This is a genomic window from Pseudomonas sp. Q12-87 (genome assembly GCF_001269755.1).
GTDB classification, from domain to species: domain Bacteria; phylum Pseudomonadota; class Gammaproteobacteria; order Pseudomonadales; family Pseudomonadaceae; genus Aquipseudomonas; species Aquipseudomonas fluorescens_S.
The window spans coordinates 115,343-229,730 of the sequence record NZ_LHVI01000013.1 but is presented as its reverse complement, the minus strand read 5'-3'; the positions used below and the strand labels follow the sequence as shown (position 1 = coordinate 229,730).

Sequence of the window (114,388 nt, the reverse complement as noted above, 5' to 3'; positions counted from 1 at the left end):
AGTGGTGACCCCTACCAAAGGTCACGTGGGTTGGGATGAGCCAGTACAAGATCCAGTCCAGGCCGTTCAACGAGGAACGCCTGCCTTACAGCGGCAGGAGCCTTGCGGCCAACCGGGAAAACCGAACCAGAGTGACTGGGATTCAAATCAGGGTTAATCGAACATTTGCCGCCGCCGGGACCTGTCGTCATCCGGAGCCTGAGAAATACCCGAGCCCGGCATGCTAGCACAGATGAACGGTCATGACCGTGCTCGAATTCAAGCCGGTGCAAATCCAGGTTTTTATGCCAGAGTGCTGAACTGAAGCGAGCGCAACGCCTCAGATATCAAGACATCGACCCAAAGGAGCATCTTCGCATGCGTCTGAATACATTGTTCGCAGTAGTCGCCCCCCTCGCCCTGCTGCTTCCGCTCACCGCCCACGCCGATTGGCCCAAGGGCGAACGCGAAAAATACATGGCCCAGTGCACGGAAGCGGCAACACCGCAGATCGGCGCTGCGGCCGCCAAATCTCATTGTGCCTGCGGGGCCGATGCGATCAAGTCCTACCCGGCGTCAGATATCCAGGCGCTGATGGACAACAAGGCCACCCCGGAACTGCAGCAAAAGGCCCTTGGACAGATTGCAAAATGCAAGGCAACCGACAAGCCGAAAAAGTGACGGGACAGGGTTTCGAGGCAGGCCTTGAGGCGCTAAAAAACACTGATTTCAGGCTTTTTTGAACGATTTATTCAGGTTTTACAGCTTTTTTTATCGTCTTTACTTTCGGCTAAAACCCTTTAAAACCGGGGGCTTCAGCGGGTTGGGACGGTAAAGAAAACACGACTGATTGGCAAACAGTGCGTCCGGGGGGCTCCCAAATCGAACATTTCGACTATGATACCCGGGTGTGCCCAGTTGGCCTGAGCAGCACAGTACACTGAAAATATATGTTTCTTGGAGATACACCATGTCTAATCGCCAAACCGGCACCGTTAAATGGTTCAACGATGAAAAAGGCTTCGGCTTCATCACTCCTCAAGGTGGCGGTGACGACCTGTTCGTACACTTCAAAGCTATCGAAAGCGACGGTTTCAAAAGCCTGAAAGAAGGCCAGACCGTTTCCTTCGTGGCTGAGAAAGGCCAAAAGGGTATGCAAGCTGCACAGGTTCGCCCAGAGTAATTTCTCGGCGCGCTAAAAAAACCCCGTCCATGTGACGGGGTTTTTTATGGGCGATTGAAAACGCTCGATCAGCCGCAGTTCACTCGGTTGACCACCAGGTTGGCGTCGGTATTGAGATTCAGCCGGTCGGAGCGGTACTCAAGCGTCACCATGTCATTGGGCTTGAGGATCCGGGCATTCTGCGCGCCGGCACGGGTGCGAGCCTGCTCCAGCAATTGCGGCGAGGCCTGTTTGCCGATGGCGAACTCAGCGGCCTTTGCTTCGCAGCGGCTGTTGGCGCTCTCGGTTGCCACAGCGTCCGGGGCCGACTCAGGGGAACTGCTGCAACCGCTCAAGCCTGCGGCGACCAGCACGATACTCAATGACGCGAGCTTCCAAGGCATGAAGCCTCCTTTTTCAAAAAATAAACAGAGAGCGTGCGACCACCCAAACGGCGCTTGGTTTCAACGCCTTGGCTACTGGCCCGCCCCTCATTCGGAAAATCGGAGTTTGCCTGAGCCCGGCCGTCCGTTCAGCCCGCAATCGTGACTGAATATGAACGACGCTTAATAAACGTCGATGTAATCAAAGGGCGGATGAGGCCAATTGTCCTTCAGCGCGTTATAGATCTGCATGACCCAGACCTCGTCGCTGGCAGCGACTCGCCCGACATAGCCCGAGCCCTTGGCCCACGTCTCGAGCCGAAACAGCAGGCCGTCGATGTCGGCACCGCCGACCACACCCGAAGACAGATAGGCGATGCCGCCCTTGGTCACCCGCAGCTGGGTATGCTCGTCATCGCTGGCTGAGGCGAGCAACTGGCGAACCGCCTCAAGGGTCAGGCCGCCAGGAGCGTTCAAGTCGATCTGCACTGCGATGGCTCCTTGAAAAACAAAAAAACAAGTGTCGCACAGCCCTTGCCTGATGCCTAAGTGGCAGTGCCAAATCCAAGGCAAAAATGCTTAACTCAACCTACAGCCTCCCACTCTCGCGAGCCCTACCATGAGCACCGTCAGCATCGAAGCCACCATCAATGCCAAATGGACGGAGGGCCACAGCTCCTACAGCCCGGCCAGCCCGGAAGAACTGGCGATCATCGGCATAGAACTGCTGGTCAAGGAATTGGGCACGGAGGTCGCCCGCAACTTCATCCAGCAGGCGTTCGAACGATATACCAGCGTCGTTGACGCGGTGGATTGAACTGCGCGCCCAGGAACTACCCTGCGGGCGCGCAGACAGGCAGGTCATTTGAGGCGCGCGAGACGCTCGGTCAGCAGATCGAAAAAGCCCTGGGCATCGCCGTTTTCCACCCAGAACGCGTTCTTCGGCGCTTTCAGGCCGTCGTACCAGTCGACGATGGTCTGCCCGAATGTCGGCCCCTCGCGACTGTCCACCACGACATTGACCGAACGCCCAGTAAACAGCTGCGGCTTGAGCAGGTAGGCGATCACCGTCGCGTCATGCACCGGTCCACCGGTCATGCCGTAGTGCTCCATGTCGCCCTTGACGTATTCATTGAGAATATCGCCCACCAGTTTGCTGGCATTGTTGTTCAGCGCGGCGATCTGCTTCAGGCGCGCTTCACTGGTGAGGATCTTGTGGGTCACGTCCAGCGGCAGGTATGTCAGCTTCACGCCGCTTTTGGCGACCACCTCGGCCGCCTGCGGATCGGCGTAGAGGTTGAATTCAGCCACTGGCGTGATGTTGCCGCCGTTGAAATGCGCGCCGCCCATGATTACCACTTCCTTGATGCCTTGGACGATGTCGGGCTCCTGGATCAACGCCAGGGCCAGGTTGGTCTGTGGGCCCAGCATGGCGATGGTGATGCTGTGGGGCTTGGCCGCCTTCAGCGTATCGATCAGGTAGTTGACCGCGTTGCCCTTGGCCAGCCCTTGCTTGGGCTCGTGCACGGTGACACCCGACAGGCCTTCCTTGCCATGGATGTTTTCCGCGTAGATGGGCGTGCGCAACAGCGGCTTCGGCGCACCGGCGTACACCGGCACCTCTTCACGCCCGGCCCACTCCCGGGCCAGGCGAGCGTTGCGGGAAGTCTTGTCCAGGCGCACGTTGCCGGCGACAGTGGTCAGCGCGCGGATGTTCAATTCCTCGGGCGATGCCAGGGCGAACAACAGCGCCACCACGTCGTCGGCACCGGGATCGGTGTCGATGATCAGGTCGATCTTTTCCGCCGCCTGGGCGCTCGTAGCAGTGATCAAGGACAAGAGCAGCAGACTCCGGAACAATTGGTGCATTTTCTGAGCATAGCGGTGCATGGCGCACTCCTTGTGCAGGTTGACAGAACTCGACGGTGCCGGGTTAGAACGTCACCCCGGCGATCAGCACGATGTTGCAATACGGGGAGCATTCTCCTGTGCGAATGATCGCCCGGGCTTCTCGGCTGAGAATCTTGAATTGCTCATGGCTGACCCGTTCACGCGTGCCCAGCGCGCCTTCGGCATGCAGCGCGTCGAGCGTCGCCAGGGCTGCCGGTTGTCTGTCGAGGATTTCCTCGGCCAGCACGTGGCTCTCTACCTGCATTTCGCTGAGCACCACCTTCAAGGTGCTGACGAAGTCCGGTATGCCATGGGTCAGTGCCAAGTCGATCAGCTCGACCTGGGGCGGCACCGGCAGGCCGGCATCACCGATGACCACCTTGTCGCCATGCCCGAGCGAGGCGATCAGTCGCGACAGTGCCACATTCAACAACGGCGTCTTTTTCATGATTTGAAAGCCTGTACTTCGAGCAAAGTTGGGATTGAAGGCTGCGCGCCGGCGCGGGTGACTGACAGCGCGGCGGCGGCCTGGCCGAAACGAATCGCCTCGACCTCGCTTTTGCCACTGGCCAGGGCAGCGGCGAACCCGCCGACAAAAGTGTCACCCGCCGCCGTGGTATCCACCGCCTTGACCCGCGGGGCCGGGAAGTGTTCGAAGCTGGCGCCATTGGCGAACATCAGTCCCTGGGCCCCCAGGGTCACGATTACCTTGCCGGCACCGGCCGCGATCAAATGCGCCGCGGCGGATTCGGCGGTTTCCAGGGAGTCCACCGCCAATGCGCTGAGCACGGCTGCTTCGCTTTCATTGGGGATCAGGTAGTCGACGCAGGCGTACCAATCGGCCGGTAACGCGTGGGACGCGGGGGCAGGATTGAGGATGACGATCTTGCCCAGTTCGCGGGCCCGCTTGAGGGCATAACCCACCGTCGCATCCGGCACCTCGAGTTGGCAGATGACGACATCGGCGCCTTGCAGCACCTCATCGAAACGGTCCAAGACATCGGGGATGAGCGCACCGTTGGCACCGGCAACGATGACGATTGCATTCTGGCTGTTGTCATCGACAACGATCAGCGCGACGCCGCTCGAGCCGTCCACCGCACTGACCGCCTGGCAATCGATGCCCTCGGCCAGCAGCGCCCCTCGCAGTTGCTGCCCATAGGCATCGCTGCCGACGCAGCCAACCATCGATACCTGCGCGCCCAGGCGCGCGGCGGCCACCGCCTGGTTGGCGCCCTTGCCACCGGGGATGGTGCAGAACGACTCACCAATCAGCGTCTCACCGCCACGGGGCAGGCGCGGCGCCCGAGCCACCAAGTCCATGTTCAGGCTGCCTATTACCACTACTTTTGCTGGCATACATCACTACTCATCAATTCGGTTTCAGCGGTATTGGGCGAATGTACCGGACAGCGGCGCAGTCGACTCTCGCAGGACAATACTGGGCGTGACAATCCGCTGTTCGGTGGCAACCCGTGGCGTCGCGATACGCTGCAGCAGCACTTGCGCCGCCATCTCGCCGAGCTGCAGGATCGACTGCCCCACCGTGGTCAACGCCGGGTAGACATAGCGGCTCATTTGAATGTCATCAAAACCGATGACGGACAGTTCGCTGGGCACCCGCACGTTGCGCTCGGCAGCGGCGCGCAACACGCCGATGCCGATCATGTCGTTGGCGGCAAAAATCGCGCTTGGCGGCTGGTTCTCCAGCAACTGCGCTGCTGCGCGGTAGCCACCGGTACTGGTGAAATCGCTTTCGAACATGCGACCGACGGGCAGCTCGATCCCGGCCTCTTCCAGGGCGCGGCAGTAACCGGCCCGGCGCATCTGCGCCACGCTGGTATCGGCCGGGCCACCGATGAACGCGATATCCCGGTGGCCAAGTTCGAGCAAGTGCCGGGTCGCCAGGTACGCGCCGTATTCATGGTCGATGCGCACCAGGTCCGCGTCCACGCCGTCGAGACCGCGGTCGACGATAACCATGGGCGTGCGCACGTTGGCCAGCCCTTCGGCCAGGCCGACATCGCCCCCAGCGGAAGCGACGATCAGGCCATCGATGCGTTTTTCCAGCAGCACCCGCAAATAGCTGCGCTGCTTGTCCGGGTTGTCGTCGGAATTGCACAGGATCACGCAGTAGCCGTTGCGCTCACAGTAATCCTCGATTCCCCGGGCCAGTTCGGCAAAGTACGGGTTGAGGCTGTTGGGCACCAGCAGGCCGATAGTTGCCGTGGTCTTGGCCTTGAGCGACCGGGCCACGGCGCTGGGCACGTAGTCCAGGCGCTCGATAGCCGCTTCGACCTTGAGCCGCACTTCTTCGCTCACTGGCCGCGTCTTGTTCACCACGTGGGACACGGTCGTGTAGGAAATCCCCGCGAGCGCTGCCACATCCTTGATCGTCGCCATGGCTCAGGCCCGCCGACTGGCGCGCTGGCTGCGATAGGTGTCGAGCACGACCGCCACCACAATCACCGCACCGGTGATGATGCGTTTGGTTGGCTCAGTGGCGCCGATTTGCGCCAGGCCCGCCGCCAGCACCGAGATGATCAGCACACCGAAGAACGTGCTGATGACCGAGCCACGCCCCCCCATCAGGCTGGTGCCTCCGATGACCACGGCCGCGATCACCTGCAACTCGAGCCCTGAGCCGGCGTTTGGATCCGCAGCTTCCAGGCGAGAGATCTGGAACAACGCCGCCACACCGGCCAGCAAGCCCATCAGGCTGAATACGAGGATTTTGTAGGGCTTGGGATTGATGCCCGCCAGGCGCACGGCTTCTTCATTGGTGCCGATGCCGATCAGGTAGCGGCCGAACACCGTACGGGTCAGCACTGCCTGGGCAATGAAGATCACCAGCAAGGCAATGATGAACGAAGGCGAGATACCGAAGGCGATGGGGTTGGACAGCCAGGCGAACGAGTCCCCGATGTAGGCAGTGCGCGAGCCGGTCATCTGGTACGCCAGGCCCCGGGCCATTTCCAGCACGCCGAGGGAAACGATGAACGATGGAATCCGCCAGGCCACGGTAATCGAACCGGTGACCGTACCCGCCAGCGCCGCCACGGCCATGCCGAGCAAGGCCGACGGCCAGACGCTCCAGCCCCAGCCGAGGACAGCCACGCTGACCGTCGAGGCCGCCAGGGCCAGCACCGAGCCCACCGACAGGTCGATGCCGCCAATGATCAGGATGAAGGTCATGCCGACCGCCAGCACCATGAGGTCCGGAATTTGGTTGGCCAGGGTGCTGAAGGTGTCATAAGACAGAAAATGGCTGCTCAGGGTCGAGAACAGCGCAACCATGGCGAGCAAGGCACCGGCCAGGCCGAGGTAAGTGCCCAAACCATAAAAGTTGCCATTGGATTTGCCGACGGCAGATGCGGTTTTCATGAAAGATCCCTAGGCGCTGCTTCGTTGAGCAACGCATCACGTTTCTGGTAGCCGGCGAATGCGGCGGCAAGCAAGTCATCCTGGGTCCAGCTGTCACGCTCGAAGGTATCGATCAGGCGCCCGGCCGACAGCACGCCGATGCGGTCACAGATCAGCATCAGTTCGCGCAGGTCACTGGACACCACGACCAGCGCCTTGCCCTGGCGCGTCAACTCACCGAGCAGTGCATAGATGTCGAACTTGGCGCCGACGTCGATGCCACGGGTCGGCTCGTCGAACAACAGCACCGAGCAATCACGTTCGAGCCAGCGACCGATCACGACTTTCTGCTGGTTGCCGCCCGACAACTCGGACACCAACTGCGTCGGGCTGGAACTGCGGATGCGCATGGCGTCGATCTGGCGCTGCGCCAGGGCGCTTTCGTCGCGACCATTGACCAGGCCGGCGCTGGAAATCTCCGGCATGTTGCCCAGGGCAATGTTGGCCGCGATGGATTGCGTCAGCAGTAGGCCTTCGCCCTTTCGGTCTTCGGTGATCAAGGCGATACCGTGGGCCACCGCATCGGCCGGCGACCGAATGTTCGCGACCTTGGCCGGCGAGCCCAGCGCCACAGTGCCGCTGTCGGCGGCATCGGCGCCGAAAATCAGGCGCAACAGTTCGGTACGCCCTGCCCCGATCAGGCCGGAGATGCCGAAGATCTCACCGCTGCGGACTTCGAAGGACACGTCGCGAACCTTGTCGGCACGGTTCAGGCCCTTGACGGTCAGGGCCGGCGCGCCAATCTGGCGCGGGCCGAGGTCGATGTGCTCGCCCAGCTCCCGGCCGACCATCAGGGTCACCAGTTGTTCGCTGTTGTAGTTGGCCATCGGCTCGACGCAGACGAGGTTGCCGTCACGCAATACCGCGATGCGCTGCGCCACCCGTGCCAGTTCTTCGAGACGATGGGAAATGTAGATGATCGCCACGCCCCGGGCCTGCAGGCGGGTGATCTGTTCAAAGAGCATCTCGACTTCACGGGCCGTCAGCATGGCGGTCGGCTCGTCGAGAATCAGTACATGGCAATCGCCGATCAGGTTGCGGGCGATCTCGACCATTTGTTGATGGCCGATACCCAACTCACCGACCAACGTGTCGGGGTCGATCGCATCGAGTCCCACCTGGGCCATGGCCTCGATCGCGGCCTGGCGCAATTGCTTGCGGTTGATCCAGCCACCACAGCCGGGCAGGTTGTCGAGAAACAGGTTTTCAGCCACGGACAGGGTCGGCAGCAGGTTGAGTTCCTGCATCACCATGCGCACGCCCAATTCTTCAGCCTGGGTACGGCTGCCGGGGCGATAATCCTGCCCTTGAAACTGCATCTGCCCGGTGGTCGGCGTCACCAACCCGCCGATGATCTTGGACAAGGTGCTTTTGCCGGCGCCATTTTCGCCAGTCAGCGCCAGCACTTCGCCGCGCATCAGCGTCAGGTCGATGCCGGTCAGTACCGGCTGGGCATAGGTCTTGCCGATGCCGCTGACGCAAAGGACAGCGTTCGGGTCGCGAACGGACATAACAAACTCTCCAATGCGCTCGCCCGGATGGGCGAGCACCGTTGTGTCGCCAGGATAACTACTTGGTCACCAGCTCGACCGGAGTTTCGATAACGCCGTTGGTGCCGCTGTCGACTTTTTCGCCCTTGAGAATCTTCAAGGCCGTCTCGATGCCGAACACCGCCTGCTTGGCGGCGAACTGGTCGGCTGTCGCCAGGACGCGACCGTCCTTGAGCATCGGCTTGATGGCATTGATGTTGTCGTAGCCGACCACTTGCACCTTGCCCGCCTTGCCCGCAGCGCGCACGGCCGAGACCGCACCAACCGCCATGCTGTCGTTACCGGCCAGCAGCGCCTTGATGTTCGGGTATTCGCTGAGCATCGACGCGGCAACCTGGTTGCCTTTGTTGATTTCCCAATCGCCCGATTGCAGGGAAACGACCTTGACCTGCGCCGCTTCCATTGCATCCTTGAAGCCAGCAGTCCGCGCCTGGGCATTGGTGGTGGTGGACACGCCTTCGATGATGCCGACTTCGTCACCGGCCTTGAGCTGCTTGGCCAGGTACTCACCCACCAGGCGCGCGCCCTTGCGGTTGTCCGGGCCTACGAAAGGCACATTGATGTTCTTGCTCTTGACCACGGCTGGGTCGAGCTGGTTATCGATGTTGATCACGGTGATGCCGGCATCGACGGCCTTCTTGATCACCGGGACCATGGCCTTGGAATCTGCCGGGGCGATGATCAGGGCATCGACCTTGGACACGATCATCTGCTCGACAATGCGGATCTGGTTGGCGGTGTCGGTTTCATCCTTGATCCCGTTGGAGATCAGATCGAAATCGGCGGAGTGTTCCTTCTGATAGGCCTTGGCGCCATCTTCCATGGTCAGGAAGAATTCATTGGCCAATGATTTCATGACCAAGGCGACCTTGGGTTTTTCAGCGGTCTGGGCAAATGCCGAGGAGAAAGGCAACGTAGCGGATGCGGCCGCGAGCATGGCGACAGCGAGAAGGCGTCCAGCGAATGGCAACTTCATGGGTTCACTCCGATCTTATGATTATTGTGGGCAAATCAATGCACGGAACGCCGCGCAAACGTTTGCGTGGAATGAACTATGGTAAGGGATCGTTGATTTGTCAACGTTGCGGTTTGGCCCGCAGCGCTAACGATGTAAGCCCGTCGTGTTGACCGTCGAGTCTGAACATAGGTACGCGTCTGGGCAGCGGCCGATTTCATGAACAGGTAGTTTGCCCGTTTACGCGGCTCAATAAAAAAATTACTTTTCCTACATCAAAACGAAAAAAGCGCTGTCAGACGATTTTCTTGAATTTTAAGCAGTTGCGTAAATGCCTACGGTTAAATACTGTATGCACGTACAGCTTAATAAGGATAATCCTGTGGCCACCCCTCCCGCTGCAACTACCCCTTTAGATTCCTATACGCGACTTGGCCTTCGGGTCTCGAAAATCATCAACGCCCCCACTGCCCAAAAAGCCAAGGCAGCCCTGATATTCCGCCTTCCCGACGAACCGGTGGATGAGTGGGAGCGCCTGTTGGAGGAAATCGACGAGAACGACAACGTGACCCTCGCCTATCGCGACGATGGCGGCGTGCAGGTTTTCTGGGTAGTGCCGAAGGAAGATTGAGCCTGATGAGTATTCGCTGTTTTGCTTTATTGCTTGTGTTCATCGCCACGGGCGCACAGGCCGGTGCGCCGCGCACCTTCAACGAAGCCAAGAAAGTCGCCTGGAAACTCTACGCCCCGCAATCCACCGAGTTCTACTGCGGCTGCAAATACACCGGCAATCGCGTGAACCTGGCGGCTTGCGGTTATGTGCCCCGCAAGAATGCCAGCCGCGCCGCACGCATTGAGTGGGAACATATCGTCCCGGCGTGGGAGATCGGCCATCAGCGTCAATGCTGGCAGGCAGGCGGTCGCAAGAATTGCACGCGCTACGACCCGGTCTATCAACGGGCCGAGGCCGACCTCCATAACCTGGTGCCGAGCATCGGGGAAGTGAATGGCGACCGCAGCAATTTCAGCTTCGGTTGGCTGCCCGTGCAGAAAGGCCAGTATGGCTCATGCCTGACCCAGGTGGATTTCAAGGCGAAGAAGGTCATGCCTCGTCCGTCGATCCGGGGCATGATCGCCAGGACGTATTTCTACATGAGTAAACAATACGGCTTGCGCCTTTCGAAGCAGGACCGGCGCCTGTACGAAGCCTGGGACAAGACCTACCCGGTCGAAAGCTGGGAACGCCAGCGCAACCAGAGCGTGGCGTGCGTGATGGGGCGCGGCAATGAGTTCGTGGGCCCGGTGGACATGAAGGCCTGTGGTTGACCCGACATTTGTGAACAGCACAAATCGACTGTGGGTTTTGTACTGCCCGATCACTGGGCCGTCGGGAAATCCACCACGAATGTCTCGATGTTGCGTTTTTTCGCCCGAACCAACGCGGCAACGACCTGCTCTTGCTTGGCTTCGGCTTCGGCCTTGGAACTGAACGGGCCAACCAGGACCCGGTCCTTGCCGTTTTCCCTGACGACACTCGACATGAAGCTGTGCTCGATGAGCCACCCGGTCAGGTCGCTGACGGCCTGCGGCGTTTCACCCCGCACCTCGACAGCCCATTGCGGTGCGGCGGCCACCGGTACGGACGTCGCGGCGGGCTTGGGCTTCGGTGCCTGGACATCACGTCCTTCACCACATCCTGCCAGCATCATTACCGCGATAACCCAAGCCAATTTGCGCACAACAGTTTCCCCCGGAAGACATGAGGGGCAGATTTTAGCACCCGTGCCCGCCAAGAACGCCGCAAACAGTGCTCAAAACACGAGAATCCTGTTCGACGTCTCTGTATAGTCGCACCCTGGGAATTAATGCTGCGTCTGTACGTCAGAAAGAGGCACCCACATTCTGACACTTAGCACTAATCTATAAGCAGTACCGACATCTGCACTGTCTGAATCAGGTGCCCTATAAAGCAATCAAGGAGAACACCATGCTGATACTCACCCGCAAAGTCGGTGAAAGCATAAACATTGGTGACGACATCACGATCACCATTCTGGGCGTTAGCGGCCAGCAAGTCCGGATCGGCATCAACGCCCCGAAAAACGTTGCGGTGCATCGCGAAGAGATTTATCAGCGTATTCAGGCAGGCCTTACCGCCCCTGACAAACCGCAAACTCCCTGAGCCTCGCAGCAGTCCGTAGCCAGCCCGTTTGCATTGACGCAATGGCTGGCTAAAGATTCAGGTCGACCGAGCCTTACCCTGCTCCATCCCGCCTTTGATTCTTCGTCCAGCCCCGTGAACCGATACTAATGGCATGGCTACCAGCATGGCTGTCAGACGTTTCGTTTTAATGGCAACGAAGCAGGCATGTGGCCGGTCAGCCCAGGCTTACACCTCGGGCCATTCCGGTGGCCGCGATCACCATCAAGACCAGCAGCAAGGCTTCGATGTGGCTGATCCGCGCAAACCGCCCGGCTTTCGATGGATCGATCGCCGCCCCCTTGCCCAAGGCCACGCGCCACTTGATCAAAGTGATCATCGGCGCGATCTCAAGCAACAGGATCAACACCAGAAAGGTCATCTTCAGGTGGAACAGCGGTTGGTGCAGGTAATAGTCCGAGCCTTTTTCATAGCCGCCAAAAGCCCGCATCCCGCCGGTGACCAATAACACCAGCGCCGACACGCCCCAGACATTGTCCGCAATCAACACATTCCGAACAGCGTCCACGCCTCCTGCCAGGCGTCGTAGCGCTGTGCCGCGCGTCAGCACCGCCCAGAAACCTAGGGCGAACGCAAGAAGATGAATGGCCGCCAGAAACCAATGAGCCAACATGGAAGAGCCCTGCCAGAGAACGTCGAATCGACCTGACAGTACTAGCTCATAAAAGGATGATTGCCAGACTGGGCACAAAAAAATGTGGGAGCGAGCTTGCTCCCACATTTTTTCTGCCAGACACGACGCAAATCAGTGTGGGAGCGAGCCTGCTCGCGATGGCGTCAAGTCAGCAACATAAATATTGACTGACAAACCGCTTTCGCGAGCAAGCCCGCTCCCACATAGACCAGGTGGACTCAGTCCGCCAGGCGCCAGGTCGTGCCGCCCTTGCCGTCTTCCAGCACCACGCCCATGGCGGTGAGCTGGTCGCGGATGCGGTCGGATTCGGCCCAGTCCTTGTTGGTCCGCGCGGTCAGGCGCGCCTGGATCAATGCGTCCACCTCGGCGGCGTCCACACGACCTTCGGCACCGGCCTGGAGAAAGTCGTCAGCCTCAAGCTGCAACACACCCAATACGCTGGCCAATTCCTTCAAACGCGCCGCCAGGCCCGCCGCTGCATTGAGATCGCTCTCACGCAGGCGGTTGATCTCGCGCACCATCTCGAACAGCACCGCACACGCTTCCGGCGTGCCGAAGTCGTCGTTCATCACTTCGGTAAAGCGTGCGACGAACCCTTCGCCACCGGCCGGCGGCACAGCCGGCAGGCCTTTCAACGCATGGTAGAAACGCTCCAGGGCGCCCTTGGCGTCCTTGAGGTTGTCCTCCGAGTAGTTGATAGCGCTGCGGTAGTGGCTCGACACCAACAGGTAACGCACGACTTCCGGGTGGTACTTGTCCAGCACGTCGCGAATGGTGAAGAAGTTGTTCAACGACTTGGACATCTTCTCGCCATTGATGCGGATCATGCCGCAATGCATCCAGGCGTTGGCGTAGGTCTTACCGGTGGCGGCTTCGCTCTGGGCGATTTCGTTTTCGTGGTGCGGGAATTCCAGGTCGCTGCCGCCGCCATGAATGTCGAAGGTCTCGCCCAGGCAGCAGGTGGACATTACCGAGCATTCGATGTGCCAGCCCGGACGCCCGGCGCCCCACGGCGAATCCCAGCTCGGCTCGCCCGGCTTGGCGCCCTTCCACAGCACGAAGTCCAGCGGATCTTCCTTGGACTCGTCGACTTCGATGCGCGCACCGATGCGCAGGTCTTCGATCTTCTTGCGCGACAACTTGCCGTAGCCCATGAACTTGGCGACGCGGTAATACACGTCGCCATTGCCCGGTGCGTAGGCGTAGCCCTTGTCGATCAGGGTCTGGATCATGCTCAGCATGCCAGGGATGTGGTCCGTGGCACGCGGCTCCAGATCCGGCTTGAGGATATTGAGGCGCGCCTCGTCCTCGTGCATGGCCTGGATCATGCGCTCGGTCAGCGCATCGTAGGGTTCACCATTTTCGCGGGCACGATTGATGATCTTGTCTTCGATGTCGGTGATGTTGCGCACGTAGGTCAGGTCGTAACCACTGAAACGCAGCCAGCGGGTCACCAGGTCGAAGGCGACCATGCTGCGACCGTGCCCGATGTGGCAGTAGTCGTACACGGTCATCCCGCAGACGTACATGCGGACCTTGTTGCCATCCAGCGGCTTGAAGACTTCTTTGCTCTTGGTGAGCGTGTTGTAGATCGTAAGCACAGGGTTTCCCTTAAGACTTGATCACTGACCCCAGGAATCGCGCAAGGTCACGGTACGGTTGAACACCGGAGCACCGGGTTTCGAGTCCTTGATATCCGCACAGAAGTAGCCTTCGCGCTCGAACTGGAAACGGTCTTCCGGCTGTGCGTTGCCCAGCGAAGGCTCGGCACGACAACCCGTGAGAACTTGCAGGGAGTCAGGGTTGATGTTGTCCAGGAAGCTGGCGCTGTCTTCGGCCTTCTCCGGGTTCGGCGAACGGAACAGGCGATCGTACAGGCGTACTTCGCACTCGACGCTGGCGGCGGCCGGCACCCAGTGGATCACGCCCTTGACCTTGCGACCTTCCGGGTTCTTGCCCAGGGTGTCGGGATCGTAGGAGCAACGCAGCTCGACGATGTTGCCGTCGGCGTCCTTGATGGCTTCGTCGGCGCGGATCACGTAGCTGCCACGCAGGCGCACTTCACCGGCTGGCTCAAGGCGCTTGTAGCCTTTTGGCGGCTCTTCCATGAAGTCGTCGCGGTCGATGTAGATCTCCCGGGCGAACGGCAGGACGCGCACGCCCATGTCTTCTTTCGGATGGCGCGGCAGCTCGAGGTTCTCGACCTGGCCTTCCGGGTAGTTGGTGATCACGACTTTCAGCGGACGCAGCACGCACATGGCGCGCGGGGCGCTGTGGTCGAGGTCGTCACGGATGCTGAATTCCAGCATGCCGAAGTCCACTACGCCGTCGGAACGGTTGGTGCCGACCATCTCGCAGAAGTTGCGGATCGATTTTGGCGTGTAGCCGCGACGACGGAAGCCCGACAGCGTCGACATGCGCGGGTCGTCCCAGCCGTTGACGTGCTTCTCGTCCACCAGTTGCTTGAGCTTGCGCTTGCTGGTGATGGTGTAGTTCAGGTTCAGGCGGCTGAATTCGTACTGGCGCGGGTGGGCCGGCACGGGCAGGTGTTCGAGGAACCATTCATACAGCGGACGATGGCTTTCGAACTCCAGGGTGCAGATCGAGTGGGTGATGCCTTCGATGGCGTCCGACTGACCGTGGGTGAAGTCATAGTTGGGGTAGATGCACCACTTGTCACCGGTCTGGTGGTGATGGGCGTGACGGATGCGGTACATGATCGGGTCGCGCAGGTTCATGTTCGGCGAGGCCATGTCGATCTTGGCCCGCAGCACCCGTGCGCCGTCCGGGAATTCACCGGCGCGCATGCGAGCGAACAGGTCCAGGTTCTCTTCGACGCTGCGACCACGGAACGGGCTGTCCTTGCCAGGCTCAGTCAAGCTGCCACGGTATTCGCGCGCCTGCTCGGGCGTCAGGTCGCACACGTAGGCCTTGCCGGCCTTGATCAACTCAACGGCCCAGTCATGCAGTTGGTCGAAATACTGCGAGGCGTAGCGCACTTCACCGGACCATTGGAAACCCAGCCACTTGACGTCGCTTTCGATCGCGTCGATGTATTCCTGGTCTTCCTTGGCCGGGTTGGTGTCGTCGAAACGCAGGTGCGTGACGCCGCCGAACTCCTGGGCCAGGCCGAAGTTCACGCAGATCGACTTGGCGTGACCGATGTGCAGGTAGCCGTTGGGCTCCGGCGGGAAGCGAGTGACGATCTGTGTGTGCTTACCCGAATCCAGGTCCGCCTGGATGATCGGGCGCAGGAAGTTGACCGGCACAGCCGGGCCGGTCTTGGAATTCGCGGTAGGGTCGACAGTGGGCTTGCTCATAGGATCCTTGAACGTACAAGTGCGCGGCCGGGTGCGGCCTGATAAATCAAAGCCCGTATCATAGCCGATGCTGTCAAGCACCTGACAGGCCAGGCCGGTAAACGATTGAATTTAATCGACGGTCAGATGAAAAACAGCCTCGAAATTCGCGCATGGCGCGCTAAACTGCCCAGCCTGGCCGATTACAGCCAGACCGGTTGCGGGCGTCAAAGCCCCGAAACCCACGAATTCCTTGAAAGAGTACCGATCATGACTCAAGTCAAACTGACCACCAACCACGGCGACATCGTCCTGGAACTGAACGCCGAGAAGGCACCGCTGACCGTTGCCAACTTCCTCGAATACGTCAAGGCCGGCCATTACGAAAACACCGTTTTCCACCGTGTCATCGGTAACTTCATGATCCAGGGCGGCGGTTTCGAGCCAGGCATGAAAGAAAAGAAAGACAAGCGCCCGAGCATCCAGAACGAAGCGGACAACGGCTTGCCGAACGAAAAATACAGCGTCGCCATGGCCCGTACCATGGAGCCGCATTCGGCCTCCGCGCAATTCTTCATCAACGTGGCCGACAACAGCTTCCTGAACCACAGCAGCAAGACCACCCAGGGCTGGGGCTACGCAGTGTTCGGCAAAGTGGTCGAAGGCACTGACGTCGTCGACAAGATCAAGGGTGTCTCCACCACTTCCAAGGCGGGCCACCAGGACGTCCCGGCAGAAGACGTGATCATCGAGAAAGCCGAGATCATTGAGTGATACTGCTGATTTCAGACTTGCATCTGGAAGAGGAGCGCCCGGACATTACCCGGGCGTTTCTGGATTTACTCGCCACACGCGCCCGCTCGGCGCAAGCGTTGTACATTCTGGGCGACTTTTTCGAAGCCTGGATCGGCGACGATGCCATGACCCCGTTCCAGCGCTCCATCTGCCAGGCCCTGCGCGAGTTGAGCGACAGCGGCACGGCCATTTTCCTGATGCACGGCAATCGCGACTTCATGCTGGGGCAGGCTTTCTGCAAGGCGGCCGGCTGCACCCTGCTCAAGGACCCGAGTGTCGTGCAGTTCAAGGGTGAACCGGTGCTGCTGATGCACGGCGACAGCCTCTGCACCCGGGACGAAGGCTACATGAAACTGCGGCGCTGGCTGCGCAACCCGGTCACGCTGTTCATCCTGCGCCACCTGCCCCTGGCCAGCCGCCAGAAGCTGGCGCGCAAGCTGCGCAGCGAAAGTCGCGCGCAGACGCGGATGAAAGCCAACGACATTGTCGACGTCACGCCAGAAGAGGTCCCGCGGATCATGCAGCAATACGGGGTGAAGACCCTGGTCCACGGCCACACCCACCGTCCCGCCATTCATAAGCTGCAACTGGGCGAGCACGCTGCCCGGCGCATTGTGCTGGGGGACTGGGACAAGCAAGGCTGGGCCTTGCAGGTGGATGAACAGGGGTTTGCGCTGGCGCCGTTCGGGTTTACCCCGCCGCCGCAGCTGCCAGCACCTGACACAATTTCCAGCCCAACCTGAATTCCCTGTGGGAGCGGGCTTGCTCGCGAAAGGGCCTTCACATTCAACATCATGGTTGACTGTCAGGCCGCCTTCGCGAGCAAGCCCGCTCCCACAGGAGATTGCATTTCACCTCGCGATCAGTGCCCCGCCGATGCCGGCCCCGCCTTCGCCGCAAACGGCGGCTTCGCCAGCCATACCAGCACGATCAGCCCCACGAACGCCCATCCCAGCAACGTGAAGTAATCCACGGTGGAGAGCATGTACGCCTGGCTGGTGAGGATCCGGTCGAGTTGGGCATAGGCCGGGGTACTGGCGCCGCCGAGCTGGTTGAGCGCCTCGCGGGTGGCCGGTTCGAAGGTGCTGATGCTTTCGCTCAGGTAGGCATGGTGCTGATCAGCCCGACGGATCCAGATCCAGGTGGTCAGGGACGCGGCGAAGCTACCGCCCAAGGTCCGCAGAAATGTTGCCAGCCCCGCGCCATCGGCAATCTGGTGCGGTGGCAGGTCCGACATCAGGATGCTCAGGGTCGGCATGAAGAACAGCGCCACGCCAATGCCCATGAACAACTGCACCAGGGCGACGTGCTGGAAATCCACTTCATTGGTGAACCCGGCGCGCATGAAGCAACTCAGGCCCATGGCGAGGAACGCCAGCCCGGCCAGCAGACGCAGGTCGAACTTATGCGCGTACTTGCCGACGAAGGGCGACATTACCACCGGCAGGATCCCGATGGGCGCCACCGCCAGCCCGGCCCAGGTGGCGGTGTAGCCCATCTGGGTCTGCAACCACTGCGGCAGGATCAGGTTGATGCCGAAGAAACCGGCGTAGCCCCCCACCAGCACAAGGGTGCCGATGCGAAAGTTGCGGTAGGCAAACAGCCGGAGATTGACCACCGGGTGGCGATCGGTCATTTCCCATATCACGAAAACCGCCAGGGCGACCAACGAGATCAGCGCACCGACAATGATGAAGTTCGATTCGAACCAGTCCAGGTCGTTGCCCTTGTCGAGAATCACCTGGAGCGCGCCGACCCCGATGATCAGCATGATCAACCCGACGTAGTCCATCGGCTGTCGGCTGGTGACCACCGGCCGCGCCTTGAGTTGCTGCTTCACCACCATCGCCGCGAAGACCCCGATGGGCACGTTGATGAAGAAGATCCACGGCCAGCTATAGCTGTCGGTGATCCAGCCGCCCAAAATCGGCCCGGCGATCGGGGCCACCACCGTGACCATCGCCAGTAACGCGAGGGCCATGCCGCGCTTGGCCGGCGGATACACGGCAATCAACAAGGTCTGGGTCATCGGGTACAACGGCCCGGCCACCAACCCCTGCAACACACGAAAGCCAATCAGTTCCGGCATCGAGGTGGAAATACCGCACAGGAACGACGCGAGCACGAACAACATGGTCGCCCACAAGAACAGCTTCACCTCGCCGAACCGACGGCTCAGCCATCCGGTCAGCGGAAGCGCAATGGCGTTGCTCACCGCAAACGAGGTGATGACCCAAGTGCCCTGCTCCGAGCTGACACCCAAGTTCCCGGAAATGGTCGGCAAGGCGACGTTGGCGATGGTGGTGTCGAGCACCTGCATAAACGTCGCCAGCGACAGCCCGATGGTGCTGAGCAACAGGCTGGGCGGCGTGAAGGACGCGTTATTGCTCATTGCGAAATCCTATGAAGCGAAGGTGGCGAAATCGTTTGGCTCACAACGCAAAACCTGTGGGAGCGGGGTTGCTCGCGAAGGCGATTCCACATTCAACATTTGTGTTGGCTGATACAGCGCATTCGCGAGCAAGCCCGCTCCCACAGGGGTTTTTCACCATCCTGCTAATGCAAAGACCAGCCTGCGATACTGACTAGCGCTGCACCGTCTTACTGGCAACCGCGCTGTTTTCATGGATCAGCCGCGTGATCATCGCGTCGGCGTCGGCCAGTTGCCGGTCGTAGACCTGGGTGCTGAACGAGGCTTTCTGCGGTGGCTGCTGGGCCAGTACCGGGCCGCTCTGGTCATGCAGGTTGACGCTGACCTGGGTCGACAGGCCGATGCGCAGCGGGTGCTTGGCCAATTCCTGTGGGTTGATATGAATCCGCACCGGCACCCGCTGGACGATCTTGATCCAGTTCCCCGTGGCGTTCTGTGCCGGCAGCAAGGCAAATGCGCTGCCGGTCCCGGCGCCGAGGCTGTCGATGGTGCCGCTGTATTTCACATCGCTGCCGTACAGGTCGGCCTCGATGTCCACCGGCTGGCCGATGCGCATGTCACGCAGTTGGGTTTCCTTGAAGTTGGCGTCGATCCACAACTGGTCCAGCGGGATCACCGCCATCAGCGCCGTACCCGGCTGCACCCGTTGGCCCAGTTGCACGGTGCGCTTGGCGACATAACCGGTGACCGGTGCGATCAGCGTGGCACGAGCGTTGGCCAGGTACGCCTGGCGCAATTGCGCGGCGGCGGACTGCACGTCGGGGTGGGACGACACGACGGTGTCATCCACCAGCGCGCTGGTGGTCTTGAGTTGTTGCCGGGCATTGGCCAGGGCGTTCTGCGCCGAGGTCAGGTCGTCGCGGGCATGGGACAGTTCCTCCTGGGAAATCGCCCCGCCGGCCGCCAGGTTCTTGCGTCGGCTGTAGTTTTCCTGGGCCTTTTGCACCTCGGCCTCTTGCGCGTTGACCTGCGCCCGCATGCCGTCGACGTTGCTGTACAAGCCGCGCACCTGGCGCACCGTGCGGGCCAGGTTGGCCTGGGCACTTTGCAGCCCGACTTCGGCATCGTTGGGATCGAACTGCACCAGCACCTGGCCTTCACGCACCAGGTCACCGTCGTCGGCACCGATGCTCACCACGGTGCCGGTGACTTGCGGCGTGATTTCCACCACGTTGCCGTTCACGTAGGCATCGTCGGTGCTTTCGCTCCAGCGCCCATAGAGTTCATGCCAGGCCCAGACACCCAGGCCGGCGAGAATGACCAGCAGCGCCAGGGTTCCCAGCATCACCTTGCGCTTGCGCGAATTCTTGCTGTCTTGGGCGTGTTCGGATTGAGTCGTTTCGGCAGTAGCCATGACAAGTACCTCGAATCAGTTATTCGGCGCAGTGGAGGCCGGTGTGGCCGCGGCCAAGGCCTGGGTATCGAAACCACCGCCCAGGGCCTGCATCAGTTGGATCGACAAATCGATCTGCTCGGCATTCAGGTTCGCCAGTTGGCGCTGGGCCTGGAGCAGTTGCTGCTCGATGCTCAGCACGTCCAGGTAATTACCGATGCCCGAGCCGTAGCGCTGGACCACGGTGTCGTAAGAGTTCTGGGCAATATCGGTGGCATGTTGCTGGGCGCCGATCTGGCGGGCGATGTCGCGCAACTGGTTGATGGTGTCGCTGACATCCCCAAGCGCCCTGACCAGGCTCTGGTTGTATTGCGCCACCGCCAGGTCATAGTCGGCATCCCGGGCATCCAGGTCCGCCCGCAGGCGTCCGCCGTCGAAGATCGGCAGCGACACCGTGGGCGCCACGTTGAAGAACCGGCTGGCCGAGCCGAACATCGCATCTCCAAGCAAGGACCGTGTTCCCGCCGCCGCACTCAGGTTGAGATTGGGGTAGAAATTGGTCTTGCCGGCCTCGATGTTCTTGCTGGCCGCCTCGACTCGCCAGCGTGCCGCGACCAGGTCCGGACGCCGACCCAGCAACTCGGCTGGCAGGTTCGACGGCAACGCCACTGCGCTGGCCTGCAACACGTTGGGCCGGGCAATTTCATTGCCGCGGTCCGGGCCCTTGCCCAGCAATACAGCCAGGGCGATTTTCGCGCTCTGCAGACGTTTTTCCGCGTCGATGCGCGTCGCATCGGCGCTGGCTTCCAGGCTTTCGGTCTGCTGGAACTGGTACTCGCTGTCGATCCCGGCATTCAGGCGACGCCTGCCCAGGTCGAGCATCTGCCGCGTGCGCTTGAGGTCCTCGGAAGCCAAGTCATAAATGATATGGGCCTGGCCCAGGTCGCTGTAGGCCCGGGCCACATCGGCGGCGAGAGTCAGTTGCGCGGCCTGGCGGTCGATCTCGGCGGCACGGGCCTGGCCCAACGCGGCCTCCCAGGCAGCACGCTGGCCGCCCCAGAGATCGAAGTTGTAGTTGAAATCCACACCCAGCGTGCGCAGGGTGCTGTATGCCCCGCCCTGCCCGCTCGGGTCCTGGTCACGGGACAGACGCGAACGGCTGACGCCACCACTGGCGTCCAGTGTCGGCATGCGCGCCGCATTGGCCGCATAGGCAGCGGCACTGGCCTGATGAACCCGGGCGCTGGCGACCTGCATGTCCGGACTGTCGCGCAATGCTTCACGGATCAGACCATCGAGTTGCGGATCGCCAAGGCTTTTCCACCAGTCGCTTTTCGGCCATGCCGCCGGCGACAGCGTGACGCCGTTCAACGACTGCCCGGCCTTGAGGCTCTGGGCCTGGAGGCTGACACCCTCGGTCTTCAGGCCACTGTAGCTGGCGCAGCCGGCCAGGCTCATGGCCAGCAACACCAGGCTCAATTGGGAACGCAAGGTTCTACGCTTCATTTCTCCCCCATTCGCGACACAGTGATGGGGTCACCCGCGGCGAGCAGAATTTTCTTAAGGATCTGTTCGAGGATTTTCAGCTCCTCGGGGCTGATGGCGCCGGCCAACTGGTTCATGGCTTGGGCGCCGATGTACGGCAGGCGATCAGCGAGGGCCTGGCCGGCCTCGGTCAGCACCAGGCGCACTTGACGGCGGTCCTGGGCGGAACGCTCGCGGGCGAGGAAACCTTTCTGTTCCAGGCGATCGAGCATCCGCGTCATCGAACCGCTGTCCAGGGACAGGTAGCGACACAGCTCGGCCGGCGTCTCGATACCGTACTGGGCCATTATGATCAGGACCTTGAACTGCGCGGCGGTGATGCCGACGGGTTCCATGTGGGTATCGATGATCCGATCCTTGAGCAGCGCAGTGCGTCCGAGCAGCATGCCGAGATGGCAATTGTGAAAGTTGTCTGGCGTGAAATGCTTCATCTGACCACCGTTTGCTGCCTAGGCAGTGAATGTATGTCGAGATATTACTGCTTAGGCAGCAAATGTCAAATAAATAGTTAGCTTGCTACTAACTGACAGACAAACGTAGAGAAATGTGGGAGCGGGCTTGCTCGCGAAGGCGTTAGATCAGTCAACTCATCTGTTAAATGACACACCGCATTCGCGAGCAAGCCCGCTCCCACATTGATGTGGTGAAAGGGTTCAGAAATCGCGCTTGTAGAAGATATCCAGCGAACTGGCGACGCCGCTGGCGGCCTCCAGATAGACCTTCTTGCTGAGCTTGTAGCGCAGGGCAATGGTGTTGGCCGGCTCGAACACACCGACGCCATAACGCAAGCTGAGTTTCTCCGACAGATTACCGCTGGCGACCACGCTGGTGGCCTCGCCGCTGCCCTGGGTGTCGAGCTGGAAATCCTCGATCCCCAGATTATTGGCAAGGCTGGTGGTCACGCCCGAGCTCCCCATCAACCCCAGGCCCAACGCCGCCTGGGCGAGCATGTTGTTGTCTTCGCCCGTGGTACTCAGCGGCCGGCCCAGCACCAGGTAGGACAAGGCCTGCTCCTGGCTCATCGCCGGTTCCGAGAAAATCTGCGTGGTCGGCTGCTCGGCGCTGCCGCTCAGGCGGATGCCGGCGATTACATCGTCGGTCTGGCGGATCGCTTCGATGTCCAGGTACGGCTGATCGATGGGCCCGGCGAACAGCAGCCGTGCCCGACGCACCGTCAGCCGCTGCCCATAGGCCCGGTAACGACCGTCGTTGAGCCAGAGCTCGCCACGGGTGTCGAGGTTGTCGCCGATGTGCACCTGGCCCTGCACGTTGGCCGTCAGCCCGAACCCGGAAAAGGCCAGTTTCTCTTGGCCGACGATCACATCGATGTCCATCGCCATGGCGATCGGTGTCTTGCCCTCCTCGGTCTGGTGGCCGACGATCACCGTGTCATCCGACACCTTGACGGTAGACGGCGGCAACTCACGGACGGTGATCTCGCCCTTGGGCACCAAGACCTTGCCAGCAATCGAAAGCCGCTCGCCGTGCATCGTGATGTTGAGGTCGGGCGCCACGTCCAGTACCGCATACGGCTCGACCGTGACCGGCAGTTGCGAGCCCTTGAGCGCCAGGTCCAGGGACAGGGCTTCGCCCCAGCCAATATTCCCCTTCAGCGTGCCCTGCCCGCTCTTGCCGCTTTTCCAGTCGCCATCCAACCGTACCGTTTCCCCGGCAATCATTGCCCGCACCTGCAAGGCTTCGAGGCTGACCGGCAGTTCAGGGCCCGACACTTCACCGTCGCTGAGCGTCAGGTTGCCGTTGACCTGGGGCTCAAGCAAACCACCGGACAAGGTGCCACTGCCATTCAGATGGCCGGTCAGGGTTTCCACCATCGGCACGAACGGCCGAGCCACGGACAGGTCCAGGCCGGTCAGGCGGAACGAACCGCTCAACGGCTTGCTGGCCGGCAGTGGGTTGATCTGCGTTTGAAGCATCAATTCGCCAAGCCTGGCACCGACGAAATTCAGGCGGGTGTCGATGCGTTTCGAGGTCAGGCGGCTGTCGAGCGTCAAGGTCTGGTACGGGAAGTCCAGCCACTGCTCCTTGTCCCGGATCCGCAGGGTCCCGCCGCTGGCATCCACCAAAATCTGGCCATTTGGCCCGCTGGCCGGCAGGTCCAGTTGCAGGTCGGCATTGAGGCGGCCCTGCCAGGCGAAATCCTTGGGCATCCACTGGGCCAGGCTTTCGATGGGGAACTGCTTGAGGTGATAACGCAGCTTGGGCTCCGGCATCAGGCGCTGGTCTTCACCACACAGGCTGGCCGGGCCGGAACGCCAGCAATGGGCGCCGATGCTGAGTGTACCGTTGGCCAGGCGTTCCAGCTTCGCCGGGGCTTGCAGGCGCCAATCCTGACCGCCGGCCTGGACCTCGCCACTGGCCAGGCGCCCGCGCCAGTTGCCTTGGTCGAGCATGCCGTCGAGCACCAGGCTGGTGTCGAGTTGCGGCCCTTGCAGGTCCAGGCTGAGTTTTTGCTGGCGGATGTCGCCCTGCCCGCTTACCGTCAGCACGCCCAGCGAGGTTTCACCGGCGCGGATGCCGCTGGCCTTGAGATCGACTTTGCCCCGTTGCGCACTGTCGAGCGTCGCGTCCAGATTAAGGCTTTGCAGGTGATTGTCCTGGAATGCCAGCTGCGAGCCTTGCAGGCCGAGCTTGCCTTGGGGCACCTTCAGCGTACCGGCCACGTCGACGCGACCGATGACCTGCCCGCGCAATTGCGGCCAGAGCTGGGCCAGGCGCGCAAGCTTGATGTCGATCTGGCCGGTGAGCTTCTGTTGCAGGCTGCCAGTGCCGCTGATGCGGTTGTCGCCCAGGCGGATGTCCAGGGCGCTGAGGTTCCACTGCTCGCCGGTGCCGCTGGCCTTGGCCTGGAACAACGCCGGTTGGCCGCGCAGTTTGCCCTTGAGGTCCAGGTCTGCGTCGAGGCTGAGGGCACCGTTTTGCACCGACCCTTTGCTGCGCAACGGCCCGGCCAACGTACCGGGCAATTCACCAAGCCAGTACGCCGGGTTGATCGCCGACAATTGCAGCGCCGTGTCCCAGGCGATGCCGTTGGCAAACTGCAGGTCCACGTGTCCTTCGGCCTTGCCTTGCCCTGCGGTGAGCTTGAGTTCTGGCAAATGCACTTGCGTCAGGTCGCCGCTGAATGGGCTGCCCAGGCTGAAAGCGCCGGCAGGACCGTCCAGCGCCGCCTGGAAGTTGCCCAGGTATTTGCCATCGGTGTACGAAACTTCCCCGGCGAAACTGCGCAGCGTTACTTGGGGTTCGTCGATCAGCGGATAAAGGCGATGCCAGGGAAAATCCAGCCACGCCACTTTCGCATCGGCGCTCAGGCCTTCACGCCAGTCCAACTGGCCGGTGAGCTTCAGGCTCTGCTGGTCGCCGGCATCAAGATCCAGGCCGGCGATCTGTGCGCCATTGGCGTCGACTGTTCCTTGCAGATGCAGCGCCACCGGCCCTCTCTCGGCCGGTAGCGTTGCCTTGCCGAGCAATTGGTAGCCGTTTTTCAGATCGCCTTCACCGCTCAATTCAAGCTGATTGAGCACCAGCGTGTCCGGCAGGTCGGCGCTGGCCTTGAAGCCGTCGGCGGTGATGCGCACCTTGGCCGGCAGGTTGTCGGCGAGCGGTTGCAGTTCACCGACCAAGTGGCCTTGCAGGTAGCCGCTGCTGTCGGCGTTGAGGTAGAGGGTCTTGAGCAGATCGCCATCGACTTTCAGATCCAGGATCCACGGCGTGGCGCCCGGTGCCGGCAAGGTGAGCTGACCTTCAGCATGCAAAGGCCAATCGCCGCCCGGCTTCAACAACCCGGACAGCTTCAGACTCAGCTCGTCACGCTGCAATTGCACCGAGTCGATCTGCAAGCCCTCGGTGGTCCAGTGGGCGGCCAGTTGCAAGCCTTTGAGCTGTTCGCTGCCGTTGAACAACAAGCTGCCAATCTGCACGTCGCCCAATTCGATGGCGATCGGCAAATCCAGGTCGGGCAAGGTGACGGGGCCGCTGCTTGGCTCATCGGCAGACTCAGGCAATTGCAGACTGACCGTGTCGGCCTTGAGCTGATCGATGCACAACGTCATGCGCGCCAGGCACAGCGGCGACCAGGCGAAGATCAGCCGATCCAGCTCCAATCGACTGGCGTCCTGCTCCCACAACAGGTGATCGGCGCTCCATTGCCCGCCCAATCGTCCCTGGAAATTCTCCACCCTCAGGCCAGGCACAAGGCCCAGGGCCCAACGGCTGCCAAAGCTCGTCCCCAGCACGGTGCTTAACGCCAGTACCGCCACCACCAGCAAACCAGCCAGCGCCAGTAGTGTTCTTTTCAAACCACGCTTCACAGCTCGGGCCCCATGGAAAAGTGCAATCGAATGCCGCCCTCGTCGTCCAGCGCATGGGCCAGGTCGAGGCGGATCGGGCCCACTGGCGACACCCAGCGCACGCCAACGCCTACGCCGGTCTTGAGACTCGGCAGTTCAAGGCTGTTGAAAGAGTTGCCTTGGTCGATGAACGTCGCCACCCGCCATTTTTCCGCGATTGAATATTGATACTCGAGGCTGCCGGCGATCATGTAGCGCCCGCCGATACGGTCGCCCTCGGAATTCTCCGGCGACAGGCTCTGGTAGTCATAACCGCGCACGCTCTGGTCGCCCCCGGCAAAAAAGCGCAGGGACGGCGGGATCGATCTATAGCCATTGGTAGCGCTGCCGCCGACCTGGGCCCGGGCCAGCAGGCGATGTTTGTCGAACACCGTGGTCAGGCCCTTGACCATGGCGGTGCCATATACAAGGTTGTTGTCCGACCCGAGCCCCTCCTTGGCCACCTTGGTGTCGAACTGCAGGCGATAGCCGTTGTGCGGATCGATGCGGTTATCGCTGCGCAAGTAGGAATAGCTGAGGCCCGGCATCAGCAATGTGCTCAGGCCCGAGTCGTCACCGAGGCGGTATTCCTCACGCTGCCACTTGAGCGAGACCACCCGCTGCCAGCCGCTGGACAACTTGCTGTGCCATTCCGGGCCCACGGTCAGCAGCTTGCTGAGAGTGTCGGTGTCGGCCAGTTCTTCATATTGATAACCGCCGGCGTAGCGCATCTTATCGGTCAGCGGCGGGTCGAGCGGCACGTCGTACCACAGGCCGACGTTCTGCCGGGGCGCCGACACCTCCGTCTCCCAGCCGTAACTGTGGCCCTGGGCATTGACCCAGTGGCGCGTCCAGTTGGCCTTGGCGCGCGGGCCGACATCGGTGGAAAACCCCAGGCCCAGGCCCATGGTGCGCGGCTTGCGAGTGTCGAGCTTGACCGCCACCGGGATCACGTTGTCTGTCGCTGCACTGGGCGCCGCGTCCACCCGGACACCTTCGAAATAACCGCTCGATTGCAGGGCCTGGTTGAGCTCGGCAATCAGTTCGGAGTCATACGCGGTACCTGCCTTGAACGGCACCATGCGTTGCAGCAGGTCTTCATCTATTGGGGTATCGCCTTCGAAGTGCACCGGGCCCAGGGTATAACGCGGGCCGCTGTCGTAGATCAACTCGATGTCGGCGATACCCGCCTGGGGATCCACCCTCAATTTCTGGCTGACGAACCGCCCGCTGAAAAACCCGTAGCGCGAGGCCTGGTTCTGGATCAGCCGCTTGGCGTCTTCATAGCGACCATGGTTGAGCACCGCGCCCGGCTTGAGGGCGGCGTTATCGGGTAAGCGAAAAGACTTGAGGGAAGCTGCAGGGCCGTCGACACGCAGGGTGACATTGCGCAGGTGCACAGGCTCGCCGGGGTCGATGGTCAGGATCAGCCGTGGGGTCTTGCCGCCCTTGACCTCGCTGTCGATCTGCGGCTGGTAATAGCCCAGCGCCTGGGCGGCCTTGCGCGCCTGCTCTTCGGCGCCGCGACTGAAGCGCTGCAAGGCCTCCTCGTCACGATCACCCACGCCACCGATGTAGCCCTCTACGTTGGCCTTGAGTGCGTCGTCGGAAGGTTTGACCCGTACATCCAATTCACTTTGTGCCAGCGCCACACAGCTGAGGGACAGCAAGAGCGCGCCACTGGTCATTCGTCCTGGGAAATTCATGGCGCGGATGCTATCACGAGCTTGGGAGCCTGATAGAGCCGGACAGATCCTAAAAGTTCGCCCGATTATGCCGTTGCGCTTTGCAGGACCTGCGGATTGGGATGAAAGAACACATGCTCGCGGATCGGTCCTACTGCCACTTCACCGATTTCCTCATAGCCCTGGCGTTTATAGAATTCCAGATAACGCGGGTTGCCGGTGTCCAGCACCACGCCCTGGGAATGTTCGTCCACCGCGCACCAATTGTGCACTGCCTCAAGTAATTGTTCGCCAAAATGCTGGCCCTGGAATTGAGGATGGACCCCCAGCAACGGCAACACGTGGACGGAATCCGACGGCAGGCACGCAACTACCGCTGCGTGATAATCCAGGTAGCGCCGGGTGCAGCGAAAACCGGTGCTCAACACCATGCGCAAGCGCCAGGCCCAGCTTTCGGTAATGCCTAGGCGTCGTTGTGGTGGGGCGATCAGGGCGATGCCGATCAGGCGATCGTTAACCAGCAGGCCGATGGCCGGCAGGTCCTGGAGAAAATGCTGCTTGACCAGTTCACGCACCGTAGCCCGTACCCGCTGTTCATAACCGGGCCGTTCGGACTCGAACAAGAAGCTGAACGTCGGCTCATGGCGATACGCCTGGTACAGCAATGAACGCGCTTCGCGGGAATAACCGCTGTCGAGCATATGGATGTCGGCAATCGCGGTGGCGGTTTCAGGCATGACGTTGGATCTCCTGGGGCGAGGCTCGGTGAGGCCTTGCTCTTATTGAGTACGAACCCGATTGGGTTGTGATCGTTCCTACATGCAAAGGACATTAGCAGCCCATTTGTCCTACTGCCACGCTGGCTCCCTTCCCACATGTCAGCTAGCATCGCAGTTTTGCCAGGACAGCCGACCATGAAGATCGTCTCCTTCAACATCAACGGGCTGCGCGCCCGTCCCCATCAGCTGGCGGCGCTGATCGAAAAGCACCAGCCGGACGTGATCGGCCTGCAGGAAACCAAGGTCCACGACGAACAATTCCCCCTGGCGGACGTACAGGCCCTGGGTTATCACGTGCATTACCATGGGCAAAAGGGCCACTACGGCGTTGCCCTGCTCTCCCGCCAGGCGCCGCTGAGCCTGCACAAAGGCTTCGAGGGCGATGATGACGACGCCCAACGGCGCTTCATCTGGGGCACCTTCGCCGATGCCAATGGCGTGCCGGTGACGATCATGAACGGTTATTTCCCACAAGGTGAAAGCCGCGATCACCCGACTAAATTCCCCGCCAAGGAGCGTTTCTACAACGACTTGCAGCAGTTGCTGGAAAGCCGATTCAGCAACGACCAGCCCGTGGTGGTGATGGGCGACGTGAACATTTCCCCGGAAGACTGCGACATCGGCATCGGCCCGGACAACATGAAGCGCTGGCTGAAAACCGGCAAGTGCAGCTTCCTGCCGGAAGAGCGCGAATGGATGGCCCGCCTGAAGAACTGGGGCCTGGTGGACAGCTTCCGCCACCTGAACCCGGACGTTACCGACCGCTTCAGCTGGTTCGACTACCGCAGCCGCGGTTTCGAGGACGAACCCAAGCGCGGCCTGCGCATCGACCTGATCCTCACCTCCCATGGCCTGCTGCCACGGGTCAAGGACGCCGGTGTGGACTATGAGCTGCGCGGCATGGAAAAACCTTCGGACCATGCGCCGATCTGGCTGCAACTGGGCTGATCCAAAGCTTCCCGTATCCCTTGTGGGAGCGGGCTTGCCCGCGAAGGCGTCGGCACATCCGGTATGGATGTCAATTGACACACCGCTTTCGCGAGCAAGCCCGCTCCCACAGGGGATTTTCGCTGGGTTTGGTTGATAGTTAGCCCCCCTGTCACCTTTCAGTAACCTCACTGACTTAATCTTCCGGCACTTCCTCGGGTTCAGAAGGTACCGGCATGCGGCTGTGCGTTGTCGTTTTTATCGGCCTCTGGCTGCCGTTCATGGCATGGGCCGGCAATTTGCCTATCCCCGAACACGGCCCTGCCCTGCGCCTTCAAGGCTCCAACACCATCGGCGCGGCACTGGGGCCAGCCCTGGCCAAGGGTTTGATGGAGGCTCAAGGATTGCTCAGGGTGAGCAGCGAAATCACCGGGCGCGACAATGAACAGCGCATTGTCGGCCAGACCGCCGATGGCCGGCGCGTGACAATCGACATCGCGGCCCACGGTTCCAGCACCGGCTTCGCCGCCCTCAAGCAGGCCAGCGCCGACCTGGCCGCCTCGTCCCGACCGATCAAGGACAGCGAACTGAAGGACCTGTCCTCCCTCGGCGATCTGAAAAGTCCCACCGCCGAGCAGGTCATCGCCATCGATGGCCTGGCGATTATTCTTCATCCACAAAATCCGCTGCGTCAGCTCGATACTGTCCAGTTGGCGCGGATATTCAGCGGCGAAGCCAGAACCTGGGAGTCGGTGGGCGGCGTCGGCGGGGCGATTCATCTTTATGCTCGGGATGAACAATCCGGCACCTACGACACCTTCAAGGAACTGGTGCTCAACCGACAGGCAAAACGGCTGGATCCTACAGCGCGGCGCTTCGAGTCCAGCGAACAGTTGTCCGACGCGGTCAGCCAGGACCCGCAAGGCATCGGTTTCATCGGCTTACCCTACGTGCGCCAGGCCAAGGCGCTGGCGATTATCGACGGCAATTCCCAGCCCATGTTGCCGTTGAATCATTTAATCGCCACCGAGGACTATCCCCTGTCCCGGCGCCTGTTCTTTTATTTGCCACCCCTGGAGGCGAATCCGTGGGCCGAGGCACTGGTCGAGTTCACACAGAGCGATAAGGGCCAAGCCATCGTCGCGGCCAACGGGTTTGTCGCCCAGACCGTCCAGGCCATGACCGTCACGCCCAATGCCTTGATGCCCGAGGGTTACCAGGCCTTGAGCCGCCGGGCCCAGCGACTGAGCGTGAATTTTCGCTTCGAAGAAGGCAGCGCCAGCCTCGACAACAAGGCCCATCAAGACCTGAGCCGCGTGCTCGACTATATAAAGCAGCACGGCAAAACCGACCGACGTGTGACGCTGGTGGGGTTTGGCGACGCCAAGGACGACCCGGCGCGGGCGGACCTGTTGTCCAAATTGCGGGCCATGGCGGTGCGGCGGGAACTGGTCAAGTACGGCGTGACCCTGCGCGAAGTCCGCGGCTTCGGCGCGCTGATGCCGGTGGCGGCTAATAATGAAGACGAAGGACGGGTCAGGAATCGGCGGGTGGAGGTTTGGGTCTACTAAAATCCCAAGGCCGGGTGTTTATCCAGCTGACTTCAATGTAGGACCGGGCTACCTCGCCTTGCGCCATTGCCTACAACTACGCCAGAATCCGCCGGCTTGTGCGCCTGGAGGCCCGGCTTTATCGTTTCCCGGTCGCTGACAAATCAGCGATCGGGTTTGGTAGCCCGGGTTGTCGGTGCATAGCGTCACCCTCCGCAAGTGCAGTCATGCACTTCGCTTTTTGGTGGCCATGCGCAGGGCCTCTTCGGAGGCGCCGGCTCCGATGCCCGGTCTACCAACCTTCGTATGGCCACCACCCAATTCGTTTGGTAGCGAGCAGGTGATGGCTCCTTTTCAAATGCATCGGAGCTTCAACTATGTTCAAAGTAACCCCCAACCCGCCAGACACCGATCCGACTTCGCCACGCAAAAAACCGCACCCCAAAAAACGCGACAAAGCCGCCGACCGCGCCCTCGACTACTACCTCAAGCCCAAAACCAACAAGACCGAGGCTGATCCCGACCAACTCTTCACTGTCATCAACGGTGTCGACACCGAATCCCTGCTCGCCAATCTCAGCGAAACCCTGGCCTCGGCCAATGCCATGGTCAACGACCTGGCCTTCGAGCTGGACGGTTCGAGACGTCATGTTGCCCTGGGCATCCAGCAATTGATCGAACTGAGCGGACTACTGGCCAACCGCGCGCTGGACAACGTCGAAGCGCGCTAGCCGCAGCAGCACATTCCCCTGTGGGAGCGAGCTTGCTCGCGAAGGCGGTGTGTCAGTCAACACTTGATCGACAGACAGATCGCTTTCGCGAGCAGGCTCGCTCCCACAGGTTTCGAGGCGTTCACTCTATGAATGTTCGACGTTACGACATAGCGCGTTACCGCCCCGCCAACTCCATGATCATCCGCGACAGCAGATAGATCCTGGGCACCACGCTCTCAACCTCGGCATATTCCTCCGGCGTGTGAATATTACCTCCGACAATGCCAAAGCCATCCAGTGTCGGCGTCCCAACCCCGGCCGACAGGCTGGCGTCCGCCGCGCCGCCGCTGCCTTCTTCGGTGAGTTTGCGCCCCAGTTCACCGTAGATGCCTTGGGCCATGGCCATCAGGCGATCCGATTCCGCCGTCTGCGGCATCGGCGGCAGGCCGCGCTTGAGGCTGGTGGTGACTTCGGTGTCGGCGATGAGCTTGTCCTGCGACACCCGGGCCAGGTCTTTTTCGATGCGGTCGAATTCTTCCGGCACCGCTGCCCGTACATCGGCCTTGGCGCTGGCTTTGTCGGGGATCACGTTGGTCCGGTCGCCGGCCTGGAGCACCGTGAAGTTGATGGTGGTTTTCTTTTCCGCGTCGCCGAGCTTGCCCAGTTGCAGGATCTGGTGTGCCGCTTCCATCGCCGCGTTGCGCCCCAGTTCCGGCGCGACACCGGCGTGGGACGCCTTGCCCTTGACCTCAACCAGCGCCGTGGCACTGCCTTTGCGCCAGACCACCAGGCCATCCGCCGGACGACCCGGTTCAAGGTTCAGGGTCACGTCATGGGCCTTGGCGGTTTTCTTGATCAGGTCGGTGGCGGCGTCCGAGCCGGTTTCTTCACTGGCATCGAGCAGGAAGGTGATCTGCGCGTAGTTCTTGAAGTCGAGGTTCTTGAGGATTTTCAAGGCATAGATGCCCGCGACGATGCCGCCCTTGTCGTCCATCACGCCCGGCCCGTAGGCCCGGCCGTCCTTGATGTGGAAGGGACGCTCGGCGGCCGAGCCCTCCTTGAACACCGTGTCCATGTGCGCCATCAGCAGGATTTTCGCCTTACCGGTGCCCTTGAGGGTCGCCAGGATGTGCTGGGTGCCGTCCGAGTTCGGCACCTTCTCGATGGTGGCGCCGAGTTTTTTCAATTCTTCGATGGCAATGTCGCCCACCTGGGTCAGCCCGGGCACATACCCGGAGCCGGAATCGATGTTCACCAGCCGCTCGAGCAGTTTCAGCGCCTCGCCCTTGGACTGTTCGGCATCGGCCAGGACTTGTTGATGGGGTTGCGCAAACGCGCTGGGAAGGAAGGCGCCAAGGGCCAGGCTCAGGCCAAAACTTGCGGCCAGACGGGAGCGAAAAGGGGTGATCGTCATGATGTCATCCTTGTTTCGTGTCGGAGAGTGCCCTGGCAACCCTACCCGACATTCCGCCAAGGCTCTAGACCGCAAGTCTCGTTGATCGCCTCAAAGAGGAACGGCCGATGCCCCCAACACGGGTCGGATCCGATGAGACGTGACCCGGTTGCGCCCGGTGGTCTTGGCTTCATAAAGCGCCTGGTCGGCGTCGTTGAGCCAGAGAGTGGCGTCGCTATAGTCCGGGTTGAAGGCCGCCAGGCCAATGCTCAAGCGGACCTTCAGCCCCGGGTTCTGCTCGTAGCCAAGCATCGCGAAACGCTCGCGCAAACCGTCCATGGCGTGCATCGCATTAGCCAGGGTCAGGTCCGGCAGAATCACACAGAACTCATCCCCGCCGTAGCGCCCCGCCAGATCGGCGGCTCGCAGATTCTGCCTGAGCATCTTGCCGAGCCGACGCAGCACGATGTCGCCCGCCACATGCCCGTAGGTGTCGTTGATGGCTTTGAAATGGTCGATGTCGATCAACGCAATCGCGCCGCGCCCTGCCCCGTCCGCAGGATGACGCAGGCAACGCTGGAATTCCTCGTTGAGGCGGTCTTTCCAGGCGCCATGGTTGAGCAGCCCGGTCAGGCTGTCGGTGCGGCTCAGGGCCAACAATTCGCGTTTTTGCCGGCCAAGGGTATAGGCCTGGCGAAAGCAGATCCAACCCAGCGCCATCGGATACAGGCACAGCAAGGGTAAACAGGCGTAGATCTGTGCCGGGCTGGTCATGGGAACGTAGGCCAGCGGGAATATCACCCCGCCCACGACGATGCCGGCGATTTGCGCCGCCGCCCCGGCAATGAGGAAACGCAGGCCACCGATAGCGACGTTGTTCATCGCCATCATCGCCAATGTGACGGCCGTGGGCAGCGGATTGAACTGCATCGCCGCGACCCAGAAACCGCCAAGCAGCGCATCGATCAACAGGTTGCGGTGTTCGGCGTGGTACGGCACGGCGCTCTGACGGGCCCAGCAATACGACAGATGCGGCCAGACCAAGCCATTGAACAGCATCAAGCCCCAGACCCACCGCGGCGGGTCAAGTGGATACATGGCGGCACTGACCAGCAACAACCCCAGCGTCAGGCCCAGGATGCGCGAGATATAGAGCCTCCTGGCCAACGACAGTCCCTTTTTTCCCGTTGTTTGCATACAGGCCTCTGCACGGCGGGTCTCCCGAATCATCGGGATAGGGTTGTCTGGAGTCTATCAGGGCACCATCAAATAGCCATCAACGAATGCAGGGTTATTTATTCTCTTCCAAAAGCGGGACTCTGGCCGGATTTTGGCTATATATGACAAGGGGGTTATTGGGCAACGATGTTCCCGGGTTTGAGCTTCACTTATCACTGCCTGGCCTGCGGGCCCAGGTTGGCCGAGCACATTGCGTCCTGACCCATGGAGGGTAAAACATGCTGGTGTTGTGGGTAGTCCTAGCCGTGTTTATCGCCTGGAGCTGGTTGACGTATCCAGGCATAGGCCATGTCCTCTACGACATGGGCATGGCCTTGGAGGCACGCCTCTATCGGCTGCACAAGATCACCGTGCCCATCAGCGAGATGACCGTATCGACCTGGCAGGGTGGGCCTTATGAGGCGCCCGGCAGCATCCTGATGCTGCACGGCTACAGCGCCGATAAAAACCTCTGGCTGCGCTTTGCCCGGCATTTTGTCGGTGACTATCGAGTGGTGGTGCCCGACCTGGCCGGCCATGGCGAAACCGGCTTCAAGGCCGGGGGTGGCTATGACATCCCGACCCAGGCCCGGCGCGTCATCGAACTGCTCGACGCCTGCGGCCTGGACAAGGTCCATGTCATCGGCAATTCCATGGGCGGTTACCTTGCCGCTTGGCTGGCGGCGACCGCGCCGGAGCGGGTATTGACCCTGGCGCTGATCGATCCGGCCGGCGTCACCGCCCCCCAGGCCAGCGACATGGAGCGCCACCTGGCCGCCGGGCATAACCCATTCCTGGTGGATTCGCGAGACGACTTTGCGCCGTTCTACGCAATGACCATGGCCTCGCCACCCTGGGTACCCAGCGTGGTGCTGGCGGCCATGGCCGAGCGCTACGAACAGCGCCGGGACGAACTGGCGGAAATCTTCGTGGACTTTCGCGCCAGCCCGCCAATGGAACCTCGCTTGGCCGATATCCGCGCCCCGTCGCTGCTGCTCTGGGGCCGCAAGGATCGGCTGATCGACGTCAGCAGCGTGCCGGTGTGGAGCAAGGGCATCACCGATTTGCGGGTGGAGATCTGGGACGGCGTCGGCCACATGCCGATGGTTGAACGGCCGGGGAAAACCGCAGCGTTGTATCGAGAATTTCTCAAGGGATTGGGGCAATGATCCCAATAAAAGCAATACCACGGGTCACCGTTTTCGAAGGTATAACCCATGAACATCCTCTACGACGAACACCTCGACGGCCCTCTGCCGAAGGTGGACAAACAGGCCTTGCTCAAGACCATGCAGGCCCAACTGCCAGACCTGGAAATCCTCCACCGCGACGAAGACCTCAAGCCCTATGAATGCGACGGTCTCTCGGCGTACCGTACCACGCCGATGCTGGTGGTATTGCCCAGGCGAGTCGAACAGGTCCAGGCACTGCTCAAGCTCTGCCATGGCCAACATGTACCGGTGGTCGCCAGAGGGGCCGGGACCGGTCTGTCCGGCGGCGCCCTGCCTCTGGAAAGCGGCGTTTTGCTGGTAATGGCGCGCTTCAACCAGATCCTGCACATCGACCCGGATGCCCGCACCGCACGGCTTCAGCCGGGTGTGCGCAACCTGGCGATTTCCCAGGCGGCAGCACCGTTCGGGCTGTATTACGCGCCGGATCCCTCGTCACAGATCGCTTGTTCCATCGGCGGCAACGTCGCGGAGAACGCCGGCGGCGTGCATTGCCTCAAGTACGGCCTGACGGTGCACAACCTGTTGAAGCTGGAAATCCTCACCATCGAAGGCGAACGCCTGACCCTCGGCAGCGAGGCCATGGACTCGCCGGGCCTGGACCTGCTGGCGCTGTTTACCGGCTCCGAAGGCCTGCTGGGGGTGATCACCGAAGTGACGGTCAAGCTGTTGCCCCGGCCCCAGGTCGCCAAGGTGCTGCTGGCCAGTTTCGATTCGGTGGACAAGGCCGGGCGAGCGGTGGCCGACATCATCGCCGCCGGGATCATCCCCGGCGGCCTGGAGATGATGGACAACCTGGCGATCCGCGCCGCCGAGGACTTCATTCACGCCGGCTATCCGGTGGACGCCGAAGCCATCCTGCTGTGCGAATTGGACGGGGTCGAGGCCGATGTCCACGACGACTGCGAACGGGTCCGCCAGGTGTTGGGACAGGCCGGTGCCACCGAAGTACGCCAGGCGCGGGACGAGGCCGAGCGGCTGCGGTTCTGGGCCGGACGCAAGAATGCGTTCCCGGCGGTGGGTCGCCTGGCGCCGGATTATTACTGCATGGATGGCACCATTCCACGCCGCGCCTTGCCCCAGGTGCTGCAACGCATCGCCAGCCTGGGTGCCGAACATGACCTGCGGGTCGCCAACGTGTTTCACGCCGGCGACGGCAACATGCACCCGCTGATCCTGTTCGATGCCAACCAGCCCGGCGAATTGGAGCGCGCCGAGGCCCTGGGCGGAAAAATCCTTGAGCTGTGCGTTGAGGTCGGCGGCAGCATCACCGGCGAGCACGGCGTCGGCCGGGAGAAAATCAATCAGATGTGCACGCAGTTCAACAGCGACGAATTGAAGCTGTTCCACGCGGTCAAGGCAGCGTTCGATCCCGAAGGGCTGCTCAATCCCGGCAAGAACATTCCCACCCTGCACCGCTGCGCCGAGTTTGGCGCCATGCATATACATGGGGGGCAGTTGCCGTTTCCCGAACTGGAGCGCTTTTGATGACCGGCGAAGCAAATTGCGACGCCAGCGCGTCGTTGCTGGACCAGGTCAACCGTGCCCGGGACAGCGCCACGCCGCTGCGCATCCAGGGCGGTAACAGCAAGGCCTTCCTGGGACGTGAAGTGGCCGGCGAAGTGCTCGACACCCGCGTCCATCGCGGCATCGTCCACTACGACCCCACCGAACTGGTCATCACCGCCCGCGCCGGCACTGCGCTACAAGAATTGCTCGCGACCCTGGACGCCGCAGGACAACGGTTGCCCTGCGAGCCGCCGTCGTTCGGCGACAACGCCACGGTGGGCGGCATGGTCGCCACCGGGCTGTCGGGGCCACGTCGCCCCTGGGCCGGTTCGGTGCGCGATTTCGTCCTTGGCACCCGCCTGATCAGCGGCCACGGCTCCTTGTTGCGGTTCGGCGGCGAAGTGATGAAAAACGTCGCCGGCTATGATCTGTCGCGCCTGCTGGCCGGCAGTTTCGGCTGCCTGGGGGTCATCACGGAAGTGTCGTTGAAGGTGCTGCCCAAACCTCGCCACAGCCTGAGTATTCGCCTGGAAATGAGCAGCGCCCAAGCCCTGGAAAAACTCGCCGAATGGGGCCGGCAGCCCTTGCCTCTGAGTGCGGCCAGCCACGACGGGAGCTGTTTGCACCTGCGCCTGGAAGGCGGCGAAGGTTCGGTCAGCGCTGCCCATGATCGCTTCGGCGGCGAAGTGATCGACAATCAGTACTGGACGGCACTCAACGAGCACCGGCTGGCTTTTTTTGATGAAGGCTTGCCGCTGTGGCGCCTGTCGCTGCCCAACCCTACCGGTCCACTCACCCTGCCCGGCGCACAGTTGATCGATTGGGGCGGCGCACAACGCTGGCTGAAAACCGATGCCGATACGGTGCAGGCCCTGGCCCATGAATTGGGCGGCCACGCCACCTGTTACCGTCATGGCGCCACCGATACCCCTTTCCAACCGCTGGCCCCGGCGTTGCTGCGCTATCACCGCCAGCTCAAGGCCCAGCTCGATCCCTTGGGGCTGTTCAATCCCGGCCGGATGTACCCGGAGTTCTGATATGCAAACCCGTTTCAGCGACGAAGCCAAACACCTGCCCCGCGCCGAGGAAGCCGAACGGATCCTGCGCAGCTGCGTGCATTGTGGTTTCTGCAACGCCACCTGCCCGACCTATCAATTGCTCGGCGATGAACTGGACGGCCCGCGGGGGCGCATCTACCTGATCAAACAAGTGCTCGAAGGCCAGCCTGCAACCGCCAGCACGCAACTGCACCTGGATCGCTGCCTGTCGTGTCGCAACTGCGAAACCACCTGCCCGTCCGGTGTGGATTACCACAACTTGCTGGATATCGGCCGTGCCGTGGTGGATGCAAGCGTGCCCCGTCCTGTCGGCCAACGGGCGCTGCGCCTGGGCCTGCGAACCCTGGCGAGCAGCCCCCAGCGTTTCAAGGCCCTGCTGCGCCTGGGGACGGTGTTTCGCCCGCTGCTGTCGACGAGCCTGGGCGCCAAACTGCCGAGACGCTCCGCGCCTGAGGGCGAGCGACCAGCGGTCCGGCATGGGCGCACGGTGTTGATGCTCGAAGGCTGCGTACAGCCGGGCCTCTCGCCCAACACCAACGCCTCGGCCGCACGGGTGCTGGACCGTCTGGGCATCAGCGTCATTCCCAGCCGCGAGGCGGGTTGCTGCGGCGCCCTGGATTATCACCTCGGCGCCCAGGCGACCGGGCTGGACCGCGCCCGACAGAACATCGACGCCTGGTGGCCGCACTTGGAAAACGGCGCCGAAGCCATCGTCCAGACCGCCAGCGGCTGTGGTGCGTTCATCAAGGACTACGGGCACCTGCTGGAACACGACCGCGCTTATGCCGCCAAGGCGAAACGGGTGAGCGAGCGGGCCCTGGATCTGGTGCAGGTACTCGGCAAGGAACCGCTGGAACAGATTTGCGCGGCGAGGAACCAACGCATCGCCGTCCATTGCCCCTGCACTTTGCAGCACGGACAAAAACTCGGTGGCAGCGTCGAAGCCTTGCTGACGCGCCTGGGCTTCAACCTCACCCACGTGCCCGACAGCCACTTGTGTTGCGGCTCGGCCGGCACCTATTCGCTGACCCAGCCGGCCCTGGCGCGGCAATTGCGCGACAATCGCCTCAATGCGCTGGAAAGCGGCCAGCCGGAGCTGATCGTCACCGCCAACGTCGGCTGCCAGAACCACCTCGACGGCGCCGGCCGCACGCCCGTGCGGCACTGGATCGAGCTGGTGGATCAGTCCCTGGCAGAATGAAGTCCTGAAGATTCTTCGTTTGTCGGGGCAAGCGAAGGCTGCGATCTTTCCTTCACTTTCCATCAGCCGAACCAGGAACGCCCGCCATGAGCTTCATCAGTCCCGACCTGATCCGCCAGCGCTTCTCCAGAGCGATGTCCGACATGTACCGCGACGAGGTGCCGCTGTATGGCGCACTGATGAAATTGGTCGAGCAAACCAACGCCCAGGTGCTGGCAGAAGATCCGCCCCTGGCCGACCACCTGCACAACACCGGCGAAATGCAGCGTCTGGACCTGGAACGCCATGGCGCGATCCGCGTCGGCACCGCCGCAGAGTTGGCGACCTTGGGCCGCCTGTTCGCGGTCATGGGCATGCAGCCGGTGGGTTATTACGACCTGACGCCGGCCGGGGTGCCGGTGCATTCCACCGCATTTCGCGCGGTGCATGAAACCGCATTGCAAGTCAGCCCGTTCCGCGTGTTCACCTCGCTGCTGCGCCTGGAATTGATCGAGAACGCCGAGCTACGGGCGTTTGCCGAATCGGTGCTGGATAAACGTCAGATATTCACCGCCAGCGCCCTCGACCTCATCGATCTGGCCGAACGCCAGGGTGGCCTGACGGCGCCGCAGGCTGATGACTTCGTCCTACAAGCATTGGAGACCTTTCGCTGGCACCACAGCGCCACCGTCACCGCAGAACAATACCGGCAACTGAGCGCCCAGCATCGCCTGATCGCCGACGTCGTGGCCTTCAAGGGCCCACACATCAATCACCTGACGCCGCGTACCCTGGACATCGATATCGTCCAGGCCCAGATGCCGGTGCACGGCATCACCCCCAAAGCCGTGATCGAAGGCCCTCCCCGCCGCCAATGCCCGATCCTGTTGCGCCAGACCAGTTTCAAGGCACTCGACGAGCCCGTCGCCTTCACCGACCAGCCACAGAGCCAGGGCAGCCACAGCGCCCGCTTTGGCGAAATCGAACAACGCGGCGCCGCCCTCACGCCAAAAGGCCGCGCGCTTTACGACCAATTGCTCAACGCGGCCCGCGATGCCCTCGGGGAATTCCCCAACGAAGCCAACGCCGAGCGCTATAACGCGCTGATGGCCGAACACTTCGCGCCTTTCCCCGACAATGCTGAAGATTTGCGCCAGCAAGCACTGGCGTACTTTCGCTATTTCGTAACGCCGAAGGGCCTCACCGCCAAGGGCACGCTCGGGCAGTCCGTCACACTCGAACATCTGTTGGAGCAGCAATACCTGCGTGCCGAACCCTTGGTCTACGAGGATTTCCTGCCCGTCAGCGCCGCAGGGATCTTCCAGTCGAACCTCGGCGATGCCGCCCAGAGCCATTACGCCGGGCAATCCAACCGCCAGGCCTTCGAAGAGGCGCTGGGGTGCACGACCATCGATGAGCTGGGCTTGTATGCCCAGACGCAACAGCGCTCCATCGATGAGTGCAGGGCGGCGTTGGGCCTGTAGGCACAAGCCTTCAGCCGAAACGGCAACAAATTGCACAGCACCGGCTTGCCGCTGGGTGCGTCGGGCAGGTCGTGCGGTGCAGGTCCCGCGGAGTTTGGTCAGTGTGCGAGGAGCTGCATTGAGCCGCGCAATTGCTTGGGTGTTTTTCGGTGTATCTGAAGGGCAACTCGTCAGCGGACTTTTTCAACCCATTGATTTAAAAGACATTGGCAAAACTGGCACAGCACTTGATAACCGTCAGGCCACCCCGGGCGATTTCCAGCCCCGGGGCCCTTTAGTTATCCAGGAAGGAGAGCATCCATTGGCTACCCCAGCGTATATGTCCATCGTAGGCACCAAACAAGGCGAGATCACTGCAGGCGCGTTTACCGCCGATTCGGTGGGCAACACTTACCAGGAAGGTCACACAGACCAGATCATGGTGCAGGGATTCCAACACCAGGTATCCATTCCGCGCGACCCACAGTCCGGACAGCCAACCGGCCAACGTGTACACAGCCCCTTGGTCGTCACGAAGGTGTTCGACAAGGCCTCGCCGCTGCTGCTGCAAGCGATGACCGAAGGCGAAGTACTGGTCATCGTTGAAATCAAGTGGTACCGCACTTCGGCCGCCGGCATCCAGGAGCACTACTACACCACCACGCTGGAGGACGCGATCATCGTCGAGATCAAGGACTACATGCATAACTGCCAAGACCCGGCGAATTCGCATTTCACTCATCTGCAAGATGTACATTTCTCGTTTCGCAAGATCAGGTGGGATCACGTCGCGTGCAGCACCATGGGTGCCGACGACTGGCGTGTACCTGCCGCCGGCTAATTCGAAAGCAACGTCATGCACCGGTCGGTTCTACTGACCGATGTTCATTAAATGATGGGTGATGTTTGACATCGAAAGGTGTTCGCCCAGTGGGACGGCCTCGGCATTCCATGCACTGGTAAAGAGCCTGACACTGGGCGAACGGGGACAATAATAGTGGAACTTCCTGGTTATGTCCGCGAGCCTGTTTAAATAATTGTTTACCTTGGTCACAGTTACACAAAACCTTTGCAAACCGAACCCGTGGCGAGGGCGCTTGCTCCCGCTCGGCCGCGCAGTGGCCGCATTGGAGCCTGCCTCCGAGCCCAGTCAAGGAAACTCCCACGCCACTGGCATCCATATCTTTAGATACTTTTTTGTACAAATATCTATACAAATAAATAGCGGACAAGAATTCTGGACAATGAAAGGCGCAAAGTAACGGCAAGTTACACTTTCATTAACAGTTTTTTATATATTGACCAGTACGCCTGGCCTCAACCACGCCGCCCGGTCTTTTGCGCATCGGTTTCCCCTGCCCCGGGGTGACCCTGCTCCTGTTTGCGCTTGGCCGGATCGTTGGGTCGCAAGGCATCGTTGTCGCGTTCCACTTCGCCGGGCAGCGCCGGGTCATCAGGGTTTTGCTGGGGTTGATCGGGGCTGTGCTTCATAGCGAACTCCTTGGTCGTTCAACCTGGGTCAGGCATCAGGGTCGGCGACTTCTTCAGCCACATTGGCATCGGGGGAGCGCTGGTGAAGCTGCTCGGCCCTCGTTTTCAAATCCTGCCATTGCGTCAGGTCGATGGCGCCGAGACCGAACAAGTCATCAGCCACCCGCATCAACTCTGTGAAATGAGCGTCGGGGGACTGCTGCCAATAGGCTTTGTCGTCGAACAGCCGCTGCCAATCAGCCAGCGACGGAGGTTTGAGGTCATCGCTCATCACGGGCTCCGTGCAAGACATTCATAACCTATGAGGGTCGACGTTCGCGGGGAGTTCCAGCAATTGTCAGTAGCCGGTCATTTCCAGATAGCCAGTGCCGTCGTGGCTGCCATGAAGTTGCACCGGACCTTCCCAATAGGGAATGCGCAGGTTCATCCAGGCATTGGCGTTCAGGGCATCGGTGGTGATATCGAGCTGCTTGCCGGGAATCCTGATCGCCCAGCGCATCGGCATCGAGCGGCCGGCGACCTTGCCAGTGTCCAGCGGCTCCAGGTCGATTTCCCCGGCCTGCAGGGTTTGCGCCTGGCCCCGGGTATCGATCCAGGTGCCCGTCAGGTAAGGCGCGCCGTTTTTGTGGCGCATGCGATACAGCATCACATGCTCACCGCTGCCCAGGTGCAGGGAGAACCAGTCCCACCCGGTCTGGTTGGCGGTCAGCGGCTGGCTGCTCCACTCGCGGTCCAGCCAGGCCGGGCCGCTGACCTGATAGCGCTGGCCGTCGATTTCCAGTTCGCCGCTGGCCTGGAAAAACGGCTGGCTGTAATAGTACGACGCCTGGCCTTGTTCGGATTTCTGGCTGAACCCCTTGTCACCCTGCAACACCAGCGGACGGGTCGAGGTGAGTCGCAAGGCATAGCTGAAGCGCGAGTCATGGGCTTGCAATCGCATGTCCGCCAGAGGGTCGGCCGCCGAAGCCACGCTGCTGAAGCGCCAGTCGTCGACCCAGGCATCGAAAGGCGTCGCCTGCACGCCGGCCTGCCCTACGCCGCCTCGCGCATAACGTTCGGCGGCATGGTGCACGGTGGCGGACGTGACGGCGGCGTGGCCAAGCCAGATGGTCTGGTTGCGCCAGCCATTGGCTTGAGGGCCAGCGTTCAAGGCGCTGCGAAACAGTGTCCATTGCACGCCGAAATCATGACCTTGGGCATCCTTGAGATTGGCGGTGACGTACCACCACTCGATGCGAAAGCCATCGTGGATGCCATGGTCGGCCGGAAAACTGAACACCCGTCCCGGCACCACCGGGGTGAACGCGACCGCCTGATCGCCGAGGCCGGCAAAGCCTTTCTGCGGCGGCTGCGCATCGTCACAACCACTGAGCAGCGCCAGCAGCATCAGAGCGACTCTAATCTTCATGGGCAAAGGTCCTCAGCAAATCCGCCGGCTGCGTGCGGTACAACGCATACAGCGGCCAGGCCGATGCCAGTAGCGTGGCGAACATCGCCAGGGCGAGCAATTGCGCCAATTGCAATGGAAAAACTTGCAGCGGCAGGCGCCAGCCAAAAGCCTGAACGTTGATCACCGCGTCCAGGCACCAGGCCAGGGCAATCCCCAAGGGCAAGGCCAACACCAATGTCAGCAGCGCCAGGAGCCAAGTCTGGCCGAGGTTGAGCAACATCAATTGGCGCCGCGTCACACCCAGCGCCCACAGCGGTGCCAGTTGGCCGAGGCGACTCTGGCTCTGGGTCAGCAGGCTGATGAACAACGCCACTCCGGCCACCGCCAGGGTCAGGCTGTTGAGCGCAGCGGTGGCGGCAAAGGTACGTTCGAACACTTGGGTCGACCAACCCTTGAGCCGCGCCTGATCGACGATGCGGCTGTCATCCAGGCTGAACCGGTCTTGCAGCGCGGCCAGCAGCGGCCCGATCGCGGCAGGCTCGATGCGCAGGTTGAAGCGACTGGGCGTCAGTTGCGGCCAGTGCGCCAGCAAATGCTCGGCATTGACCAGCACATGCCCCTTCGGATTGCCGTAGTCAGCGTAGATCCCGACGATGCGCGGCGTCCACGGCCCTTGGGGTGTGGGAATGGTCAATGGATCGCCAACGCCCACCTTCAAGCGCCGGGCCAGTTGTTCACTGAGCATGAGCGTGTCGGCGCTGGCCAGTTGTTCCCAGGGATCATCACCGGCCGACGCCAGCAACGGCCAATGCTGGCGATAAGCAGGGTGGTCGATGATTCCGTAGACATCCGTCGGCCAGCCTTGCAGGGGAATCAGGACTTGCCAGTTGGGCAGCACCGCCGTGATCGCCGGCTGCTGCTTGAGCCAGGCGTGCAACTCGCCCGCCTGGGCCGGGGTTTGCGGGTTGATGTACAGCTCGGCGGTCAACCGTTGTTCGAGCCAATGGCTGAACGTCTGGCGGAACCCCGAGGTCATGCTGCCCGCACCGATATTCGCCGCCAGCGCCAGGAGCAAAGCCATCAGTGCCAGGCTCAGCGTCGGCAGTTGCTGGCGGCAATCGGCGACAAACCATTGCCCGAGCACCGAGCGGCTGCGCCGCAACAACAGGTTCAGCGCGAGGTTGAGCAACACCGGCAAGGCCAGCGCCGCGCCCAGCAACAACGCCGTCATCAAGACAAAACCGCTGGCCAGGCTGTCGCCCCAAATCAAGGCCGACGCGGCAACCAGCGCCGCCAATGTCGCCACCCAGCCCTGGCGACGCAGCCAGCGCGCGTGGGCCTGATGCCAGGCCTGGGGATTGGCAAGGGCCAACAACGGCAGGCGCGCGGCGCGCAGCAAACTGTCAGCCCCGGCCAGCAGCGCGCCCAGCAAGCTCAGGCCCACGCCACTGAGCCACCACCAAGGGCTGAGATTCAGATGCCCGGCGACTTCGGCGCCGTACAACCCCCGCAGGCTCGCTGCGACATCGGGCAGCAGCAGGCTCGCCAGCCAATAGCCGCTGAGCACCCCGGCGATCCCGCCCAGCAAAGCCAGCGCCCCGAGCTCAAGGGCGAGGCTGGTGACCAGCATCCGCGCACTGACGCCGCAGGCGCGCAAGGTTCGCAACAGGCTGCGACGTTGTTCCAGGGCCAACCCGATAGCCGCGTGAACGATGAACAACCCCACCACAAAAGATAAGAAACCCAGGGCGTCGAGGTTCAGGTGAAAACTCTCGGTCAGGCGCGACAGGTTGTTCTCTTCGTCGGCGCGCTTGAACTGCAGACGACCGTTGAACGCTTCCGGCACTGCCGCGCGGAACGTGGCGGGCAACAACAACCGCGACAATTGATCCGGCAGCCTGAGCAGCGGCTGGGCAAAGCCAATGTCCATCAGCAACACGCCCGGCGCCATGTCTTGCTGGACACGCAGCGGCGGCAGCGCTTGCCCGTCGACGGTCTGGGGCCGGTCGCCCTCCTCCAGTTCCAGTGCTTGCAGCGTTTGCGGAGCGATCCAGGTACGCCCTGGGTCGGTGAAAAATTCCACCACCTCGCTCATTTCCCGCGCCTGGCCCGCCAGCGCCGCGCCGGGGGGCAGCGACACCGGGTCGATGCCCATCAGTTGCAGGCGTTGATCTTCGTGCCCCTTGAGCGTCACCCGCGCCTGCAACACCGGCGACACCGGCCAGCCCTGGCGCCGCAGCTCGACGAACCATTGCTGGGGGAAGATGCCGCCGCCGGGGGCACTGAGGCTGGCCTGGGGTTCGCCGCCGATCAGTTGGCTGGCGCGGGCGTAGCTTTCCCGGGCCTGACTGTTCAGGGCTTGCACGCCGGTGAGCAGGCTGGTGGCGAGCCAGAGGCCGGTCAGCACGCTGAAAAACTGCACCGGGTGTTGGCGCCAATGGCTGAGCAAGGCCTTGAGGGTCTGGCGAAGAATCATCACCCCAGGGCCACCTGCGCCAGCCGTCCGCGATGCAATTCCACGCGATGGGCCAGGCGAGCGGCCACCCGCGGACTGTGCGTGACCATCAGCAGGCTGGTGGAGCTGCCGTCCAGCAACTCCAGCAACAGCTGCAATACTTCATCGCTGGTGGCTTCGTCGAGGCTACCGGTGGGTTCGTCGGCCAGCAACAACGGCGGCCGCGAAGCCAGCGCCCGCCCCAACGCGACCCTTTGCTGCTGCCCGCCGGAAAGCTGCTCGGGGTAACGCCGCAACAAGTCCGCAAGCCCCAGCCGCTGCACCAGATGAGCCTGCCAGGCAGCGTCATAGCGGCCACACAGGCGCGCCTGGAACGCCAGGTTGTCCTCCACCGGCAAGCTGCTGATGAGGTTGAACTGCTGGAACACCAAGCCGATTTCCGTGCGCCGCCAGTTCGCCAGTTGGCTCTCGCTCATTCCCTCGAGCCGATACTCGCCACTGCGAATGCTGCCGCGATCGACCTTGTCCAGCCCGGCGACCAAATGCAGCAACGTACTTTTGCCACTGCCTGACTCCCCCATCAGCGCCAGGCTGCTGCCCGGCGACAGCGTCAGGTCGATGCCTTGCAACACCGGCAACGGGCCTTGGGGTGTGGCATAGCTTTTGAAAACCTCGCGCACTTCAAGCATGAACAGGCTCAGTGGATAAACATGAGATTCAGGATAGCGGAGTTGTGTGATCGCCCCCAGAGATGAACTTGCCCAACTGGCCTGTGCTTTTCAAGCGCGCGAAGGCGCCGGTACATTCAACGCCCCCTGCAAACTGCCCCACCACCATCAATGCCCCACCGCCATTTCAGCCTGGCCAGGAGGCGGTGTCACGATGCTGCCCAGGTCGATGTGCTTCCAGGCCGGTTTCGCCCCCAGTCGGGCGTTGAAGCGGTAATTGAAGGTGAAGTCGTCATCGGTGGGTTGGGCCAGGGATTTTCCATAGGCCGATTCGATTCCGGCGGGGTCGTAGCCCATCAGCTGCAGCAAGGTCGGGAAGATGTTGTAGTGGCTCGAGCGGTCTTTGTTGCGCGCCCAGGCAGCGTTCCAATCAAGGGTTTGCAACTGGCTGCCCTGGATCACCACCAGCGGCACCAACCCCTCCTCCGCCACCGGGTTGCCGCCGCAGTGAGTGTCGAGGCCCGGGTTGCCACGTTCATGCAGGTCCTGGCCGTGATCAGAGGTATAGATCAACACCGCGTTGCTCAAATCAGCCTGCTGGAAAATGCGCTTGAAGAACTCGCCGACGTTCCACAGCAAGGTGTTCTGGTAGGCATTGCGGTACAGCAACCAGTCATCTTTCTGACCATTGAATCCATCACGCCTGCCGGTGTCAGCCACTTCTTGGAATTGCCCACGGGGCAACGCCGGACGGTAGTTCATGAAGTCGTCGGGGTATTTGTCGTGCACCGGGAAATGCGCCCCTACCTTATTGATTACGATCAGTTCGGCCTGGTCATCGCCCAGCAGTTCGATCAATTTCGCCGCGGCCGCCATGTCGCGGTCGCGCACGCTGGTCTGGTCGAACTGGACGAACACGTCGATGTCCCTTTTTTCCAGGTCGGTCATCAAGTTCTGCAGATTGCCACCGGTGCGCTGGGCGTCGATGTAGACGGTGCGCAAACCGGCTTTGCTGGCGTACTGCCAGATCGACGGCAGCGTGCTGTTGATGCGTATGTAGTCGGCGCGAGTGCCGCCGTAACGCAGGGTGACGTTGGTGTCGGCACTGCAATTGGCGATAGAAGCCGCGTAGCCGAAGTTGAAGATATCCACCCCGTCCGGCGGCGTCTTGAGGCCGGTGTGAACGCCGAACGGGGTGTTGATATCCAGATAGTTTCCGCCAATGCTTTCGTCGATGATCAGCACAATATCGTGGTCGATCGCCGCCGATGGCCGCCCCAAGCTGACTGGTTCCCGTGGGCCGATAGTGTTGTGCAAGGACTCGTAGGTGAAGAGATTCAAATAGGCCAACGGCGTGTACATCACCGGCAGGCCTCGCGCCCCCTCGCCCGCTCGCACGAATAACACCGCGCTGAGCAGCAACACCCCCAACACCGGTGCGACCACCGGCAGGTAACCGGGCATCGACAGCGACCGCCTGGGCTTGAGCCCAATGCCGAACAACAGCAACAAGCCGCTGGCCGCTGCGCTGATGATCACGTCGCGATACTGATAAGCCGCCTCCTGGATAAAGCCCCCCGAGTACACCATGGAAACAAACTGGCTGTAGGTCAGATAACTGTCGGTGACCCTGGTATAGACCTCGAAAAATACCGCTGAGACGAACATCGCCAAGGCGAACACGTGCCTGACCAGCGTCTGGCGTATGCAGGCACTCAGCCACAGCGCCGCCACCAACAGCGCGAACATCGCGCCATACAGCAAAGTCGCGAACCCCAGGCCCAACGCGTCCAGCCGCTCCAAGTAATAGCCGTAGCCCTTGAGCAAATAGAGAACCAGCAGCAGTTCCTTGAGGTATCGGGCCATGTGTTCCTCGACCAAAGCACAGCGTTGAAAGCGGTTCGTTCCCGCACATCAAAAGCGGTTTGTTTTTGCACATTAGCAGCGGACTTTCAAAGCGCAAGAAATGCCTCTCCTCAGCTAAGCGTCAAAAAAAAGTTAGCCCAAAAACGACACGTAAATACGCAGTCAAATTCTAAAATCTATGAATTACTACCGTTTATCGCTTTGTCAAATTCCCGTTAACACCAATAAAACAGGCGGTTTCCTAAGGCAGTCAATGACTTGATATCAAAAGGCCGGATTTCACTTGAATTGCCAACAGTGACAACTGTCATTTTGCTGACACGCTTTTCCGAAGCTGCGCTATACCCCTCTAAACAGTTTCATCCGAGTTACATCAATCGGTCTGCGAGGCGCGCCAAAAATGGACGTGAGCGTATTTGGAACGGGGTATGTGGGGCTGATCCAGGCCGCCGCCATGGCGGATGTCGGACACCGCGTCTTATGCATCGACATCGACCCGAACAAAATCCGGCAACTGCAACAGGCGGTACCGCCCATCAGTGAGCCGGGCCTGTCCAATCTGCTCGAAGACAACATCAAGGCCGGACGCCTGTCGTTCAGTTCCCAGGCCAGCGACGCGGTCAACCATGGCGAAGTGATTTTCATCGCCGTCGGCACCCCCGCCGACGAAGACGGCTCGGCAGACCTGAGCCATGTATTGGCGGTCACCCGGCAGATCGCCGATTTCATGGACAGCGACCGCACCCTGGTCATCAAGTCCACGGTACCGGTGGGCACGGCCGACAAGGTCGCCGAGTGCGCCCGCCAGGCGTTGACGCGTCGGGGCCTGAAGCAGTTGAACGTGCGCGTGGTATCCAACCCCGAGTTTCTCAAGGAAGGCAGTGCCCTGGCCGACTGCATGCGCCCCGACCGGATCATCATCGGCACCGCCGACCCGCTGGCTCGCGACCAGATGAGCGAGCTTTACGCGCCCTTTTGCCGTAACCACGAAAAACTGATGTTCATGGACAACCGCAGCGCGGAGCTGACCAAGTACGCCGCCAATGCGATGCTCGCCACCCGTATCAGCTTCATGAACGAACTGGCCAACCTTACCGAACGGCTGGGCGCCGACATCGAAGCGGTGCGCAAAGGCATCGGCTCGGACCCGCGCATCGGTTATCACTTTATCTACCCCGGCTGCGGCTTCGGCGGCTCATGTTTCCCCAAGGATCTGCGCGCCCTGCTGCACACCGCCGAACAGAGCGGCATGCCGCTGCGCCTGCTGCGCAGCGTTACCGACGTCAACGACAGCCAGCGGCACATCCTTTTCGAAAAACTGGCCAAGCAGTTCGCCGAAGGCCTGGCCGGCAAGTCGATTGCCATCTGGGGCCTGGCGTTCAAGCCCAACACCGATGACATGCGCGAAGCCCCCAGTCGCTACCTGATGGAAGCGCTGTGGCGCGAAGGCGCCCGTGTCCAGGCCTACGACCCGGAAGCCATGTCCGAATGCCGCCGCCTCTACGGTTATCGCAAAGACCTGAACCTGTGCGCCACCCGCGACGACACCCTGGAAGACGCTGACGCGCTGGTGATCTGCACCGAGTGGAAGAACTTTCGCGTGGTGGATTTCGACCTGCTGGCCAACAAGCTGCGCGCCCGGGTGATCATCGATGGCCGCAACCTGTACAACCCCGAACATCCGGCCGCCGCCGGGCTGCTGTATCGCGGTATCGGGCTGCGGCACACCGTGCCCGGCACTCCGACCGCCGGGCCACAAGCGTGAATATCCTGGTGACCGGCGCGGCCGGTTTCATCGGCGCCCACTGTGTGCTGCGGCTGCTGCGCGACGGCTATCGAGTGTGCGGCCTGGATAATTTCAACGACTACTACGACCCACAGCTCAAGCATGATCGCGTGGCCTGGGTGAAGGATCAGGCAGGCGATTTCCCCCTGGCCCGAATCGACCTGGCCGACGCATCGGCGGTCGACGAACTGTTCCAGACCCGTCGCCCGGACGTGGTGATTCATCTCGCCGCCCAAGCCGGGGTGCGCTACTCCCTGGAGAATCCGCAGGCTTATATCGACAGCAACCTCACCGGTTTCCTGAACATCCTGGAAAGCTGCCGGCGCCATCCCGTCAAGCATCTGATCTACGCCTCCTCCAGCTCCGTATACGGCGCCAACCAGCGCACGCCCTATGCCGTGCGGGACAACGTCGATCACCCATTGTCGCTGTACGCGGCCAGCAAGAAAGCCAATGAATTGATGGCCCACAGCTACAGCCACCTGTTCGGCATCCCTTGCACCGGCCTGCGGTTCTTCACGGTGTATGGCCCGTGGGGCCGGCCGGACATGTCGCCGATCCAGTTTGCCCGGGCCATCGCCGAAGGGCGCGCGTTGCAGCTGTTCAACCATGGCGAGCATCAACGCGATTTCACCTACATCGACGACATCGTCGAAAGCATCGCCCGGCTGATCGGCCAGCCGCCGCACATCACGCCACTGTGGGATGGGGAACAACCTGACCCGGCCACCAGTCGCGCGCCCTGGCGGATCTACAACATCGGAGGTCAGCATCCGGTGGAACTGCGCGCCTATGTGGCGCTGCTGGAAAAACACCTGGGCCGGACGGCCCGCATCGAGCTGCTGCCGCTGCAAGCGGGGGATGTGCTCAACACCTGCGCCGACGCCAGCGACCTGGCACGCGCCACCGGTTTCCAACCCGGCATCGACCTCGACGAAGGCCTGGGCCGCTTCGTCCAATGGTTCGTCGACTACTACTCACTGCCTGCCCGCCCACCGCTCGCGGCTGAACGCCTGCGGCCAAACCTCAACGGAGGCGTCTATGACCCGACATGAGCAAGACATACCCATCAGCGCCTTCGGACGCGACAAACGAATCGACCCCGATCACCGTCGACGTCTGGACGCCGCCATTCACCGCCAAGGCCGAGGCTGGCTGACCGGTCGTGACGGCGGCCGGCCCTGGACCGTGTCGCGCACCAACCGGGTGGTGGCCTGTCTTGGCGCCCTGGCGATCCTGCTGATGCTGTGCCCGCTGCTGCTGGGCCTGGCCCTGCTGATCAAATTCTCCAGCCCGGGCCCGGTCCTGTTCGTGCAGAAGCGCACCGGTTACCGGGGCCGGGTCTTCGGCATGTACAAGTTCCGCACCATGGTGGCTGACGCCGAGGCCCTCAAGGAGTCGCTGCGCCACCTCAACAAACACGGTGTCGATGCCATCGACTTCAAGATCGACAACGACCCACGCATCACCCCCATCGGCCGGTTCCTGCGCCGCAGCAGCCTCGACGAACTGCCGAACCTGATCAACGTCGTGACGGGCGACATGCGCCTGGTGGGCCCGCGGCCGACCTCGTTCAACGCCTATCGCTACAAGGACAACCATCTTGTGCGCCTGAGCATCTACCCCGGCATGACCGGCCTTTGGCAGATCTCCGGGCGCAGCAATATCGACTTCGACCAGCGCGTGGAATTGGACCTCAGCTACATCGCGGAACAGAGCCTGTTGTTGGATTTGAAGATCCTGATGATTACCCCATTCAAAGTTTTCAGCGGCCACGGAGCGAGTTAAATGGACGGTTCAACGAATATCCTGACCATCGCGAGCCCGAGCGAGACCAACCTGACCTCGACCGTGCTCGATCCTTCCCTGCGGATTCTGCTTCTGACGGCCGCCAACAACGGCACCGGAACCAGTACCAGCGCGATGGCGCTGGCCGCCCAACTGGCGCAGATGAGTAACGGCCGCGTGCTGCTGGTGGATGCCAGCCAGTCGCCCCACAACCTCAGCCAACAACTGTCACTGCACAAGGAGCGCGGCTTCAGCGACCTGCTGTTCAACAGCCTCGCCCCGCCCTTGCTGCAGGATTGCGTGGTGCAAGTGTCCAGCCTGCCCTTTGACGTGCTGCCCCTCGGCCGCCTGGGCCGCAACGCCGATCGCCTGAGCCCCGAGCGCCTGCGCCCGCTGTTCAGGCAACTGGCGGCCCAATACCGCTTTGTGGTGATCGACTCCGACGCGGTGTATTCGGCGGGTGACACGCTGGTGCTCAGCACCCAGGTAGACGGCGTGGTGCTGGTGGTACGCGGCGAGGACACCCGCTGGGAAGTGGCCCAGGCCGCCCGCCAGCGCCTGGCCCAGGCCGGCGCGAAAGTGGTGGGTAGCGTGTTCAACCGCCGCAAGTACTACATGCCCAAATGGCTCTACAACAACCTGTAAGCGTGCCAAAAGGATGACGAGATGAACGTTAAAATGCTTGTCCTGCTGTTGCTGCCGCTTGCCGGTTGCTCCAGCAATACCGATACCCGCTCCATGCCAGTGCAGATCCTCACGGCCGCGCCGGCCAATGCCCAGGCCACCGACATGCCCAAGGTCGAGCAGACCCTGCGGCCCCAGGACGTGCTGGATGTGATTTTCCACATCAGCACCACCGGCCCCCAGGCCTACCGTGTGCAACCGGGCGACCAGGTCGCGTTGAACTTCACCGCCGCCAACCAGCTCAACGGCACGCAACAGGTAATGCCCGACGGCAGCATCGAACTGCCGGGAGCCAATACCTCGGTGAAAGTCGCCGGCCTGACCACCGACGAGGCTCGCCTGGCGGTGCAGCGTGCCTATGATCAGAAATCGCTGTTCCAGCCCAATCGCAACCAATTGACTGTAATGGTGACCAGTCCGCTGTCTGGCGAGACAACCCTGCGCAACACCCTGACCCATCCGGCCACGGGCATGAGCCGGGAGATCACTGTGGGCCGGGATGGTTACGCCAGCTTCCCGGAAGTCGGCTCGGTGCCGCTTCAGGGCATGACCGTTACCCAGCTGGAGACCTTCCTCAACGAGCGTTATGCCCAACTGCCCGGCCACATGACCGTGGACGTGCTGCTCAAGTCCACCGCCGGCAACGAGATCTATGTCCTCGGCGAAGTGGCCCAACCCGGTTCCTACCCGATCCGCCGGCCGATCTCCGTTCTCGAGGCGCTGACCCTGGCTCGGGGCACGAACGTCAAGGCAAGGCTCGACTCGGTGGTGATCATGCGTCGCAACGGCAATCAGGTTGAAGCCCGCCACTACGACGTGGAGAAGGCCCTGAATGGAGACGCCTCGCAGATCGCCTACCTGCAACCGGAAGACATGCTTTTCGTGCCCAAGACCGGCCTGGCCAAAGCCGGTGAAATGGCCCGGCAACTGGCCGACGTGGTGCTGTTCCAGGGCGTTGGCGTCAGCTTCGGCTACGACCTCGATAACAAAAGTGGCAGCAACTGACCCCAGGTGACCGATCATGAACCCCAAGGAAAACTATCTGCACGAGTTCTTCAGGATCTTCTTCGCCAACAAGCAGTGGGTGAAGCGCGTCTTCCTGATTTTTGCCGTGATCGCCCTGGTGCTGCCGTTGATGCTCAAGCAGAGCTTCGATATCACCGCCCAAGTGATCGTCCAGTCGAAAAAACTCTCCCAAGGCGACGCCACGACTTCGCTGAACCAGGAAAACGCGACGTTCATTCCACCGTCGCTGGCGGACATGGAGACCGAGAGCAACATCCTGCGCTCGCCGGCGTTGATTCGCGGAACCATCAAGACCCTGCGCGAACAGGGCGAATACACCCCAAGCCCAGGCATTTTCAACAAGTGGGTAAGCGAGCCGTTCAAGCACTACGTCACCCAGCCACTGCGCGAGTACGTCATCAACCCGCTGCGCGACGGCCTGGGACTTGAGGTCGATCCGATGCGCGACACCGTGCTCGATACGCTGACCGACGAGGCCATCGAAAACCTGAAGATCGAGACCCTGCCCGGCTCCAATGTCATTTCGATCGTCTACAGCTTCGGCGACCCGGCCCAGGGCACCCGGTTCGTGGCGCAACTGCTGGAAAACTACCTCACCGGTCGCCAGGACCTGCAATCGATAGAGTTGCCTCAGACGTTCTATGAGCAGAAAAAGCTTCAGTACCAGACGCGCCTTGACGGCTTGGAGGGCAACCGCCTGGCTCTGCTTGAAGGCATCGGTTCGTCCGATCCCAAGGAAGAGATTACCTTCCGCCTGAACGCCATCAACACCGAAGAGCAGGCGTTGAACCTGTTTCAGGACCGCTTGCTGCAAAGCCAACGCTGGCTCGATTACCTCAAGACCAGTCTCGCGACGGCGAACAGCTCGCGGTTCAACGACTACACCTTCCCGTTCACCTTCACCACCACCGTGGACAACATTGCCTTCGAAGACCGGGAAATCAGGCAAATGGGCGAGCAACTGACCAGCCAGGTCAGCCGCTACATGAATGACCTGGCGATCTTCCAGCCCGGCAGCGAACCGATGCTGCTGGCCCGGGAGCAGATCATGCGCACCCGCCAGCAGTTCCTGAAAGTGGTGAACAACCGCATTCAAGAACGCACCACCGACCTGGCGGTGGTCAGTTCAGTGATCAATCAGAAGGTCGAGCGCATTGCCACCTTCAAGGAGCGCATCCACCAACTTCAGGAAACCCAGAGCAAGCTGCGGCAGATGGACACCGAGATCAACGCCCTGCATGCGGCGTTCTCCACCTATGCCCAGCGGTTCGCCGAAGCCAGCTCCGTCCGTTCGCTGGACAACGACCTGTCCAACGCCCGAGTCTTGAGCCCGCCATACGAACCCACCGCCGCGGCGTTTCCAAAGCCGGTGCTGATCATCGCGTTCGGCTTGTTCAGTGGGCTGCTGTTGGCGATCGCCCTGGTCTATGTCCGTGAGTTCTTCGACCATCGCTTCAAGCACCCAGCGCAAATCAGCCATCAGCTGGATCTACCGGTGCTGCTGGTGATCAACGAGCAATCGCCCGAACAGGTCAACCCACACCGCAACTGGAGCGTGCCCAGTCTTGTTCATTGGGTGAAAAATTGAACGCGCCGTTCAGCCCGTCCCACTGCAGCCCTCCTCTGTCGATCATTCATCTGCTCGACAGCGGTGGCTTCTATGGCGCCGAGCGGATGCTGCTCGATCATTGCGTGGCGACACCCGGCCAGCATCAGGTGCTGTTCCTGGCGGCGCCGCCGACCTTGATCACGCGGTTCCGCCAGGCCGGGATCGACTGCCATCACTGCGCCAGTTGGGCCGAACTGTTGCAGCATCTGCGGCAACGACGCGCCGAGCGCCCGCTGATCAATACGCATAATTTCAAAGGCCTGTTGTTCGGCTGGGCCGCGGCCACCCTGCTGAATCTGCCGCTGGTCATCACCCAGCACGGCTTCACGCCACGCAGCCCCAAGCAACGCTTCTATACGTGGTTGAGCCTGCAACTGTGCCGTACCGCGCCGGTCAAGCGAGTGGTTTGCGTGGCCGAAAGCATCGCGGCGCTGCACCGCGAGGCCAGCGTGAAAGCGGAAAAACTCGACGTGATCCCCAACGGCCTGCCCGCCATCACCACGCCGCTGCCCCATCGCGACGACAGGCAACACTGGCGGGTCGGCTACGTCGGTCGTTTGAGTAGCGAGAAAGGTCCGGATCTGTTCCTCGACGCCATGATCCCGCTGTGCCAGCGCCATGCGTCGCTGCACGCCGTGATGCTCGGCGACGGCCCGGAACGCCAACCCTTGCTCAAGCGCATCGCCGATGCCGGGCTGCCCACGCGCATCGAACTGCCCGGTTATCAGACCGATATGGATGCCTGGTGGAGCCGCCTCGATGTCCTGGTGATCAGCTCGCGCACCGAAGGCACGCCGATGATCCTGCTCGAAGCCATGCAGGCCGGTGTGCCCGTGGTGGCGTTCGGCGTCGGCGGTATTCCCGATGTGCTGCAGGACCGTCACAACGGCCTGCTCGCCACGCCGGCCGACGCCGACGAACTGGCCCGACAGATCGAAACGCTGTTCAGCGAACCGCCCCTGGCGCAGATCCTCGCCGACAACGCCCGTCGCACCCAACGCGACCGCTACGACCTGCGCACGCTGGCGGAACGCTGGTCGCAACTTTATATCCGCACGGCACGGGAGGCTCGGCCATGATCGTCCCGCTCTCGATCGTCAGTCTGCTGGGGCTGATCTGCCTGGCATTGCTGGCCAGCCCTTATCCGTTCCTGGCACCGGGCGCAGTGCTCGGCCTGGTCGGCGTCACCCTGCTGTATCGCAAGCCCGCCTGGGGCCTGCTGGGCATTGCCGCGCTGGTGCCGTTCGAGGGCTTGTTCAAGGACAGCGCGTTTTCCGCCAGCAAATTCTTTGGCCTGGCGCTGATCCTGATCCTGATGTTGCAGTTGGCCCTGCATCAGATTCCCGCGACACGCTTGCGCAGCAATATCTGGAAGCCCCTGATCGGCTTCATGATGCTGTATGGCCTGAGCCTGTTGATTTCGGAGAACATGGACCTGTCCCTGACACAACTGCGTGAACTCACAGTAGGGCTGATTCTGTTCGTGATCACTTTGCTGATCGGTCGCGAGATGAACCTGGATATATTCGCCCGGTTGATGACTGTGAGCGTCGCCACCACCTGCGTGCTGGCGATGTTTTCGGCCAAATACCAGGACCAAGGCCGCGCCTCGGGTTTGCTGGAAGACCCGAACGCCTTTGCGCTGTTGATTGCGTTTACCGTACCGCTGGCATTGTTGTTGACCATACGCAGCCGGAACCTGTTGTACCGGTTGTTCTGGGGTGGCGCCCTGATCCTGTTGCTGGGCGGCATGACCAAGACCGAATCGCGTTCGGGGCTGGTCGTGCTGTTGCTCAGCCTGATCATCGGGTTGTATCACTATCGGGCGCAACTGCCACGCATACGTCCTCGGCACCTGGGGTTCGCGATGCTCGGTGTGGCACTCATGGTCCCGGCGGCCATCGCCTTGATGCCGGCTGGCTACATGGCACGCATCCAGTCGTTGAGCATCCTCAGTTCCGGAGCCAACGCCTACCAGGACGGGTCCTTGGGTCGCCGCGCCTCGTACATTGTGGTGGGCAGCCAGATGATCCGCGAGAACCCGATACTCGGCTCAGGCCCTGGGACGTTTCCGGAGCACTACGCCCCCACCGGCTACGCCAAGGCGTTCTCGGCCAATCGCAAACGGGGAGATCTGTACCGCCAGGCCCATAACACCTACCTGGAAATCTTCAGCGAAATCGGCGTGCCAGGCGGCTTGATGTTTGTCGGCACAATTGGACTGGGCCTCTATAACCTGATGCGCACTCGCCAACTCTGGCTGCAGCGCCGGGACTGGGCCCAAGCGGACCTGTTGACGCACCTGGGCATGAGTTTCCTGTCGCTGGCGTTGTTCCTGATGTTCCTCAGCGCGCCGAACCACAAGTTGCTGTGGATCATGCTCGCCTTGACCAGCATCTTGCGCTACGACGCCGAACAGTCCGAGCCGCAGGAGGCCCGTTCATGAGCTGCGTGAGCGTCGTCATCCCGATGTTCAACGAGGCCCGGCACATCGGCCGCACGCTGCGGGCGTTGCAGCAAGCCGCTCGCCAGGCGCGCCTGGACTGCGAGTTGATCGTGGTGGACAACGGCTCGGACGACCACGGCCCGCGCATCGCCAACGAGCTGGGCGCGCGGGTGCTGATCGTACCTGGCGTGCACATCGGCGCCCTGCGCAACCGTGGCGCCGCGGTGGCCAGCGGTGAATGGCTGGCGTTCATCGACGCCGACATCGAAATGCCCGCCGACGGGTTCAAGCGGATGATCGAAATGGAAGGCTGCCAGGGCGATGTGCTGGGCCTGGACCTGGACACGCCCCTACCAGCGCCATGGTTCGCCCGCGCCTGGCAGCGTCGCAGCCAACGTCCGGGTTCGCGCCCCTTGCATCGGGTGCCGTGGCTGCCCAGCGCCAACCTGCTGATGCGCCGTAGGTGGTTCGAACTGGTCGGCGGCTTCGACGAAACCCTGCGCACTGGCGAGGACAAGGATTTTTCCCTGCGTTTGCGTCAAGCCGGCGCGCAACTGCTGCTGGTCAATGAAAGCGTGGCCCTGCATTGGGGCTACGAAGCCAGCTGGCGCGAGTGGATGAGCAAGGAGCTGTGGCGCCAAGGCAGCCACTGGCAGTTGCTGCGCAGCCACGGGCCGAGCCTGCGCCTGTTGCGCTTCCCCGCGCTGTCGATTGGCGCCTGGGGGCTGGACGTCCTGGCGCTGGTCGCCCTGCTCCAGGGTCAGGCACGCCTGGGCCTGATCCTGCTGTTGATCAGCACGTTGCCGGCCTTGGTCCTGAGCCTGCGCCAGAGCCAGCGCGACCCGCATTTAACCTTGCAGTTATGGGCCTTGCACGGGGTGCGCCTGCACCTCACCGGCGCCGCACTGCTACTCAATATTTTTCAATGGAATGTCAGGAGACCTGCCCGTGGCTGAATTTTTCTACTGGTCTTGCCTCTTGCTGCCGGTGTACGCCTACCTCGGCTACCCCGTGATGTTGACCTTGCTCACCCCCCTGTTTCCGGTGAGGCGCTATACCAAGGCAATGCCGATGGACGTCAGCATAATCATCGCCGCCCATAACGAGGCCCGGCACATCGAAGCGAAATTGCGCACGCTGCTGGCCCAGGATTACCCGGCACGCTCGCTGCAAATCATCCTTGCCAGCGACGGTTCCACGGATGACACGGTGGCCTGCGCGCGCAAAGTGATCGACCCGCGCGTCAGCGTTTTCGACCTGCCACGCCAGGGCAAGGCGGCCGCCCTCAATACCGGCGTGGCCCACAGCAACGGCGCGATCCTGGTGTTCACCGATGCCGACAATCAGTGGTTCCCCGACACTCTCGGCCATTTGCTGGCACCGCTGGCGGATCCTGAGGTTGGCGCCTGTGCCGGCCATATGGAAATCCCCGTACCGGGCAAGGGCCTGAGCCTGGGAGACAGCCTGTATCGGCACTATGAAGGTTGGCTGCGCCGGGTCGAAAGCCGCACCGGCTGCATGGTCTCGGCAGACGGCGCCTTGCTGGCCTTGCGCCGAGCGTTATTCCAACCGATACCGGCGCAAGTCAACGATGACTTTTTTCTCAGCACCTGCGCGCCAGCGGCCGGCAAGTCCATCGTCTATGCCCCCCGGGCTCGAGTGACCGACCAGGGCGTGGATGAAGCCGACAAGCAGTTTCGCCGTCGCCAGCGGGTCACCGTCGGCGGCTTGCAAAGCCTTGCCCAGCGTCGTGAGCTGCTCAATCCGCTGCGTCATGGGCTCTATGCGATCGGGCTGATCAGCCACAAGCTGATCCGCCGCCTGGCCCCGGTCTTGTTGCTGCCGTTACTGCTGAGCAATGCCTGGTTGTGGAACGAGCAGGTGTTTTATCGCCTGAGCCTGATCGCTCAACTGCTCGGCTATGCCATGGCGCTGATCGGGTTGATGGACGCGGGTCACCGCCTGCCTCGTCCGTTTCGCCTGGCCGCGTTCGTGCTGGTGACGCTGGCGGGCATGAGCATCGGCCTCTGGCAGTTTCTGCGCGGCCAGCGCTACAGCCAATGGAACCCCGAGCAGAATCGCTAAGGAGCACGGCCGATGTCGATCAAATACGTTTTCAAGCGCACCGGCGGCTGGCTGTACCTGAACACGTCCCTGGGTCGCCATCCCTTGCGTGGCGCCGGCGTCATCCTGATGCTGCACCGTGTGCTGAACAACGACCGCGCCGCCGAACTGCCCCACCGCAACGAGTTGTGCGTGGGGCCCGAGGCGTTCGAACACTTGTTGATCTGGCTGCAACGGTACTTTGAGTGCGTGCCCCTGATGACCTTGTTGCTGGCCGATTCTGAAAGCGTTCCGAACCGTCCCCGAGTGGCCCTGACCTTCGACGACGGTTGGCGCGACAACGCCATGAACGCCTTTCCCCTGCTGCGCCAGTACCAGATGCCCGCGAGCATTTTCCTGTCCACCGATTTCGTCGGCAGCCGCCAGCATTTCTGGTGGGAAAGCATCGGCGAAACCCTCTGGGGCAGCCATGGGCAGGTGGCGCGGCACTCGCTGATCGAGCAGTTGCAGCACGTCGGTCGGCCGTTGCCGGTGCTGCTCGACGACATCGATGACGAGCGCCGCAGCCTGGCGCTGCTGCACTTTCTGCAAAGCCTCAAGACCCTCGATCCGAGAACGTTGAGCGACCTCACCGAAGTCTGTCCCCAAGGCTCCCAGCCCCAGGCGCTGGACTGGCCCCAGGTGCGCATGCTGGAAGATTCCGGCCTGGTCCGCTTCGGCCCCCATGGCGCCAGCCACGCCATCCTGACCGGGCTGGATGACCAGCGCCTGCATGAGGAGCTGACACGCAGTTGGACGGCCTTGGAAAATGGCTGCGCCCAGCCCTTGCCCGTGTATTGCTACCCCAACGGTGACAATGACGCCCGAGTGCGCGAGCAGGTGGCGGCCCACGGTTTTTCGTTCGCGCTGGGCACCGAGGCAGGGCTGTATCGCCACGACGGCGATCCTCTGAATCTGCCACGTTTCGGCGTCAGCCAGCGCAACGCCTGTCACCCTGAATTGTTGGCCTGGCGCATTCGCCGAGGAGCCCGCTCATGAACCGCGCACGTTATCTGAAGCTCTTGGCGTTGAGCATGGGCACGAGCCTGGCGATGATCGGTTTGCGCCTGTTGCGCAACGTGCTGGTGGCACGGATCCTGGGACCCAGCGAACGCGGACTTTTGGCGCTGCTCAGCACCCTGCCGGACCTGATCAGCGCCATTACCAGTGGCGGCCTGAATTCCGCCGTGGGTTATCAGGCGGCGCAGCATCGCTCGATGAGCCTCTTGATCAGCCACGTGCTGGTCTTCGGTTGTCTGCTTGCCGGGTTGCTGACCCTGCTGGTGGTGGCGCTGGTACGCGAGTTCGGCGCCGAACTGGACGTCACTACGCAACTGGGACTGCTGGCCTGGCTGCTGTTGTTGGCCGTGCCGCTGGCGGTGCTCAAGAGCGGCCTGCTGACGCTGCACAACGCATCCGGCGGAGTGGGCGCGTTCAACGCCTTGCGGCTGATGGAATCCCTGGTCCCGCTGTTGCTGTTCGTGGCGCTGTTCTGGATGTGGAAAGACACGGCCCTGGAGGCGGCGCTGATCAGTTGGCTGGCGGGCCTGAGCCTGGTAGTACTGGCGGGCTGGATGTGGTTGCGCCGAGATCATGCGTTCACGCTGCGGTGGGATCGCACCCTTCAGAAAGAACTGTTGCGTTACGGTGTCCGCAGTCATCCGGACCTGTTGTTCCAGCAACTGATGCTGCGCTCGGATTACCTGTTCATCGGCGCACTGCTGGGCAGCACGGCGTTGGGGCACTACGCCATGGCCAGCGCGGCGGCCGAACTGCTGCATATCGTGCCGGAAGCGGTCACCACGCCACTGATGAAACGCCTGCTGCAGCAAGACACAGACATGAAGCGCCTGACCCCGCTGGCCTTGCGCCTGACTTCCACGGCCATGCTGGGCGCCTGCCTGAGCATGGTACTGGTCGGCGAATGGCTGATCGTCACCTTGTTCGGCGTCGCCTACCAACCGGCGTACCCGGCCCTGCTGGCGCTGCTGCCAGGGGTGTTCGGGTTGTGCTTTGCGAGCATCCTGCGCCTGGACCTGCTGGGCAAGGACCGCCCTGGCACTGTTTCGCTGCTGATGGGCGGGGGGGCGCTGTTGAACCTGGGGCTGAACCTGGTTCTGATCCCCGTCTACGGCATCGTCGGCGCCGCAGCGGCATCCTCTATTGCCTACCTGGGCGTGACCTTGGGGCTGCTGGTGATGTATTGCCGTCTCAGCGGCGTGGCGCTGTGGCAAACGCTGATCATCCTGCCCAGCGATTTTCTGCCGATGCGCCAGATGCTGTTGGGGAAATCCGCTTGAACACCGTCGCCAACCAAACCGCCATCGCGAGCAAGCTCGCTCCCACAGGGGTTGGTGTGGATTGCAATATCTGCGACCACCCCCAATCCATTGTGGGAGCGGGCTTGCTCGCGAAAGCGGTGGGTCTGCTTGCGAGGATGGTGGATGTACCGCCGTCTTCGCGAGCAAGCCCGCTCCCACAGGGGGGCGGTGTCGGACACGATATCTGCTACCACCTTAGGTCCACTGTGGGAGCGAGCTTGCTCGCGATAGGGCCGGTGCGGGGCAGGTGGAAACTGGGAGTCTTTTTGGGACTTTGGGCCCTGGCGTTCGTGGCCCATGGCGCGTCCATGCAATGGACCGGTATCCGCGACGGCAGCCTGTACCTGCAAACCGACCGGCCAGACAGCGTAACCGTGCGCTGGGTGCCCGCGTGGCAGGCCGAGGCCAATACCGAACATCTTTACTTGCTCAACGGCCAGGGACGTTTGGTGGGTGAACGCCTGGTCAAGGCGGACCAGACCCGTGGCGAACAGCAATGGCCGCTGCTGCCGGGTACCGCCAGTTATCGGCTGGAAATCCCCGGCTACAGTTTTCGGCGCTATAGCGTTGAACACGACCCGCGTACCCGTGCCCTGTTTGCCCCGGCCAAGGTGCATTTCAGTGCTGAGGCCCACGATGGCGATGAGTTGTATTTCAAAGTCGCAGCCGGCGAGCAGGCCGTGCTGGCAGGCAAGTTCCACGGCGGCGTAAATGCGCTGCAAGCCCGGCGTGTCGACGACACAAAGCAGTTGCAAGTGAATCTCAAGCCATACCGGGCCTACTGGCAATTCGATCAGGTGGCCCTCCCGGTGGCGGACGTCGACCAAATCTGGCGCCTGCGTCTGCAAGGCAACGGCAAGGTCGCGTTCTGGCTGGACGGCACCGCCAACTTGTTCGCCCAAGACCCGTCGCACCTGCAACCGCTGCGCCAGGATCCGGGGCAGACCCACCTGACGTTGTATGCCGAGGCGCTCGGCACGACCCCCAAGCTGGGCATATACCTGCCCTATGAGTTATTGCCGCCCGCCAGCTACCCAGTGCTCGATGCGCTCAAACCCCAGGCGGCCACCCTCTACAGCTTCGTCGATGTCATGGCGGCCAAGGCCAATCATGAAGATGCTTTTCGACGCTTATACCGGGACCGCTTCGGCATCAGCCAAGACATTACCTTGCTGGCCGCCAGCCAACGCCGCGCCGATCTGCAGGCCGACCGGACCAGTCTCAGCGGCTTGCAAGCCTGGCTCATGTCGACCCGGGCTTCGGGTAACAACGGCCTCCATTACCTCAGTTTTGCCGATGAGCCAAACCTGAACTACCCGGACTTCGCCAGTTTCCAGCAACTGTTCCAGAGCATGGCTGCCCAGGTCCGCGCCGACCCCGCCAACGCACGCGCCGGTGTCCGCATCGCCATACCCGCCAGCTCCCGGTTCACCAACGGCCCCTTCGTCGACAACGCGGCTGACAAACGCGGGATCGACTGGGCACGGCGCCTGCTCGCGACGTCCGACGACCAGATCGACGCCCTGGCCTGGCACGAATGGATGGTCCGCGATCTGCTGGCGACCCGGGTCTACCGCGACAGTGTCCGGCAGGCCGCCAACCTGGTTGGATTGGACCGCCAGGGCCGGCCCCGCAAGGCGTTGCTGTTGGACCAGACCAACATGTCCAGCGGCTCGAGCCTGAGCCCTTACGACCAGGAAACCCACTACGCCGCCTTGTGGTGGACATCGGTGGCGATCAACGCCTCCGCCGATGGATGGCTCGACATGCTCAACTGGTTCATGCTCGCCGACGAACCTGAATACCCCAAAGGCATGGTGCGGGTGCTGGACGATCAGCACTTCGAGCTCAAGCCCGTGGGCCTGGCTCAGCAGTTCATTCAACAGCACTGGCTCGATCAGGTATTGCGCCTGGACAACGATGCTTTTGAAGTCGATGTACTGGCCATGGCGACCGGCAAGCAACGCAGTCTGCTGGGTGTGAACAAAAGCACACGAGCCCATCAGGTCAGCCTCGACGGCACGGCCTGCCCTCAACCAGGCATGACCCTGCTGTATTTCGGCCCGGACAACCGCAGCCAAAGCGCTACGTTTGATTGCAAGGCCGGCCAGGTCGGTTTTCTCCTGCCAGGGGAAACCGTGTTCGCCCTCGGTTGGACAGCTCCCCTTCCCCCCCAACCTGCCACCCGTCAGGAGGCACCATGAACGCTCTGCAGAAATTGTGTGATCGCATCCAGAAAAAAGGTCTGCACACCGTTTTAAAGCAGCTATGCAGACGCTACCTGTTTTCCCACATCCGACTGGTGTGGCTGGAGCACGATGTGCGGACCCCGCTCCCGCCGCATAACCTCAAGCCCTATCCCCCGATGCGCCTGGAGCACATCACGGTCAGCAATGCCGATGCTTTTGCCCGACACTTCGGCGACCGTGTCGAAACCATGCGCGAGCTGGCGACCGAAGGCTACACAGGCTTGATGTACCTGGATGATCAGGGCGACACCGTGGGGTTCGCCTGGGCCAGTACGCGGGACTATTTCGATCGCCATTTCTATCACTGCAACTTTGCGATCAAGCCTGGCGAGTACTTTCAGTTCGGTGGCGAGGCGATCCGTGAATACTGGGGTTCCAGAATATCGGCAGACATGCAGCTGGAAGTGTGGAAGGTCATGGCGGACCAGGGTTGCAACACAATGGTCGACGTCTGCGATTTGCAAAACACCCAGGCGATCAAGATGCATATTCGCATGGGCTTCCAGGAACGCGGGCAGATTACGCACCTGTACCGCTTGTTCGGTCGCTGGCAGTTCCTGCGCAATACGTCTTACACCGACACGGCACTGGATGCCTTCCGTAAACCGGCCCAGCCGGCTGCCTCGGCTTCGGCGACTTGATGCCCATGGCGATCCGGTTCCAATGGTGTCGCTCGCTGGGTGCGGCGGACTTTCCTGTATCAGCTTATGAACAGCTGCGAACCCAGGTGGCCGACGCAACGCCGTTCAACACCCTGGCCTGGCTGCAAGCGGCGGAGTTCGCCCTGTTGCCCGAGCAGCAATTGCGTGTGCTGCTCGGCTGGCGGGACCAGACTTTGTGTCTTTGCCTGCCCCTGATATCGGGACTCGAACGTATCGGCGGGCTGGGGTTTCGGGTGCTGCATCACTTGGGTTTTCCAATGGCCGATCGCATCGCTCTGCTGGCACGCCTGGACGCCGAAGGCATGGGCCAGGCGCTGATGCAGATCCGCCAACACTTGCCTCACGCATTACTGCAATTGAATGAAGTGATCGAGCCGGTCGGTGAGCAAAGCGTCCTCAGCGCCTGGATGGCGCTGAGTTCCACCGGAGAGCGGCGACTCAGTTGCCGGGTGCCGGTGCACCTGATCAGCGACAGCGACCATCAGGAGATCTCTGGCGATCCACGCTACAAGCTGCGTCGAGCACGCAAGCGAATCGCTGCGTGTGGTGCACAGATCCGCCGGATAACGCCAGACGCCATCAGCATGGGGCAATTGTTGCGCGCCCTGGCCGATGTCGAGGACGCCAGCTGGAAAGGTGAGGAAGGTGTCGGCATCTTCGCCACCCCCATTCGCCGGCAATGGATGACCCACGCCTTCACCGCCCTCGCTGCCCAAGGGCTGGTGCGGGTGGTGACGCTGGAGCTGAACGGCGAATGCATCAGCTATCGCCTGGGCCTGCTGGACCAAGGCCGATTGTACGACTACAACCTGGCATTCTTGCCGCAGCACGCGGACCTGGGCAGTGGCCGGGTATTGCTCGAAGAGTGGATTCGCTGGGGCCTGGACGAAAACTGGCGGTGGATCGATGCGTCACGGGTCAGCCTTGAAAACTCCAGCCACCAACTGCATGAACGCATGACCGGACAACTGGAGCACTGGCGCTGGAGCTTCTACTCCTGGCAGCTCGACGGCCTGCTCCTGGGGTTCGCCTTACGGCTATGGAAGAGCCTGAAGCCGTGGGTCGGCAGGCGCCGGGCCAAAAAAAACGAGACGACGGCATCGTCCTTGATCCAAAAACAGGAGAACAAAGATGCCTCGCCAAGTGATCGTCAACGCTGACGACTTCGGCCTTACCGACAGCGAAAACGCCCTTGTCTTGCGGGCCTTCGAGGCAGGCGTGATCAGTTCCGCCACGGCCATGGCCAACATGCCGGGTTTCGAGCAGGCTTGTGAACTGGCGCGCCAACCACTGCTCGACGGGCGTATCGGCTTGCACTTCAACCTCAGTTATGGCTCGCCGCTGAGCCAGGCGATCACTTCGCGGCCTGCGTTCTGCAACCCCAACGGCGAATTCGACCTGAACCTGTCCCGTTACTGCCTGCGCCTCGGTTCGAAGGACCTTGCCGCCGTGGAAGAAGAACTCCAGGCCCAATGGCAGCATTGCCTGGACCATGGCCTGCGTCCCAGCCACCTCGACTCCCACCAACACGTGCACAACATTTGGCCCATCGGGGAAGTAGTGGCGCGCTTCGCCGCCCGGCAAGGCGTGCCCATGCGGCTGGCGCGCAACCTCGGGGCAAACCTGAACCTGCGCAAACGCATCTTCAAGACCCTGCTCAACCGCCGCATGCGCAGCCTGTGCGGCGCGACAGCCGACTACGTCTGCACGCCTGCCGACCTGCACCACGCCGCGCCGCCGCGCCTAGGTTCGCTGGAGGTCATCGTCCATCCGCTGCAACTGGACGGGGATTTTGGCGACGCCAGCCTGCTTCCGGGGGACTCACTGACCCTCGTGCTGCAAAAGCGCCTGGCGGGTGTGCCGATGGTGGCTTATGGCGCCGCGGTGCAGATCATGGCGTTGGCTGAGTATTGGGATATCCATTGATCGTGCCTTTGGCGCACAGCCACGCTTCAACGATCGAGTTTCTTTTCCACCTCTGAAACCTTGTCTTGCAACTTTTCGGCATCTTGTTCCCGACTCCTGATGGAGGTGGGCGTGACCGCCTTGTCCACGTTGTCGGTGGCCTGGTTGGGGTCCTCTATATCCCGTTTCACGACCTCGACCGGCTCGCCGTTTGCGTCCTTCGCTGGCACGGCCCCTGCGCCCTCGCCAGGCCGCGCTTGTCCATTGGTTTGCTGGGTTGTCATGGCGTGCTCCTCGATGTTCATGGGTCATGAATTTTCGAGTGGGGTGGGTGGGCTAAGTTCGATTGGAATGCCGGGCGTCTGTCCAGGGCTTAGGGAGCCTGATGTGAACCGTCCGAAATCCCTCCATCGCGCGAAGGAATTCTGCTAAAAGGCATCCTTTGTCTCACGTAGCGAATCATGTCGATGCTTTTACCTTTGCTCTCTCGCCTGCGCCGGCGTTGGCTGGCGTCACTGTGCATGGCCTTGCTGGTGGTCGGGCTGCCGGTGGGCTGCAGTGTGTTGCAGCACAAGGAGCGAGAGCTGGTCTTTCGCATCGAGCCGGGGACGGCGACCTGGTTCAGTGGCTTGCCAACTGGCTTGCAGGAATTCGATCTCAAGCCCAAGCGTTTCAAGGCTGGAGAAAACATCCACGGCTGGTGGTGGCCGGCCGAACGCAAGAACGCGCCAGCAATCCTGTACTTGCATGGCGTGCGCTGGAACCTGACCGGCCAATTGTTCCGTATCGAGCAGTTGCGGGCCCTGGGGTTTTCGGTGCTGGCCATCGATTACCGTGGCTTCGGTAAAAGCCATGGCGACTTGCCGTCGGAAGCCAGCGTTTATGAAGATGCACGGATCGCCTGGGAGCGCCTTGAAGCGCTGCAACCGGACCCGGCCCTGCGGCTGATCTACGGCCATTCCCTGGGCGGCGCAGTGGCCGTGGACCTCGCTGCGGAACTCGGCCAGAAGGCTGCGAAAAGCGGCAGCGTCGTGCCGGTGCGGGGGCTGATCATCGAATCGACGTTCACCTCGCTGGGTGACGTCGCCACCGCTATGGCGGACACCTCCCTGCCAGTACGCTGGTTGCTGTCGCAGAAATTCGACTCGATCGACAAAATCCACGAAATCAATATGCCGCTGTTGATCGTCCATGGCGCCGCCGATCGCTACGTCCCGCCGCGCTTCAGCGAACAACTGTTCAACGCCGCCAAGGAACCCAAGCGCCTGCTGCTGGTGCCCGGCGCCACCCACAACAACAGCATGAGCCTGGCGGGCCGAACCTACCGGCAGGCACTCGACGCCCTGATGAAACCGGCCCCAACACCCGTCGCCGGACGCGCCCAGCCAAGCTCCGCCAAGCCCGGCTAATACTCAAACCCTTGGAGATCCTGTGGGGTGTTTGCAGGTAATGGGCGCACCACAAATTCTTTGTGGGAGCGGGCTTGCTCGCGAAAGCGGTGGGTCAGTTTGCATTGATTTAGAATGTTATGGCGCCTTCGCGAGCAAGCCCGCTCCCACCGTTGATGTGGGGTCGCTTTAGATTCTGCGCACCGAAAAAAAACGGCACCTTACGGTGCCGTTCATTCATTGCGGATGGCGTTTTACTTTCGGGCCGCCTCCCAGGATTTCAGCAGTTCGGCGTAGCTTACGGTTTCGCCTTTAGGCTTCTCGTTCGCCAGTTTCGGCTTCGGTGCGCCCGGTTGATCGAACCAGTATTGCGCGTCGCGCTCGGGGTTCATTTTCGGGGCGCAGGTGGCCTGGGCCTTGGAGCGTTCCAGGCGGGTCATGATTGCGTCCTGGTCCTTGGCCAAGCCGTCGAGGGCCTGTTGCGGGGTCTTCTCACCGCTGGCCGCTTCGGCGATGTGGCTCCACCACAGTTGCGCCAAGCGTGGATAGTCCGGCACGTTGGTCCCGGTCGGGGTCCATTGCACACGGGCCGGGCTGCGGTAGAACTCCACCAGGCCACCGAGTTTCGGTGCCAGGTCGGTCATCGCCTGGGAGTTGATGTCCGACTCACGAATCGGCGTCAGGCCGACGATGGTTTTCTTCAGCGACACGGTTTTCGAGGTCACGAACTGCGCATACAGCCAGGCCGCGAGTTTCTGTTTCTCAGGCGTGGACTTCATGAACGTCCACGAACCCACGTCCTGATACCCCAGCTTCATGCCCTGTTCCCAGTATGGGCCGCGTGGCGAAGGTGCCATGCGCCATTTCGGCGTGCCGTCGGCGTTCACCACCGGCAGGCCCGGCTTGGTCATGTCGGCGGTGAAGGCGGTGTACCAGAAAATCTGCTGGGCGATGTTGCCCTGGGCCGGCACCGGTCCGGATTCGGAGAAGGTCATGCCCGCCGCTTCCGGTGGCGCGTATTTCTTCAGCCAGTCCACGTATTTGGTGGTGGCGAACACCGCCGCTGGGCCGTTGGTGTCGCCGCCACGGGTGACGCTGGAGCCGACCGGATGGCAGTCTTCGACGCGAATGCCCCACTCGTCCACCGGCAAACCGTTAGGCAGGCCCTTGTCGCCGCCACCGGCCATGGAGAACCAGGCATCGGTGAAGCGCCAGCCCAGGGACGGGTCTTTCTTGCCGTAGTCCATGTGGCCGTAGACGCGCTTGCCATCGATCTCCTTGACGTCTTCGGAGAAGAACTTGGCGATGTCTTCATAGGCCGACCAGTTCACCGGTACACCCAGCTCGTAGCCGTATTTTTCCTTGAACTTGGCTTTCAGGTCCGCGCGCTCGAACCAGTCCGCACGGAACCAGTACAGGTTGGCGAATTGTTGGTCGGGCAGTTGATAGAGCTTGCCGTCCGGCGCGGTGGTGAACGATGTGCCGATGAAGTCCTTCAGGTCCAGGGTTGGCGAGGTGTAGGCCTTGCCCTCGTTGGCCATCAGGTCGGTGATCGCTTCGGTCTTGCCGTAGCGGAAGTGCGTACCGATCAGGTCCGAGTCGTTGACCCAGCCGTCATAGATGTTCTTGTCGGACTGCATCTGGGTTTGCAGTTTCTCAACCACATCGCCTTCCTGCAGCAAGTCGTGGTTGATCTGGATGCCGGTGATCTCGGCGAAGGCCTTGGCCAACACTTTGGATTCGTACTCGTGGGTGGTGAGGGTCTCCGACACCACGTTGATCTTCATGCCACGAAACGGCTCGGCGGCCTTGATGAACCACTTCAGTTCTTCGAGTTGTTGCTCGGCTGTCAGGGTCGACGGCTTGAATTCACTACCAATCCATTTTTTAGCGGCGTCTTCATAAGCGTCGGCCCAGGCCGCAGCACTCAGCCCGCTGAGTGCCAGCACGGCTGCCAATGAAACGCTATGTCGCAGCTTATTGTTTTTATCGAACATAGAGACCTCCTGTTTGGGTTTAAGAGCCTGATCGTCGAACCTTCGCGACTAGCCCCACCGCATCACTGCCAACAGCCACACCAGGGACAACGCGAACGCTATCCAGATGCTCCAGTCGGTAGCGCCGATCACCAACAGGTGCAGGTAGGCGCTACCGAGAAGACCGATAAACAACCGATCGCCACGGGTGGTGACAATCGGCAAGAAACCCCGCCGAGGGATGCTCGGCGAACGCAACTCCCAAGTGGTCATGCCCGCCAGCAACAAGGCAATGACCCCGAAGAATGCCGCCGTAGGGGCGGTCCAGTTCATCCATTCCATCATCGACTCCTCAGACCCGGCCCAGGGCAAAGCCCTTGGCCACGTGGTTGCGAACGAACCAGATCACCAGCATGCCCGGCAGAATGGTCAACACCCCCGCCGCCGCCAGCACCCCCCAATCGATACCCGACGCCGACACGGTACGGGTCATGACCGCCGCGATCGGCTTGGCATTCACCGAGGTGAGCGTGCGGGCGAGCAACAACTCGACCCAGGAGAACATGAAGCAGAAAAACGCTGTGACACCGATGCCCGAGCCAATCAACGGAACGAAGATCTTCACGAAGAACTTGGGGAAACTGTAGCCGTCAATGTAGGCGGTCTCGTCAATTTCTTTCGGCACCCCGGACATGAAGCCTTCCAGGATCCACACCGCCAACGGCACGTTGAACAGACAGTGGGCCAACGCCACGGCGATATGGGTATCGAACAGGCCGATGGATGAATACAGCTGGAAGAACGGCAGCAGGAACACCGCCGGTGGCGCCATGCGGTTGGTCAACAGCCAGAAGAACAAGTGCTTGTCGCCGAGGAACCGGTAGCGGGAAAACGCATAGGCCGCCGGCAGCGCCACGCCCAGGGAAATCACCGTGTTCAGGCTCACGTAATACAGCGAGTTCAAATACCCGGTGTACCAGCTCGGGTCCGTGAAGATCACCTTGTAGTTGTGGAAGGTAAAATCCGCCGGCCACAGCGTCAGGCTGCCGAGGATTTCGGTGTTGCTCTTGAACGACATGTTCAGCAGCCAGTAGATAGGCACCAGCAGGAACAGAATGTAGATCAGCAGCGGAATCAGCTTTCTCTTGCTCATCGTGCGGGCCTCAACGGTTGGCGTCGGAGTGCGTCATGGCGGTGTAGAACAGCCACGACACCAACAGAATGATCAGGAAGTAGACCAGGGAAAACGCCGCCGCCGGACCCAGGTCGAATTGACCGATGGCCATCTGCGTCAGGGTCTGGCTGAGGAACGTGGTGGCGTTGCCCGGCCCGCCGCCGGTCAGCACGAACGGCTCGGTGTAGATCATGAAGCTGTCCATGAAGCGCAGCATCACGGCGATCAACAGCACGCTTTTCATCTTCGGCAACTGGATGTGACGGAACACCGCCCAGCTGGACGCCCGGTCGATCCGCGCCGCTTGATAGTAGACATCCGGAATCGCCCGCAGCCCTGAATAGCACAGCAGCGCCACCAGTGAAGTCCAGTGCCATACGTCCATCACCAACACGGTGACCCAGGCGTCCATGGTGTTGGCCGCATAGTTGTAGTTAATGCCCAGGCCATTAAGCGTAGAGCCCAGCAGCCCGATGTCGGCGCGACCGAAAATCTGCCAGATGGTGCCCACCACGTTCCACGGAATCAGCAGTGGGATGGCGAGGATGATCAGCACCAGCGGCGACCATTTGCCCTTGGTCGGCATGGTCAGGGCGATGGCGATACCCAGGGGAATCTCGATCAGCAACACGCACGCCGAGTAGATGAACTGGCGCAACAGAGAATCGTGCAAGCGTGGGTCAAGCAGCACCTGTTTGTACCAGTCGGCGCCGACGAAATAACGGCTGGACTGATCGAAGATGTCCTGCACCGAATAGTTGACGACGGTCATCATCGGGATCACGGCGCTGAAGGCCACCAGCAGGAACACCGGCAACACCAGCCACCAGGCCTTGTTGTTCTGCACCTTATTCATGGCTGTACCTCGCTCAACGGTTCCAGCAGGTATTCATCGGCGTAGACCATCAGCCATTGCGCCGGAAAACTGATGTACGCAGTGCCTTCGGGCACCGGCTTGTCTTCGGCCAGGCGGACCTTCAGCGGTGCGCCGTCGAGGTTGAGGGTCAGGATCTTGTAGGTGCCCAGGTCTTCGACGTGGACAACATCGGCGCGCAACGCGTCGTCGTAGGGGCCATCCCAGACATGGACGAACTCCGGACGAATGCCGACCTTCAGGCTTTTGCCTTCGGCTTCGGCGACGCGTCGCAGCAGGCTGTCGGACAGCGGCAAGTGAGTCGAGGCGAAGCCGACGCCACCGGGTTGCGCGGTGACCTCGATCAGGTTCATGCCCGGACTGCCGATGAAATAGCCGACAAAGGTGTGGCTCGGGCGCTCGAACAGATCCCGCGGCGTACCGAACTGCACGATCTGGCCGCCGTACATCACCGCAATTTTGTCGGCGAAGGTGGAGGCCTCCAACTGGTCGTGGGTGACGTAGACCATGGTGATGTTGAACTGCTCGTGGATCTGCTTGAGCTTGCGCCGCAGTTTCCATTTCAAGTGCGGGTCGATCACCGTCAGCGGTTCATCGAAGAGGATCGCCGACACGTCGTCGCGCACCAGCCCACGGCCCATGGAAACTTTCTGTTTTTCATCGGCGGTGAGGTTGCGGGCTTTTTTATCCAGCAAATTCTGCAGGTCGAGGACCTCGGCGATTTCCTGCACCTTGGTGTGAATCCTGGCCTCGGCCATGCCCTGGTTGCGCAGTGGAAATGCCAGGTTATCGAACACCGTCATGGTGTCGTAGACCACCGGGAACTGGAACACCTGGGCGATGTTGCGCCGCTCCGGGGTCAGCTCGTTGACCACTTTGCTGTCGAACATCACCTGCCCTTCGGAAGGGCTGAGCAGTCCGGAAATGATATTGAGCAAGGTGGATTTGCCGCAGCCCGAAGGCCCGAGCAACGCATAGGCGCCGCCCTGTTCCCAGATGTGGTTCATCTCGCGAATCGCGTAATCCTCAGGGCCCGCCGGGGTGCTGGTGTAGCTGTGGGCAAGGTTCTGCAAACGTATTTCGGCCATCAGGCAACCCTCGCAATACGCAGGCCCGGGGCCTGGACCAGCTTGCCTTGGGCATCGAAGACAAACAGTTTGTGAGTCGGAATGTAGATGCGAATCGGCGCGTCCACGTCGTACTCATGCACCCCGGGCAAATGCAGCACCAACAGGAAATGCTCGTTGCGCACGTGCAGGAACGTCTCCGAACCGCTGATCTCGGCCACTTCGACGGTCACCGCCAGTTCGAGGTCGTCGTCGTTGCTCGGCACCAGCGAGATATGACTGGGACGCACACCAAAGCGGAACTCACCCTCGCCCACCGGACGCAAATCGACGTTGAGAGGGAAGTGCACGAAATTGGCGAAGCTCACTTCATTGCCGGCAATGCGCCCCGGCATGAGGTTGATCGGCGGCTCGGAAAACAGCTCGGCGGCCAGCACGGTTTGCGGCTGGTGATACACCGAGGACGACTTGCCGCTCTGGATCACTCGGCCTTCGTGAAGAATCGTGGTCGTACCGCCCAAAGCCAAGGCCTCGTTGGGCTCGGTGGTGGCGTACACGGCAATGGTGTGGCGGGCCTGGAACAGCTCGCGCATTTCCTGGCGCAGTTCTTCGCGCAGCTTGTAGTCCAGGTTCACCAGCGGCTCGTCGAACAGGATCAGTTCGGCATCCTTGACCAGGGCCCGGGCCATGGCCGTGCGTTGCTGCTGGCCGCCGGACAATTCCAATGGATGACGCTTGAGGAATTTCTCGATCCGCAGCATCCGGGCGGTTTCCAGCACCTTGCTCTGGATCACCTCGTCGGACACACCGGCCTGGCGCAGTGGCGAGGCGATGTTTTCGAAAACGGTCATGGTCGGGTAGTTGATGAACTGCTGATAAACCATCGACACATTGCGCAACCGCACCGGGCGGTTGGTGACATCGACGCCGTTCATCAGGATGCGGCCGCTGTCGGGCTTGTCCAGTCCGGCCATCAGCCGCATGAGGCTGGTCTTGCCGGACAGGGTGCGGCCCAACAGGACGTTGAAGGATCCGGGTTCGAAACTCAGATTGGCATCGTCGATCCAGGTCTGGCCTTCGACGGTGCGACAGATGTGCTCAAGCTTTAATGACATGGCTCGGCCTTTTTATTATTTGGAGTCAAGCGACCCGAGCTAGAAAGCGAAAGGCGTGCCAGAAATTACAAGCTATTGATCTGCTTTGTTTTTACTTTTTATGAAGGGAAAAATGGGTTCATTGATGAACAGAAGTGAACAGCCGCGAATGAACAACTGAACAATGAACAGGTTGACAATGAACAATTTTGAACAACACTGAATGAACGTTTTCGGCAGCCTGATGATGACTTTGTGGGAGCGGGCTTGCTCGCGAATGCAGTGGATCAGCAGCATTGATGTTCACTGACACACCGCATTCGCGAGCAAGCCCGCTCCCACCCGTTCTGTGTGTATTAAGTGGTATTCAGGCCTGCCCCAGCACAAGGAGTCTGTGCGAGACTGGACACAACAATAAAAACAGCACCTGCGAGAGTGCCCCATGGCCGCACCTGCTCCAGCCTTGTCCCACGAGGCCATCATCCAGGCTTCCTGGTCCCGCTGCCGCGCCTTTGGCCTGAGCCATCAGAGCGTGCCTTCATTTGACCAGTTGCCCGCCGACGGCGTCGCCCAGTTGCTGGAAAGCCAGCATTCATTGGTGCAGACCACCCACCAGGAAGTCTTGCCGTATTACGAAAACATCCTGAGCAATTCCAACTGCCTGATCATGCTCGCCGACAACCAGGGCCAGGTGCTGACCTCCTGGGGCACCCAGCGCTTCATCGAACCGCGACTGGCCCACGGCTTCAGCGCCGGGGCGAGCTGGATGGAACGCAGCACGGGCACCAACGCCATCGGCACTGCGCTGGCTTGTGAACAGGCGGTGCACATCGAACACGATGAACATTTCCTCAAGGCCAACCGTTTCATGACCGGCTCTGCGGCGCCGATCTTCGATGCCGAGCGCAAGGTCATCGCGGTGCTGGACGTCTCCAGCGACAGCTACCTGCCGCCGTCCCACACCCTGGGCATGGTCAAGATGATGAGCCAGACCGTGGAGAATCGGCTGATCCTCAACCTGTTTCGCGGTGAACATTTCCAACTGACCTTCAACACCGGATTGAACAACCTCGACAGTCAGTGGGCCGGCCTGCTGGTCTTCGATGAGAGTGGCCAAGTACTTTCCGCCAACCGCCGGGCGGACAACCTGCTGGGCCTTAGCCTGTCGCGGGTCAGCATCGAAAGCCTGTTCAAGGTTTCGCTACTGGAACTGTTGAACCAACCCGACGGCCTGCCGTTTGCCCTGCAAGCGTCCGGAAATAATCGTTTCCAGTGTTTGCTCCGGCGTCCGAGCCAAGTGTCGATCAAGGCGCGGATTTTCACCGAAACACCGCCCTCACCTGCCCCGGCGAATAATGCTATCAGCCTCAACACGCTGCACTTGGGTGACAGCCGCGTGGAAAAAGCCGTACGCCAGGCCGAGCGTTTGCTGGAAAAAGACATCCCGCTGCTGATCCACGGCGAGACCGGCGTCGGCAAGGAAGTCTTCGTCAAAGCCCTGCACCAGGCCAGTTCCCGCTGTAAACAGGCTTTCATCGCGGTCAACTGCGCGGCAATCCCCGCCGAGCTGGTGGAATCGGAACTGTTCGGTTACGAAAAAGGCGCCTTCACCGGCGCCAACCAAAAGGGCAGCATCGGCCTGATCCGCAAGGCGGACCGTGGCACGCTGTTTCTCGACGAGATCGGCGACATGCCCCTGCCCACCCAGGCCCGATTGCTGCGGGTGTTGCAGGAACGTTGCGTGCAACCGGTGGGCAGCGCCGAGCTGTTCCCGGTGGACATCCGCATCATCTCCGCCACTAACCGCTCGCTGCGCGAACAGGTGCAACTGGGCCGGTTTCGCGAAGACCTGTACTACCGCATCGGCGGCCTGACCCTGGAACTGCCACCGCTGCGCGAACGCAGCGACAAACAGGCCCTGTTCAAACGCCTCTGGGAACACCATCGCGAACCGACCCAGTGGGCCGGCCTGAGCCGCGAAGTGCTGGACCTGTTCGAACGCCATCCGTGGCCGGGCAACCTGCGCCAGGTCAGTAGCGTGCTGCAAGTGGCGCTGGCGATGGCCGAGGAACAGCCGATCCGCCCGGAACACCTGCCCGACGACTTCTTTGTCGACCTGGAAATGGAACCGATGGAAACACCCGAGCCGCTGGCGGTGGACCTGAACGACGCCGAGGACCTCAACCGTCAGTTGCAAGCAGTGGGCGGGAACATTTCGCACCTGGCGCGACGGCTGGGAGTCAGCCGCAATACGCTGTACAAACGCCTGCGGCAACTGGAAAGCTGATCCTGACACCGGAGGAAAATGTGGGAGCGAGCTTGCTCGCGAAGGCGTCGGGTCAGCCAACCTCAATGTTGAATGACCGACCGCTTTCGCGAGCCAGCTCGCTCCCACAGGGGATCTCTGGTGAACACGGCACCTGAGAACAACCCGGAAAAAATGTGGGAGCGAGCTGGCTCGCGAAGGCGTCGAGTCAGCCAACATCAATGTTGAATGACCGACCGCTTTCGCGAGCAAGCTCGCTCCCACAGGGGATCTCTGGTGAACACGGCACCTGAGAACAACCCGGAAAAAATGTGGGAGCGAGCTTGCTCGCGAAGGCGTCGAGTCAGCCAACCTCAATGTTGAATGACCGGCCGCTTTCGCGAGCCAGCTCGCTTCCACAGGCGTTTCGCTTAACTGACTGGCATTACTCCGAATTAGTCGAACGCACCGTTGAGCACTTCATAGATGATGCCGCTGGCGATCGCCACCAGGATCAGGTCCGTGCCGACCTGCTGCCATTCATAACCGTCATAGTGCGGCAACCGCCCCAGCAGCCGGCCATCAAGCTTCTTCGCGATGCCGGGCGGCAACGGCTTGCCCCGTGCCAGGTTTTTCTGAATTCCCGGCGGCAACGCTGGGCCGGGGCTCCAATAATCGCGATAACCGCCAATCACACCCAGGATGCCGCCACGGTCGAGGCTCGGGCCGTTATGCCAATCGCCGCCACCCTGGTTTCCCTTGCCGCCCTGATTGCCCTTGTTACCGGGGTTTCCTTGTCCGCCCTTGTTGCCTTGCCCGCCTTTACCTCCGTGCCCTTGACCCGGGCCTTGATCGAATTGGGCGTTGCCCTTGCCGTTGCCCGGGTCCGCTACGACAACCTCGGAACCCGCCACCAGGGCGAGGCAGGTAAAAGCTGCAATCAACGAGCGTGATCTGAACATGGTAGTGCCCTCAAGAAAAGGGATATCCCCCCTGTCAATGTAGACGATCAGCACGGTCATGGGTTCGTGCAGCCGCAACCACGGGTACAAGGCTCACGCACCGAGGCAACACTCACTTTCCATCAATGCTCGGGCCTGCAGGGCTTCAAGTATATTCCTACTTAGGTTGAAGGTTTGTATTTAGGCAATTTCCCACACCTTTACAGACTTATAATACTGTCACGATACCGTGACAAAATCCTTGCGCCAGAACGGCCCGACACGCTTGACAGTCAAACTTCTGAATGGAACTATCAGGCCAACTTCAAGCTATAGCTTGATCATGGATGGCAATAAAAATAATAAGGAGATCACGCGTATGCCGCCTCTCGGCATCCCAATGCCTATCGCCTCTACATTCTCTTCTCGATCGCACAGGTATATATCTGTTCTCGCCTATGCGTATCGCCGCCCCGGTGAACCATCGATTCAATTGAAATATCAGGCAATTATTGCAAGGGATCGCTGATGCCTCTTTTTCATCATTTTTTTGAGAACAACGCCTGCCGTACGCCTGCCAAATCAGCACTGGTGATCGACGGTGTCCATACCCGGTATGACGCCTTGGAAAAGCGCGCCACATTGATCGCCGCCGTGTTGATCAAGTACGGCGTCAAGCGCGGCGACCGTGTGGCCCTGTACTCGCGGATCAGCGCGGACCTGATCGCGGCTTTTCTGGGCGTGTTGAAAATAGGCGCAATCACTGCCGCGACGCACCCCACCTACAACCGCAGCAAACTGCTGTATCAACTGGAGCACACCGATGCCCGGGTATTGCTCACTGATCGCCATGAGGATTCAGGGGCGCTGGCCTCGGCGGCGAACCTGGACACAATCCTCGTGTTTGGTGCGAGCCAGATCCTCCCGGCGGACGCATCCAGCCTCGAGAGAGCCCTGGAAACATTGACTCCAGAAGACCTGGAACAACCGCTTCCCATTATCAACGAGCGCCTGCCAACCTCGATCTTCTATACCTCCGGATCCACCTTCAACCCCAAGGGCGTGGTGGTCAACCACCCCATCATGATCGCGGCAGCCACCAGCGTGATCGATTACCTGGGCAATACCGCCAACGATGTCATCCTCAGTTATTCAACCCTGGCTTCCGACTACGGCGTCTACAACATCATGATGCCGTTGTTCTTTGGCGGCACTGCGGTGATCGAGAGCCAACCCGCGCACTGTGCGGACGACGTGCTCGAAGTGATCAGACGGGAACAGGTGACCGGCCTGCATGTCTTCCCACCGGTATTTTTCCTGCTGGCAAGCATGGGCGAACATTGGCAACGGCAATTACCCTCACTTCGTTATATCTCCAGCAGTGGCCAACCGCTTTACCCACGGCACATTCAACAAATAAGACAGGCACTTCCCAACGTCGACATCTTTTCCAACTACGGTCTTACCGAATGCAAGCGAGTCAGTTATCTGCCGCCCGCCGATATTGCACGGTACCCCGGCTCGGTAGGCAAACCGCTTAAAGGCTTGTATGCCGTGATCGTTAACGAACATGATGAGCCGATTACACAACCGGAAGTGGTCGGCGAACTTCTAGTGAGCAGCGACTATTTGATGCTGGAATATTGGAAGATGCCTGAAGAGACGGACAAGGCATTCAAATACGACTGTTTCGGCCGGGACAGGTATTACCGGACCGGCGACTTCTTCCGGAGGGACGCGCAAGGTTATCTGTACTACGTTTGCCGGAAAGACGACCTGTTTGCCCGCAACCTCTGGAAAGTGAACCCCCGGGAAATCGAACAATGCCTGGCGTCCCACCCCTCGGTCGCACAGGTTGTGGTGGTCCCCGTCGCCGACGAGTCCGCCGGGTTCGTCCCCAAGGCTTGCGTCGTACTGGAAGCTGATTGCCAGGACACAACAGAGCAGATGCTGTTGGAGCACTGCCAGGCATCGCTGGACTGGCACATGGTGCCAACCCAGTACGTATTCATGGATGCGTTGCCGAAAACCGACTCGGGAAAGATCACCGCCAATGGACTGATCTGATATCAGGGAGCGATAAAAATGGACGTTACACAGTCGGCGATTTCTTTCAGCCCGGACGAAGACTTGAAAAGCAGCTCGATGCTGCATCTGGCCGATCACTTCCATCGCCTGGCCACGGGTGCGACCCAGGTTCCGGCGCAGTCGTTGACCAGCCATCTGCGGCACACCATGGCCGATACCGATGTCGTGGCCTACCACGACCAACTGGTGGCGGACGCCGGCCCTCTGTTCCTGCATTTCCTGGCGAGCGTTCCGTACATCCTGGAAGAGATGGCGAGAGTCGGCGTCGCCCTCACGCGGCTCTCACTAGCCCGGCAGGCCACTGAGCCCCGCCCCTTCAGTTTTTTCGAGATTGATGCCTTTGACGGCAGCAATGGGCGCGCACTCGCCGCGCATTCCCGGGGCTTGATCAACACCTTCACCACCTCACCCAACAAAGCCAACCAATCTCACTTCGACCGGCATGCCGACCCGACGCGTTCCCTGTTCTATTCCCAGTCGTTCCTGACCCTGCAATCCCGACTGTTCACTGAAGAGCCTTACGGGCGATTCAAGGAAGGGTTTGACTACGTCTATGAAACCGCGGCCTTCCAGTTTTATACCCGCGACCGCAAAGCCCAGGTCAATCACATCAAGCCATTGCTGAAACCCGGCGCTTTGGTGTTTTTTCTTGAAAAGCTCAACCACGAGGATGTCGGGCAGTACCTGGAGCGTGAGCGGATGAAAGACAACTGCTTCAAGACGCGTTATTTCACTCAAGAAGAGATCGACTGGAAACGCCAACAGATGCTGGAGCAAATGCAAAACGGCCAAGTGCTGATGCACGAGCTCGTCGAAGCGCTATCCAGTCATTTCAAACACGTCTACCTGCTGTGGAACAGTACGAATTTCTATGAGTTCGTTGCCACGGACGATGGGGCCCGACTCGAGCAATTCCTCAACGTGCTGGGCCCGAGCCACCAACCTGAAGGGTTTTGCTTCGAGGCTCGCGCCATAGGCTATGTGAATTGCGCCCCGCGGTCGCACGTAGAGGAACGCGCCGATGCTTGAGAATGACAGGCACAGCCTCGACGGGGCGATCCGACCAACGCCAGTAGAGCGGGTTCGACAGCGCCTGGCAGGCTGGCAGCAGCGCGCGGCCGATGCCGAGCAGAACCGAACATTGAGCCAGGCGACATTCGACGAGTTATTCGACGATGGGTTGCTTGAACTGGTCTCCCCTCGCCGTGAGCCCTTGGACACGCCCGGCTGGCCCGTGCTGATGGAAGCCTCCCGACTGGCCGCCCGCGCGTGCGCCTCGACGGCCTGGATGATCAGCCTGGTGGGGGGGCATGCTGCCATTGCGGGCCGCCTGAGCCGGGCATGCCAGCACCGGTTGTTCGCGAATGGTCGGCCGCAGCTATTTGCTTCCGCATCGGTCGGTCCCCACAGTCGGTTATTGCCGGACGCGGACGGTACTAGAGTCAACGGCACCTGGCGCTTCAGCTCGGGTATCGAACAAGCCACTTGGTTATTGCTCAATGCGCCCGTGACCGATCACGACGGCACGCCCGGTTCAGAACGGATGCTGGTGGTGGTGTCGACCCGCGACGTGGAAATACTGGATACGTGGGACACCTGCGGCATGGCGGCCACGGGTTCGCACGATGTGTTGCTACGCGATGTCCTGGTGCCCGCCGAACAGGTCTTCCGCCTGGAAGACATTTTCGCGCACCGGACAAGCGAATTACCCGGCGACTACTTGTACAGCGTACCGATCGTGCCTTTTATCACCACGTCCCTTCTCGGGCCCGTGCTGGGCTGTGCCGAAGGGGCCTATGCCAGTTATATCGAATCGCTGAGACAGCAGAAAATCCCGGCACCGGCCAGGGAACGGCTGGCCCATAGCGCCGCGCAACTGTCCGCGGCGACGGCCTTGTACACGACGCTGGTGTCCATGCTGCATGAATCCGGTCAGACACGACGGTCGCTGTCCATGGACGAACTGCTGCGGCTCAAGCGTGATCGCAGCTACGTGGCGCGGCTTTGTCTTCAAGCCATCCAGCGCCTGGTCGAACATGCGGGCGCCTCATCCATGACCCGCGATAACACGCTTCACCATCAATGGCGCGACCTACAGGCCATGGTGGCACACCGTGACGTCCATTGGGACAGTGCCATGTTGGGCTACGCCGACTTTGTCCTCGATGCGCCGGCCTGCCCCCATGCACTGATCACGCCGTAACACCACCAAGGAGACAGGCATGTTTGTTCGCAATAAATCCGACATCGAAAAAACCGCCCACTTCGTCGAGTGGGGAGCCGGCACCAGCCATCGGTTGCTGACTGAAAAAGACGGCATGGGCTACACCGTGTGCCATACCGTGGTGCGCGCCGGGACAGAGTCATTGCTGCACTATCGCAACCACCTCGAGGCCTGCTATTGCATTGCCGGTGAGGGTGAAATCGAAGACATGGAGGGCAACGTGTACCCGATTCGCCCCGGCGATATCTATGTACTTGACCAGCATGACCGCCATTACCTGCGTGGTGGAAAAGACCAGGATCTGATTCTGGTCAGCGTCTTCAATCCGCCTCTGAAGGGCGATGAGCGACACAACCTCAATGACGCGTCCGGCTCTGCCTATTGAGCATCAACCGGCTCCCCGTTCCTCGACACGAGAACACTATGCGCAAGGATTACCTGGCCTTTTTCACCTCAATGTTTCTCTCCCGGCTGGCCGACCAGATACTGCTGTTCATCGTCCCGCTGATTGTGTTCCAGACCACCAACAGCGTGTCCTGGGCGGGCCTGGCCTTCTTCGTCGAATCCTTGCCGCGCTACTTGTCGTTCCCGATCTGCGGCGCGCTGTGCGACAAGTTCTCGCCCATCCGTATCCTGCACATCAGCCAGGTCTATCGCGCCGTGGCGTGTGTCGCGGCGGTGGTCTTGTACACGATCTTTGGAGGCATCTACTGGATCGTGGCCCTCTCGGCACTGTGTGGCGTACTGACCACCCAGGGCATCATGGCCCGGGAAGTGGTGATGCCTTACATCTTCAAGCACTACACCTACACCAAGACCCTGTCTTACTCGCAAATTGCCGATCAGACCGGATTGGTACTGGGCCCACTGATCGCCGCGCTGATGCTCGAGGTGTGGGCGTGGCACTGGGTGGTATTGGCGATTGCCGGGCTGTTCCTATTGGCGGACCTGACGATGCTGTACTGGCAGCGCACCAGTTCGGTCACCCTGGAAACGTTCGAGCAACATCGCGATCTCTGGCTCAACCCGTTGCGCATCGCTTTCGGCCATATCCGTAACCTGGCGGAACTGAAGAAGGTCATCAGTCTGGCAGTGGGCGTCAACTTGATCATTGGTGTCACCCTCGCCACTTCGGCGGCCATGGTCATCGGCCAATACGGCGCCGGTAAGGATTATTACGCCGGCGTGCAGGCAGCCGGTGCCGTGACCACCATCGTCATTCTGTTTTTCCTGGCGCGGGTCACGCTGCCCATGAAATTGCTGGGAATCCTGTCGTACACGTTGATTGTCGCTGGTGCGTTCATCACGGCGTTCAGCCCCCACGCATGGGGCTATGTGGTCGGCCTCCTGCTGGTCGTCGGCTTCGACAAGATGTTCAACGTGTACATGCGCAGCATCCGCCAACAAATCATTCCGCCCCAGGATTTCGGCAAGACGGTAGGTGTCATTACGCTGCTCAACAACCTGTCCCAACCGTTGGCAGGCCTGCTGGTCGCAGTGTTGGCCGCACCCATCGGCACACAACAGGTGATTTTGCTGCTGGCCTTCGCCACCAGCCTGATCGGCATTGCCGTGGTCGTCGTGTTTAAAAAAGCGACACCCGCACCGGCAGCCTATGGAATCGATTCAGAGTAATCGATGTTGGCATCCAGAATGCCGGGGTGCCCGGAAAAACAATGGTTCGAAGGGGTCAGTTTGTATTATCAGTGACTTATCGTTGAGGCATGGTGGTCATGTTGCCCGGCATTGTTGAGCGTCTATCTCGGCGGTTTTGGCTAGTAGACCCACCATTCGTCGCTTGTTAAATATTGGGCTCGATAGGCGGCCATGCCTGGCTCAGGGTTTGCACTGGCCTGTCTCAGCAGCCAAGAACGACGTAATTCTGACGCGGCGGCAAATCAATCAATGCTTGGTCAGCAAACGGAGATGTACCGTGTCAACTCTTAGTGAAATCGCAGCGAACCACGCGAGAATGGCAAAAGCAAAGGAAGAAGAGTCGATACGGCTGAGTGCGCTTCAGGGTCAGGTGGTGGGAAGTTTCGAGTTGCCCCCCATCGAGGCGCCACAGAAAATGCCGCTGCACTTTATGGCGGCACTGCAGGATCATTCGTTCGGGGAAGCGGCTGCGCTGGGTTTCTGACCTGACCTTGATTCAATCCGCAAGGCGAAAGTGAGGCTTACCAAGCCTTTATCGAGCGGGCTGCACGCGACCCGATAGCGCGCCGAGTACAGCTCGCAGGCCTTGCGCAAAACAGTTATCTATCTCGCCTGAATGAGCCGAGCCAGAAAGACCTGGACTGAATTGAAAAGCACCGGACGGCGACCGGCTACTTGCTGGCCTCGGATTAGTAGAAAATCGTTTAAAGAAATAGAGTGAAGCACGTCACAGACCGGACGACTGCTCAAGCTGCACGTGCGGAATATTCAACAACGACGGTTATAAAACGGCAAAATAAATACTTCAGGCGACTCACTCGAGCCCTTCGTCGAAGATCAAGGCAATCAATGCTCTGGAACAGAGCGCAGGATTTTCTTGAAAGAAAGAAAAACTATTCATGGAAGCAGGAGCCTTGAAATGAGCACAACTGAACAAGTGCAAAGCACCGGTAAACACAGTGCCAAATGGCAGGAACGCTTTGATTTTTTTGAAACCTATGGTGCGCCAAACGATCCGAGATACAAGGAAGCCGTCAAGACGCTGCCCGGCGTCAAGAAAAAAATACTTATCAACGCCAACGTGATCGCGTTTTTCTTCGGCCCTATCTACCTGTTCGTCTTGGGCCTCTGGAAGAAAAATCTTGCCCTGCTTGGTATTTTCCTGGCGATCAATATCGTATTGAGCGTGATCTTCGCAGTCATCGGCATGGATTTCCCACGACCGTTGAGCATGGGTCTGAACGTTGCGATGTCGATGATGTACACCCTCATGACTAACTACGCGTACTACCTGAAAGAAGTGAAAGGTGAACAAGGCTGGAATCCGTTCAAAGGCATGCGTCTCTGATCGCAAGCTTGGCCATGACGCGCCGCAAAACGAATGACGCAAACGGCGCGGATTGACTGTCTACTGGGTGTCGCCTGGTGTTACCAGGCTTACCCAGGAGCTCTACAATGGCAGACGACTTGAGCAACCGCGGACCGCAAGACCGCAGCCGCATCAGCACCTCCGAAGAGTGGGAAGTCAGATACTGGACGAAAGAGCTCGGCGTCACCGAAGACGAGCTCAAGGCAGCCGTGAAAGCCGTTGGATCGGCGGTCATAGATGTTCGCCGGCAACTTAAGAAATAATCAAAAGCCCTACATTGATGTAGGGCTTTTTTACGTCGAGACAAACCTCTACCTTGCTTTCTTAACAAGGATCGATAAGTTCGTTGGAAATCGCTTCAATCAGGAGGAACCCGGCGGAATGCCATCCTTATTGAAGTCTTTCAGACGCTCACGCTCCTGCTCGGTTGAATGCGCAGGAGCGTTGTCCTTTGGTTGTTCTTTTTTCTGCTCATCCGTCATTGGCCAGTCCTCATGGTGATAGGGGTTGGGCATACCACTGCACTGGCAGTTCAAATTAGCTCAGCGCGGTCGGCTAAGACTCGTCCGTTTCAACTTCTCCAAGCCTCAGCTCACGAACCCCAGCCTCAGAAGCGAAACGAACGATGACGCCCTTCCCCCGCGTCAATGTCAGCACATGGTTGATCAATTCGTCGTGGGTCTCAGCGTGCAGGATCGGTTTGTAGCCGTGAGCCTTGTAGAGCGTCCAGCGCTGGTTCTCGAATGCGATTCTGTAGACGTCTGCCCTTGCCATTCCATCAGGAACCCGCGCGCCAGATGGCCGTTTCGGTGTTGATCTCAGCAATGGACGTAGCGTTGTCCTGGCGTTGGCGATGCAAGTCTTCACGCATCTTCAGGTAATCGATCTGCTTTGCGCCAAGCTCTTTCAACACAAGCCCTGAAATCCTATACACGCCGCAATCCTGACAGCTGACGAGCTCGCCCCCCGACATGGGTTCGGCTTCCTGCCCTTCCAATCCACATAGATAGCACTTCATGCCGCGCCTCCCGATCATTGATATTCAGGAGAGCCTGCGGTGTGGCGACAGTTCCAATTACCTGGGAGAGGCGACGTTTACTCAACGAGCATCGGATACCGGCCCGCCGCCGGATTGCGCCGAAAGCGGCACATCAAACATTCGATCGAACAGCCATTGAAAAACCAGCGAATAGAAAAAGAAGAATGCAAACAACCCCAGGTTGGTCACCAACGCCAACCACAGGCTGATCCCCAGCCATGCCGCAATTACGGGGGTAAGAATCAGTGTCAAGCCACCTTCAAATCCCAGCGAGTGAAGAAGTCGCCGCCGCCAGTTTCGCTGACGGTTGCGTTGCCGGCGCTCCCACCACTCGAACAGACCGTTGAAAAGCATGTTCCAGGCGAGCGCGACCGCGGATATCACCAGAGACAGCAGGGTTGAATAGCCCATGCCCTGCCCGTAGATCAGCGCCAACGCCGGCGCCACGAACAGCACACCACCGGCTTCGTAAAGGATGGCCTGAAGGATTTTACGGGGCGTGCCTTGCATCGCTGGGCTCCTGGAGTGAGGTGGGAGACCACAGCCTGGCAAGTTGAGCAGCCGCGCACAATTGAGCTAAATTGAGCCACGCTCAACCTGAGTAACCTACCCGCCCATGTTTGCCAAACTGCCCCTCACCGCCGTGCGCGGCTTCGAGTCCGCCGCACGACTGGGCAGCTTCAAGGCGGCAGCCCACGAGCTGAATGTCAGCCCGGCGGCGATTTCCCATCAGGTCAAGAGCCTGGAAGCCTACCTTGGCGTGCGACTGTTCGAGCGCTCCAGTCAGAGCGTGCGCCTGAGTGTCGACGGCGAGCGCCTCCACCCGCAACTGCACCGCGCCTTGCTGGATATTCAACATGGCCTGCAAGCGCTGTCGCCGCCGTGTGGCGCGAAGTCCTTGGTCGTGAGTACCACACCGGCATTTGCCAGCCTCTGGCTGATACCGCGACTCGGCGATTTTCATCGGTTGCATCCGGAGATCGACATCAGCCTGCACAGCAGCAATGACGTGGTGGACCTGCGACGGGATGCAAGCATCGACCTGGCGATCCGCGCCCTCTTCACACCCGACCCACAGCTGTTCGAGCAGCCGTTGCTGGACGAGTACTTTGGCGTCTATTGCCGCCCCGACTGGCAACCGCCCGCACCGGGCTCGCCCGTGGAACTGATCGATGTGCCGTGGCTGAGTAGCGTGAATGTCGCGGTTGACTGGCCTACCTGGTGTGCCAAGGCCAACACTTTGGACTGGCTGGGCACCGCCCGTTTGCGGCGCTATGACGAGGAGCACCACGCCTTGCAAGCCGCAATCGTCGGCCACGGACTGGTACTCGCCAGCAACGTACTGGTTGCCGAAGCGATCGCACGCGGCCAATTGATCAGCTATCGCCCTGAGATTCGCCTGGCGGGAGCGCGATACACCGTGGTGTGCGTGCCCGGGCGAGAGCGGCAACCGCTGGTGCGGGCGTTTAACGAGTGGTTGCTGGGCAGCGTGACGCAGGGAACGACCGTCAGGGCTGGACAGGTTCTTTAGCGAACGCGGTATACGGCAGCAACAGCGTATCGGCGACCAGGCTGAACGGCAGATCGATCACTGCCAGCGGCACCAAGGCGCGAAATATGCCGGCGTTTTCGTCCGTTGCAGCCTTGATTACCTCGATATCCGTGGAAGCCCCGCAATAGGGATGAACACCGCAACGCGGACGATCATCGAAGGTTTCAGCCAGCGTCGAACATCCCGCCAATAGAGCAACGGCGAACATGCCAAAGAACAGTTTCATGCAGTTACTCATCAATACGGGACAGAAGAAAAGCCATCCGCACTCTACTCCAAGCCATCCGAAACGGGCGACATAAGCCGCCCGTTTTCCTCACTGCGCCGCCTGCGCCCGCAACGACCCCGCCCCTTCCGTCCTCGCTTTTAAGAAGAAGGCGGACCCACCGCGAGATCTGAACGGATATTGAGAAAGGAATGCCAAGCATCCACAGCGTCATGATGCCGCTGGGCGGCATCCTCCCAAAAAGGACCGGATATTTCTTTGGCAGAAACCAACATCATCATTTTCGTCGTCGCTGCGTCCAGCTCCTTGAGAAGCCCATGGGATGTTGCCCTGAATTCTTCGAACGACGTCATTGCGCTTGCCTCGGGCGGAGTTCACCGCAATTGGGGAATACATATTCCTCAAGCAGTGGAGTCCCTTGGGCGGAGGTAATTCCATATAGTCGGACCGTCGGTAAATTCATTTAAGGAATAAACTGAGCACCGCTTCGTTTCAATGGAGAACCCTGCGGCTCTCCCCAATCCTAATGCGATCCAACGCGCGGTTTAGTGCATCCAAGGCGTCTAAAAGAGCCTTTGCTTCAGCTTCACGGCCATCACCCCAAAGACGCTCAGCCATTTTATTGAGGGCAAGGATCGATCGCTCGATATCGGCGGCAGTTGCTGTTTTGGAGTCTGCTGACTGTTTCGTCGTCATCCGGTTCCTCCGCATTGAATTGGATTGCGAACAGGGCGCTCGCTACATGTCGCTGAAAATCTACCATCACTATTGCGCCGCTACGGGAAAATTGGGGGGCAGACCACGATATGCCCACATTAATTTAGCCGGTCTCATATTCGTGATTTGCCCTATCTTCCCGGCGCGGAATCAGCCCTTACACAGGCGCCTATGGACAGGTAACAGCCTTTCGAGACTGCTTCTTGGTCCACAGCAGACGACCATTGATTCTTCCCTCAGACCATGACTCGGTAACCAAAGAGCAATTGCCGCTCAGATTCTCAACAAACGTCCTTGGATAACCTTCAGGCTCATCTCCACCCAAACGCATCCAATTTGGATCTGTCGAGGTCACTGATCGATAAGGCATGCAGGCTGTCAGGGCGACCAGCATGAGTGCCAAAACTACTTTCTTCATATAAGCCCCATCAATTTGGTAACAGATTACTGTATTTCATCCAGCCATCTTAGAAACAGCAGCCGTCTGAACTGGCGTTGGGCGCACCCGAATCTATTAATGGACGAGGTTCGCGTTAAGGCTGTGGTGCTTTCCTCCGGACGAGGGAGGGAAAGAAAACTGGAGACAGACCAGGACCCTCTTCAACCACACGATCATCGGCATTTTCCAGCTTGAGATGAGCGGGACGGCATGATCAAATAACTGATAGCCTTTTGACATGGATATTTCAATTGAAGCAGTACCGCGGCCCCGTCCTATTTTTTTCAGTAATGATCTCTCTCTTTGTCCTGCTTCAGCTCTGGCATGCCCGGTCTGCTTCGGAAGACAAAAAGGAAGAGCAAGAACGCCAGCTCAAAGGGATCGCGCTCATCATGAATGCCCAGTCCCCTAAGATAATCGATGACACTCGCCTCGATTCGGTAACCTATACAGACGGGATCATGCGTATTTCCTATACGCTTACAAAAATCTCGAAAGATGAAATCGATTCCGACGTATTTACTAAGGAAAAAAAGACCCTTGCGGCCTCTGTATCCTGCGATGAAAAAGGTCTAGGACAGTTCGTGAAGTCGGGGCTCTTAATCAAATACATAATCAATGACTCAAGCAGCTCTCCAATCACTGAATTTCAGATAGGCAAGTCCGATTGTCTTTAAAGGTCAGCCCTGAATAAGCCCGCCTCTCTTGCGGGCTTTTTATGCGTGCCGTACCCGCCCGCTCGACGTCTTCGCGCAGCCCGTAACAAGCCCCCTCGAACCCATCCCACAGATTCCTTTTCGCAGCCTGCGAAGATGGTTACGGTACATCTACCGCGCTACCTTTCTAAGCTTCGCAAAAAACACATAACATCAATTTGCCACGAGTCAAGGCAACAAGCGATCAGGACGCAGCCGCTTGAGGGACCGAGCTTGGTGGAGCCTGCATAATCGTGGTCTGTCCCTGGATTCACTCAAAAATATGCTGACGCGGCTGCCAACGCAGCGTGCCAGTGGAATTGATCAACTCTTTGCCCTCTCAGTGGGTGCCGACCTGATTCATGCAAGGTGACTTCGGCGGACGCCACTTCTTGGCGCCAGCAACTTTTATTCAAGACTCCAGCCTATTGCGCCGTGAGTATTTCAATCCATGCATCTAATGGGGATGCCTGTGGTGGATATCCGGGAAGTGGGGGTGGCTGTGCCGGATCTGCGCATGTTCATGAACATGGCTATGTGCACCAGTCCCGCTCCACTCAAACGAATGTTCGTGCTGGTGATGCTCATCGTGAACGTGGCGATGCGCATGCGTCAGCGGCATGTGCTGGTGCTCGTGCGCGTGGCTTTCAGTGAGGTGAAGCCATACCCCAATCCCCATCAGCACAGCGGCTGCCCAAAACGACAATGACACAGGCTCGCCCATAGCTACGATTGCGATGGCCGCGCCTAGAAACGGCGCAGTCGAAAAATACGCCCCTGTACGCGCTGAACCGAGGCCACGCAGCGCCAGGACAAAGAGCACCAGACTGACGCCATAGCCCAGAAAACCGAGCACTAGCGTCGGCGCAAGCACCGAAAAATCAAGAAGCCTGGATCCCAGGAGCAGCGCCAACGAACAATTGACCAAGCCAGCTACCAAGCCTTTGAAACCTGCCACAAAAAGCGCGTCTGACGCAGAAACCTTGCGTGTCAGGTTGTTATCAATTGCCCAGCACAAACAGGCTAGAGAGACCGCCAACAACCCTAGCCAATCATGATCCTGCATGTTTTCCAGAGGCCAAGCCAAAACCATGCCGCCGGCAATGATCGCAATCATGCCCCACACGATGCGCCGATCCGCGTTTTCCTTGAATACGACCCAAGCCAATAATGCAGTAAGCACAGCTTCGAGATTAAGCATCAACGAAGCCGTCGCGCCGGATGTCCTGGTTAATCCGAACATCAGCGCAACGGGCCCGAGCACTCCCCCGAACGCGATTGCGCCGAGAAGCCAAGGCCATTCAGATGACGCGAGACCGACCGGTTTCCAGCCATGGTCACGCACAAAACGGACAACTGTCAGACCCAGACCACTGCCCAAGTAAAGGAGGCCGGCGAGTAATACAGGGGGAACATTGAGACCAAGCAACTTGGCAAGCGGCGTGCTGGCGCCAAATAACGCGGCAGCGGCCAACGCATACAAAACGCTCAGGTTCATCAATAACTCCGCACCAGAATTTCGTGGAGAGTCATCATACCGCGAGGCGCACGGTTTGCTTCGCTTGCTAAGGGGTATTGGCTGGACGGTTACGGAAAAAAACGCTCAGCCATTTATTGAAGACCAGGATCGATCTCGATATCAGCGGCGGTTACTGTTTCGTTCATAAGCTCCTCTGATCCACCCCGATCATTTGGAGTGAATGAGAAAACGATTCGTCCAAAATAACCTCACGGGTTGGAGACGTTGCCCGTTTGATATCAACCGTCCTGTATTTCAAAACCCGGCCCGCAAGCATCTGTTTCAGAATGGCCTTGGCTTTGTCGCCCCTGGCAAGTACGTTGCCGCCCATGACCTTGAGGACATCCAACCCCTGGGTCCGGGCCTGCTCTGTGACATCAGGGCTCAGTCCGAGTAACAGCTCCATAGATGGAAGCGTCAGGGATATAGGAGTTTCCTGCGACGAAATCATCCAGACCTCGTTCTGATCAATCCATATATCGGCTGTCACAACGGGTGGCCGAATATCGCCTCCAGCCATCAACCCAACATAGAGTTCTTCACCCTCTTTACGCACAACAGGATATAGCTCCAATGGATCGGCAAAGATCGATTGCGCCGCTGGGTAATTCCCAGTGATGACCATCATGCTGGTTCTTTTGGTAAGCGTATGAGTCGTGCTTGAGATTTTCCAAGCGGGTCCCGCACACCCGCTAAGGAGCGCAACCGCAACCGCTAGAAGCGCAATCCGTTTCATAACGGCTCCTTTTCAAAAATGGTGACGCGATTTTAACAGAGCTTTTTTTGTTTCGGCTGTTAAAGCCCGGGCGACACGCCGTATAGAATGGACCTTCTCAACCACGGAAGGGCCAGCTAACAATGCACAAGCAATCTTTAATCGCGGCAATGTCGTTCAGTTTTTACTTCGCCCCTGCAACAGCCAATACCTATTCTGATCTCAATACCCCTGACCAATCGGGCTACATGTGGGGGAAGGTTTATCAGCAAACAAAAGCAGCGTGCGGAGCTCTGCCGCAGGATCTTGAGGATGACTACGCGAAAGCGATCCGGCTTCTTTCGCAAGCAAGTCCTGAATTTGCTCCGACCTATCAGGATGGCCTCAGACCTAGCCTGAAGAAGGATTCTCCAAGATCAGTCGAAGAACTTGAAGATTTATGCATCAAAGGGCAGGTAGGCCTCAGGACTCAAGTGAAGCTCGCCAGATACTGGTTTTCTGCAAAATGGTAGATGTGTATGCGGGCTACGACATTCAGGGTTTGTCAGCTCTCAGGGGAACCCAGGACAGACCATAACTGTGAGTTGACCTGCCACTTCTCCCTAAACCGGTTGCTTTACGGGTTGACTGGCTTGTCTACACGTTGACCCGTTTCCATATCCTCAAGCATGAAGTCCCACCAGTCTTCGCTTGGCACTGACTTGAGACCGTACTCTCGACCAGCGATCAGATTGACGTCCCGGAAAATCGGCCGTGTCGCCCGTGTACCCGTCCACTTTTTTAATTCTAAGCGGTGGTGCCCCGCTGTCAATCGATACTCAGTCCGCTGCGTATAGAGGACATAAAGAGTATCTGCTCCGTCCACGCTGGCAATCGTGAGCGTCTTCTCAATCGCACGAATACCGGCGGTTTGAGCGTTTGGCAGCCCTTCCGCCGCCTTCTCTGTGTATGACTTGCACCCTGCTGCCATCACCGCCAGCGCCGCGATACCGAAAATCCGTAAACCTCGCGCAAACTGCATAACCAGCCTCATCCATTCGCAAAATTGGGTTATTCAATCTTATCAGCCATCAAATTGCCACCCTAGCCCGCGGAGAGGTGCGCCTCGCGCGCCGTGACTCATATCGCTCAACTGAAGGATCTTGGGCAAGGAAAAAGGGACGGATTTTTTCAAGGCTGCTAGTAGATCCAAGCGAATCCATTCGATGAAAATTCTCAGCGTAGCGAAGCAAAAATAAATCTGTCCCCTTTTCCCGTCCCCTTTTCCCACACCTTTTCCCATTGACGCCGCGACGACGCCGCCGTGGCTGAAGCGCGCGATCCGCCTGGCACTGGCCAGCCTTCAGCGCCGGGAAGATATCGTGACCTGGCTGAAGTCGGCGGCGGACATGGACAAGAACACGCTGACCATCTCACCCGGCAAAACCCAAGGCTATGACAACCCTGTCCACCTGAAAATAACCATGGGTGCCGCCCTGCGCGAGGTCGTCGGCGAGTGCCTGCGGTCGCCGCTGGCTTCGCCGTACCTGATCCACTACAAGCCGAAGGCCAGGCGCCGCGAGCAGATCGATGCGAAGGATCACTGGACGTCGGTCACACCGGACTATCTGACCAAGGAGTTCAGCAAGGCGCGGGACGCGGCGCACGCCTATGATCATGTGCCGGCCGGCGAGCGCCCCACTTTTCACGAGATCCGCGCTTTAGGAGCATGGCTGTACGAGCAGCAGAACTTTCCTATGGATTACATCCAGGCACTGATGGGCCACGCGGACGAGAAGATGACGAAGCATTATCAGGAGGGGCATGCCGACAAGACGATCGAGTACGTCGAAGTGGGCGCCGGATTGGCGTTCTGAGGTGAGGGTTTTGCAAATCGCAGAAAGCAAAAAGGGCTCACCTTTCGGTGAGCCCTTCTAGACCGCCCAGCAGAGCGGATTTTGTTTGGTAGGCGCGATTGGACTCGAACCAACGACCCCCACCATGTCAAGGTGGTGCTCTAACCAACTGAGCTACGTGCCTGCTGTGAGGCGGCATTCTACGGAATTCCAAAGGGGTGTCAACACCTTTTTTTTCACCTAACCCTATGAATATGCAAAATATTTAATTTCATCGATGGGACGAAGATTTGGAGGTGGCTGGCGGCCGATTTTTATCTCGGGTAGGATCGGCGCATTCGTAAAAAATATAAAACAGAGGTTCCAGAATGGCGAACACATCGTATCCAGAGTCTTATTACGCCGCGTCGGCCAACCCGGTTCCGCCCCGCCCTGCCCTGCAGGATGACGTCGAAACCGATGTATGCGTGATCGGCGCTGGTTACACCGGCCTGTCCTCTGCGCTGTTTTTGCTGGAGAACGGTTTCAAGGTCACGATCCTGGAAGCGGCCAAGGTGGGTTTTGGGGCTTCGGGACGCAATGGCGGGCAGATCGTTAATAGTTACAGCCGCGACATCGACGTGATCGAGCGTAGCGTTGGCCCTCAACAGGCGCAGTTGCTGGGCAACATGGCGTTCGAGGGCGGGCGGATCATTCGTGAGCGGGTGGCGAAGTATCAGATTCAGTGTGATTTGAAGGATGGCGGTGTATTCGCCGCCCTCACCGCTAAACAAATGGATCATCTGGAGTCGCAGAAGCGTTTATGGGAGCGTTTCGGCCATAACCAGCTGGAGCTGCTGGATCAGCGGCGTATTCGCGAGGTGGTGGCTTGCGAGGAGTATGTGGGTGGCATGTTGGACATGAGCGGAGGGCATATCCATCCGCTCAACCTGGCATTGGGCGAAGCGGCGGCTGTGGAATCGCTGGGCGGGGTGATTTATGAACAGTCGCCGGCGGTGCGTATCGAGCGTGGCGCCAGTCCGGTGGTGCATACCCCCCAGGGCAAGGTCAGGGCCAAGTTCATTATCGTGGCGGGCAATGCCTACCTGGGCAATCTGGTGCCGGAGCTGGCGGCCAAATCCATGCCTTGCGGCACACAGGTGATAGCCACCGAGCCGTTGGGCGATGAGCTGGCTCATCGTTTGTTGCCTCAGGATTACTGTGTCGAGGACTGCAACTACCTGCTCGATTACTACCGGCTGACAGGCGACAAACGCCTGATCTTCGGCGGCGGCGTGGTGTATGGCGCGAGGGATCCGGCGAATATCGAGGCGATCATCCGACCGAAGATGCTCAAGGCATTTCCGCAGCTCAAGGATGTGAAGATTGATTACGCCTGGACCGGAAATTTCCTACTGACGCTGTCGCGGCTTCCGCAGGTCGGGCGCCTGGGGGATAACATTTATTATTCTCAAGGCTGCAGCGGTCATGGGGTGACGTATACGCACTTGGCGGGCAAGGTTCTGGCCGAGGCGCTACGTGGTCAGGCTGAGCGTTTTGATGCGTTTGCGGACCTGCCGCACTACCCTTTCCCTGGCGGTCAACTGTTGCGCACGCCGTTTGCGGCGATGGGGGCTTGGTATTACGGGCTGAGGGATAAGCTTGGGTTTTGAGACTCGCGATTAATCACCCGCAGCCGGCTAACCCTGCTATCGATTCTCGCGGGTATGCCACAGGCGTAGCAGGTAAACGGTGGAATCTATTATTTCGTAACGCACCTCATAGTGGCCGATCTGAATTCGGCGCACATCCCGCGGCTCGAACTCTTCAAGGCGTTCACCGATACGCGGGTTGGTCAGCAACGTGATCGGTGCAGCGGTGAGCTGCTGCATCGTTCGTGCCGCCGCAGGCTGATTCACTGCCGCCAGAAATTCGTAAAGCCGGGATATATCAGAGAGCGCCTTGCTCGTCCACTTCAACTCCATCAGCGCGGCACCGGCAACGGAGTGTCGGTACTAAGGCTATCAGCCCAGGCTTGGACAGCTTGCTGGTCAATCACCCGACCAGCGTCAACATCAGCCAGGGCCTCATGAGTCATGCGACTACGCTCTTCTTCCTGATCTATCCAAGCCGACAGTGCCTGTTTAACGATCCAGTTTTTGGAGCGTTCCAGACGCTCCGCCATCAAATCGACTTTTTGGGCCAGTTGCTCAGGGACGTGAGCCGTGACAGATCGGGTTTTCGTGGTGGTAGCCATGTCAGGATTACTCCAAATCGTTACGTCTTCTTGAGTTCAGGTCGCCTGATTCTACGCAACTCTTCGGCGATTCGATTTAAAGTTAATCATACTGAATAAGAACGCATCGTCAAACGTGCCGTCAGAGCTGACAAAGGGGGACAGAAAAACCCAGACCACAAAAACAAAAAACCCCGGTCTTTCGACCAGGGTCTTTGCTATCGACTAGAAGATAGCCCTGCAGCTTTCTTCCTAGCTCCAAGGCGTTCAGTGGGCCTCGAAGCAGATATGGCGCAGCGGACGGGACTCGAACCCGCGACCCCCGGCGTGACAGGCCGGTATTCTAACCGACTGAACTACCGCTGCGTATCGCTATGGACTTGCGTCCAGTTAACTCGTCTGATCATGACCCTTGGGTCTTGATCTCGAACCAGGCGAACCTGCTTCGGAAAATATGGCGCAGCGGACGGGACTCGAACCCGCGACCCCCGGCGTGACAGGCCGGTATTCTAACCGACTGAACTACCGCTGCGCGTCGGTGGAGGCTTTTGACAGCTTCCATCTTGCTTTCGCAAGACTCTCGTAAAACATGGTGGGTGATGACGGGATCGAACCGCCGACATTCTGCTTGTAAGGCAGACGCTCTCCCAGCTGAGCTAATCACCCTTTGCTTCGTTGAGGCCGCGAAATTTACGCAGGTGCCGAAGCTAAGTCAATAGCAGGGTTGGATTTTTTTCAAAAATAGCTTCGAGCGGCAAGCTTCAAGCTGTAAGTCAAAAGCGCCAACGCCACACAATCGCTTGCAGCTTGTCGCTCGCTTCTTGCAGCTGCTCCTCACTTATAAATCATTTTCTTGGTCATGCCGCCGTCCACTACGAACTCTTGCCCCGTGACAAACCCGGCATTGCGCGACAACAACCACGCCACCATCGCCGCCACGTCCTCTACCGTGCCTACCCTGCCCGCCGGATGCTGGGCATGGTCGGCCTCGGTCAACGGCTTCTCACGGCGCTGGGACGGGTCCCGTGCGTCGATCCAGCCAGGGCTTACCGCGTTGACACGGATCTCCGGCCCTAGGCTGATGGCCAGAGCGTGGGTCAGGGCCAGCAAGCCGCCCTTGCTCGCGGCATAGGCTTCGGTGTCGGGCTCCGACTGCGCGGCGCGGGTCGAGGCCAGGTTGACGATGGCGCCGTTGTGGGCACGCAGGTACGGCGCGCAATGCTTGGCCAGCAGCATCGGCCCACCGAGATTCACCGCCAGGACCCGATTCCAGTGAGCCAGGTCCAGGCTTTCCAAGGTGATGTTGTGCGGATCGGCAATGGCCGCGTTACACACCAGCGCATCAAGCCGTCCAAATTGCCCGAGCACTTCGGCGATGCCGTTGGCGACCTGCGCCTCGTCCGCCACGTCCATGGCGATGAACCAGGCGTTATCGCCAAGCGCCTTCGCCACCTTGGAGCCGCGTTCACGATCCAGGTCGGTCAATACCACTTGCCAACCCTCGCAGATCAGCCAGCCAGCAATGCCCAGGCCGATGCCCCGTGCGGCGCCCGTGACCAGTGCGACCCGGCCATGAGTGCTGCTCGGCGGCGTTGCCAGCTCGATCACAAGGCCGCCAACCCGCGGGCCAGATCGGCTTGCAGATCAGCCACGTCTTCCAGGCCGACCGCGACGCGGATCAGGCTGTCGCGAATGCCCGCCGCTTCACGCTCCTGGGGCGCCAAACGGCCGTGGGAGGTGGTGCTCGGGTGGGTGATGGTGGTTTTGCTGTCCCCCAGGTTTGCGGTGATGGAAATCAGCCGGGTCGCGTCGATAAAGCGCCAGGCGCCCTCCTTGCCTCCCTTGACCTCGAAGCTCACCACGGCACCGAAACCCCGTTGTTGACGTGTGGCCAGGTCATGCTGCGGATGGCTCTTGAGGCCCGCGTAATGCACCTTCTCGATGCCGTCCTGCTGTTCCAGCCACTCTGCCAAGGCCTGGGCATTGGCGCAATGGGCTTTCATGCGCAGACCGAGGGTTTCCAGGCCCTTGAGGAAAATCCAGGCATTGAACGGGCTGAGGGTCGGCCCGGCGGTACGCAGGAACCCCACCACTTCTTTCATCTGTTCGCCACGACCGGCCACCACGCCGCCCATGCAACGGCCCTGGCCGTCGATGAATTTGGTCGCCGAATGCACCACCACATCTGCGCCCATTTTCAGCGGCTGTTGCAGCGCCGGGGTGCAGAAGCAGTTATCGACCACCAGCATGGCGCCCTTGGCGTGGGCGATTTCCGCCAGCGCGGCGATGTCCACCAATTCGGCCAGGGGATTGGAAGGCGATTCGACAAACAACAACTTGGTGTTGGCCTTGATCGCAGCATCCCAACCGGCCAGGTCCGCCAGGGGCACGTAGTCGACTTCTACGCCGAAACGCTTGAAGTATTTCTCGAACAGACTGATGGTCGAGCCGAAGACGCTGCGTGAAACCAGTACATGGTCGCCCGCGCTGCACAGGCTCATCACCACAGCCATGATCGCGGCCATGCCGGTGGCGGTGGCCACGGCTTGCTCGGCACCTTCCAGGGCGGCGATGCGCTCTTCGAACGCCCGCACGGTCGGGTTGGTGTAGCGCGAATAAACGTTGCCCGGCACTTCGCCGGCGAAGCGTGCAGCCGCGTCAGCAGCGGTTCGGAACACGTAGCTGGAGGTAAAGAACATCGGATCGCCATGCTCGGCTTCCGGTGTACGGTGCTGACCCGCGCGAACCGCCAGGGTATCGAACGCTACGCCTTCAAGGTCGCTGTCCAGCCGACCGGCATCCCAATCCTGACTCATGCTGTCACTCCTTTATGGGTTAAACGCAAACCGGCCCCTCAGGGCCGGTTCGTTACTCAATTGTTGTACAGATCGATGATCGCGCTGACCGCCTGAGTCTTGGCCTTGGACGCATCGTTACGCGCGTTCTCGATCCTGTTCAGGTAGGCCTCGTCGATGTCGCCGGTGACGTACTTGCCGTCGAATACCGCGCAATCGAATTGCTCGATCTTGATCTTGCCGCCGCCGACCGCTTCGATCAGGTCAGGCAGGTCCTGGTAGATCAACCAGTCGGCGCCGATCAGGTCGGCCACGTCCTGGGTCGTGCGGTTATGAGCGATCAGCTCATGGGCACTCGGCATGTCGATGCCGTAGACGTTCGGGTAGCGCACGGCCGGGGCCGCGGAGCAGAAATAAACGTTCTTGGCGCCAGCTTCACGGGCCATCTGGATGATCTGCTTGCAGGTGGTGCCGCGCACGATGGAGTCATCCACCAGCATCACGTTCTTGCCGCGGAATTCCAGCTCGATGGCGTTGAGCTTCTGGCGCACGGATTTTTTCCGCGCGGCCTGGCCCGGCATGATGAAGGTACGACCGATGTAGCGGTTCTTCACGAAGCCTTCGCGGAACTTCACGCCCAGGTGGTTCGCCAGTTCCAGGGCCGCGGTGCGGCTGGTGTCCGGGATCGGGATGACCACATCGATGTCATGTTCCGGACGCTCGCGCAGGATTTTGTCGGCGAGCTTTTCGCCCATGCGCAGGCGGGCCTTGTAGACCGAGACACCGTCGATGATCGAGTCGGGGCGCGCCAGGTACACGTGCTCGAAGATGCATGGGGTCAGGGACGGGTTGGTCGCGCACTGACGAGTGTGCAGCTTGCCGTCTTCGGTGATGTAGACCGCTTCGCCCGGCGCCAGGTCGCGAATCAGGGTGAAGCCGAGCACGTCCAGGGACACGCTTTCGGAGGCAATCATGTATTCGACGCCTTCGTCAGTGTGGCGCTGGCCGAAAACGATGGGGCGAATGCCGTGGGGATCGCGGAAACCAACGATGCCGTAGCCGGTGATCATCGCCACCACCGCGTAGCCGCCCACGCAACGGTTGTGCACGTCGGTCACGGCGGCGAACACGTCTTCTTCGGTAGGCTGCAGCTTGCCACGCTGGGCCAGCTCATGAGCAAATACGTTGAGCATGACTTCCGAGTCGGAGCTGGTGTTGACGTGGCGCAGGTCCGATTCGTAGATCTCCTTGGCCAGTTGCTCGACGTTGGTCAAGTTACCGTTGTGCGCCAGGGTGATGCCGTAGGGCGAGTTGACGTAGAACGGCTGGGCTTCAGCCGACGTCGAGCTGCCTGCGGTCGGATAACGGACATGGCCGATACCCATGTGGCCGACCAGGCGCTGCATGTGACGCTGGTGGAACACGTCACGCACCAGGCCGTTGTCCTTGCGCAGGAATAACCGGCCGTCATGGCTGGTCACGATACCGGCAGCGTCCTGGCCGCGGTGCTGGAGCACGGTTAGCGCGTCATACAGCGCCTGATTGACGTTCGACTTACCGACGATACCGACGATGCCACACATGCGACGCAACCCCTACTTAATGGATCTGAACTGAACAACTCTCACTGCGGCGTTTTGGCCATCGGCAAGAGGTGTTCCTTGAACGGTATTTCAGCGGGTACGCTGATACCGCTGGCAAGCCACTGACTGCTCCAACCCAGGATCAGGTTCTTGGACCAGTCTGCGACCAATAAAAATTGTGGCACGAGCCGGGACTCCTGCCACCACGTATCCTGCTGCACCGGCCCCAGGCTCAAGAGCCCGACGGCCACGACCACCAGCAACGCGCCACGCGCAGCGCCAAAGGCCATGCCCAGGAACCGGTCCGTCCCGGAAAGCCCGGTGACGCGAATCAGCTCGCCGATCAGATAGTTGATCATTGCGCCCACCAGCAAGGTGGCGATAAATAAGATGGCACAGCCCGCAATCACGCGGGCCGACGGTGTTTCGATGTATCCGGCGAGGTACTGGGACAGCGAACCACCAAACATCCAGGCGACGACTCCCGCGATGATCCAGGTCAGCAGCGAAAGGGCTTCCTTGACGAAGCCGCGGCTCAGACTGATCAATGCGGAGATGGCGACGATCGCAACGATCGCCCAGTCAACCCAGGTAAATGGCACGGTGCAGCCTACGGACGGATAAGGCGGCGCATTTTAGCAGAGCCCAGGGCTATCGGTAAGCTGCGTGATTCAAATCAGATAAATCGTCGTTATCCGCGTTCAGGCTGGAAGCGCACCACGAAACCCTTGAGGTTCTGCTGGCGACCGAGCAGATCCCGCAGCCGATCGGCCTCGGCACGCTCGATCAGCGGACCGACAAATACCCGGTTCTTGCCATCGGCGGAGCGGATATAAGCGTTGTAGCCCTGGCTGCGCAGGGTTTTCTGCAGGTTTTCGGCGCTTTCGCGACTGGTCAGGCTCGCCAACTGTACCGACCAACTGACCGACAGGCCGTTGGCATCCACACGGCTTTGCGTGGTGTCCGGCTTGGTGGGGGCAGCGGTAATCGGCTGGGTTGGGGCTGGCTTGCTGGCCGGGGCCGCAGGTACAGGCGTTGGCGCAACGGCCGGCTTGCTCGGCGCAGCTGGCGCCGCAGGTGCAGGTACAATCGGCGTCGAAGGCGCAGCCGGTTGCCCAGCCAGTTCATCGTCGCTGGGGATAGGTTCTTGAGGCAGCACTTGCGGCTCCGGTACCGCTACAGGCTCAACCTGAACCGGCGGCATCGAAGGCGCCTGGGGCGCGGCAGGCGCATCGACAGTGACCTGGCGTTGCTCGTCCTGACGGGAAAACAGCATCGGCAGGAAAATCACCGCCAGGGCTACCAACACCAGGGCCCCGACCATGCGCTGCTTGTACGCCTTATCCAGCAATGCCATCTGCAGCCTCCTCCGTGGAGCGCCGGGCCAACCATTGAAGGGCCTCGGCAACACAAAAAAATGATCCGAACAACAGAATTTCGTCATCGGCCGTGGCTTGGGCGCTCTGCCCTTCCAGTGCGGCAGCCACGCTGGCATAGGCTTGCACCGGCGCGCCGTGGCGCAGCAGGGCTTCCTGCAATTGCGCCGCCGTACGCGAGCGCGGCGAATCCAGCGGCGTCACCGCCCAGTGCTGGACACTAGCACCCAACGCCTCGACAACGCCATCCAGATCCTTGTCGGAGAGCAGCCCGAACACCGCCAGGCGCCGCCCTGCCACGTGCCGCCGCGCCAGGCGCTCAGCCAGGTATTGCGCGGCATGGGGGTTATGGCCGACATCCAGCAACAGGTTCAGGCGCTTGCCTTGCCAATCGAACTGACGGCGATCGAGGCGCCCTACGACCCGGGTCGCCTGCAATGCCTGGATGATCTGCCCGGCATCCCATGGCAAGCCCAGCAACAGGTAGGCCTGGAGTGCCAGCGCGGCATTCTCCATCGGCAGATCCAGCAGCGGCAGATCGCGCAGCTCCACCGGATTGCCCTGGGCGTCGCTGCCGCGCCATTGCCAATGCTGCTCGGTCATTGCCAGATCGAAATCACGCCCGCGCAGGAAGAACGGGCAGCTCAGTTCACGGACCTTATCCAACAGCGGCTGCGGCGGATTGAGATCACCACAGAGCGCCGGCGCACCCTGGCGAAAGATACCGGCCTTTTCGAAGGCCACGGATTCGCGGGTGTCACCCAGGTAATCGGCATGGTCGACGCCAATGCTGGTGACCAGTGCGATGTCGGCATCCACCAGATTGACCGTATCCAGCCGCCCGCCCAGGCCTACTTCCAGTACAACGGCATCCAGGCCGGCACGGGCGAACAGCCAGAACGCCGCCAGGGTGCCCATCTCGAAATAAGTGAGTGAAGTCTCGCCCCGCCCCGCTTCCACCGCGGCGAAGGCTTCGCACAGCTCGGCGTCAGTGGCTTCGATACCGTTGACCTGCACCCGCTCGTTATAGCGCAGCAAGTGCGGCGAACTGTAGACACCGACATTCAAACCCTGGCCGCGCAGCAGCGAAGCCAGGAAGGCGCAGGTCGAGCCCTTGCCGTTGGTGCCAGTGACGGTGATGACCCGGGGCGCCGGCTTGGCCAGTCCCATGCGGGATGCTACCGTTTGCGAGCGCTCCAGCCCCATGTCGATGGCCGATGGATGCAACTGCTCGAGGTAGGCAAGCCAGTCGCCCAGGGTACGTTGGGTCATAGGCCTGCAGGCACCGGCGGAACCACGATCGGCTCGATCGGCGCAGCGACGAATTTCGGCGTCGGCAGGCCCATCAGTTGAGCCAACAGGTTGCCCAGGCGCGGACGCAGCTCCTGGCGATGGATGATCATGTCGATGGCGCCGTGTTCCAGCAGGAACTCACTGCGCTGGAAGCCTTCCGGCAGTTTTTCCCGTACGGTCTGCTCGATCACGCGCGGGCCGGCAAAGCCGATCAGGGCCTTGGGCTCGCCGACGATCACGTCGCCCAGCATGGCCAGGCTGGCGGAAACACCGCCGTAGACCGGGTCGGTCAACACCGAGATGAACGGGATGCCTTCTTCGCGCAGACGAGCCAGCACGGCAGAGGTCTTGGCCATCTGCATCAGGGAAATCAGTGCTTCCTGCATCCGCGCACCGCCGGAAGCGGCGAAGCAGATCATCGGGCAACGGTTTTCCAGGGCATGGTTGGCGGCGCGAACGAAACGCTCGCCGACGATGGCGCCCATGGAACCGCCCATGAAGGAGAACTCGAAAGCCGAGACCACCACAGGCATGCCCAGCAAAGTACCGCTCATGGACACCAGGGCGTCCTTTTCACCGGTCTGCTTCTGGGCAGCGGTCAGGCGGTCCTTGTATTTCTTGCCGTCGCGAAATTTCAGACGGTCCACTGGCTCCAGGTCGGCGCCCAGTTCCACGCGACCTTCAGCGTCCAGGAAGATATCGATACGGGCACGTGCGCCGATGCGCATGTGATGGTTGCACTTAGGGCAAACGTCCAGGGTCTTTTCCAGCTCGGGGCGGTACAGCACCGCTTCGCAGGACGGACATTTGTGCCACAGACCTTCAGGCACCGAGCTTTTCTTCACCTCGGAACGCATGATCGAAGGGATCAGTTTGTCTACCAACCAGTTGCTCATGCTTTCTTTCTCCAGTACCGGCGGCCCGAACGCTTTGGTTCGCGGCCCCGCGTATGCCCTTGAGCTAAATTCATTGTGCGGCGAGTCGAGGGGCAGACACGGTCAGCGCGAAGCATGACCTGCGTGCAACCCAAATCTTCTCAGCCATCCCGGCAACCGCTGCAGTGCGATTACCACTTTGCTATCGGCCCACCCGGAGGCGGCGCCTGCCTGCTTTGTACAGTGCTGGTATGGACGGCGGCAGTCTGCCAGCCGTCACATTGACGACTGGCTGCTGCGTACAGCGGCCATGAACGCGTGAATCCTTGCCGCATCCTTGATGCCCTTGGCCTGCTCCACCCCGCCACTCACGTCCACTGCATAAGGGCGAACCTGGCGAATGGCCTCGGCCACGTTTTCTGCCGTCAGGCCACCGGCCAGAATGATCGGTTTGCTCAGGCCCTGCGGCACCAGTGTCCAGTCGAATGCTTCGCCGGTACCGCCGGGAACGCCTTCCACGTAGGTGTCCAGCAGAATGCCGCTGGCACCGGCAAACGCCTCGCAACTGGCCGCAATGTCATCACCGGCCTTGACCCGCAACGCCTTGATGTAGGGCCGATGCCAGCCTTCACAGTCAGCCGGGGCCTCGTCGCCATGAAACTGCAACAGGGCCAGCGGCACCGCATCGAGTATCTCGCCCAACTCGCAACGACTGGTATTGACGAACAGGCCCACGGGGGTCACGAACGGCGGCAAGGCCTGGATGATCGCCCTGGCCTGCTGCACTGTCACCGCTCGCGGACTCTTGGCATAAAACACCAGCCCGATGGCATCGGCGCCAGCCTCGACCGCCGCCAACGCGTCCTCGACGCGGGTGATTCCGCAAATCTTGCTGCGAACGGCCGACATGTCGTTAAAACCTCAGGCAAATCCGTGAAAGTCCCGGATGTTAGCAAATGCTGCGCAGGGCGTCAGCCGTCGAGTTCCGAGAAGCCCGTGAGGAAATGTGGCCCGATGTAACGCTCCGGCAGTTCGAACTCATCGCGGTATTCGACCTGCACCAGATACAAGCCGAACGGATGTGCGGTCACGCCACCGGAACGGCGGATGCGGCTGTCGAGCACTTCCTTGATCCATTCCACCGGCCGTTCGCCGGCACCGATGGTCATCAGCACGCCGGCGATGTTGCGCACCATGTGGTGCAGGAATGCGCTGGCGCGGATGTCGAGCACGATCATCTTGCCGTGACGGGTCACGCGCAGGTGATGCAGCTCCTTGATCGGCGACTTGGCCTGGCACTGACCGGCGCGGAAGGCACTGAAGTCGTGGACCCCAACCAAGTATTGCGCGGCCTCGGCCATGCGCTCGACGTCCAACGGCCGATGGTTCCAGGTAATTTCTTCGTTCAGGTGCGCCGGGCGAATCTGATCGTTGTAGATCACGTAGCGATAGCGTCGGGCGATGGCCTTGAAGCGCGCATGGAAATGCGCCGGCATCACCTTGGCCCAGCTGACGCTGACGTCGTGGGGCAAGTTGATGTTGGCACCCATCACCCAGGCCTTCATCGAACGCTCGACTTGGGTGTCGAAATGCACCACTTGGCCACAGGCGTGCACGCCGGCATCGGTACGGCCGGCACAATGCAGCGACACGGGCGAGTCGGCGACTTTGGACAGCGCGTTCTCGAGGGTTTCCTGCACCGTCAATACACCGGAAGCCTGACGCTGCCAGCCGCGATAGCGCGAGCCTTTGTATTCAACGCCCAAGGCGACCCGTAAAAAGCCTTCAGCCGCCATTTCGGCAGCTGGGTTGTCTATGTTTGCCAAGGATTACAGCCTGCTAAGGTACGCAAAGGCGGGCATTATAAGGCGCGCCGAGTGGGATGCCAGTGCAACCGGTGATCCGGCGGCGAATGGGCCGACGCCATCGCGAGCAAGCTCGTTCCCACAAGGGGCCAGGTGGGTCTTGGGACCAGGACAAGTCCCTGTGGTGAGTGAACCAACACAAACAAAAACGGCAGCCTCATTGGCTGCCGTTTTTATTTACCGCTCTTCTCAAGCCAAGCGCGACAACATTTCCTGCGCTTCGCTCTTCTGGGTGGCATCGCCTTCGCTGAGGACTTCGCCGAGGATGTCCCGGGCGCCGTCGTTGTCGCCCATGTCGATGTAGGCCTGGGCCAGATCGAGCTTGGTCGCGACTTCATCGGTGCCGCTGAGGAAGTCGAAGTCCGGCTCGTCTTCAGCGCCTACCAACGCATCCTCGGCGGTGAACGTCGGCTGGCCGAGGCTGTCGGACAGGCGATCAAGCTCGGCGTTGACATCGTCCAACTCGGACTCGAAGGCGTCCTTGGGTCCATCCTGGGCGTCCATTTCATCGGCCAGGGACAGGTCAAAATCGGCCGGCAATTCGAGGTCGTCAGCCGGGATATCGGCGACTGGCGGCGTGTCCTGCGCAGGCAGGTCGAAACCTTTAAGGTCGTCGCCCAGGTCAAGCAGGAAGTCTTCGTCATCCAGCGCAGCAGTTGGTGTCGGGGCCGGCGCATCGGCGCCCAGATCCAGGTCAAACTCCGACAGGTCGTCCAGGCTTTCGTTGGCTTCGGTCTGCTGCTTGAGCACCGACTCGAAACTCAGGTCGTCGTCTTCCGGGAACGCATCCAGCTCTGCGACGGGCTCGGGTGCCGGCGCGACCGGGGTCGCTTCCATATCGTCCAGGCTCAGGTCAAAGGCGCTGTCCAGTTCCTCATCGGTCGGCGCTTTGTCTTCGAGCAGGTCCTTGACGTACTGCGCGTCCAGCTCCGCTGCGACTGCCGCAGCGGCCAGGCCTGCGGTGGTCGCGACCACCATGGCAGGGAAACGGCTCTTGAGCTGTTCGACCTGGGCGAAGTTGTCGCCATTGGCCACCAGTTGACGCTCCTGGGCGACAAAAGCGTCGCGGTCGCCCTGTTGGCCGTAAACTTCCATCAGCTTCAGGCGCAGGTCACTGCGCTGAGGCTCGGCCTTGATTCCTTGTTCAAGCAGATCAGCCGCCTGATTCAAGCGACCACGATCGATATGGGACTGGGCCAGGGGCAACACGTCGTCGGAAGGGTCGGCAGCCGGAGCCACCAGCGGCGCGGCGATGGGCGGCGTAACGACCACAGGCGCGACCACCGGAGCCGGCTTGGGTACCGGCGCAGGCGCTGGCGCCGGTTTTGGCTCGAGTTTTACGCTAGGTGGCGGAACATCAATGCCCTCGAAGCTGCTCGGGGGCAGATCGAGCTCCGGGGAGAAATCGGCCTCCTCCTCAAGGGCGCGCGCCATGCGCACGTGTTTCTCGGCTTCCTGCTGGGCCTTCCGGCGGCGGGCAAGCAGCAAGAGCAACAACAGCAGGATCAGCGCGCCGCCGCCAATCAATCCGAGCAGGACCGGGTTGGTCAGCAGGTCGTTGTACTTTTGTTCGTTGGAAGCGGCAGGCGCCGGCTCGACCGGTGCAGCAGGCGGCGTCGCTTCAGGGGTCGCTTCAGGCGCAGGCGCCGGGGCTTGTGCCGCTGGCGCAGGGGTCAGCTCGGCGGACATCGCTGGCGGCGCTTCACCGGCAGGCGGTACCGCGGCGCCTTCGGCCTGCATCTTGGCCAGTTGATTGTTCTTCAGTTCGATCAGGCGCTGCAGCTTGTCCAGCTGGCTCTGCAGATCCGCCATGCGGCTTTTCAGCTCTTCGTTGTCCCGGCGAGCCGAGTCGAGGCTCTCCTGGGTCACCGCAAGCTTGTTGTTCAACGCCTGGGCATCGCCCGCAGCACCCTTGCCTTTGGCGCCCGCCTTCGCCGACTCGGCCGATACCAGGCTCAGGTTATCGCGACCGGCAGCCTGTGCCGGCGCGCCTTCGCCACGGCCCCGCTTGGTGGCATCCAGCTGTTGCTTGCCGGCACCCGCCACAGCCCGACGACCTGAACGCCAGGCAGCGTTCTGCGCAGCGACTTCAGCGATGGCCTGTGGCTGTGGCAGCGCAGTGCTTTGCACGGGGTCCGGCAGGCGCAGCACTTGACCCGTCTTGAGCAGGTTGATGTTGCCGTTGATGAACGCGTTCGGGTTCAAGGCCTGGATCGCCAGCATCGTCTGCTGGACCGAACCACCGTTACGCACCTTGGCGGCGATTTCCCACAGGGTATCGCGTGGCGTGGTGGTGTATTGCGACGGCTTGGTAGCGCCCGTGACCGGCGTGGACACGACCTGGGCCGGCTTCGCCCGGGCGGCGTCGGCGGCCTGGGGTGAGAATTTGGACGGATCGAGCAATACGCTGTAGTCGCGCAACAGGCGGCCGTTGGGCCACATCACTTGCACCAGGAACTTGACCATCGGCTCGGACAGCGGCTGGCTGGAAGTCACCCGCAGGATGCTCTTGCCGTTGGCGTTGATCACCGGGGTAAAGGTCAGGTTGTTGAGGAAGGCCTGGCGGTCGACGCCGGCTTTGGCGAAGTCTTCGGGCGAGGCCAGGCTCGGCACGACTTCGGCAGCGGTCAGTTGCTGAACGTCGAGCAACTCGATCTCGGCGACCAGGGGCTGGTTCGGCGCCGACTTCAGGGTCAATTCCCCCAGCCCGAGCGCTTGCGCCATACCGGAGGACAGCGCCGAGGCGGCCGCTATTGCTAACACCAGTTTGCGAACTTGAACCATAGCCTCTTCCTTTGTTTGAACATTCCTCGGCCAGCGAGAAGGTATTGATGCCGCTGCCGTAAGGCATTGCGCGCAGCCCCAAAGCGACGGTGCGCGCGATCGTTTCACTCATGCCTCGGGAACGCTTCCAGAGGAGGGTTCGCCTTCAGCACTCTGGCCAAGCATAGCGCCCAGCTAGAATCATTCGACAAATTGTGCCCAAGTATCTTTTACAGCAGGTCTTTTATCAACAACTCAGCCACCTGCACTGCGTTGAGCGCCGCGCCCTTGCGTACGTTATCTGACGTCAGCCACATATTTAGTTCAGCCGGATCATCGATACCGCCGCGTACACGCCCCACATAGACCACATCCTGGCCCACCGCATCGCCCACCGGCGTCGGGTAATCGCCCGCATCCACCAGCTCGATACCGGGCGCCGCTTCCAGGGCTGCGTTGACCTTGGCCAGGTCGATGGCGCCTGCAGACTGCACAGTCACGCTAAAGCTATCGCCGAAAAACACCGGGGCTTGAATGCAAGTGACGGAAATCTTTAATAAAGGTTGATTCAGGACCTGGCGCAACTCGCGCACCAGACGCTTTTCCAGTTGCGTATGACCCTGTTCATCCGGGGTGCCGACCTGTGCCAGCAGATTGAACGCCATCTGCCGGTCAAAGAACTTCGGCTCCAGTGGACGGGCATTGAGCAACTCGGCGGTCTGGCGCGCCAGTTCGCTCACGGCGGCACGGCCCTGGGCGGACACCGCGAGGCTGGCGGTCACGCTGATGCGCTGAATATCCAGGCAGTCACGCAGCGGCGCCAGGGCGACTGCCAGCACGGTGGCCGAAGCGCTGGGGCTGCCGACCTGCAACGGTTTGCCCAGGCCAGCCAGCACAGGGGCATTGGCTTCGGGCACGATCTGCGGCGCCTGCTCCGGCGGCAAGGCGCCGGACAGATCGATCAGCGCGCAACCGGCGGCCGTGGCACGCGGGGCGAAACTCAGAGTCACTGCGGGCCCCGCGGCGAAAAAGACCAGTTGGACTTTACTGAAATCGAATTCGTCGACTTCGCGCACCCGCACGTTTTTACCGCGAAACATCACCGAACTGCCTGCCGACTCGCTGCTGGCCAGCAGGTGCAGGTTGCCGACCGGGAAGTCCCGCTCTTCGAGAATCTGCACGAGGGTTTCGCCGACAGTACCGGTGGCGCCGATCACGGCAATATCAAAGGACTGGCTCATGGGTCTACCTCAGGTAAAACGTGGGGAGCGGCACTTTACCGGGTGATGGGTATGCGGGCAATTGGCGGGGGGATTTGTGGCATCTGGGCTGGCCCCATCGCGAGCAGGCTCGCTCCCACAGGTCTGTGCCCACTGAAGATCCCGTGTGGGAGCGGGCTTGCTCGCGAAGACGACGTCACATTCAATATTGATGCAAACTGATCTACCGCATTCGCGAGCAAGCCCGCTCCCACGGTTGGCAGAGCATTTTTGAGCCGATAAAAAAACCCGCACCTCTCACAAGGCACGGGTTCTTTCACAGCAGCAATCGATCAACGCTCGAGCAGGATCCGCAGCATGCGACGCAGCGGTTCGGCCGCGCCCCACAGCAGTTGGTCGCCAACGGTGAAGGCGCCGACGAATTGCGAGCCCATGTTCAGTTTGCGCAAACGCCCAACCGGGACGTTCAAGGTGCCGGTGACCTTGGTCGGGCTCAGCTCCTGCATGCTGATCTCGCGGTTGTTCGGCACCAGTTTGACCCAAGGGTTGTGCTGGCTGATCAGCCCTTCGATGTCGGCGATCGGCACGTCCTTGTTCAGCTTGATGGTCAGCGCCTGGCTGTGGCAACGCATGGCACCGATGCGCACGCAGATGCCGTCCACCGGGATCGGGCTCTTGAAGCGACCGAGGATCTTGTTGGTCTCGGCCTGGGCCTTCCACTCTTCACGGCTCTGGCCGTTGGGCAGTTCCTTGTCGATCCATGGGATCAGGCTGCCGGCCAGCGGCACGCCAAAATTCTCGGTCGGGTACGCATCGCTGCGCATCGCCTCGGCGACCTTGCGGTCGATGTCCAGGATGGCGCTGGCCGGGTTGGCCAGTTCATCAGCGACAGCGCCGTGGGTCACGCCCATTTGCTTGATCAGCTCACGCATGTGCTGCGCGCCGCCACCAGAAGCCGCCTGGTAGGTCATGGCGCTCATCCATTCCACCAGACCGGCCTCGAACAAGCCGCCCAAACCCATCAGCATCAGGCTGACGGTGCAGTTGCCGCCGATGTAGTTCTTGGTGCCCGCGTCCAACTGCTGGTCGATGACCTTGCGGTTCACCGGATCGAGGACGATCACCGCGTCGTCCTGCATGCGCAGGCTGGAAGCGGCGTCGATCCAGTAACCCTGCCAGCCGGCTTCACGCAGCTTAGGGAAGACTTCGCTGGTGTAGTCGCCGCCCTGGCAAGTCAGGATCACGTCGAGGGTCTTGAGCTCTTCGATGCTGTAGGCATCCTTGAGCACACCGGTGTCCTTGCCCACGGACGGGCCCTGGCCACCCACGTTGGACGTGGTGAAAAACACCGGCTCAATGAGATCGAAATCCTGCTCTTCCAGCATTCGCTGCATGAGCACGGAACCGACCATGCCGCGCCAACCGATCAGACCTACACGTTTCATCGCAACTACACCTATACAAAAGTGGGCCACCGTCGAAGCGGTGGGCCCGAAAGATTACAGATTCCGCAGCGCGGCGACTACTGCGTCGCCCATTTGCTGGGTACCGACTCTGGTACAACCGGCCGACCAGATGTCACCGGTGCGCAAGCCTTGGTCCAGCACCACGCTGACGGCCTTCTCGATGGCGTCGGCGGCAGCGACCTGATTGAAACTGTAACGCAGCATCATCGACACCGACAGAATGGTTGCCAACGGGTTGGCAATGCCCTGCCCGGCGATGTCCGGCGCCGAACCGTGGCATGGCTCATACATACCCTTGTTGTTGGCGTCCAGGGAGGCCGATGGCAGCATGCCGATGGAGCCGGTGAGCATCGACGCTTCGTCGGACAGGATGTCGCCGAACAGGTTGTCGGTGACGATCACGTCGAACTGCTTTGGCGCACGCACCAATTGCATGGCGGCATTGTCGACGTACATGTGGCTCAATTCGACGTCCGGGTAATCCTTGGCAACCTGCTCGACCACTTCACGCCACAGTTGGCTGGACGCCAGCACATTGGCCTTGTCTACCGAGCACAGCTTCTTGCCACGCACGCGGGCCATGTCGAAACCGACCCGGGCGATACGGCGGATTTCGCTTTCGCTGTAAGGCAGGGTGTCGTAGGCCTGGCGCTCGCCATTATCCAGCTCACGGGTGCCACGGGGGGCGCCGAAGTAGATACCGCCGGTCAGCTCACGAACGATGAGGATGTCCAGGCCCGAGACGATTTCCGGCTTCAGGCTGGAGGCATCGGCCAGTTGCGGGTACAGAATCGCCGGACGCAGGTTGCCGAACAGGCCCAGTTGCGCACGAATCTTCAACAGGCCGCGTTCAGGACGAATGTCGCGCTCGATCTTGTCCCATTTCGGGCCGCCCACGGCGCCCAGCAGCACGGCATCGGCTGCGCGGGCACGGTCGAGGGTTTCATCGGCCAGGGGCACGCCGTGCTTGTCGATGGCAGCGCCGCCGATCACGTCGTGGCTCAGTTCGAAGCCCAGGCTGTACTTGTCGTTCGCCAATTCCAGGACCTTGACCGCTTCGGCCATGATTTCCGGGCCAATGCCATCACCTGGGAGAATCAGAATCTGCTTGCTCATGCTTTCCTCGTTTGCTCTGTCGACATGGGCCGGGGCTTTGTACCCTTGGCCTGGCCGGGAAAAATGCTATCGCTCGGCCCACAGCACCAGTACGTCAGTACTGAACGAACCATCGGCCTCAATCTCAAAATATTCACGCACTTCGTCGCCCATCGAGCGCTGCAGCTGCAAGATCGCCGCCCGCATCACTTCGGGGGTGCGCATGCGCTCGACCCAGGAGTGATACTCCAGGCGCAGACGCTGGCGAGCGGTGCTGCGGGTGTGCAACCCCGCTTCGCTGACCTGGCGCAGCCATTCCGCGGCCGAATAATCGCGCACATGGCTGGTGTCGCGCAGCACTTCAATGCTTTGCAGGTAGGTGTCCAGCAACGGCGTACCCGGCGACAGGATATCAATGAACGCCATTACCCCGCCCGGCTTGAGCACGCGGCGCACCTCGCGCAACGCCAGGCCCAGGTCGCTCCAATGATGCGCCGAATAACGGCTGAACACGAAGTCGAACTCAGCGTCGGCGAACGGCAGGCGCTCGGCGGCGCCGCGGACGGTGCCGATATTGCCAAAGCCACGCTCGGCCGCGGCGGCGGTCACCACATCGAGCATCTGTTGGGACAGGTCGTAGGCCACCACCTCGGCAACCAACGGCGCCACATGAAAACTCACATGACCCGCCCCGCAGCCCAGGTCCAGCACACGGGCATCGCCACGCCCGGCCAGCGCAGCCTGTAGCAACGCGAATTCAGCGCCCTGGGCGTGAACAGCACTGCTCAGATAGGCCGAGGCCTGTTCACCGAATTGCTTTTGTACAACCTGACTGTGGGCGGTGCTGGTCATGGGACTTCCTTTTGGGTTGTAGCTTGCCGTTGTTAGTGCCGCCACCTTCGCGAGCAAGCCCGCTCCCACATTGGATTTGTGATGTTCACAGAACCCCTGTGGGAGCGGGCTTGCCCGCGAAGAGGCCGGCACTGCCTGCCTCAATCTCAAATCAATCAAGCATCGCGAAACAACCAAGGCTGGCTCGCCCGATGCTTGGCTTCGAACGCGGCAATCGCCTCACCGTCCTGCAGGGTCAGGCCGATATCGTCCAGACCGTTGAGCAGGCAATGCTTGCGGAACGCGTCGATCTCGAAACTCAGCACCTTGCCGTCGGGACGGGTCACGGTCTGGGCCGCGAGGTCGATTTGCAGCTGATAGCCAGGGTTGGCCTCAACCTGCTGGAACAGCTCATCCACTTCAGCGTCGCTGAGGATGATCGGCAGCAAACCGTTCTTGAAACTGTTGTTGAAGAAGATGTCGGCGTAGCTTGGCGCGATGATGCTGCGAAAACCGTACTCTTCCAGGGCCCAAGGCGCGTGCTCGCGGCTCGAACCGCAGCCGAAGTTCTCGCGGGCCAGCAGCACGCTGGCGCCCTGGTAGCGCTCGGCGTTGAGCACGAAATCCTTGTTCAACGGCCGCTTGGAGTTGTCCTGGTACGGCTGGCCGACATCCAGGTAGCGCCACTCATCGAACAGGTTCGGGCCGAAGCCGGTGCGCTTGATGGACTTCAAGAACTGCTTGGGAATGATCTGGTCGGTGTCGACGTTGGCACGATCCAAAGGCGCGACAAGACCGGTGTGCTGGGTAAAAGCTTTCATGCTGCGCTCCTTCAGATCAATTCGCGGACGTCGACGAAACGGCCATTCACAGCCGCCGCCGCGGCCATGGCCGGGCTCACCAGGTGCGTACGACCACCGGCGCCCTGGCGGCCTTCGAAGTTACGGTTGGAGGTGGAGGCGCAATGCTCGCCCGACTCCAAACGATCCGGGTTCATCGCCAGGCACATCGAGCAGCCTGGCTCGCGCCATTCGAAACCGGCCTCGAGGAAAATCTTGTCCAGCCCTTCCGCTTCAGCC

General features: G+C 60.8%; 111 protein-coding genes, 4 tRNA genes and 1 pseudogene (1 of these 116 only partly in view). 49 read left to right on the top strand and 67 right to left on the bottom strand.

Annotated elements, in window-relative coordinates; all coding sequences use genetic code 11:
* Positions 1–357: 357 nt before the first annotated feature.
* Both AD663_RS08955 and AD663_RS08950 read left to right on the top strand, forming a co-directional pair.
* A complete protein-coding gene (locus AD663_RS08955; RefSeq protein WP_003179965.1) occupies positions 358–660 on the top strand; it encodes a hypothetical protein in 303 nt (100 codons plus the stop codon).
* Between the two features lie 289 nt (positions 661–949).
* Positions 950–1,162: a cold-shock protein gene (locus AD663_RS08950; protein ID WP_003179963.1), complete on the top strand. Its 213-nt coding sequence runs from the start codon at positions 950–952 to the stop codon at positions 1,160–1,162.
* 68 nt (positions 1,163–1,230) lie between these two features.
* On the opposite strand, the gene AD663_RS08945 is transcribed toward AD663_RS08950, so the two are convergent.
* Together AD663_RS08945 and AD663_RS08940 are read right to left on the bottom strand one after the other, a co-directional pair.
* Complete coding sequence (locus AD663_RS08945; RefSeq protein ID WP_003179958.1) at positions 1,231–1,545, bottom strand: I78 family peptidase inhibitor; 315 nt, start codon at positions 1,543–1,545, stop codon at positions 1,231–1,233.
* A gap of 162 nt (positions 1,546–1,707) precedes the next feature.
* Complete coding sequence (locus tag AD663_RS08940) at positions 1,708–2,013, bottom strand: hypothetical protein (protein WP_003179956.1); 306 nt, start codon at positions 2,011–2,013, stop codon at positions 1,708–1,710.
* 130 nt (positions 2,014–2,143) lie between these two features.
* Here AD663_RS08940 and AD663_RS08935 point away from each other — a divergent pair, with 130 nt between their 5' ends.
* Complete coding sequence (locus AD663_RS08935; RefSeq protein WP_003179954.1) at positions 2,144–2,341, top strand: hypothetical protein; 198 nt, start codon at positions 2,144–2,146, stop codon at positions 2,339–2,341.
* Positions 2,342–2,385: 44 nt separating this feature from the next.
* On the opposite strand, the gene AD663_RS08930 is transcribed toward AD663_RS08935, so the two are convergent.
* Genes AD663_RS08930 through AD663_RS08900 form a run of 7 tightly spaced genes read right to left on the bottom strand, consistent with a single transcriptional unit; the run spans position 2,386 to position 9,363 of the window.
* Positions 2,386–3,414, bottom strand: a complete 1,029-nt coding sequence (locus AD663_RS08930) for a nucleoside hydrolase (RefSeq protein WP_003179952.1) — start codon at positions 3,412–3,414, stop codon at positions 2,386–2,388.
* A 43-nt stretch (positions 3,415–3,457) separates the two neighbouring features.
* On the bottom strand, positions 3,458–3,862 hold the full coding sequence (gene rbsD / locus AD663_RS08925) for a D-ribose pyranase (protein WP_003179951.1): 405 nt from the start codon (positions 3,860–3,862) through the stop codon (positions 3,458–3,460).
* On the bottom strand, positions 3,859–4,773 hold the full coding sequence (gene rbsK / locus AD663_RS08920; RefSeq protein ID WP_003179949.1) for a ribokinase: 915 nt from the start codon (positions 4,771–4,773) through the stop codon (positions 3,859–3,861). The genes rbsD and rbsK overlap by 4 nt, the downstream gene beginning before the upstream one ends.
* A 24-nt stretch (positions 4,774–4,797) precedes the next feature.
* Positions 4,798–5,817: a LacI family DNA-binding transcriptional regulator gene (locus tag AD663_RS08915; protein ID WP_003179947.1), complete on the bottom strand. Its 1,020-nt coding sequence runs from the start codon at positions 5,815–5,817 to the stop codon at positions 4,798–4,800.
* A gap of 3 nt (positions 5,818–5,820) precedes the next feature.
* A complete protein-coding gene (locus tag AD663_RS08910) occupies positions 5,821–6,798 on the bottom strand; it encodes an ABC transporter permease (protein WP_003179946.1) in 978 nt (325 codons plus the stop codon).
* Entirely contained in the window at positions 6,795–8,348 is a 1,554-nt protein-coding gene (locus AD663_RS08905; RefSeq protein ID WP_003179943.1) for a sugar ABC transporter ATP-binding protein, read from the bottom strand. Before AD663_RS08905 ends, AD663_RS08910 begins: the two co-directional genes overlap by 4 nt.
* 58 nt (positions 8,349–8,406) lie before the next feature.
* The gene (locus tag AD663_RS08900; protein WP_003179941.1) at positions 8,407–9,363 is read right to left on the bottom strand and encodes a sugar ABC transporter substrate-binding protein; all 957 of its coding nucleotides are present in this window, start codon (positions 9,361–9,363) and stop codon (positions 8,407–8,409) included.
* 310 nt (positions 9,364–9,673) lie between these two features.
* On the opposite strand from AD663_RS08900, the gene AD663_RS08895 reads away from it, so the two are divergent.
* Both AD663_RS08895 and AD663_RS08890 read left to right on the top strand, forming a co-directional pair.
* Positions 9,674–9,973, top strand: a complete 300-nt coding sequence (locus tag AD663_RS08895; RefSeq protein ID WP_033045963.1) for a DUF1654 domain-containing protein — start codon at positions 9,674–9,676, stop codon at positions 9,971–9,973.
* Between the two features lie 5 nt (positions 9,974–9,978).
* On the top strand, positions 9,979–10,668 hold the full coding sequence (locus tag AD663_RS08890) for an endonuclease (RefSeq protein WP_003179935.1): 690 nt from the start codon (positions 9,979–9,981) through the stop codon (positions 10,666–10,668).
* Between the two features lie 50 nt (positions 10,669–10,718).
* Here AD663_RS08890 and AD663_RS08885 read toward each other — a convergent pair whose 3' ends face one another.
* Positions 10,719–11,081 (bottom strand): SPOR domain-containing protein, encoded by a 363-nt coding sequence (locus AD663_RS08885; protein WP_003179933.1) that lies wholly within the window; start codon positions 11,079–11,081, stop codon positions 10,719–10,721.
* 248 nt (positions 11,082–11,329) lie between these two features.
* Here AD663_RS08885 and csrA point away from each other — a divergent pair, with 248 nt between their 5' ends.
* On the top strand, positions 11,330–11,524 hold the full coding sequence (csrA, locus tag AD663_RS08880; protein ID WP_003179932.1) for a carbon storage regulator CsrA: 195 nt from the start codon (positions 11,330–11,332) through the stop codon (positions 11,522–11,524).
* 196 nt (positions 11,525–11,720) lie between these two features.
* Here csrA and AD663_RS08875 read toward each other — a convergent pair whose 3' ends face one another.
* The 3 genes from AD663_RS08875 to AD663_RS08865 all read right to left on the bottom strand — a co-directional run bounded on the left by AD663_RS08875 (position 11,721) and on the right by AD663_RS08865 (position 15,517).
* The gene (locus tag AD663_RS08875; RefSeq protein WP_033045962.1) at positions 11,721–12,176 is read right to left on the bottom strand and encodes a DUF2214 family protein; all 456 of its coding nucleotides are present in this window, start codon (positions 12,174–12,176) and stop codon (positions 11,721–11,723) included.
* A 239-nt stretch (positions 12,177–12,415) separates the two neighbouring features.
* A complete protein-coding gene (gene cysS / locus AD663_RS08870) occupies positions 12,416–13,798 on the bottom strand; it encodes a cysteine--tRNA ligase (RefSeq protein WP_003179925.1) in 1,383 nt (460 codons plus the stop codon).
* A gap of 21 nt (positions 13,799–13,819) precedes the next feature.
* Positions 13,820–15,517: a glutamine--tRNA ligase/YqeY domain fusion protein gene (locus tag AD663_RS08865; protein ID WP_003179923.1), complete on the bottom strand. Its 1,698-nt coding sequence runs from the start codon at positions 15,515–15,517 to the stop codon at positions 13,820–13,822.
* Between the two features lie 249 nt (positions 15,518–15,766).
* Here AD663_RS08865 and AD663_RS08860 point away from each other — a divergent pair, with 249 nt between their 5' ends.
* Positions 15,767–16,270, top strand: coding sequence for a peptidylprolyl isomerase (locus tag AD663_RS08860; RefSeq protein WP_003179921.1), 504 nt, complete (start codon positions 15,767–15,769; stop codon positions 16,268–16,270).
* A complete protein-coding gene (locus tag AD663_RS08855) occupies positions 16,267–17,034 on the top strand; it encodes a UDP-2,3-diacylglucosamine diphosphatase (RefSeq protein WP_003179920.1) in 768 nt (255 codons plus the stop codon). Before AD663_RS08860 ends, AD663_RS08855 begins: the two co-directional genes overlap by 4 nt.
* 119 nt (positions 17,035–17,153) lie before the next feature.
* Here AD663_RS08855 and AD663_RS08850 read toward each other — a convergent pair whose 3' ends face one another.
* The 4 genes from AD663_RS08850 to AD663_RS08835 all read right to left on the bottom strand — a co-directional run bounded on the left by AD663_RS08850 (position 17,154) and on the right by AD663_RS08835 (position 22,031).
* Positions 17,154–18,683, bottom strand: coding sequence for a DHA2 family efflux MFS transporter permease subunit (locus tag AD663_RS08850; RefSeq protein ID WP_003179918.1), 1,530 nt, complete (start codon positions 18,681–18,683; stop codon positions 17,154–17,156).
* Between the two features lie 193 nt (positions 18,684–18,876).
* On the bottom strand, positions 18,877–20,076 hold the full coding sequence (locus AD663_RS08845) for an efflux RND transporter periplasmic adaptor subunit (protein ID WP_003179916.1): 1,200 nt from the start codon (positions 20,074–20,076) through the stop codon (positions 18,877–18,879).
* 15 nt (positions 20,077–20,091) lie between these two features.
* Positions 20,092–21,561 (bottom strand): efflux transporter outer membrane subunit, encoded by a 1,470-nt coding sequence (locus AD663_RS08840; RefSeq protein WP_053213583.1) that lies wholly within the window; start codon positions 21,559–21,561, stop codon positions 20,092–20,094.
* Positions 21,558–22,031 carry a MarR family winged helix-turn-helix transcriptional regulator gene (locus tag AD663_RS08835; RefSeq protein ID WP_053213582.1) on the bottom strand — a complete coding sequence of 158 codons (474 nt, stop codon included), beginning with the start codon at positions 22,029–22,031 and terminating at the stop codon, positions 21,558–21,560. Before AD663_RS08835 ends, AD663_RS08840 begins: the two co-directional genes overlap by 4 nt.
* Positions 22,032–22,146: 115 nt before the next feature.
* On the opposite strand from AD663_RS08835, the pseudogene AD663_RS29275 reads away from it, so the two are divergent.
* Positions 22,147–22,233, top strand: a pseudogene (locus AD663_RS29275) (metal ABC transporter ATP-binding protein); the annotation flags it as partial.
* 20 nt (positions 22,234–22,253) lie between these two features.
* Here AD663_RS29275 and AD663_RS08830 read toward each other — a convergent pair.
* The 3 genes from AD663_RS08830 to AD663_RS08820 form a co-directional block, all read right to left on the bottom strand.
* A complete protein-coding gene (locus tag AD663_RS08830; RefSeq protein WP_053213581.1) occupies positions 22,254–25,928 on the bottom strand; it encodes a translocation/assembly module TamB domain-containing protein in 3,675 nt (1,224 codons plus the stop codon).
* Positions 25,925–27,652, bottom strand: coding sequence for an autotransporter assembly complex family protein (locus tag AD663_RS08825; protein WP_053213580.1), 1,728 nt, complete (start codon positions 27,650–27,652; stop codon positions 25,925–25,927). Before AD663_RS08825 ends, AD663_RS08830 begins: the two co-directional genes overlap by 4 nt.
* 65 nt (positions 27,653–27,717) lie before the next feature.
* Entirely contained in the window at positions 27,718–28,368 is a 651-nt protein-coding gene (locus AD663_RS08820; protein WP_003179907.1) for an N-acetyltransferase, read from the bottom strand.
* 177 nt (positions 28,369–28,545) lie between these two features.
* Here AD663_RS08820 and xthA point away from each other — a divergent pair, with 177 nt between their 5' ends.
* From xthA to AD663_RS08805, 3 genes are all read left to right on the top strand, one after another.
* Positions 28,546–29,358, top strand: a complete 813-nt coding sequence (xthA, locus tag AD663_RS08815) for an exodeoxyribonuclease III (protein ID WP_003179906.1) — start codon at positions 28,546–28,548, stop codon at positions 29,356–29,358.
* 215 nt (positions 29,359–29,573) lie between these two features.
* A complete protein-coding gene (locus tag AD663_RS08810) occupies positions 29,574–30,908 on the top strand; it encodes a substrate-binding domain-containing protein (RefSeq protein ID WP_157062711.1) in 1,335 nt (444 codons plus the stop codon).
* 356 nt (positions 30,909–31,264) lie between these two features.
* A complete protein-coding gene (locus AD663_RS08805) occupies positions 31,265–31,618 on the top strand; it encodes a DUF6124 family protein (RefSeq protein WP_003179902.1) in 354 nt (117 codons plus the stop codon).
* Between the two features lie 157 nt (positions 31,619–31,775).
* On the opposite strand, the gene AD663_RS08800 is transcribed toward AD663_RS08805, so the two are convergent.
* Together AD663_RS08800 and AD663_RS08795 are read right to left on the bottom strand one after the other, a co-directional pair.
* Positions 31,776–33,014 (bottom strand): M20/M25/M40 family metallo-hydrolase, encoded by a 1,239-nt coding sequence (locus AD663_RS08800; protein ID WP_053213579.1) that lies wholly within the window; start codon positions 33,012–33,014, stop codon positions 31,776–31,778.
* 90 nt (positions 33,015–33,104) lie between these two features.
* Positions 33,105–34,190: a diguanylate cyclase gene (locus AD663_RS08795; protein ID WP_053213578.1), complete on the bottom strand. Its 1,086-nt coding sequence runs from the start codon at positions 34,188–34,190 to the stop codon at positions 33,105–33,107.
* 260 nt (positions 34,191–34,450) lie between these two features.
* Between AD663_RS08795 and AD663_RS08790 the strand changes: the two genes are divergently transcribed.
* From AD663_RS08790 to AD663_RS08765, 6 genes are all read left to right on the top strand, one after another.
* A complete protein-coding gene (locus tag AD663_RS08790) occupies positions 34,451–35,380 on the top strand; it encodes an alpha/beta fold hydrolase (protein ID WP_053213577.1) in 930 nt (309 codons plus the stop codon).
* Positions 35,381–35,428: 48 nt separating this feature from the next.
* Positions 35,429–36,928, top strand: coding sequence for a glycolate oxidase subunit GlcD (gene glcD / locus AD663_RS08785; RefSeq protein WP_053213576.1), 1,500 nt, complete (start codon positions 35,429–35,431; stop codon positions 36,926–36,928).
* On the top strand, positions 36,928–37,986 hold the full coding sequence (glcE, locus tag AD663_RS08780; protein ID WP_053213575.1) for a glycolate oxidase subunit GlcE: 1,059 nt from the start codon (positions 36,928–36,930) through the stop codon (positions 37,984–37,986). The genes glcD and glcE overlap by 1 nt, the downstream gene beginning before the upstream one ends.
* A 1-nt stretch (position 37,987) precedes the next feature.
* A complete protein-coding gene (glcF, locus tag AD663_RS08775; protein ID WP_053213574.1) occupies positions 37,988–39,208 on the top strand; it encodes a glycolate oxidase subunit GlcF in 1,221 nt (406 codons plus the stop codon).
* A gap of 86 nt (positions 39,209–39,294) precedes the next feature.
* Positions 39,295–40,671: a VOC family protein gene (locus AD663_RS08770; RefSeq protein WP_053213573.1), complete on the top strand. Its 1,377-nt coding sequence runs from the start codon at positions 39,295–39,297 to the stop codon at positions 40,669–40,671.
* Between the two features lie 301 nt (positions 40,672–40,972).
* Positions 40,973–41,491 (top strand): Hcp family type VI secretion system effector, encoded by a 519-nt coding sequence (locus AD663_RS08765; RefSeq protein WP_003179885.1) that lies wholly within the window; start codon positions 40,973–40,975, stop codon positions 41,489–41,491.
* Between the two features lie 476 nt (positions 41,492–41,967).
* On the opposite strand, the gene AD663_RS29055 is transcribed toward AD663_RS08765, so the two are convergent.
* The 6 genes from AD663_RS29055 to AD663_RS08740 form a co-directional block, all read right to left on the bottom strand.
* The gene (locus tag AD663_RS29055) at positions 41,968–42,141 is read right to left on the bottom strand and encodes a hypothetical protein (RefSeq protein ID WP_003179884.1); all 174 of its coding nucleotides are present in this window, start codon (positions 42,139–42,141) and stop codon (positions 41,968–41,970) included.
* A gap of 28 nt (positions 42,142–42,169) precedes the next feature.
* Positions 42,170–42,412: a hypothetical protein gene (locus tag AD663_RS08760; RefSeq protein WP_003179882.1), complete on the bottom strand. Its 243-nt coding sequence runs from the start codon at positions 42,410–42,412 to the stop codon at positions 42,170–42,172.
* Positions 42,413–42,478: 66 nt separating this feature from the next.
* Positions 42,479–43,549 carry a lipocalin-like domain-containing protein gene (locus AD663_RS08755; protein WP_003179880.1) on the bottom strand — a complete coding sequence of 357 codons (1,071 nt, stop codon included), beginning with the start codon at positions 43,547–43,549 and terminating at the stop codon, positions 42,479–42,481.
* Positions 43,539–46,007: an FtsX-like permease family protein gene (locus AD663_RS08750; protein ID WP_371261170.1), complete on the bottom strand. Its 2,469-nt coding sequence runs from the start codon at positions 46,005–46,007 to the stop codon at positions 43,539–43,541. Before AD663_RS08750 ends, AD663_RS08755 begins: the two co-directional genes overlap by 11 nt.
* A complete protein-coding gene (locus AD663_RS08745) occupies positions 46,007–46,675 on the bottom strand; it encodes an ABC transporter ATP-binding protein (RefSeq protein ID WP_003179876.1) in 669 nt (222 codons plus the stop codon). The genes AD663_RS08750 and AD663_RS08745 overlap by 1 nt, the downstream gene beginning before the upstream one ends.
* Before the next feature lie 147 nt (positions 46,676–46,822).
* Positions 46,823–48,520, bottom strand: coding sequence for a sulfatase-like hydrolase/transferase (locus AD663_RS08740; protein WP_003179874.1), 1,698 nt, complete (start codon positions 48,518–48,520; stop codon positions 46,823–46,825).
* Positions 48,521–48,920: 400 nt separating this feature from the next.
* Between AD663_RS08740 and AD663_RS08735 the strand changes: the two genes are divergently transcribed.
* The 16 genes from AD663_RS08735 (at position 48,921) to AD663_RS08660 (ending at position 67,120) form a co-directional block, all read left to right on the top strand.
* Positions 48,921–50,285: a UDP-glucose/GDP-mannose dehydrogenase family protein gene (locus tag AD663_RS08735; protein WP_003179873.1), complete on the top strand. Its 1,365-nt coding sequence runs from the start codon at positions 48,921–48,923 to the stop codon at positions 50,283–50,285.
* Entirely contained in the window at positions 50,282–51,361 is a 1,080-nt protein-coding gene (locus AD663_RS08730; RefSeq protein WP_003179871.1) for an NAD-dependent epimerase, read from the top strand. Before AD663_RS08735 ends, AD663_RS08730 begins: the two co-directional genes overlap by 4 nt.
* Positions 51,348–52,094 carry a sugar transferase gene (locus AD663_RS08725; protein WP_003179869.1) on the top strand — a complete coding sequence of 249 codons (747 nt, stop codon included), beginning with the start codon at positions 51,348–51,350 and terminating at the stop codon, positions 52,092–52,094. The genes AD663_RS08730 and AD663_RS08725 overlap by 14 nt, the downstream gene beginning before the upstream one ends.
* Entirely contained in the window at positions 52,095–52,739 is a 645-nt protein-coding gene (locus AD663_RS08720; protein WP_003179868.1) for a CpsD/CapB family tyrosine-protein kinase, read from the top strand.
* A gap of 21 nt (positions 52,740–52,760) precedes the next feature.
* Positions 52,761–53,783 (top strand): polysaccharide biosynthesis/export family protein, encoded by a 1,023-nt coding sequence (locus AD663_RS08715; protein WP_003179865.1) that lies wholly within the window; start codon positions 52,761–52,763, stop codon positions 53,781–53,783.
* Positions 53,784–53,799: 16 nt separating this feature from the next.
* Positions 53,800–55,392 carry a Wzz/FepE/Etk N-terminal domain-containing protein gene (locus AD663_RS08710; protein WP_003179864.1) on the top strand — a complete coding sequence of 531 codons (1,593 nt, stop codon included), beginning with the start codon at positions 53,800–53,802 and terminating at the stop codon, positions 55,390–55,392.
* A complete protein-coding gene (locus tag AD663_RS08705; protein ID WP_003179862.1) occupies positions 55,389–56,492 on the top strand; it encodes a glycosyltransferase family 4 protein in 1,104 nt (367 codons plus the stop codon). The genes AD663_RS08710 and AD663_RS08705 overlap by 4 nt, the downstream gene beginning before the upstream one ends.
* Positions 56,489–57,859: an O-antigen ligase gene (locus AD663_RS08700; RefSeq protein WP_053213571.1), complete on the top strand. Its 1,371-nt coding sequence runs from the start codon at positions 56,489–56,491 to the stop codon at positions 57,857–57,859. Before AD663_RS08705 ends, AD663_RS08700 begins: the two co-directional genes overlap by 4 nt.
* Positions 57,856–58,815: a glycosyltransferase gene (locus AD663_RS08695; RefSeq protein WP_003179859.1), complete on the top strand. Its 960-nt coding sequence runs from the start codon at positions 57,856–57,858 to the stop codon at positions 58,813–58,815. Before AD663_RS08700 ends, AD663_RS08695 begins: the two co-directional genes overlap by 4 nt.
* On the top strand, positions 58,808–59,944 hold the full coding sequence (locus AD663_RS08690) for a glycosyltransferase family 2 protein (protein ID WP_003179857.1): 1,137 nt from the start codon (positions 58,808–58,810) through the stop codon (positions 59,942–59,944). The genes AD663_RS08695 and AD663_RS08690 overlap by 8 nt, the downstream gene beginning before the upstream one ends.
* 12 nt (positions 59,945–59,956) lie before the next feature.
* The gene (locus tag AD663_RS08685; protein ID WP_053213570.1) at positions 59,957–60,961 is read left to right on the top strand and encodes a polysaccharide deacetylase family protein; all 1,005 of its coding nucleotides are present in this window, start codon (positions 59,957–59,959) and stop codon (positions 60,959–60,961) included.
* Positions 60,958–62,262, top strand: coding sequence for an oligosaccharide flippase family protein (locus AD663_RS08680; RefSeq protein WP_053213569.1), 1,305 nt, complete (start codon positions 60,958–60,960; stop codon positions 62,260–62,262). The genes AD663_RS08685 and AD663_RS08680 overlap by 4 nt, the downstream gene beginning before the upstream one ends.
* 329 nt (positions 62,263–62,591) lie before the next feature.
* Positions 62,592–64,487, top strand: coding sequence for a hypothetical protein (locus AD663_RS08675; RefSeq protein ID WP_003179851.1), 1,896 nt, complete (start codon positions 62,592–62,594; stop codon positions 64,485–64,487).
* Positions 64,484–65,173: a GNAT family N-acetyltransferase gene (locus AD663_RS08670; RefSeq protein WP_003179849.1), complete on the top strand. Its 690-nt coding sequence runs from the start codon at positions 64,484–64,486 to the stop codon at positions 65,171–65,173. The genes AD663_RS08675 and AD663_RS08670 overlap by 4 nt, the downstream gene beginning before the upstream one ends.
* A gap of 5 nt (positions 65,174–65,178) precedes the next feature.
* Entirely contained in the window at positions 65,179–66,354 is a 1,176-nt protein-coding gene (locus tag AD663_RS08665) for a GNAT family N-acetyltransferase (protein WP_003179848.1), read from the top strand.
* Positions 66,326–67,120, top strand: coding sequence for a ChbG/HpnK family deacetylase (locus tag AD663_RS08660; RefSeq protein ID WP_003179846.1), 795 nt, complete (start codon positions 66,326–66,328; stop codon positions 67,118–67,120). The genes AD663_RS08665 and AD663_RS08660 overlap by 29 nt, the downstream gene beginning before the upstream one ends.
* Positions 67,121–67,146: 26 nt before the next feature.
* On the opposite strand, the gene AD663_RS08655 is transcribed toward AD663_RS08660, so the two are convergent.
* A complete protein-coding gene (locus AD663_RS08655) occupies positions 67,147–67,383 on the bottom strand; it encodes a hypothetical protein (protein WP_053213589.1) in 237 nt (78 codons plus the stop codon).
* 183 nt (positions 67,384–67,566) lie between these two features.
* Here AD663_RS08655 and AD663_RS08650 point away from each other — a divergent pair, with 183 nt between their 5' ends.
* Positions 67,567–68,508, top strand: a complete 942-nt coding sequence (locus AD663_RS08650; protein WP_053213588.1) for an alpha/beta hydrolase — start codon at positions 67,567–67,569, stop codon at positions 68,506–68,508.
* A 233-nt stretch (positions 68,509–68,741) separates the two neighbouring features.
* Here AD663_RS08650 and AD663_RS08645 read toward each other — a convergent pair whose 3' ends face one another.
* Genes AD663_RS08645 through AD663_RS08620 form a run of 6 tightly spaced genes read right to left on the bottom strand, consistent with a single transcriptional unit; the run spans position 68,742 to position 74,693 of the window.
* Positions 68,742–70,484: an ABC transporter substrate-binding protein gene (locus AD663_RS08645; RefSeq protein ID WP_003179840.1), complete on the bottom strand. Its 1,743-nt coding sequence runs from the start codon at positions 70,482–70,484 to the stop codon at positions 68,742–68,744.
* Positions 70,485–70,532: 48 nt separating this feature from the next.
* Positions 70,533–70,805 carry a DUF2160 domain-containing protein gene (locus tag AD663_RS08640; protein ID WP_003179837.1) on the bottom strand — a complete coding sequence of 91 codons (273 nt, stop codon included), beginning with the start codon at positions 70,803–70,805 and terminating at the stop codon, positions 70,533–70,535.
* 10 nt (positions 70,806–70,815) lie between these two features.
* Complete coding sequence (locus tag AD663_RS08635; RefSeq protein WP_003179835.1) at positions 70,816–71,616, bottom strand: carbohydrate ABC transporter permease; 801 nt, start codon at positions 71,614–71,616, stop codon at positions 70,816–70,818.
* Between the two features lie 10 nt (positions 71,617–71,626).
* The gene (locus AD663_RS08630) at positions 71,627–72,493 is read right to left on the bottom strand and encodes a carbohydrate ABC transporter permease (protein ID WP_053213568.1); all 867 of its coding nucleotides are present in this window, start codon (positions 72,491–72,493) and stop codon (positions 71,627–71,629) included.
* Complete coding sequence (locus AD663_RS08625) at positions 72,490–73,599, bottom strand: ABC transporter ATP-binding protein (RefSeq protein WP_003179832.1); 1,110 nt, start codon at positions 73,597–73,599, stop codon at positions 72,490–72,492. Before AD663_RS08625 ends, AD663_RS08630 begins: the two co-directional genes overlap by 4 nt.
* A complete protein-coding gene (locus AD663_RS08620) occupies positions 73,599–74,693 on the bottom strand; it encodes an ABC transporter ATP-binding protein (protein ID WP_003179831.1) in 1,095 nt (364 codons plus the stop codon). The genes AD663_RS08625 and AD663_RS08620 overlap by 1 nt, the downstream gene beginning before the upstream one ends.
* 421 nt (positions 74,694–75,114) lie before the next feature.
* On the opposite strand from AD663_RS08620, the gene AD663_RS08610 reads away from it, so the two are divergent.
* Complete coding sequence (locus tag AD663_RS08610; protein WP_003179829.1) at positions 75,115–76,959, top strand: sigma-54-dependent Fis family transcriptional regulator; 1,845 nt, start codon at positions 75,115–75,117, stop codon at positions 76,957–76,959.
* Positions 76,960–77,372: 413 nt separating this feature from the next.
* Here AD663_RS08610 and AD663_RS08605 read toward each other — a convergent pair whose 3' ends face one another.
* On the bottom strand, positions 77,373–77,879 hold the full coding sequence (locus AD663_RS08605; RefSeq protein WP_003179827.1) for an anti-virulence regulator CigR family protein: 507 nt from the start codon (positions 77,877–77,879) through the stop codon (positions 77,373–77,375).
* 507 nt (positions 77,880–78,386) lie between these two features.
* Here AD663_RS08605 and AD663_RS08600 point away from each other — a divergent pair.
* From AD663_RS08600 to AD663_RS28265, 8 genes are all read left to right on the top strand, one after another.
* Positions 78,387–79,925 carry a class I adenylate-forming enzyme family protein gene (locus tag AD663_RS08600; protein ID WP_003179826.1) on the top strand — a complete coding sequence of 513 codons (1,539 nt, stop codon included), beginning with the start codon at positions 78,387–78,389 and terminating at the stop codon, positions 79,923–79,925.
* 18 nt (positions 79,926–79,943) lie between these two features.
* Positions 79,944–80,975: a hypothetical protein gene (locus AD663_RS08595; protein ID WP_083455118.1), complete on the top strand. Its 1,032-nt coding sequence runs from the start codon at positions 79,944–79,946 to the stop codon at positions 80,973–80,975.
* The gene (locus AD663_RS08590) at positions 80,968–82,149 is read left to right on the top strand and encodes a hypothetical protein (protein WP_053213566.1); all 1,182 of its coding nucleotides are present in this window, start codon (positions 80,968–80,970) and stop codon (positions 82,147–82,149) included. Before AD663_RS08595 ends, AD663_RS08590 begins: the two co-directional genes overlap by 8 nt.
* Positions 82,150–82,168: 19 nt before the next feature.
* Entirely contained in the window at positions 82,169–82,555 is a 387-nt protein-coding gene (locus tag AD663_RS08585) for an ectoine synthase (protein WP_003179818.1), read from the top strand.
* A 38-nt stretch (positions 82,556–82,593) separates the two neighbouring features.
* Positions 82,594–83,805, top strand: a complete 1,212-nt coding sequence (locus tag AD663_RS08580) for an MFS transporter (RefSeq protein WP_003179817.1) — start codon at positions 82,594–82,596, stop codon at positions 83,803–83,805.
* 298 nt (positions 83,806–84,103) lie between these two features.
* On the top strand, positions 84,104–84,310 hold the full coding sequence (locus AD663_RS08575; protein ID WP_033045958.1) for a hypothetical protein: 207 nt from the start codon (positions 84,104–84,106) through the stop codon (positions 84,308–84,310).
* Between the two features lie 435 nt (positions 84,311–84,745).
* Entirely contained in the window at positions 84,746–85,174 is a 429-nt protein-coding gene (locus AD663_RS08570; protein ID WP_003179813.1) for a DUF2628 domain-containing protein, read from the top strand.
* Positions 85,175–85,281: 107 nt separating this feature from the next.
* Entirely contained in the window at positions 85,282–85,458 is a 177-nt protein-coding gene (locus AD663_RS28265) for a DUF3606 domain-containing protein (protein ID WP_003179811.1), read from the top strand.
* Between the two features lie 99 nt (positions 85,459–85,557).
* On the opposite strand, the gene AD663_RS29050 is transcribed toward AD663_RS28265, so the two are convergent.
* From AD663_RS29050 to AD663_RS08555, 3 genes are all read right to left on the bottom strand, one after another.
* Positions 85,558–85,710: a hypothetical protein gene (locus tag AD663_RS29050; RefSeq protein WP_160167764.1), complete on the bottom strand. Its 153-nt coding sequence runs from the start codon at positions 85,708–85,710 to the stop codon at positions 85,558–85,560.
* A gap of 263 nt (positions 85,711–85,973) precedes the next feature.
* Positions 85,974–86,213 (bottom strand): hypothetical protein, encoded by a 240-nt coding sequence (locus tag AD663_RS08560; RefSeq protein ID WP_152632708.1) that lies wholly within the window; start codon positions 86,211–86,213, stop codon positions 85,974–85,976.
* A gap of 81 nt (positions 86,214–86,294) precedes the next feature.
* Positions 86,295–86,744 carry a PACE efflux transporter gene (locus AD663_RS08555; protein ID WP_003179803.1) on the bottom strand — a complete coding sequence of 150 codons (450 nt, stop codon included), beginning with the start codon at positions 86,742–86,744 and terminating at the stop codon, positions 86,295–86,297.
* Positions 86,745–86,850: 106 nt separating this feature from the next.
* Between AD663_RS08555 and AD663_RS08550 the strand changes: the two genes are divergently transcribed.
* Positions 86,851–87,765, top strand: coding sequence for a LysR substrate-binding domain-containing protein (locus AD663_RS08550; protein ID WP_003179801.1), 915 nt, complete (start codon positions 86,851–86,853; stop codon positions 87,763–87,765).
* On the opposite strand, the gene AD663_RS08545 is transcribed toward AD663_RS08550, so the two are convergent.
* The 3 genes from AD663_RS08545 to AD663_RS08535 form a co-directional block, all read right to left on the bottom strand.
* On the bottom strand, positions 87,743–88,012 hold the full coding sequence (locus AD663_RS08545; RefSeq protein WP_003179799.1) for a YceK/YidQ family lipoprotein: 270 nt from the start codon (positions 88,010–88,012) through the stop codon (positions 87,743–87,745). The two genes, AD663_RS08550 and AD663_RS08545, sit on opposite strands and share 23 nt — an antisense overlap.
* A 140-nt stretch (positions 88,013–88,152) precedes the next feature.
* Entirely contained in the window at positions 88,153–88,365 is a 213-nt protein-coding gene (locus tag AD663_RS08540; protein ID WP_033045956.1) for a hypothetical protein, read from the bottom strand.
* A 139-nt stretch (positions 88,366–88,504) separates the two neighbouring features.
* Positions 88,505–88,708 (bottom strand): hypothetical protein, encoded by a 204-nt coding sequence (locus AD663_RS08535; RefSeq protein WP_033045955.1) that lies wholly within the window; start codon positions 88,706–88,708, stop codon positions 88,505–88,507.
* 711 nt (positions 88,709–89,419) lie between these two features.
* On the opposite strand from AD663_RS08535, the gene AD663_RS08530 reads away from it, so the two are divergent.
* Positions 89,420–89,845: a hypothetical protein gene (locus AD663_RS08530; protein ID WP_225970859.1), complete on the top strand. Its 426-nt coding sequence runs from the start codon at positions 89,420–89,422 to the stop codon at positions 89,843–89,845.
* A gap of 475 nt (positions 89,846–90,320) precedes the next feature.
* Here AD663_RS08530 and AD663_RS08525 read toward each other — a convergent pair whose 3' ends face one another.
* Both AD663_RS08525 and AD663_RS08520 read right to left on the bottom strand, forming a co-directional pair.
* Positions 90,321–91,361 carry a DMT family transporter gene (locus AD663_RS08525; RefSeq protein ID WP_003179793.1) on the bottom strand — a complete coding sequence of 347 codons (1,041 nt, stop codon included), beginning with the start codon at positions 91,359–91,361 and terminating at the stop codon, positions 90,321–90,323.
* Between the two features lie 163 nt (positions 91,362–91,524).
* Positions 91,525–92,010, bottom strand: coding sequence for a hypothetical protein (locus AD663_RS08520; RefSeq protein WP_152632707.1), 486 nt, complete (start codon positions 92,008–92,010; stop codon positions 91,525–91,527).
* Positions 92,011–92,240: 230 nt separating this feature from the next.
* Here AD663_RS08520 and AD663_RS08515 point away from each other — a divergent pair, with 230 nt between their 5' ends.
* Entirely contained in the window at positions 92,241–92,609 is a 369-nt protein-coding gene (locus tag AD663_RS08515) for a hypothetical protein (protein WP_003179789.1), read from the top strand.
* A gap of 104 nt (positions 92,610–92,713) precedes the next feature.
* Here AD663_RS08515 and AD663_RS08510 read toward each other — a convergent pair whose 3' ends face one another.
* Positions 92,714–93,118: a hypothetical protein gene (locus AD663_RS08510; RefSeq protein ID WP_053213565.1), complete on the bottom strand. Its 405-nt coding sequence runs from the start codon at positions 93,116–93,118 to the stop codon at positions 92,714–92,716.
* 217 nt (positions 93,119–93,335) lie between these two features.
* Between AD663_RS08510 and AD663_RS28255 the strand changes: the two genes are divergently transcribed.
* A complete protein-coding gene (locus AD663_RS28255) occupies positions 93,336–93,953 on the top strand; it encodes a tyrosine-type recombinase/integrase (protein ID WP_371261169.1) in 618 nt (205 codons plus the stop codon).
* 86 nt (positions 93,954–94,039) lie between these two features.
* Here AD663_RS28255 and AD663_RS08500 read toward each other — a convergent pair.
* Positions 94,040–94,116: transfer RNA gene (locus AD663_RS08500), tRNA-Val, on the bottom strand.
* A gap of 184 nt (positions 94,117–94,300) precedes the next feature.
* Here AD663_RS08500 and AD663_RS08495 point away from each other — a divergent pair.
* Positions 94,301–95,584 carry an FAD-binding oxidoreductase gene (locus tag AD663_RS08495; RefSeq protein WP_053213564.1) on the top strand — a complete coding sequence of 428 codons (1,284 nt, stop codon included), beginning with the start codon at positions 94,301–94,303 and terminating at the stop codon, positions 95,582–95,584.
* Between the two features lie 36 nt (positions 95,585–95,620).
* Here the strand turns inward: AD663_RS08495 and AD663_RS08490 are convergent, their stop codons facing one another.
* The 21 genes from AD663_RS08490 to leuC form a co-directional block, all read right to left on the bottom strand.
* Entirely contained in the window at positions 95,621–95,896 is a 276-nt protein-coding gene (locus AD663_RS08490; protein WP_003179780.1) for a type II toxin-antitoxin system RelE/ParE family toxin, read from the bottom strand.
* On the bottom strand, positions 95,896–96,168 hold the full coding sequence (locus AD663_RS08485) for a CopG family ribbon-helix-helix protein (RefSeq protein ID WP_003179778.1): 273 nt from the start codon (positions 96,166–96,168) through the stop codon (positions 95,896–95,898). Before AD663_RS08485 ends, AD663_RS08490 begins: the two co-directional genes overlap by 1 nt.
* A gap of 268 nt (positions 96,169–96,436) precedes the next feature.
* Positions 96,437–96,513, bottom strand: a tRNA-Asp gene (locus AD663_RS08480).
* A gap of 89 nt (positions 96,514–96,602) precedes the next feature.
* A tRNA-Asp gene (locus tag AD663_RS08475) sits at positions 96,603–96,679 on the bottom strand.
* Positions 96,680–96,737: 58 nt separating this feature from the next.
* A tRNA-Val gene (locus AD663_RS08470) sits at positions 96,738–96,813 on the bottom strand.
* Between the two features lie 168 nt (positions 96,814–96,981).
* Positions 96,982–97,755, bottom strand: coding sequence for an SDR family oxidoreductase (locus tag AD663_RS08465; protein ID WP_003179776.1), 774 nt, complete (start codon positions 97,753–97,755; stop codon positions 96,982–96,984).
* Positions 97,752–98,963: an O-succinylhomoserine sulfhydrylase gene (locus AD663_RS08460; protein WP_003179774.1), complete on the bottom strand. Its 1,212-nt coding sequence runs from the start codon at positions 98,961–98,963 to the stop codon at positions 97,752–97,754. Before AD663_RS08460 ends, AD663_RS08465 begins: the two co-directional genes overlap by 4 nt.
* Before the next feature lie 56 nt (positions 98,964–99,019).
* Complete coding sequence (gene purF, locus AD663_RS08455) at positions 99,020–100,525, bottom strand: amidophosphoribosyltransferase (RefSeq protein WP_003179772.1); 1,506 nt, start codon at positions 100,523–100,525, stop codon at positions 99,020–99,022.
* Positions 100,526–100,566: 41 nt separating this feature from the next.
* A complete protein-coding gene (locus AD663_RS08450) occupies positions 100,567–101,127 on the bottom strand; it encodes a CvpA family protein (protein ID WP_003179770.1) in 561 nt (186 codons plus the stop codon).
* Positions 101,128–101,216: 89 nt separating this feature from the next.
* Positions 101,217–101,882, bottom strand: coding sequence for an SPOR domain-containing protein (locus tag AD663_RS08445; protein WP_003179767.1), 666 nt, complete (start codon positions 101,880–101,882; stop codon positions 101,217–101,219).
* Positions 101,866–103,173 (bottom strand): bifunctional tetrahydrofolate synthase/dihydrofolate synthase, encoded by a 1,308-nt coding sequence (gene folC, locus AD663_RS08440; protein WP_003179766.1) that lies wholly within the window; start codon positions 103,171–103,173, stop codon positions 101,866–101,868. Before folC ends, AD663_RS08445 begins: the two co-directional genes overlap by 17 nt.
* A complete protein-coding gene (gene accD / locus AD663_RS08435) occupies positions 103,170–104,090 on the bottom strand; it encodes an acetyl-CoA carboxylase, carboxyltransferase subunit beta (protein ID WP_003179765.1) in 921 nt (306 codons plus the stop codon). Before accD ends, folC begins: the two co-directional genes overlap by 4 nt.
* A 255-nt stretch (positions 104,091–104,345) precedes the next feature.
* Positions 104,346–104,978, bottom strand: coding sequence for a phosphoribosylanthranilate isomerase (locus AD663_RS08430; RefSeq protein ID WP_003179763.1), 633 nt, complete (start codon positions 104,976–104,978; stop codon positions 104,346–104,348).
* A gap of 62 nt (positions 104,979–105,040) precedes the next feature.
* Positions 105,041–105,865 (bottom strand): tRNA pseudouridine(38-40) synthase TruA, encoded by an 825-nt coding sequence (gene truA, locus AD663_RS08425; RefSeq protein ID WP_003179760.1) that lies wholly within the window; start codon positions 105,863–105,865, stop codon positions 105,041–105,043.
* Positions 105,866–106,123: 258 nt separating this feature from the next.
* Positions 106,124–108,718 (bottom strand): FimV/HubP family polar landmark protein, encoded by a 2,595-nt coding sequence (locus AD663_RS08420; RefSeq protein WP_003179758.1) that lies wholly within the window; start codon positions 108,716–108,718, stop codon positions 106,124–106,126.
* 209 nt (positions 108,719–108,927) lie between these two features.
* Complete coding sequence (locus tag AD663_RS08415; protein ID WP_053213563.1) at positions 108,928–109,938, bottom strand: aspartate-semialdehyde dehydrogenase; 1,011 nt, start codon at positions 109,936–109,938, stop codon at positions 108,928–108,930.
* Positions 109,939–110,249: 311 nt separating this feature from the next.
* The gene (gene asd, locus AD663_RS08410) at positions 110,250–111,362 is read right to left on the bottom strand and encodes an aspartate-semialdehyde dehydrogenase (RefSeq protein WP_003179755.1); all 1,113 of its coding nucleotides are present in this window, start codon (positions 111,360–111,362) and stop codon (positions 110,250–110,252) included.
* Between the two features lie 54 nt (positions 111,363–111,416).
* Complete coding sequence (leuB, locus tag AD663_RS08405) at positions 111,417–112,499, bottom strand: 3-isopropylmalate dehydrogenase (protein WP_003179753.1); 1,083 nt, start codon at positions 112,497–112,499, stop codon at positions 111,417–111,419.
* A 66-nt stretch (positions 112,500–112,565) separates the two neighbouring features.
* Positions 112,566–113,330, bottom strand: coding sequence for a class I SAM-dependent methyltransferase (locus AD663_RS08400; protein ID WP_053213562.1), 765 nt, complete (start codon positions 113,328–113,330; stop codon positions 112,566–112,568).
* 155 nt (positions 113,331–113,485) lie between these two features.
* Positions 113,486–114,130 carry a 3-isopropylmalate dehydratase small subunit gene (gene leuD / locus AD663_RS08395; protein WP_003179749.1) on the bottom strand — a complete coding sequence of 215 codons (645 nt, stop codon included), beginning with the start codon at positions 114,128–114,130 and terminating at the stop codon, positions 113,486–113,488.
* 11 nt (positions 114,131–114,141) lie between these two features.
* On the bottom strand, positions 114,142–114,388 hold the final stretch of the coding sequence (leuC, locus tag AD663_RS08390) for a 3-isopropylmalate dehydratase large subunit (RefSeq protein WP_003179747.1). 1,172 nt of this gene lie beyond the right edge of the window; the window shows 247 of its 1,419 coding nt (coding positions 1,173–1,419); the start codon falls outside the window, past its right edge; the stop codon is at positions 114,142–114,144.

Coding starts and splice junctions, on each gene's coding strand:
- AD663_RS08490 (WP_003179780.1), bottom strand. CDS start 95,896: ATGGAGTTGAAGTGGACGAGCAAGGCGCTCTCTGATATATCCCGGCTT.
- AD663_RS08445 (WP_003179767.1), bottom strand. CDS start 101,882: ATGGCATTGCTGGATAAGGCGTACAAGCAGCGCATGGTCGGGGCCCTG.
- folC (WP_003179766.1), bottom strand. CDS start 103,173: ATGACCCAACGTACCCTGGGCGACTGGCTTGCCTACCTCGAGCAGTTG.
- AD663_RS08955 (WP_003179965.1), top strand. CDS start 358: ATGCGTCTGAATACATTGTTCGCAGTAGTCGCCCCCCTCGCCCTGCTG.
- AD663_RS08915 (WP_003179947.1), bottom strand. CDS start 5,817: ATGGCGACGATCAAGGATGTGGCAGCGCTCGCGGGGATTTCCTACACG.
- AD663_RS08560 (WP_152632708.1), bottom strand. CDS start 86,213: ATGAAGTGCTATCTATGTGGATTGGAAGGGCAGGAAGCCGAACCCATG.
- AD663_RS08460 (WP_003179774.1), bottom strand. CDS start 98,963: ATGAGTCAGGATTGGGATGCCGGTCGGCTGGACAGCGACCTTGAAGGC.
- purF (WP_003179772.1), bottom strand. CDS start 100,525: ATGTGTGGCATCGTCGGTATCGTCGGTAAGTCGAACGTCAATCAGGCG.
- AD663_RS29050 (WP_160167764.1), bottom strand. CDS start 85,710: ATGCCCAACCCCTATCACCATGAGGACTGGCCAATGACGGATGAGCAG.
- AD663_RS08800 (WP_053213579.1), bottom strand. CDS start 33,014: ATGACGATCACCCCTTTTCGCTCCCGTCTGGCCGCAAGTTTTGGCCTG.
- AD663_RS08950 (WP_003179963.1), top strand. CDS start 950: ATGTCTAATCGCCAAACCGGCACCGTTAAATGGTTCAACGATGAAAAA.
- AD663_RS08860 (WP_003179921.1), top strand. CDS start 15,767: ATGACTCAAGTCAAACTGACCACCAACCACGGCGACATCGTCCTGGAA.
- AD663_RS08540 (WP_033045956.1), bottom strand. CDS start 88,365: ATGACGTCGTTCGAAGAATTCAGGGCAACATCCCATGGGCTTCTCAAG.
- AD663_RS08655 (WP_053213589.1), bottom strand. CDS start 67,383: ATGACAACCCAGCAAACCAATGGACAAGCGCGGCCTGGCGAGGGCGCA.
- glcD (WP_053213576.1), top strand. CDS start 35,429: ATGAACATCCTCTACGACGAACACCTCGACGGCCCTCTGCCGAAGGTG.
- AD663_RS08695 (WP_003179859.1), top strand. CDS start 57,856: ATGAGCTGCGTGAGCGTCGTCATCCCGATGTTCAACGAGGCCCGGCAC.
- AD663_RS08420 (WP_003179758.1), bottom strand. CDS start 108,718: ATGGTTCAAGTTCGCAAACTGGTGTTAGCAATAGCGGCCGCCTCGGCG.
- AD663_RS08535 (WP_033045955.1), bottom strand. CDS start 88,708: ATGACGACGAAACAGTCAGCAGACTCCAAAACAGCAACTGCCGCCGAT.
- AD663_RS08900 (WP_003179941.1), bottom strand. CDS start 9,363: ATGAAGTTGCCATTCGCTGGACGCCTTCTCGCTGTCGCCATGCTCGCG.
- AD663_RS08520 (WP_152632707.1), bottom strand. CDS start 92,010: ATGATGGTCATCACTGGGAATTACCCAGCGGCGCAATCGATCTTTGCC.
- leuD (WP_003179749.1), bottom strand. CDS start 114,130: ATGAAAGCTTTTACCCAGCACACCGGTCTTGTCGCGCCTTTGGATCGT.
- AD663_RS08525 (WP_003179793.1), bottom strand. CDS start 91,361: ATGAACCTGAGCGTTTTGTATGCGTTGGCCGCTGCCGCGTTATTTGGC.
- AD663_RS08725 (WP_003179869.1), top strand. CDS start 51,348: ATGACCCGACATGAGCAAGACATACCCATCAGCGCCTTCGGACGCGAC.
- AD663_RS08580 (WP_003179817.1), top strand. CDS start 82,594: ATGCGCAAGGATTACCTGGCCTTTTTCACCTCAATGTTTCTCTCCCGG.
- AD663_RS08685 (WP_053213570.1), top strand. CDS start 59,957: ATGTCGATCAAATACGTTTTCAAGCGCACCGGCGGCTGGCTGTACCTG.
- AD663_RS08665 (WP_003179848.1), top strand. CDS start 65,179: ATGGCGATCCGGTTCCAATGGTGTCGCTCGCTGGGTGCGGCGGACTTT.
- AD663_RS08945 (WP_003179958.1), bottom strand. CDS start 1,545: ATGCCTTGGAAGCTCGCGTCATTGAGTATCGTGCTGGTCGCCGCAGGC.
- AD663_RS08545 (WP_003179799.1), bottom strand. CDS start 88,012: ATGAAACTGTTCTTTGGCATGTTCGCCGTTGCTCTATTGGCGGGATGT.
- AD663_RS08640 (WP_003179837.1), bottom strand. CDS start 70,805: ATGGAATGGATGAACTGGACCGCCCCTACGGCGGCATTCTTCGGGGTC.
- AD663_RS08595 (WP_083455118.1), top strand. CDS start 79,944: ATGGACGTTACACAGTCGGCGATTTCTTTCAGCCCGGACGAAGACTTG.
- AD663_RS08715 (WP_003179865.1), top strand. CDS start 52,761: ATGAACGTTAAAATGCTTGTCCTGCTGTTGCTGCCGCTTGCCGGTTGC.
- AD663_RS08590 (WP_053213566.1), top strand. CDS start 80,968: ATGCTTGAGAATGACAGGCACAGCCTCGACGGGGCGATCCGACCAACG.
- rbsD (WP_003179951.1), bottom strand. CDS start 3,862: ATGAAAAAGACGCCGTTGTTGAATGTGGCACTGTCGCGACTGATCGCC.
- AD663_RS08610 (WP_003179829.1), top strand. CDS start 75,115: ATGGCCGCACCTGCTCCAGCCTTGTCCCACGAGGCCATCATCCAGGCT.
- AD663_RS08645 (WP_003179840.1), bottom strand. CDS start 70,484: ATGTTCGATAAAAACAATAAGCTGCGACATAGCGTTTCATTGGCAGCC.
- accD (WP_003179765.1), bottom strand. CDS start 104,090: ATGAGCAACTGGTTGGTAGACAAACTGATCCCTTCGATCATGCGTTCC.
- AD663_RS08710 (WP_003179864.1), top strand. CDS start 53,800: ATGAACCCCAAGGAAAACTATCTGCACGAGTTCTTCAGGATCTTCTTC.
- AD663_RS08430 (WP_003179763.1), bottom strand. CDS start 104,978: ATGTCGGCCGTTCGCAGCAAGATTTGCGGAATCACCCGCGTCGAGGAC.
- AD663_RS08400 (WP_053213562.1), bottom strand. CDS start 113,330: ATGACCAGCACCGCCCACAGTCAGGTTGTACAAAAGCAATTCGGTGAA.
- AD663_RS08635 (WP_003179835.1), bottom strand. CDS start 71,616: ATGAGCAAGAGAAAGCTGATTCCGCTGCTGATCTACATTCTGTTCCTG.
- rbsK (WP_003179949.1), bottom strand. CDS start 4,773: ATGCCAGCAAAAGTAGTGGTAATAGGCAGCCTGAACATGGACTTGGTG.
- AD663_RS08495 (WP_053213564.1), top strand. CDS start 94,301: ATGGCGAACACATCGTATCCAGAGTCTTATTACGCCGCGTCGGCCAAC.
- leuB (WP_003179753.1), bottom strand. CDS start 112,499: ATGAGCAAGCAGATTCTGATTCTCCCAGGTGATGGCATTGGCCCGGAA.
- AD663_RS08845 (WP_003179916.1), bottom strand. CDS start 20,076: ATGGCTACTGCCGAAACGACTCAATCCGAACACGCCCAAGACAGCAAG.
- AD663_RS08755 (WP_003179880.1), bottom strand. CDS start 43,549: ATGAAGATTAGAGTCGCTCTGATGCTGCTGGCGCTGCTCAGTGGTTGT.
- AD663_RS08650 (WP_053213588.1), top strand. CDS start 67,567: ATGCTTTTACCTTTGCTCTCTCGCCTGCGCCGGCGTTGGCTGGCGTCA.
- AD663_RS08720 (WP_003179868.1), top strand. CDS start 52,095: ATGGACGGTTCAACGAATATCCTGACCATCGCGAGCCCGAGCGAGACC.
- AD663_RS08910 (WP_003179946.1), bottom strand. CDS start 6,798: ATGAAAACCGCATCTGCCGTCGGCAAATCCAATGGCAACTTTTATGGT.
- AD663_RS08745 (WP_003179876.1), bottom strand. CDS start 46,675: ATGCTTGAAGTGCGCGAGGTTTTCAAAAGCTATGCCACACCCCAAGGC.
- AD663_RS08790 (WP_053213577.1), top strand. CDS start 34,451: ATGCTGGTGTTGTGGGTAGTCCTAGCCGTGTTTATCGCCTGGAGCTGG.
- AD663_RS08840 (WP_053213583.1), bottom strand. CDS start 21,561: ATGAAGCGTAGAACCTTGCGTTCCCAATTGAGCCTGGTGTTGCTGGCC.
- csrA (WP_003179932.1), top strand. CDS start 11,330: ATGCTGATACTCACCCGCAAAGTCGGTGAAAGCATAAACATTGGTGAC.
- AD663_RS08930 (WP_003179952.1), bottom strand. CDS start 3,414: ATGCACCGCTATGCTCAGAAAATGCACCAATTGTTCCGGAGTCTGCTG.
- AD663_RS08605 (WP_003179827.1), bottom strand. CDS start 77,879: ATGTTCAGATCACGCTCGTTGATTGCAGCTTTTACCTGCCTCGCCCTG.
- AD663_RS08805 (WP_003179902.1), top strand. CDS start 31,265: ATGTTCAAAGTAACCCCCAACCCGCCAGACACCGATCCGACTTCGCCA.
- AD663_RS08850 (WP_003179918.1), bottom strand. CDS start 18,683: ATGAGCAATAACGCGTCCTTCACGCCGCCCAGCCTGTTGCTCAGCACC.
- xthA (WP_003179906.1), top strand. CDS start 28,546: ATGAAGATCGTCTCCTTCAACATCAACGGGCTGCGCGCCCGTCCCCAT.
- AD663_RS08555 (WP_003179803.1), bottom strand. CDS start 86,744: ATGCAAGGCACGCCCCGTAAAATCCTTCAGGCCATCCTTTACGAAGCC.
- AD663_RS08675 (WP_003179851.1), top strand. CDS start 62,592: ATGCAATGGACCGGTATCCGCGACGGCAGCCTGTACCTGCAAACCGAC.
- AD663_RS08760 (WP_003179882.1), bottom strand. CDS start 42,412: ATGAGCGATGACCTCAAACCTCCGTCGCTGGCTGATTGGCAGCGGCTG.
- glcE (WP_053213575.1), top strand. CDS start 36,928: ATGACCGGCGAAGCAAATTGCGACGCCAGCGCGTCGTTGCTGGACCAG.
- AD663_RS08875 (WP_033045962.1), bottom strand. CDS start 12,176: ATGTTGGCTCATTGGTTTCTGGCGGCCATTCATCTTCTTGCGTTCGCC.
- AD663_RS08620 (WP_003179831.1), bottom strand. CDS start 74,693: ATGTCATTAAAGCTTGAGCACATCTGTCGCACCGTCGAAGGCCAGACC.
- truA (WP_003179760.1), bottom strand. CDS start 105,865: ATGGCGGCTGAAGGCTTTTTACGGGTCGCCTTGGGCGTTGAATACAAA.
- AD663_RS08770 (WP_053213573.1), top strand. CDS start 39,295: ATGAGCTTCATCAGTCCCGACCTGATCCGCCAGCGCTTCTCCAGAGCG.
- AD663_RS08515 (WP_003179789.1), top strand. CDS start 92,241: ATGCACAAGCAATCTTTAATCGCGGCAATGTCGTTCAGTTTTTACTTC.
- AD663_RS08810 (WP_157062711.1), top strand. CDS start 29,574: ATGCGGCTGTGCGTTGTCGTTTTTATCGGCCTCTGGCTGCCGTTCATG.
- AD663_RS08485 (WP_003179778.1), bottom strand. CDS start 96,168: ATGGCTACCACCACGAAAACCCGATCTGTCACGGCTCACGTCCCTGAG.
- AD663_RS08750 (WP_371261170.1), bottom strand. CDS start 46,007: ATGATTCTTCGCCAGACCCTCAAGGCCTTGCTCAGCCATTGGCGCCAA.
- AD663_RS08890 (WP_003179935.1), top strand. CDS start 9,979: ATGAGTATTCGCTGTTTTGCTTTATTGCTTGTGTTCATCGCCACGGGC.
- AD663_RS08820 (WP_003179907.1), bottom strand. CDS start 28,368: ATGCCTGAAACCGCCACCGCGATTGCCGACATCCATATGCTCGACAGC.
- AD663_RS08825 (WP_053213580.1), bottom strand. CDS start 27,652: ATGAATTTCCCAGGACGAATGACCAGTGGCGCGCTCTTGCTGTCCCTC.
- AD663_RS08795 (WP_053213578.1), bottom strand. CDS start 34,190: ATGCAAACAACGGGAAAAAAGGGACTGTCGTTGGCCAGGAGGCTCTAT.
- AD663_RS28265 (WP_003179811.1), top strand. CDS start 85,282: ATGGCAGACGACTTGAGCAACCGCGGACCGCAAGACCGCAGCCGCATC.
- AD663_RS08570 (WP_003179813.1), top strand. CDS start 84,746: ATGAGCACAACTGAACAAGTGCAAAGCACCGGTAAACACAGTGCCAAA.
- AD663_RS08630 (WP_053213568.1), bottom strand. CDS start 72,493: ATGAATAAGGTGCAGAACAACAAGGCCTGGTGGCTGGTGTTGCCGGTG.
- AD663_RS08895 (WP_033045963.1), top strand. CDS start 9,674: ATGCCTACGGTTAAATACTGTATGCACGTACAGCTTAATAAGGATAAT.
- AD663_RS08835 (WP_053213582.1), bottom strand. CDS start 22,031: ATGAAGCATTTCACGCCAGACAACTTTCACAATTGCCATCTCGGCATG.
- AD663_RS08625 (WP_003179832.1), bottom strand. CDS start 73,599: ATGGCCGAAATACGTTTGCAGAACCTTGCCCACAGCTACACCAGCACC.
- AD663_RS08600 (WP_003179826.1), top strand. CDS start 78,387: ATGCCTCTTTTTCATCATTTTTTTGAGAACAACGCCTGCCGTACGCCT.
- AD663_RS08550 (WP_003179801.1), top strand. CDS start 86,851: ATGTTTGCCAAACTGCCCCTCACCGCCGTGCGCGGCTTCGAGTCCGCC.
- AD663_RS08700 (WP_053213571.1), top strand. CDS start 56,489: ATGATCGTCCCGCTCTCGATCGTCAGTCTGCTGGGGCTGATCTGCCTG.
- AD663_RS08740 (WP_003179874.1), bottom strand. CDS start 48,520: ATGGCCCGATACCTCAAGGAACTGCTGCTGGTTCTCTATTTGCTCAAG.
- asd (WP_003179755.1), bottom strand. CDS start 111,362: ATGAAACGTGTAGGTCTGATCGGTTGGCGCGGCATGGTCGGTTCCGTG.
- AD663_RS08865 (WP_003179923.1), bottom strand. CDS start 15,517: ATGAGCAAGCCCACTGTCGACCCTACCGCGAATTCCAAGACCGGCCCG.
- AD663_RS08680 (WP_053213569.1), top strand. CDS start 60,958: ATGAACCGCGCACGTTATCTGAAGCTCTTGGCGTTGAGCATGGGCACG.
- AD663_RS08670 (WP_003179849.1), top strand. CDS start 64,484: ATGAACGCTCTGCAGAAATTGTGTGATCGCATCCAGAAAAAAGGTCTG.
- AD663_RS29055 (WP_003179884.1), bottom strand. CDS start 42,141: ATGAAGCACAGCCCCGATCAACCCCAGCAAAACCCTGATGACCCGGCG.
- AD663_RS08935 (WP_003179954.1), top strand. CDS start 2,144: ATGAGCACCGTCAGCATCGAAGCCACCATCAATGCCAAATGGACGGAG.
- AD663_RS08905 (WP_003179943.1), bottom strand. CDS start 8,348: ATGTCCGTTCGCGACCCGAACGCTGTCCTTTGCGTCAGCGGCATCGGC.
- AD663_RS08510 (WP_053213565.1), bottom strand. CDS start 93,118: ATGCAGTTTGCGCGAGGTTTACGGATTTTCGGTATCGCGGCGCTGGCG.
- AD663_RS08415 (WP_053213563.1), bottom strand. CDS start 109,938: ATGAGCCAGTCCTTTGATATTGCCGTGATCGGCGCCACCGGTACTGTC.
- AD663_RS08660 (WP_003179846.1), top strand. CDS start 66,326: ATGCCTCGCCAAGTGATCGTCAACGCTGACGACTTCGGCCTTACCGAC.
- glcF (WP_053213574.1), top strand. CDS start 37,988: ATGCAAACCCGTTTCAGCGACGAAGCCAAACACCTGCCCCGCGCCGAG.
- AD663_RS08585 (WP_003179818.1), top strand. CDS start 82,169: ATGTTTGTTCGCAATAAATCCGACATCGAAAAAACCGCCCACTTCGTC.
- AD663_RS08735 (WP_003179873.1), top strand. CDS start 48,921: ATGGACGTGAGCGTATTTGGAACGGGGTATGTGGGGCTGATCCAGGCC.